The organism is Salipaludibacillus neizhouensis (assembly GCF_002886185.1).
Classification (GTDB): Bacteria; Bacillota; Bacilli; order Bacillales; family Salisediminibacteriaceae; genus Salipaludibacillus; species Salipaludibacillus neizhouensis.
Window position 1 is genome coordinate 2,825,924 of sequence record NZ_KZ614146.1, and the last position, 115,343, is coordinate 2,941,266.

A 115,343-nucleotide genomic window follows, 5' to 3' on the forward strand; every position below is an offset into this window, starting at 1 on the left:
GTCTTTCTTAGCCTACATCTAAGACACTCGGTTCACTTTCTTTGAACGTATTCAAAGGGTATAACCGGTGATTCTTTTCAGTCATTTCGTTATCCAGTTTTCAAAGGACAAAGGCTTCTTTCAAAGAAAAGAAGCTTTGAGAGACTAACCTCTCAAAACTAAACAAAAAGTCCAAGACAAAGTTCGATTCAATAAGTTGAGCTTAAATGCTCCTTAGAAAGGAGGTGATCCATCCCCACCTTCCGGTAGGGATACCTTGTTACGACTTCACCCCAATCATCTGTCCCACCTTCGGCGGCTGGCTCCAAAAAGGTTACCTCACCGACTTCGGGTGTTACAAACTCTCGTGGTGTGACGGGCGGTGTGTACAAGGCCCGGGAACGTATTCACCGCGGCATGCTGATCCGCGATTACTAGCAATTCCGGCTTCATGCAGGCGAGTTGCAGCCTGCAATCCGAACTGAGAATGGCTTTATGGGATTCGCTTGACCTCGCGGTCTTGCAGCCCTTTGTACCATCCATTGTAGCACGTGTGTAGCCCAGGTCATAAGGGGCATGATGATTTGACGTCATCCCCACCTTCCTCCGGTTTATCACCGGCAGTCACCTTAGAGTGCCCAACTGAATGCTGGCAACTAAGATCAAGGGTTGCGCTCGTTGCGGGACTTAACCCAACATCTCACGACACGAGCTGACGACAACCATGCACCACCTGTCACTCTGTCCCCCGAAGGGGAAATCCCAATCTCTTGGGTGGTCAGAGGATGTCAAGACCTGGTAAGGTTCTTCGCGTTGCTTCGAATTAAACCACATGCTCCACTGCTTGTGCGGGCCCCCGTCAATTCCTTTGAGTTTCAACCTTGCGGTCGTACTCCCCAGGCGGAGTGCTTAATGTGTTAACTTCGGCACTAAGGGCATCGAAACCCCTAACACCTAGCACTCATCGTTTACGGCGTGGACTACCAGGGTATCTAATCCTGTTTGCTCCCCACGCTTTCGCACCTCAGCGTCAGTTGTAGGCCAGAAAGTCGCCTTCGCCACTGGTGTTCCTCCACATATCTACGCATTTCACCGCTACACGTGGAATTCCACTTTCCTCTCCTACACTCAAGTCCCCCAGTTTCCAATGACCCTCCACGGTTGAGCCGTGGGCTTTCACATCAGACTTAAGAGACCGCCTGCGCGCGCTTTACGCCCAATAATTCCGGACAACGCTTGCCCCCTACGTATTACCGCGGCTGCTGGCACGTAGTTAGCCGGGGCTTTCTCGTGAGGTACCGTCAAGGTGCCGCCCTATTCGAACGGCACTTGTTCTTCCCTCATAACAGAACTTTACGATCCGAAAACCTTCATCGTTCACGCGGCGTTGCACCGTCAGGCTTTCGCCCATTGCGGATGATTCCCTACTGCTGCCTCCCGTAGGAGTCTGGACCGTGTCTCAGTTCCAGTGTGGCCGATCACCCTCTCAGGTCGGCTACGCATCGTTGCCTTGGTAAGCCATTACCTTACCAACTAGCTAATGCGCCGCGGGCCCATCTCGTAGTGTGAGGATAAATCCCCACTTTTACAACAGAATCATGCGATTCCGTTGGTCATCCGGTATTAGCTCCGGTTTCCCGGAGTTATCCCAGTCTACAAGGCAGGTTGCCCACGTGTTACTCACCCGTCCGCCGCTCATTCCACAAGCGTCACCCCGAAGGGATCAGCTTGTTTCCTGCGCTCGACTTGCATGTATTAGGCACGCCGCCAGCGTTCGTCCTGAGCCAGGATCAAACTCTCCGATAAAGTATGATGACTTATCATCAAGCTTGATGTCCTAGACATCAAAACCAAACTTTCGTCTGGCGTTTGTCGAATGTTACCATTCAACGATTTGTTTCATTTGACGGGATATTTTAAAATATCCCACTTTGCTTGGCTTTTTGTTTAGTTTTCAAAGGTCATTTCCTAAGAGTAAAAACTTAGGGTGACTCAATGTGTTACCTGAGTCTAGTTTCAATGTCGTTTTTTTAGCGACTTAATCATCATAACACTTATATCGTTATCATGTCAACAACTATTTTCATTTGTACTAACAAGGAAATCAATTGTTTTTTCAAATCAACTTATGGCGACAAGAAATAATATACCACGTATCCATGTTGTAATGCAACACTTTATTAAAAAATATTTATAGATATTCTTTTACAACATATAAATTATATAGAGTATACGTTCATTAAATAAATGTTAATATATAAAGGTGTTTTTTTCGAATAGAATCTTGAAGTAACAAAAATAAAGAATAGCAACAAACAATCCTCTAGAAAAGAGTAACCGCAGGAGCAGGTATAGCCCCCACAGAATGATCACTATCTAAAAAGGAAGCAACGTTACCTCAAAAAACCGTTCACTTTCAGCGAATTCAGTACCTTCCTAATTCTAATTGAAAATAACAGCATTTTAGAAAACAGTCTTATATAGAAGAAAGGGACAATATCTATACTTAATCAAATAGAAAAGGAGACCTAGTCATGGCCACCTTTTCTGCCTGTTTTATTAGTTAATTGCTAATCATTTTTAGAAATGTGATTTACTACATACTGTCTATGAAAAATTGCCTTTCCTTTTGTCTCTGCTTTCGCAACATCTATATATCCCTTTTGCACTAAATACTCAAGCATTATACTAAGATCCAATGAATAATCTTTCACAGAAACTTGTTCCTTCAACTCTTCAATAGTCCACGGTGAATCCTTTTCATCCATGATAGATAGAAGATGCGCACTACCCAATTTAGTTTTAGTAACCAGTTCAAACTCATTAGCTATCAGCAGAAGCTCTAATTTCTTGTCGATTGGTTCTGATCCCATTACTAATTCAAAATATAGCTTATGGATTTCAGGTTCTATTTTTTTAACTTGCTGCCACACCGTTACTTCCGGATAAAAACCATGTTCAATAACTGACAATCGCGCTAAGTGATGAAGCGCATGGACAATGTGATTATATGAGTCTAAGTAATGCCCTTCATGAAAAAGACCTTTACCATCCGTAAATCTTCGAATCAATTTTGAAAACTCTACTCCTATCTTTAATAACCTTTCTTCTATAGGAAACTCTTTCATTTGTTCTCTGAATTTCTTCATGTATTCATTTCTATCAAATATAACTTTTCCGGTCATTAGCCAATTTACCACTCGCCTATTAGAACTATTAAGGAGCCAATCTTGTAATTGTTCAGTATTCACCAAATGCATTGCGACCTTTTTTTCCTGATATTCATAATGTTTAGTTGTCCATTTTAATTTTGTATTATCTACTATTACAAGTAAAACTTCATCGAAGTAATCTGTGTTTGCATCTTGTCCTTTTCTTTTTTCCATGGCTATTATACCTAAAGTGTGTTCATCACTTGTTCGATCTTGGTACAACTGTCTTAGCAAATCATCCATATAACTTTCCTCCCCTAATATGAACTAAAGGTATTTACACTAAATATTGATTCTCTATGTATACTCTATTATATGATTTATTTTCGACACACCATAAAAAATCCCTTTTTTCTCGATAAATTATCTTTTACATGATATGAAATCGTTTATCTGTTATCACTGTGCATTTATTATGATATAATTTCTTCTCAGGAGGCGTTGATATGGCTGTTAAATATTCAAATAAAATAAATAAAATAAGAACGTTCGCGTTATTACTAATTTTCGGTGGAATTATTGTGATGTATTTAGGTTTGTTCTTCCAAGCTAACCCACTCATTATGACTCTGTTGATGTTATTAGGATTTTTATCCATCATTGCTAGCACTGGTATTTATTTTTGGATTGGCATGCTATCGTCTAAAACAGTCCAAGTGCTCTGCCCTAGTTGCAATAAATATACCAAGATGCTAGGTCGAGTGGATGCTTGTATGCATTGCAATGAGCCCTTAACACTCGACAAAGACTTAGAAGGTAAAGAGTTTGACGAAAAATATAATCGTAAAAAAAGGAAAGAGCAATAATAGCAGTTCTGCATGTAAAAAACGCGTAACGTCTTAATCGTCTAATTTAAAGTAGAAGCAATTGCTTTCTTTAACCTGGATTTTTAAAAGCTCGAGTGGAGACTGTGGGAAATGCAATAGGTGAAGACCCCCGCAGGGACGATCTTTCCCAAGGAAACTGAAGCATCGCGCGCGGAAAGAATCCGCCTAGAGCGGATTCGAGCCCTTCTGTTCGACGAAAACAACAATCTCTGTAATACTGATAATTTTATAAATCCTTGTAAAAAAAATGAGCCTGAAACCTTTATATAACAAGGGATTCAGGCTATTTTCAAGTAATTTAAAGTCTTTGTATTAATAGGATATCTAAAGGTCTGCTTTAAAAGGATAATCTAGATAGACACTTACCCGCTTTTTAAGATTCTATTCCAAAAACAACAAAAAACTGGAGGATCATCCCTCCAGCCTATAATTTAATGCTTTTGATGGTTTTGACACTCTGGGCATTCCCCATAAATTTCCATACGGTGATCAGTTACTTTAAACCCTGTAACGTGTTCCGCCAATGTTTCCACCTCATCAAGTCCCGGGTAATGAAAATCAACAATTTTCCCGCAGTCCTGACAAATCACATGATAATGATCAGTGGTGTTACTATCGAACCTACTAGATGAGTCACCATATGTTAATTCTCTCACTAAGCCTACTTCTTTAAAAACTCGGAGATTATTGTAGACAGTAGCAACACTCATATTAGGAAATTTTGTTTCCAAAGCTTTATAAATATCATCTGCAGTTGGATGACTACGAGCACTGAGCAAGTATTCTAATATTGCATGCCTTTGAGGGGTCATTCGAACCTTCGTGCTTTTTAGTGAGAGCAGGGCATCTTCAAGTCGATGGTTTTCCATTGATATCACCTCTTCTAATTAAAACTAGACCGTACTATAATATATATTCTGTAATTAAAATATACCATAAACATTATCACTTTATAATCTTTACAATTAGTATACATAACTTAATGAATTCTTGTCAATCGAAACAACCTAACAGCGCTTTATTCCAATTCTATTTATTCAAGGGTTTTTTTCTTGTTGCATAAGAGGCAGTGCATCTTTTGCTTGAATTAAAAAAGATATATATCTGCTGGATGGTCCCTTGCTCTTCCCTTTCTTTTTTTCATATGCTAAGCAAATTTCTTTCATTCTCTCTTTCAAATTCTCAATATCCGTGTCCTTAATCCCAATTAAAAAAGTAGTATTGCCCCGTTTTAAAAAACCTCCGCTACTTGCTAATTCTGTCATACGATAACCATTTTCTTTTAAACCTTCCTCTAGCACAACCCGATAATAATTTTGGACAACACAAACCATTAGTTTCATTCGTAAGACCCCCTTTTCAAATATTAATTCTCTTTTGATTAATATACGTCTTATTTCAATTTACTTGCAGATTTTATTGATCATACTGTTGCTTACATAATATGTTATAGGTTTCTTTTTTGAGCAGAACTAATACTAAAAATTAGCAGCAGTTAGCATAACAGGTAGCTCATTATATGTAATAATTTGGTCAAATGACTCCCTTTCTTTACCAATGCGAGTTAGTTCAGCTACATGCATTCCAATTGCTTTCGGTAGTTTTTCTATCCCCGACCCATTGCTCCAGCACCAAGTATGTCCATTGTTTCCCATAGAGCTCGCTTACACGTGAACAGACTATTCTTTTTGCTTTCGAATTAACCATCTCTCCATTTTGTCTAGACTCTTATAACATTGCGTTAATAGTATATTCAGCAATTGGGATAGCATGAAGCCTCTTTGTATTAGTAAAAATAATCTTTTGGAATGGAATTAGATCCAATTCTGCAGAGATTATCGCTATCCATTTCATGTTAGAAGCCACTTCAATGTAACGTTCTTCTAAATCTTCTCCATAGATGATTGAATCATCAGATGCTAGAATACCACCCGTATTTTTCTAATCTAACAACGATTATTGACGCTTCTTCTTTAATCTCAATTGTTACCTTTAATATTAACATAGCTGATTAAACGGCAACAGCCTCCCTTTTGCAAGCTATTCAAAGTCACTTCTCTAAACTTCCTAATGCGATTACTTTTTCAACCTTACAGAAAAAGTAACGTTTAATCCATAAACGGGGTGGGAAATAGAAAAATATAGTTAAATTAATGTTATAAGGAGTGTTTTTTAAATGAAAAAATATACAGTTAGACCAAATAAAGATGCTGACGCATGGTTTTTAAAAATTGAGGATGTAGCACCCGAAAAGGAATTTGATAAAATGACTGAAGCAATTGAAGCTGTTGAAAAGGTTGCACAAGACAATACACCAAGTCAGCTAATTATCTATAACCACAAAAATGAAATAGTTGATGAGAAAAATTTCAATTAAGAAACTCATGGCTTAGTTGGACATCTTTCGTATTAATCGTAAAATAAGAAGCAAGACCGCTTTTAGTCGGTCTTGCTTCTTTTTAATTTAAAGAATTTAAAATGCTTAGTTTTAGAGAATAAAAAACGGCTATGCCGTTTTTCTTATTTATTTAGAGTCCTCTCTCAAGAACTCTAAAGCTTCCGCTACATGATCTTCCACCTTGACTTGGCGCCATTCTTTAATAAGTTTCCCTTCTTTATCAATCACAAAGGTCGATCTGACAATGCCCATGGATTCTTTTCCAAAGTTCTTTTTAAGTTGCCACACACCAAAATCTTCGGCTAATTCATGTTCTTCGTCGGCTAGTAATTCAAAGGGCAAATCATGTTTATCAATAAACTTTTCATGACGTGCTACTGGATCTGGACTTACCCCTAAAATAACCGCATCTAATTCTTTGAAACTTTCATGGTTATCCCTGAAGTCACAAGCTTCTGTCGTGCAGCCTGGTGTCATATCTTTAGGATAGAAATAAAGAACCACATATCTACCACGGTAATCTGAAAGAGTAACCTCTTTATTATTCGTTGCCTTTAAAGTTCGATCTGGAACTGTTTGTCCTACTTCTAATGTCATTCATTGTTCCTCCTCAAGTATAGTCTCTCTCTTCATCATACCCAATTCAGAGGTTCACTACAAACGATCGGCACGTTTTTCTTTGGACTTATCATAGTGAACGACAGTTGTGATGACAAAAGCCGCTGGTAACAAATAACCAATGAGTGCTTGAATAATCGCTATCCATCTCCCAATCCCTTGAGGAATAATGTCGCCATAGCCGACAGTCAGCAATGTAACAGCACTGAAGTAAAGAACATCTTCTATTAAATGCAAATAGGATTCGGTTTGTATGTCCTTCCCTTCTCTCAAAAGAGGGACCCCTAGTAATTCAAGGCTCATGTAAAGAATTCCAAATCCTAACATAACCGTCGCATATACCGCTAATAGCATGATAAAGTGTTGAAACGAAATTCTTCTTCCTCCCTCAGGTTGGTGACGGATTAATAATACGACACTTCCAAAGATCCCCAGTAAGGCAGTAATAATTATGACACTAAAAAAAAGGATATCCATTTAATCACCTCAACACTATTTTATGAAAGTATGGGAGTAATTAGGACAGGTTTTGCTTTATAAAGATGAAGCTTTCTCATTGTTCATGGTACAATCATCTTTGTTAAAACGTTGGATATTAGGAGGTTCTCTTTCATGGGATTCGAAAAGTCAGAACAATTTTATAAAGAAGCAAAGGATGTTATTTTAGGTGGGGTAAACAGCCCATCTCGTTCCTTTAAAGGTATAGGCGGAGGAACACCTGTTTTTATGAAAAAAGCAAAAGGACCTTATTTTTGGGACGAAGATGATAATAAATATATTGATTACTTAGCAGCCTATGGGCCAATCATTACTGGGCACGCGCATTCTCATATTACGAAAGCGATACAAGCTGCCGCAGAAGACGGAGTTCTTTACGGTACACCGACAACTCACGAAAACAAATTTGCTACGATGCTTCGTGATGCTATTCCATCTTTAGAAAGGGTACGCTTTGTCAATTCTGGCACGGAAGCAGTGATGACAACGATCCGAGTAGCTCGAGCCTACACTGGTAGAGATAAAATCATTAAATTCGCTGGATGCTATCACGGTCATTCTGACTTAGTACTTGTTGCTGCGGGGTCTGGACCCTCCACTTTAGGAAACCCTGATTCAGCTGGTGTTCCAAAAAGTATTGCTCAAGAGGTCATTACGGTTCCTTTTAATGATGTGGAAGCTTTTCGAGAAGCGATCAATCATTGGGGAACGGAAGTTGCTGGAGTTTTAGTAGAACCAATTGTAGGTAACTTTGGGATTGTTGAACCTGAAGCAGGATTTTTAGAGGCTATAAATGAGATTACCCATAAAGCCGGTGCGCTTGTGATCTATGATGAAGTGATTACTGCGTTCAGATTCGGCTATGGTGGCGCCCAAAACTTATTGCAGGTTGAACCCGATTTAACCGCACTAGGTAAAATTATCGGCGGCGGACTTCCAATCGGAGCATACGGGGGCAAGCGTGATATTATGGAGCAAATTTCACCCTTAGGTCCTGCTTATCAAGCGGGAACAATGGCGGGAAACCCTGCATCCATTCGCGCAGGGATTGCCTGCCTTGAATTATTAAAAGAACCAAATGTATATAAAACAATGGATCAGTTAGGGGAACAATTAGAGGCTGGCATCCATAAAGCAGCACAAGCTTACAACATTCCAATCACCATTAATCGTCTCATGGGTGCACTCACTGTTTATTTTGATGTCGAACACGTTAGTAACTACGAACATGCTGAAAACAGCAACGGAGAAATGTTTGCATATTTTTTCAAGCAGATGCTAAAACGCGGTATTAACTTGGCTCCATCAAAGTATGAAGCGTGGTTTTTGACAACGGAACATTCAGAAGCAGACATAGAAAAGACCATCGAAACGGTAGAAGCTGTATTCTCCAACTGGGATTTTGCATAGTGTTATAAGAAAAACGGCATAGCCGTCTTTTGTTAAATACAGCGTCAGCTTCCGCCGCCATCATTTAAGTATCAAGGGTGGGTTTCCCTTGATACTTGCGGCGTGAAGGTAGCTGCTAATTTTATAAATTCTTATCTTTTGAAATAAAGAAGTGGCTATAGCCACTTCTTTATTTCTTTATCCGATAAGGGATGCAGTCTTCTATTTTCAACAATTATTTTTGTTCGTAGTTGAGATTCCGATTGTATTAATAATTGATATTAATCAGAATTGATGGTAAAATTAACTGATAATTCTGACACCTTGTCCATTTACATTTCTATGCAGTTTTGTTGGCAGGTTTTTTAACGTAAAGGATTGGCTTTGATCTTATTTAGGAGGTGATGGTCGACCTTCGACCAGACATTATGAATAACGTATCAAAAGAAATTCAACGATTCCGTGGAGCATTAAAGAATGAACATGACAGTTGTGGTATTGTATCTTTTATTGAAAAAGAAAATATCCCCCTAAAGAAAAACATCGATGACACTATCCAAGCCCTTTTAAAGATGAATCACCGAGCAGGCTTCACCAATGAAGAAGGCGATGGTGTTGGTATTCACATTGACATTCCTCGAGCTCTATGGAAGAAAAAACTCGATGCTGTTAACGTTCATTCAACAGTGGTTGATTCTCCTTCATTTGTTGTTGGGCATTTATTTATTGAACGCACACCTGAAACTAGTAAATTTCAACAAGAAATGAAAGATTTTTTTTCTGCCAACGGACTCAAGCTGATATTTGAAAGTACAGCACAAACCAACCCACAAGCTTTAGGGCCTATTGCCAGGAGAGTCGAGCCTATTTTCTGGCAGGTCGCTTTTGAAATTGACAGTACATTAGAAATAAAAGACATTCGCTCCACTCTCTTTGATCTTACAATAACTTGTGAAAAAAACCTTGCTGTCCATGTAGCTTCTTTAAGTAATGAAAATGCTGTTTATAAAGTAATGGGCGCTGGGGATATTCTCCCGAAATATTACAATGATTTAGCTGATCCCTCTGTCGCTTCCACAACAACGTTAGGCCATAATCGTTATTCTACGAATACCCTTTCTAACTTTTTTCGTGTGCAGCCATTTAGTGTTATTGGACATAATGGTGAAATAAACACAATTGCAAAGCTTAGGGACGAAGCTAATATGGTTGGAGTTCCACTCGTGGAGAGCGGTAGTGATTCACAGGATTTGAATCGTATTATTGATACATTTGTATCCCGTAAAGGGGTATCATTATTTGAAGCGCTAGAAATAATGTTTCCGCCCATCGTGCATGAAATAAAACATTATCCTCCTCACCTGAAAGATCTGTACACATATATAAGAGAAGCCTGGGGTCACTTCGCTCAAGGTCCAGCAGGTATTATATCACGACTTGGTGATGAAGCTGTTTTCAGCGTAGATTCTTTAGGGTTACGACCAGTTTGGATGCTTGAAACAGAGACAAGTTTTATTTTTTCTTCCGAACAAGGTATTTTCACAACCGACGTTTACGTATCAGATCCGAAGCCATTGGCACCCGGTGAAAAAGTTGGAATTAAGCGAAATAACTTCGGTACGATCGAAGTATTATCGCATAATGAACTTCAGGAAGAAGTATATCAACGCCTTTCTCCAAAGCTTTTCATTAAAGGGGCTGGTCAGCGTCTCACAACAAAATGGAAAAAACGAACAAGCAAAACACTTTTCCAACAAACCATTATTCCTTCTGTTTATGCTGCAAATGGATGGGACCGTGAACATATCCAACTCATTGAACAGATGGCTGATAAAGGAGCGGAACCAATTCGTTCACTTGGTCACGATGCTCCCCTGGCTGCCCTTCATCCTGGCCGAAAAAATGTCGCAGATTTTATTAAGGAAAGTGTTGCAGTAGTGACAAATCCAGCCATTGACCGAGACAGGGAAATGGAACACTTCTCCACTCGGGTAATTATAGGAAAACGTCCCAGCCTTTTTAAATCAGAATCAGTGAAAAATATTATCGAGCTAGACTCTCCTTTAATTGCAGAAGGAAAAGCTGGGAAAGGATTAGAATCTGAATATCATCATCCTACCTTTGAAGGGTTAGTAGAATATTATCAAGAAAATAATGAACTAGCTGTTTTTCAACTTGTCCGTTTAGAAGACGAAGAAGTTGTAGACGCATTAAATCGTTTGAAGAACGAGGCTGAAACAGCTGTTAAATCTGGTAAGTCCTTTCTCGTCTTTGATGATCACGGAACTCATACAGGTCAATCCTATTGGCTTGATCCTCATCTAGCAATATCAGCTGTGGATCAAGGCTTAACTAGTATGAAGCTAAGACGTGATTGTTCCATAGTTCTTCGCTCCGGTAGTATTCGCACACTGCATGACATAGCGGTTGTATTTGGTTTAGGTACAGATCTCATTCATCCTTATGTGATGTTTTCGACAGTCTTGGAGGATAGTCCAGAACCTGCGACGAAATTGTATAGTGCGTTAAATAAAGGACTGGAAAAAATCATATCTACTATTGGTATTCATGAACTGAGGGGATATGGGCGTCTCTTTTCTGCTATAGGTTTAAATGAAGAAATTGCCGATTACCTTGATGTAGTAAACTATCTTGGCAGTAATGATTTAAGCTTTAATTTCAATAGTATGAAAGCTGATAGCATCCTCCGCAAAGAAGACTACCATAATGATAAAGTTCGTCCAGGAAAAACATTTCATATTTTCCCGCGAATTTGGAAGTCTCTTGGGGAATTAGCAGCTGGAAAAATTGAGTACAATGTTTTTAAAGAGAAAATATCTGAACAAGAAGAAAAAAATCCAATTACTATTCGACATTATACAAAATTAAAAGAGATACAATCCGATATTGAACCAACAGATGTGAATGTTGGTGTAGGCAAACATGATTTACCATTTATGATTAGTTCGATGTCATTTGGATCTCAGGGGGAAGTTGCATTCCGCGCCTATGCTGAAGCAGCAAACCGGTTAAACATGATTAGTTTTAACGGTGAAGGTGGAGAAATCAAGGATATGCTTGGAAAGTATCCGAATACACGCGGTCAACAAATTGCTTCTGGGCGATTTGGAGTGAACGTAGAACTGCTGAATTCCACAAATTTATTAGAAATAAAAATTGGTCAAGGAGCCAAACCTGGAGAAGGCGGTCATTTACCGGGATCAAAAGTCACGGATAAAGTTGCTGCTGCCCGGAATGCGACAACTGGATCCGATTTGATTTCCCCATCCAATAATCATGATATTTATTCGATTGAAGATTTAGCGCAAATGATAACAGAAATTAAAACTGCAAACGACCAAGCAAAGGTGGCTGTAAAAGTACCTATCGTACCTAATATTGGAACCATTTCTGTCGGAATCGCAAAAGCCGGTGCTGATTTTATCACATTAAGCGGTTTTGATGGTGGCACAGGTGCCGCCCGGGTACATGCTCTTCAGCACGTTGGATTACCCGCAGAGATAGGAGTAAAAGCGGCTCACTTTGCCCTTCTAGAAGCTGGACTCAGACATAAAGTAGAGCTCTGGGCCGATGGTGGTGTTAAAAGCGTGGAAGATGCGGTGAAGCTTATGCTTCTCGGGGCAAATCGGATTGGCTTCGGGACATTATCGATGATCGCAGTTGGTTGTACAGCTTGTCGAGGCTGTCATTTGGATACTTGTCATGTGGGTATTGCTACCCAAATTGAAACAGAAACACAAGCAAAAGACCATGGTCTGCGACGTTTTGTTCCACGAGATTTTGAGAATGCAGTTCAAGGACTTACTAACCTGTTTCAAGCTTTCGGTAAAGAACTACAATCCGTTACTGCATCATTAGGCTTTAAAAATACGCAAGAAATGGTTGGCCGAGCTGATTTATTAGAACAAACTCGAGGAGAACTAAATCTCGATTTAACAGAGTTGCTTTCAACCCTTCCAGAGCAAGACTTAGCCCCCTTCGAACCAGTGAAGGTGTTGGAGGAAACATCAGAACGTCAACTTGCAGTTGCAGCTGGTGCAGAGTTTGATTATTTAGACGGTAATTCCCAGGAGCTTACCACATCTCGTAATTTCGAAGCAGTAACCAGTGAACAGCGTGTGTTAGGTAGTCGCGTCTCTTGTCACAGAGTTAGAGATAAATTAGATGGTTCCTATCGTTCACTTCCTGAGATAGATTTGCGTTACTCGAAAGGTTCGATTCTTGGCAATGGTTTAGGCGCTTATAATAGCGAAGGCGTGAATATTCATATCACAGGGGGAGCACAGGACGGTGTCGGAAAAACATCTTTTGGCGGCTCTTTCAAAATATTTAAAACAAAAGGAGCACATGGAGAATTGCTAAATGGATCTGTAGGGAAGGGTATTGGATACGGCGCACAAAAAGGCTTGTTTATTGTTCAAGGAAATGCAGATTCACGAGCTGGGATTCGCTTATCAGGAGCAGATATGATTTTTGGAGGACGACTTAAAACACCTTTAAAAAAAGATCAACACTATAATATTGGAATAACTGCAAATATTAAAGGCTTTGCGTTTGAATATATGACTAATGGCAGAGGACTTGTTATGGGTGATCCCGGACCGTGGATGGCAGCAGGAATGACAGGTGGTGTCGTTTACCTCAGACTAGATCCGGCTATGGGCTTAGATGAAAGTACTCTTTTGTCACGTATTGCAAAAGGGGCAAAGGTGTCTATCGAGCCTCTATCTGACAAAGGCATCAAAGATGTTACTGAACTTCTCAGTTTATACAGAGATGAATTGGCTCTGCTTAACCAAGACGAAGAAAAAGGTCTTGTCGTTAAACTGTTGGAAAATCCATCTGTTTACTTCAGGCAAGTTACTCCTGTTAAACTACAAGCAGATCCAGCAGTATCAACAGAATAAAATTCTATATAAACTCATATATATACTAACTCCAGAAAACAGGCTTTAATGTCTGTTTTCCGGAGTTTTCTGTTTAGCAGAGCCTTCAAATAAACATTGAAAATCCAGTAATTATTATTCTAGCGACGAGAATTTTCACCGGTTGCAGTTTTACAGAAAGAGGTGTATAGTACAATTTTAAAGTCAACTTTTTAATTATTAGTCAAATACTTTCTTACTAAGAAAAATGGCAGAGCCGTCTTTTATTAAATACAGCGTCAGCTTCCGCCGCCGAGTAGCCCCTACGAAGTGCGTGTAGGTGCTACTCGAAAGGGGGTGGGTTTTCCCTTGATACGTGCGGCGTGAAGGTAGCTGCTAATTTATAAATTCTTATCTTAGAACAAAATCTGCCGACCTTTATCATTAGCATTGTTTTCGAAAGGAACTGGAATAATTATGAGGCTAGGAGCACGTATTTTCAAAACCGGATTGGCCGTAACCCTTGCTTTATACGCCGCTATTTGGCTAGGCCACGAGGCGCCTGTATTTGGAGGGTTAGCTGCATTTTTTGCCGTACAACCATCCGTCCACAAAAGTTTGACACTTATTTGGGACCAAATTCAAGCAAATGTCGTAAGTGCTGTACTAGCAATAGTATTCGTTTTAGCTTTTGGGCACGAACCCTTTGTTGTAGGTGTTGTTGTATTACTAATTATTGCTATTCATATTAAATTTAAAAAAGAGGATATTATCCCTTTAGCGGTCGTTACTGCGATTATTATTATGGGGAATCCGACCGAAGATTTTATAAACTTTGCAGCAAACCGGTTTCTATTAGTAATGATTGGGGTATTTTCCGCATTTATTGTAAATATGATTTTTTTGCCCCCAAAACACGAAAACCAGCTGTATCATCGGATTACAGATACAAATGATAAAATTATTCAATGGATTCGATTGATTTTACATCATGAGGTAGAGTACCAGACATTAAACCAGGATATGAAAAAAATCCGTGGTTCTGTTGGAAAGCTAGAAACCCTTTATACGTTATATAAAGAAGAGAGAAATTATTTCAAGAAAAATGAATACGCACGAATGCGAAAGGTTGTCCTATTTAGGCAAATGCTTGTTACTACAAAAAAAGCTAAAGAAATATTGAAAAGCTTGAGTAAACATGACAATGTTTTAACACAGTTGCCAGAGGAATTAGAACAACTCATGCAGCTTCAAGTTGATTACCTAACTAATTATCATGAACGGATTCTTTTAAAGTACATGGGTAAAGTGAAGAAACAATCTACCGAACAGTTTTACGATGAGATTCACTCCGGTAAGCACCAACTCATAAATGTATTTATGACCTACCATCGTGATGATCAAATAGATCTGGATGAGTGGATTCAATTTCTTCCTGTCATTGCACTTATCGTTGAATATAGTGAAGAATTAGAGCATTTAGACAAACTCGTTGACGGTTTCTTCACTTATCATACAGATGACAATGAAGTGAATATAAAAGAGAGAGATCAATACTAAATTAATAAAAGTGCATTGCGTCTTTTGTATCTATTTTATTACATCGTTATCACGAAGGTTGTTTGGAAGAATTCCGCTCGCTTTCCGTGGATGATCAAGCGAGCCTCCTCGAGCAAACTGACGCTCTGCGGGGTCTCGCTTGAATCATTCTTCCACAGGAGTCTCACGGATTCTTCCAAACAACATTTTTTTAAGGGAGTTTACGTAATAGTTATTATCGTTATTATTTCTGGACTTAAAAAAATTTTTTTGAACAAATAATTCGAAGTAGCGAAGGCGGCGACTCCCTGCGGGAAAAGCAATAGCTAAAGACCTCGCAGGGACGAACTTTCCCGAGGAGACTGAAGCATTGCCCGCGTAAAGCGTCCGCCTAGAGCGGATTCGAGCAACTCTGCTCAAAGTAAAATGACAACATCAAAAAATCCACATCAAAATGGCACTGAAAAAGAATCATCTTTTTCAGTGCCATTATTTTTTTATGTTATTTTGAGATTTCGCCGCGCTTTGATTCTCCAAACTTCTTATCCAAAACAAGAAAATTTAGTAACAATGGATTATTAATTAAACTTTTGAATTTGAAACAAGTTATAATAGGCACCTTGTTTTTTCATAAGTTCATCATGACTTCCCATCTCTACCATTCTTCCATGATCAATTACAATAATTTTATCTGAATGTGTAATGGTGGAAAGACGATGAGCTACGATAAAAGTAGTTCGATTTTCCGCTAAACGAAACAAGGATTGTTGAATTAAGCTTTCACTTTCTAAATCTAACGAACTCGTCGCTTCATCAAAAACAAGGATTTCCGGACTTTTTAAAAATACACGTGCAATAGCTAACCTTTGTTTTTGTCCTCCTGACAATTTCACACCACGTTCTCCAATATTGGTAGCATAACCTTCTGGGAGAGCACGAATGAATTCGTCAGCATTAGCTGCTTCTGCTGCGCTGTATACTTCTTCATCTGTTGCTTCCGGTTTCCCCATTTTAATATTAAACATAACGGAATCACTAAATATGACATTATCCTGCAGAACCATTCCAACTCGATCTCGCAATGATCGCACTTGATAATCCCTGACATCTTTACCATCAATAACAATTCTACCCTCAGTTACATCATGAAAACGAGGAATTAAACTCATAATCGTACTTTTTCCGCCCCCGCTCATACCAACTATCGCAACTGTTTCTCCTCTTTCAACGCGAAAGCTGACATCCTTTAAGACAGGCTCATTCTCTATATAATGAAAGTTGACTCTGTCAAAGATGACTTCTCCCTGCGGATGAGAATATGGTACAGCATCTTCTTTGTCTTCAATATCATATTTCTCATCAATAAGTTCGAACACTCTATCCATGGAAGCAACTGCTTGCGTAAGAATTGTTGAAGAATTAACAAGCCTGCGTAAAGGACTGTATAATTGATCCATATATGCAACAAATGCAACCATTGTACCTACCGTTAAGCCGTTTTGTATAACCAATACCCCGGCAAAACCGATCACAAGAATTGGGGCTATATCCGTAATTGTATTTACTACTGCAAACGTCTTTGCGTTCCATCTCGTATGATCAACTGCTTTAGAAAAGAAGTTTTCATTGCGCGTATCAAATTCCTTTTGCTCGTAATCCTCTAAGGCAAAACTTCGTATCACATTCATCCCTTGAAGTCGTTCATGCAAATGCCCTTGTACTTCAGCAAGTGCCTGAGAACGCCGACGTGTCATATCGCGCAGTTTACTAAAGAAATACTTAATTGCAAACCCATAAAATGGTAATAATGCAATGGCAACTAAGGTAAGTGAAACATCCATCGTTAACATAATTATAATAGCAACAATAATCGTAAACAGGTCAATCCAAATATTCATCATACCTGTCATAACAAAGTTCTTTGTTTGCTCTACGTCATTAATGACTCGGGAAATAACTTCTCCGGATTTACTATTTGAGTAAAACTTAAGACTTAGTTTTTGTAAATGATGAAATAAACCATCGCGAATATCATACAATACTTTATTTCCTATCCATTGCGCTAAATATTGACGATAATATTCAACTGGAGGTCTGATGATCACAAATAAGACAAATACTATTCCCATTAACCAGTAAAGGTTACTCAATTGCTCATTACTAGACAGTCCCTCTGCTCCAATAATATCATCAATAACATATCTTATAACCAAAGGCATCATTAACGGTATCCCAAATTTCACCATACCGATAAGAACAGTTAGCACTATTTGTTTCCAATATGGTTTTACAAAACTCATGTATCTTTTCATACTATCCAAGTCAAACATCTCCTACTTTATATAAGAAAAACGCGTAGCGTCTTTTATTATAAACAGCGTGATCTTTCGCCACCCCGAGTAGCACCTACGTAACTGAGTGTAGGTGCTACTCGAAATGAAGGGTGAGTTTCCCTTGATACTTGCGGCGAAAAGAGCTGTCATCTTATACTTTCTTACCTTGTAAAGCAAAGAAGAGACGGCTCATAATACATGAGCCGCTCTCTTTTATTAGCAACTTTCATTTTATCGGTGTTGTAAAAATCGTTCGTACCAATACTCAATAAACGCTGGCTCAAATGGTCCCTTTTGTTGACTTATCCATGATACCAGTTCGTCAACAGTCTTCCAAAGTATATGCTCTACTTCCTCAGGATACTTCATTTGATTCTTATGTAAAGCAAACTCATCTTCATCCAATAGTTTATAAGTCATATCAGGAAAAACTTTGATATCTAAATCATAATCTATATATTTAAGTGCTTCATCATCATAAGTAAAAGGAGTTCCTAAATTACAGTAATAATAAATTCCGTCGTTTCTAATCATTCCAATGACGTTAAACCAATGTTTTGCTGTAAAGTAGCAAATAGCCGGCTCTCGGGTACGCCATTGACGACCATCGGATTCATGAACAATTATTCGGTCATTTCCGCCAACAATTTCTTGAGATGTTCCTTTTAAAATAATCGTTTCTTCCCAAACACGATGTAGATGTCCATTGTGTTTATAGCTTTGTACTTCTATATTACTTCCAATTTGAGGGAATTTCACATGCGTACGCTCCTTTCTTAATAACTTTTCTAGAAATTGCTCCTTAATTAGAACAGAGTGGTGCTTGAATTCACTAATGGGACGATTTCCACAGGCAACATTCAGTCTCCTCGGAGAAGAAAAACGGCTTAGCCGTCTTTTATTAAATACAGCGTCAGCTTCCACCGCCCCGAGTAGCACCTACGTAATGGGTGAAGGTGCTACTCGAAAGGAGGGTGGGTTTCCCTTGATACGTGCGGTGTGAAGGTAGCTGCCCATTTTATAAATTATTATCTCTCAAAAAACGTCCTGTGGGATCTTCAGTTACTTTTTTTCCGATGCGTTACCATCCGATCATTTGGATCTAAAAACAATTCAAATGGTGGGTTTTTCACTAAATAATTTTTCAATTTAAAATAACTGATCGTTCTTGTTTTATCTCCTTGAACAATTGGTTCTTCTCCAGTTTCCAGAAAATATTGATCACAGGCGATCTGACAATGATCAATGTGTTTCGGATAATCTGGATCTTCAAAAACTTCGAAGGTCTCCTTTGACATATAAAAGGGTTTATTTGGTTTACCGCCTAAATATGAATGTAAAAGTTCAAAATCTATTTCATGTGTATCTAATACGATACTGCGTAGGGAAATTCCATTGTCTAAATTAAGGGCAAATTCATTCACTGCAGTTCGAACTTCCTCTATTGTAGCTTCGATCTCCTTTACTACTTCTTCTTCTTCCTCTTCTTTCTTTTTATTCTCTTTGCGAGCTTTTCTAAAGAACACATTTACCACTCCTTGAAATATGAGCACTAAATTACAATGGAAACTATCTGTGTCACATCAACATATTAAGCCTCAGCATACTCTCTCCCTCTCATTATACTATTGTTTTGCTAATTTTAAAACGATGGTAATAACTGGGGGGACTGTCCCCCCAGTTATTACCATAAAAAAGCCCTTTCCTGTAATTAAGGAAAGGGCCGTGAGACATGACAACATTACATTCTTACTCTTTAAAATTTGAGAAAAGAGAGAATGTTATTATTATTGTTGCTGTTGTCCTTTAGAAGAAGCTTGCTGCTTACGCTGGTTAGATTGCTGATTTTGACGTCTAACCTCTTGCGCGTCTGTTTCACTTGCAAACTCAGTTTTTTGTCCTTGGTTTTGTGCAGATTGTTGATTTTGGCGCTTCACTTCTTGCGGATTAGTTTTAGAAGCGTTTTGGTTCTGTTGATTGTTAGCCATGTGTATCACCTCCACAAAAGTTAATATAACCAGAGGAGAAACATCTTATCCAAAAAAAATTATTACGTTAACAGTGAAATACCACCATCAACAATAATCGTCTGACCACATATCATCGTTGCTTCTTCTGAAACTAAAAATAAAGCAGCATTCGCTAAATCCTCCGGCTCTACAAGCCGTCCAGCAGGAGTGCGTTCTTTAGAATCACCTAATAATTCGTCTCGATTAGGAAAATGAGTAAGTGCTTCTGTATCCACCGCTCCTCCTGAAACAGCATTTACACGGATTTGATAAGGTGCCAATTCTACAGCTAAATATCTCGTTAATGCCTCAACAGCAGCTTTTGAAACTCCTACAGTAGTATAGTTTTTCAAGTATCTCCCCGCACCTAAAGAACTCAAGCTAACGATAGCACCACCCGTTCCTTGTTTCTTCATTCGTTGTGCCGCCATTTGCGAACAAAATAACATCGCTTTATTGTTAATATTCATTGTCCAATCCCAATGACTCTCCTCGAGCTCTAGAACCGGACGTAACACACCCGATGCAGCATTATTAATAAGGACATCTATCCGTCCAAACTCTTCATCAATTTTTTCAAACATCTCTTGTACTTTTTCTTTTTTTGCAATGTTTGCTCTCACAGTAATCGCTCTTCGTCCGAGTTTCCTTATTTCTTCTGCTGTTTCTTCCGCTTTTTCCCTGCTTCTCGCGAAATTAATGACTACATCATAGCCTTTTTCAGCTAATTTTAAAGCAATTTTTTTACCGATCCCTCGACTACTCCCTGTAACTAATGCCACTTTATCACTTTTCGTCATATTATCTTCTCCTTTTAAAAATTGTATAGAAGGCTTGTTTTTATGTAAAAACTACTATCATAATCGCAAAAATTAATGTTGATATTTTGCTTGTTCCTAATATCGTATGATACCACAAAAAGGAGAGGATCGCTTATGTACGTTGGCAGAGATATGACTGAGCTTTCAACAATGTCTAAAACAAATTGGACAGAAAAAGAACTAGCTTATTTTCACCAGCTCTTTCAACAGATCACACCTTATGCTAATGCAGAGGGTGTCGTTATTCATCGCGAAATCATCGAAGAAATTGTTAACCGAGGCGGACTGCCTAAAATGGAGGGAGATTGGACAAGTGGCACTCGAATTCAAATTGATTAATATCCACCAAACGATCATCTCAGAAAAATCGCTCCATAAATGAGAGAACCTAAAATAACCAATGCAGGATGAACCTTTCGTTTTTCCATTAAAAAGTAACTAACAATTACAATAAATCCAGTTTGCAGCCAGCCGCTGTCCAAATAGGATGTTTCTACAAATCGCACTGTCATTGCCCCTAAAAGTACAGCAATTGTTGGTCTAACTATGGTCGATAATTGCTTAACTTTAGGTGATTTTTTAAAACTTTGTAAAACACTAAGAAGAATAATCATCAGAATTAAAGAGGGTGCTATCGTTGCAAATAATCCAATAGTGGCCCCTAAAATACCTGCTTGCTCAAAACCAATGTACCCTGCCATTTTTGTAGCAATCGGACCCGGCAATGCATTACCTAATGCCAAAACCTCTCCGAACTCTTCAATACTCATCCAACCGTAGCGATGAACTATCTCATATTCAATAAGTGGGATCGTTGCGGGTCCTCCCCCGTATCCAACAATTCCAGGAATAAAAAATGCCAAGAAAATCTCCCAGTAAATCATTCTTTTTCACCAGCCTCTTTAGATAAGCTGCGTGAGAATGGATTTACTAAAACGATAATAATTAACAACCCGATAATAATTGCTGGATGAATCCCCGCTAACTCAATCAACACAATAGAAATAATAATTAAAAAAATAGCTTTAAGCCAACCGAGATCATTCTTTGATTTTTCAATAAATCCCCATGTTAAAACACCTAGCATAACAGCTACTACAGGTAACACACCTTTTGTCATTCCCTGAACCCATTCGTACTCCCGAAAGGAAGCAAGTGAGGTTAACAAAATAATCATTAGAATGACTGTTGGAATAACCGAAGCAACAATTGCATTTATCATCCCTAATATTCCGCCGACACGATACCCTATATACCCGGCAAGTTTTGTTGCGATAGGACCTGGCAATGTATTTCCGATTGCCAGGGTATCTGAGAATTCTTCTTCATCCATCCACTTATAGATATCAACTGCTTCTTTTTGAATAAGAGGAATAGATGCAGGTCCTCCTCCATATCCAAGAATTCCAACACGGAAGAATGCCATAAATATATTTGATTGATTCATTTTTTCATTCCCCTTAGTAAACGGCAATGGCGCCATCTGTACGAGATTCTGTTCCACCAGCCAATACACCAGTAAAGGGATCTCTCCAAATGATTTGACCACGTCCAAAGCTACCCGACATATGTGTTAATTGAATATCATGCCCTTTAGCTGACAGGGCTTGAGCAATGAAGTTTGGAACACTATGCTCTAATAATACTTGTTTATCTTTCATCCACTGCCATCTAGGAGCATCTAATGCAGCTTGAGGATTCAGTCCAAAATCAATCGTATTCATGACTACTTGTAAATGTCCTTGGGGTTGCATAAACCCACCCATTACACCAAACGGTCCAATTGCTTCTTTCCCTTTCGTTAAAAACCCGGGAATAATCGTATGGTAGGTCCGCTTGCCAGGTTCAAGTGCATTATCATGCTCGGGATCAAGACTAAAATTATGTCCGCGATTTTGTAGAGAAATACCTGTTCCCGGAACAACTAATCCTGAACCAAAACCCATATAGTTGCTTTGTATGAATGAAACCATATTACCGTCTCCATCAGCAGTTGATAAGTAAACAGTACCACCAGCATCCGGTTCTCCTGCCTCAGGTGTTAGCGCTTCTTCTGCAATTAAATGACGACGTTTTTCTCCGTAGGCTTCACTTAACATATTTTCTACGCTTTGACTCATACTGCCTTTTTCGGTAATGTATTTTTCCCCGTCAGCAAATGCCAGCTTTATTGCTTCAATTTGTTTATGGTATGTATTAACATCTTCGCGAGCATTAAACTCATCGTTCTTTAGCATATTTAATGCCATGAGTGCGACTATTCCTTGACCATTCGGCGGTATTTCCCAAACGTCATAACCTTTGTAATTCACGGAAATAGGATCGACCCATTCCGGTCGGAAGGCTCCTAGGTCCTCTTTTCGAATAAAGCCACCAAACTTTTTGGAAAACTCATCTATTTTATCTGCTAGCTCACCGCGATAAAAAACTTCCCCTTTTGTTTCACCTATTAGTTCCAAAGTTCGGGCATGCCCCTCTGACTTCCACAACTCTCCAGCTTTAGGTATCCTGCCATCTGGTGCAAACGTGTCAAACCAGCCTTGAAACTCCTCACCTTTCAAAACTTTCCGGAAATTTTCCACACCTTTTTCCCAATTATAAGCAAGTGTTGGACTTAACGGGAATCCATTACGGGCATAGTTTATTGCCGGTTCCAATACTTCTATTATAGGAAGTTTCCCAAGCTTTTCAGAAAGCTCGACCCAAGCTGAAGGAGCACCCGGTACCGTCACAGGTGTTAAACCAAACTTGGGAATTTCATTGATTCCTGCTTTTTTTAACTTTTCAATAGAAATACCTTGGGGGGCCGGACCACTCGCGTTCAATCCATGAAGCTTATTTTTTGTCCAAACTAACGCAAAGGCATCTCCTCCTATACCGTTAGAAGTTGGTTCAACAACAGTAAGACAAGCTGCTGTTGCAATTGCAGCGTCAATAGCATTGCCACCCTTTTTTATCATATCTAATCCCGCTTGGCTTGCTAAAGGTTGAGAAGTTGCAACCATGCCATTATGTCCGTATGTAACCGTACGCCTAGATGAATAAGGGTATTGATTCGCACTTGAATTTTTCATAGTAGATCCCCCTTGAAATAGTAATCATTATCTTAGCATATTTCCAGTTAGGCATAGTTGTACCTTGAGAGGTTTCGTTACATTATCTCTGGTTTAGGCGTTGGATATTACCTTCATTGTTTGTCATCAGAAATTAGACTTTGATTGACCACCATCAACGTTAAGTGTGGCTCCAACAACCCAACGAGCTTGTTCAGAGGCAAGAAACACAACGACATTAGCAATTTCCTCTACTGTTCCAAAACGTCCGGCAGGGATATTCTCTTCTACGAACCTTTCCATTTTTTCTGGATCCTCTTCGATTCGTTTTTGCCAATTACCGGTAGGATGTAAAATTGACCCTGGCGCTACTCCATTTACCCGTATACCGTCTTTTACTAGTTCATCAGCCAATGATTTTGTGAAACTTATCATTGCTGCTTTTGCTCCGTTATACGTTGGTTTGCCACCAGATTCACGACCAAATATCGATGAAATATTAATAATCGATCCATTTGTTTTTTCCTTCATAAACGGAATAGCCAACTTACTGAAGTGCACAGCCGAAAAGTAATTAAGTTGCATCGCATTCTCGAATAAGTCCATAGATGTCTCCGTCGTTGAAGAGCCGCTAGAACCCCCAACATTGTTTACTAAAATATCTATCCGCCCAAAAGCTTGAATGAATGCTTGAAAAACACCATCCCTTTCTGCTTCATTTGATAGATCTCCCTGAAAAATTTCTACGTCGGGTAAGTCTTTTTTGACTTGTTCTAAGCCCTCTTCCCCTCTAGCAACAATGCCTACTTTCGCACCCTCACCTAAAAAAGCTTCTGCAATTCCTTTGCCAATTCCTTTTGATCCACCTGTTACTAGTACAATTTTTCCTTCAAGCTGTAAATCCATCTTATACCTCTCCTTTCGCAATTGTTCCTTCAATTATCTTTTGATGAGAAACCGGGAATGGAAACCAATTTAATTCATCCACTGTAATAAATCTTTGACTATTTCGGGTATCAGTTTCATAAAGTTTTTCATTATGTACTTTACTCACTCTTGCTTCATAAACATCAATTTCCCAAACGATATGAGAAAAAACATGTTTTACTTTTTGAGTAACATGTACTTCTGACCCTTCAAGTTCAATACCTATTTTTTCAATGTGAGAAAATATATCCGTATGATCCCTTGTTGCTGCTTCAATATTAGGGAACTGCCAAAGTTTTGCTAAAAGTCCTGTATCCGGTCTTCTTTCAATAAGTACTCTGCCTTCCTTATCCTTTAGCACAAGGGCTTTCATATTAAGTTTTTTTGGAGCTTTTTTCTTTGCTTTAACCGGAAGGAGGTCCTGAACACCTTCTTCCTTTGCAGAGCAATGATTTTGAACTGGACAAATTAAACAAGCAGGATTACGAGGTGTACAGATCATCGCTCCAAGCTCCATCAATGCCTGATTAAAATCAGATGCTCTATCCGTGGAAATAATCTCCCGCACGATGGCTTCAAATTTTTTCCTCGTCGTTGATTTTGCAATATCATCGTAGATCGTATTAATTCGTGCCAGTACTCTCATCACATTTCCGTCCACAGCCGGAGCAGGTATGTTATACGCGATAGACAATATTGCTCCTGCTGTGTATGGACCTACGCCTTTTAACGTACTAATATCTTCTTCTGAATTCGGAACAATACCACCGTAACTCTCTTTCACTTCTTTCACTGCCTGATGAAGGTTTCGCGCACGAGAATAGTATCCTAATCCTTCCCAAGCCTTTAGTACTGTTTCTTCCTCTGCACCTGCTAACTTTTCAACACTTGGAAATAAGCTCATGAAACGTTCATAATATGGAATAACTGTATCCACTTTTGTCTGTTGTAACATTATCTCCGAAACCCAGATTTTATAAGGGTCACGTTCACGTCGCCATGGCAGATCACGTTTATTAATATCATACCATTCTAATAAATCTCCTTGAAATACCGTTTTATTTATATCAACCATTATATTCTCCTTTTCAAAACTCATTAAAATGGGTATAAATATGAAGACGGCCTTAATTTGATTAAGTCCTAACCCACATGATAAAATTGTGTACCTTATTCATTATACATTATTGCCTAGGAGGGAAGCACATGGACACAGGAACCCACGTTGTTATGGGAATTGCCATCGGTGGTTTGGCAACACTTGATCCTGTCGTTGCCGGAAATCCCGAAATGACACAAGCCGTGATGATTGGTGCCTTAATTGGATCTCAAGCTCCGGATTTTGATACCGTTCTGAAGCTTAGAAATAATGCTACTTATATTCGAAACCATAGAGGCGTCACACATTCTATCCCTGCATGGTTTATCTGGCCTACTTTAATAACTTTATTCTTATATTTACTCATGCCTAATTTAAATCTGTATCATTTATGGACCTGGACTTTTTTTGCAGTCTTTATCCACGTATTTGTTGATATTTTTAATGCTTATGGAACAAAAGCATTTTCTCCATTTTATCCTAAGTGGCTTGCACTCGGAGTAATAAATATTTTTGATCCTTTTATTTTCATTGCTCATATCGTAGCTATTACTTTATGGCGAATAGGACTAAATCCAGGTTGGACTTTTTTGACGATGTTTATCGTCATTGCCGCTTATTATTTCTGGAGAATTCACGAGCAGAGAAAAGTATATAAAACCTTGAAATCTATTCATCCCGAAGCAACGCATATTTTTACCTCGCCAACGTTTAGATGGAATTTATGGCACTGCGTTGTTCGGACAAAAGTTAAAATGTACGTAGCTGAATCTAGAAATGGAAAAATTAATTATTTCGAAACCTATCCATTCGAACCAATTCCAGAAGACATTGTAATTGATGCCGCAAAGAAAGATGCTAATTTATCAGCATTCCTATCTTTTTCGCCGGCTTACAGATGGGCTATTTCCATCGAAGAACATGGCTATTCAGTGAAGTTTATCGATCTTCGTTATCGAAGCAAAGGTTATTACCCTTTTGTGGCAATTGTTCGTTTGGATGAAAACTTACAGGTCCTCAGCTCGTACACTGGATGGATCTACAACACCGACACGTTAAAAAGAAAATTAAGACCTTTGGAAACTTAATGGAGATTGTTAGCGTTTTTAGAAGATAGTAAAATAAGAGAACTTGAATTCGCTACAGGTGAACGCTTTCCGCGGGCAACGCTTCAGCCTCCTCGGGAAACCCGCCCTGCGGGGTCTTCAGCTGTTGCTTTTCCCGCCGGAGTCGCCACCTTTCTCTTCTACAAGCTTCTTCTTCATCAAAAAAATTAAATGATTACCATTTTAAAAAAGTGATGCCCCCGACAATTGGAGGTCATCACTTTTTTGGTTAACTTTAATGTAAAAACTTCTTTCGTTCAAACAACTCTTTGTATTTTGGTTTTTCTAAAAGAACCTCGTGAAGTCTTGAGCCATGATTATCAATCCATTGAATTAATAATCCTTCTGTCACTTCTTTCCCTTTATATTCTCTTCCTGATTTAGCATACGTTGTTTCAAAGTCTTCCCATAACAGTTCCACCCACGTTCTCGCATCGGAGTGTGAAAGGTGGTCATTTTGCTCTAGAAGTCGATTAGTAAGTCGGTCAAAATAATCTTGCACATGAAAACCTCCTTTTAATTGATAAAACTAGACACTGACAGTAAAATCAATCCGGGAACACCAGATATGAAGCTTACAATTAGGCTTAAAATCATTTCAATAAATTCTCAGGATGAAACCGCTTGTATTACGTAAATAATATCAATACCCCATCAACAAAGGAGTGTTTAACAATGCGAAATAACAGCAGGCAGTTACCCAGTCGAATATCTCTTGATACCGAAAGACACGAAGCCGATGCTTTTGTCTCAAAACGGCCAGATGGATCTATTAAGGACCATCCTCAGGAGAGAATGGCAGCAGCTCCGGAAAAAGACGAACGAAACCATCGCTGAACTGAAATCTGAATGAAAACTGGAGGTTATTTTTATGGGGAAACAAAATAACGGCAGTAAACCAGCTTATCAGGATCCATTCCAGTCGCCTCGGGCAAATCCGAAGCGTTCTTTTCACCAAGTTAATGGTGAGACGAAACAGAGTCTTCACAATCAGATATTAGAAGTTCAAACGGGAAAACGGTGCTAACACTCCTTTTAGAGAGGATGACTTTAAAGTCATCTTCTTTTTTTTACAGATAAGAATGTATAAGTTGACAGCTATCTTTACGCCACGCGTGCCAAGGGAAACCCACATCCCTTAAGCGTAGCACCTACACGCAATACGTAGGTGCTACGCGGGGGTGGCTAAAAGATCACGCTGTATTTAATAAAAGACGCTACGCGTTTTTCTTTTGTCACCTTTTTTTATTTCCAAGAACAGAAATCGGTACTGCTTCTTTTGTTTTAGATTGATTTCGAAATCCCCAAGCAAAAACACCATTCATATAATCGACGTGAAAGGTTTCATTTTCTCCGTCTTTTATTTCATATACCATTCCAGGAATAAAATTAGCAGGGTCCATTAAGTATGCCTGGGCCATGATCATTTTCCGTTCATGAACAGCATATTCGTTTATCATCCCCATTTGTTCCGCTTTTTGCGCTTTTATCTTTAATTCAGCAATTTCTATTTGAAGTTCAGCCGGCTTCATGCGACTATATTTCTGCTCCATGGATTATTAATCTCCTTCAACGACTTCAGTCATATGTTATTCCCATTATAATAGAGAAGAGATATGTAATACAAAACATGCGCCCTATTGCCTGGTTAGCATTGTCATTCTTCTTCATTTAAATTTTCAAACCATTTCTCAATAAGCTCCATAGAATATCCTCTACTGTATAAATATTGCTTTGTACGTTGTTTTCTTTCCCAAAGATCCTTTTGGCTATGTTTTCTCCACGCTTTTTCGGCCTGTTTAGCTAGTTCCTCTGCTTCAGCTTCATGGTCTGTTTCGATTTCGGCATACCTAATCGCTTCGTAAGCAGTAGTTTGATCAAATCCCCGTTGTATTAAAAACTGGACTAATTTTTGCTCTTTCTTTTTCTCACCCTCTTTTTTATAAGAAGACTGCTTTTTCTCCACCATTTTGATTGCTGTATCCAATTGAAGCTCTTTAGAGTATTCTTCCATAGCCGCTTCAATAATCTTTTTATCTACACCTTTTTGCAAGAGCTCCTGTTTAATAACAAGTGGTCCTTTTTTATGTGCATCACGTTTTGTTCTGACAAACGCTTCTGCAAACCGTTGATCATCTAAAAAATCCAGTTTTTTTAACTTATCTATCATTTGAGATATTTCTTCCTCTGCAATATCTACCTCAAGATCCCGCAAATAACGCTGGATTTCCACCTCTGACCTCATTCGATAGGAGAGAAAATTTAATGTCTTTTGCATTGCTTTATCTATTTCATCTTTATTTCTTAATTCAATCACTCGGTCTTCGGTTAATTCCGTGTCTTTCCAGAGCTTTTGTTGAATAAGGATATCTTCAGAGACAGACAACGCATATTCATCTCCATTACCACGATCAATATAAACATGATACCTGTCTTTCCTTTTCTTTGCGGGGGTTATTTTCGTTATTTTAGGCATATTATCCTCACTTTCCTTATGGAAGAAGTTTCAGTTAAACAAATTAAAGGGAATGATACATACAGATCTTATAACCATGATAAAACAGGAGGCGACACAATGAAAGTAGCAATCACTGGTGGTACAGGCTTTATTGGACAAGTAGTAACAAATGAACTTATCGCAAACGGTCACCAAGTATTTATCTTAACTAGAAATAAAGCGAATAAACAGGAAAAAGAACAACTTTATTTTGTCGAGTGGCTCAAAGAGGGTTCGTTTCCTGAAAAAGAGCTAGATGGCATCGATGCGATCATTAACTTAGCAGGTGAAAACTTAAATAGCGGCCGTTGGACTCCTGATAAAAGAGAAAAAATTATGGACAGTAGAATAACAGCAACGAGAGAAACAATTAGGATTATTAATGCGATGGAAAATAAACCGGAAGTATTAATCAATGGATCTGCTGTCGGATTCTATGGTACATCATTCACAAAAACATTTACCGAATCAGACGATGATCCAGGTGAAGACTTTTTAGCAGATGTCGTTGTTCGTTGGGAACAAGAAGCTATGAAAGCACCTTCAAAAACGAGAGTTGTTTGTACACGGTTTGGTGTTGTTCTGGATACAGATGAAGGAGCTCTCCAGAAAATGCTCCTGCCTTTCAAGCTTTTTGTCGGCGGGAAACTGGGTACGGGAGAACAGTGGATGTCATGGGTGCATATTGAAGATGTAGCAAAAGCATTAAGCTATTGTATTGAAAACAAAGCTATTCATGGCCCGGTAAATATAACAGCACCAAACCCACAAAAAATGAAAGATTTCGGAAAAACGCTAGCTCATGTTCTTCATAGACCCTTCTGGGCACCTGTTCCGAGCACATTACTTCATATCGGATTAGGTGAAATGAGTGTTCTCGTATTAGATGGACAGCACGTATACCCACAAAAACTAATCGATAATAACTATTCATTTAACCATCCGGATCTTCAAGAAGCTTTCGAAGATCTATTCAAAACAGAGTCGTAAGCATCCTAATTATAATTATCTGAATACATCCCCTCCTTTTAGCTAATACTAATTAAAACAGGCCAAAAGGAGTTGGATAATTATGACAAGGAAAACCTCGAAAACGAAAGAAGACCGTCGCACACTTTCTAGTGCACAAGAAGTATCATATCAGTCATCCTTTAAAAAAGCCGATAAAGAATTTTTCAAATCAAAATCCAACCTTTAAGTAATCTTTGTTCTTTAGCTTTTACAAGTGGGAGCTTTTCCGAATTATTACTTTTTTAAAAAGGAAGTGTGCTTCATGAAAAAAAGTGACGAAGATATAAAAAAGAAAAATAACGCAAAAGAAAACCTAGATATTGAATACAGTGATGAAATGGCGGATATTGAGTATCGCGATTCTATTGCGCGAGCAAAAGCTGCTAATCAACGGTTTGATGTAGATAATATTTAAGAAAGTATACTTTCACTTTCTTCAGTTGAAGAGGTTGACATCCGCTACCAAGTTACTTTTCCACAATAAAACCCCCTATCAAATCAATTGAAAATGATAGGGGGTTTCTAAAACTACATAAGAAAAAAGGCATAGCCGTCTTTTATTAAATACAGCGTTATCTTTCGCCACCCCGAGTAGCACCTTTGTATTACATGTAGGTGCTAGTGTCGCGTAAAGGCAGCTGTCATCTATACTTCCTGTTAAAAAAGTACTCTTTTTTTTCTAATCATTTAAGCAGATCTACTTCGCTTATTCAAAGAAAAAAATTCAAGGCTCTAGTAACTTAAATGTTATTTTTCACTGCTCAGAAAAAAAATTTCCTTCTAACCCTACACAAATCATGGAAAAATAGGTATGATGGAAAGAGAATTGTAATAAAGGAGAGCAATTTTACAGTGATGGAGTTTACTAACATCTTTATTTTAATATTTTTATTCGGCTTCGGCATTTTTCTTATAAATATTTTTACTAGTGTCTGGGCTTATAAAGACTCCGTCAGGAAAGGAAATAGTAAAGAGTTTAGTCTTATTATATTAATAGGAACTTTATTTTTCCCGATTATTGGACTTATTATCTATCTTATAATTCGTAATGACTCTTAACTTCTTCTCGTAATGTATGAGATCCTTCATCAATCTTTCCACAAATGACCGAAACAAATATTATGAAAGGAACGGTGAAGTGATATGCCAGTTTTACCACCAAGTTTTATCGGAAAAAAAGTTTATGTAGATGGAGGTCAAAGGTATTTCATCTTAAAATACCAAGAGCCAAGTGGTACACGGAAATTCCACGCTCTTTTATTTGATCATGAAACACCAGTTATATTTGCGGTTTTAGATTATCAAGGTAAGTTCCTAGACTCCTTTTACTTATCCAATAAAACAACCGTTGAATCCGATGAAGCATCGGAGAAATACAAACAGATTAGCGACAGAAAAAAACAACTTAAAATGACGCAGGATGATCTTAAGGATGCCTTAAAATCGAATGAAAATGCTAAAAAGAAAAACATTAAAATTAAGAAACAACTTGTAGACGAACATCTTGAAGACATTAAAAATGGATGGTCATCAAGACTGATCGCATTGCAAATAGCAGAAGGAATTTCTGACCAATCACTCATAATGGTTACATTAGACAGCGCAATAGATAAAGCAAACGGAATGAAAGCTTTTCATCATTTATTAAATCACAGGATTGATCAACTTATTCCGAATCTAGCTAAGCATGTTAAAGATAGCCCTGAATTAATAGAAGAAGTTCCTGCTTATTACTTAAGTTATGATCAAGCAAAAATTGTTGAGCAATTCCTCAATGACTCCACTAAATACGTAGATATTGAGAATTACAAGGCCATTGAGAGTATTCTTCAACAAGCTCAAAAGATCGACCATGTTCACTATTCAACCGTACTTCGATCTGTACTTGTAAAACTATTTAAACGCGTCAAGGCCGAAACAGAAGACACGAAGAAAGATTGGTTAAACAAAACTGTTCATGACCAATCACTACGTACGATGATCGTACAACTCCTAAAAAAACAAACAAGCTAAATAGAAAAGCGCAAGTCGAGAGTGAGTCTCTCGATTTGCGCTTTTTCTTAACCCAAAGAAAAAACACCTCTATGCCATTTAAAACAGCCTAGAGGTGTTTTTTTTATCTATTCTATTTCAATCAAAAACTGTTTATGTTCATGGAGTTCATCATCTTCTAGATGCACTGTTACATGAAACTCTCCTGTTTCCTCAAAAACGTGCTCTGTTTCATAAACACCTGAATCCGTTTCTTCAGCACTGATCCATTCATGGCGTTCATCTCCATGTTTCCACACTTCGAACTGAACCTTTCCACCTGTCCATGGACCGTCCTTCCAATCAACTTCCACTGAAAGAGAAACATTTTCTGAAACTGACGCCTGCTCGCTTGTTTGCCATCTTATGTCAATATTTTCATTCATATGATGGTGGTCACTATGATCTTCTTGATCCTCTTGATTGCTATCCTCATGTTCATGTACATGATTCTCTTCTTCGTTTGTGTCCTGTTGTTCCGCTTCGTCATTCTCCACTTCTAGATCGAGATCCGGTTCGCCTATGACGATTTCTTTTACTGGCATGGCATGACTGCCACGAGCCGTTACATGTGACTGAACATGGTAAAGCTTTTCTTCCGAAAAAGTATGTGACAATTCATATAGTCCTTCTTCTCCTGGCATTTCTGCTTCAATCATTTCACTTTCTGACTTCTCTCCATCGGCCCAAACTTCGAACGTTACTTCACTTGCATCATCCACCAATTCCTCCCCTTGTGTTACCAAGACTTGGAATACTAGATCTTCATCCACATCCGCTTTATCGGGTATGGTAAGCTTTGCTTCTACTGGATCTAAGTTTATATCATCTACACTTTGCATGCCTGAGTCATTATTATCTTCCTCTTGTCCACAGGCAGCCAACGTTAGAATCAACAATGTTGAGAAAATTAGCTTAAGTATTTTATTCACTGTGTACCTCCCTTACAAAATTAAAAATATTCTCTAGATGATAGTACCACATTTAGAAAACTATTACTATCTAAGAAAAACGGCATAGCCGTCTTTTATTAAATAAAGCGTCAGCTTCCACCGCCATCTTTTAAGTATCAAGGGTGTGTTTTCCCTTGATACGTGCGGTGTGAAGGTAACTGCCAATTTTATAAGTTCTTATCTTTGAACAAGAAACACGTCACACATTTGTCACATATCCCACAATACAAAAGAAGAAAAGATTCACACTCTTTTAATAACACCAGAGTTTGAATCTTTTCTATTAGGATATTAGATTTCATCACTAAGAAGTTTCTAGTTACCTGTTCAAACAATACTGTTTCTACACTTTAAAAATGCTTATCTGTTCTCTTAAGTCTTCTGCCATATTAGCCAGATTTGAGGCAGCCCCTGTCACTTCTTCCATTGTTGCTAATTGTTCCTCTGAAGAAGATGCAATGTCTGCTGTATTATCTCTAGATGTTTTTGCTATACTAGATACCTTCTCTACAGAAGAATTAACCAGTTCCATACTTGCAGACATTTGCTCAGATACTGCTGATAATTCCTCAATCTCGCCACTCACATTCTCAATAGAAGCTAATATTTGATGAAATGAGTTGCCAGTCTCTTCTACTAAAGCCATTCCTTCATTTACTTCTATTGTTTCATTGTTCACCATTTCTACAACTTTTAAAACGTCATTTTGAATCACCTGCACCAAATGAGAAATTTGACTTGCTGATCCTCTAGATTGTTCCGCCAATTTTCTAACCTCATCAGCAACTACCGCAAAACCTTTTCCGTGTTCACCTGCTCTTGCAGCTTCAATAGCAGCATTAAGTGCTAATAGATTAGTCTGGTCTGCTATGCCAGTAATAACATCGATAATTTTTCCGATTTCATTTGAATTACCGTCTAATCCTTTAATAACATTGTTCGTCTCTTTCGTAGAATCATTAATTGAAGTCATTTGTCTTACAACATTTTGTAATAACTCGTTCCCCGCTATTGCCTGCGCGGAGGTGTCCGAAGCTGATTCTGCTACGTTCGATGACGTATCCGCTATACGATTAATCCCAATTGATAACTCTGAGATTGCGTTGGCACTTTCTTGAGTCGCTTTACCTTGTATCTCAGAACCACTTGCAACCTCCTGAATAGCAACTGTTACTTGATTAGTCGCTAAACTGGTCTGCTCTGCACTAGCCATCAATTCCTCTGCCGAAGATGCTACTTGAACAGAAGTACTGCTCACATTCATAATTAATTCCCTCAAATTTTTTGTCATTAAGTTAAAAGATTTTGCTAATTCTCCTATTTCATCTTTATTCTTAACTTTCAAATCATCAATCGTCAAGTTTCCTTGTGCGATTAATTCTGCAGACTTAGAGATTTGTTGTACAGGCTTAGAGATTATTTTACTAATGTACAAAGCTATGACTATCCCAAGAACTAATGCAAATAAACTTATGCCAATAATTAAACTTTTACTAACGTTCGCTTTACTTGAAAGAGCTGAACTGGTTTCTTGAAGATTTGTTTCTTGATAAGAACGTGCTAATTCACCAACTTCTATAATTCTGGAAGTTAATCTACTGCCCTGTTCTTCCATTAACCAAGCTATCTCAGAAGTATCATTTGCGTCTTTAAATTCAAATAAATCCGCTGCTAATTCATTATATTTATCCTCTACTACGATTAGTTCATCCATTATTTTCATAGCTTCATCAGAAGTATTTAAACTTAAAAACTCTTCTGCTTTTGCTGTAAATTCCTCTGCTGATTCATTGAACAAAGTTAAGTTACTCGAATTACTAGTTACCAAATACCCCCGAACAGCAATTTGTTCCTTGAGTGCTGCACTTTCCATTTGGTTAACAATACTCATTTGGGTAAATCTATCATCTATCGAGTCTGAATAATCATTATCGATGGTTGTAAACTCACTGTATGTAATTACAGAAACAACTGCCATCAATATCAATACTGAAAAGAATCCTAACAATAATTTTTTTCTTATAGTTATCCTCATTTTGATTTCTCTCCTTTGATTGAATTAGATACTGAATCTTTCTGTTTAAATTACATCGTGAGACCGTCTCTTAATAATGGACATAGCCGGTTAAATATAATGTTTTTATAACTCGCCCATAAGTTAACGCTTTCATTAGTTCATCTATATTAAATATATAGTATGTATTGACTACATTCAATTGATTTTTTTGTGATTTATGTTCATTTTTTATAACTTTACACCTATTAATTTCATTTAATTCAATATAATGAATTTATATAATTGTATGTCTTAGCACTTTAGCCATACAATTAATCATACATTTCTATCATTATAAGAAAAACTTAGTCTCTTTTTTTCATTTTGTTGCTTTATAATCAGAAGGGTGTTTGGAAGAATTACCGCTCCCTTTCCGTGGACGATCCGCGAGCCTCCTCGAGCAAACAAACGCTCTGCGGGGTCTCGCTTGGATCATTTTTCCACAGGAGTCTCACGGATCCTTCCAAACACCAATTTTTATAAAGGAAGTTTGGTAACGTTATTGTTTTTTGGCTTGTAAAAGCGAATAAACACCAATCATTTAGAAAGACTGTCTACATTGACTTTTTTTTGAACAAATAACTCGAAGAAGCGAAGGCGGCGACTCCTGCGGGAATAGCAATAGCTGAAGACCCCGGAGGACGGTCTTTGTCCGAGGAGGCTGAAGCATTGCCCGCGGAAAGCGTCCGCCTAGAGCGGATTCGAGTCCCTGTTTGAAAGCATACAACAAGCCATAACATGAGATGCTCGGTAGTTCACCTTCAAAATTATAAAGATTTATTTCATTTGATTCATTCGTTGCTTTTTCATTTCGTATTACGCTCTGTATAGTGGTACTTTTCCTTTATAAATATCACTCCAATTAAACCAAACATGGAGAAGATTACGGGAGTAAGGAAGCCGTAGTAGTATCCATGACTTATAATACCTGGCGACGACTGGAAATGATCTAACAAATATCCAAAAATACTTGGCAGCAATACTGCACTTAGAAATCCACCTGTGTTCGCAAACCCAGTGACAATGCCAGATTCTGAAATAGGGAAAGATTGGCGAACGACTGCAAATGTTAAGGAATTTGATCCAAATCCAAAGCCAATGACGAAGAAAAGAATAACTAGTAAGTAAATTGGTGGATGCTCTTTAAACAAAAGAAAGACAGACCAGCACAATAAAACTGTGACATGAAAAACGATGTAAGGCCGTTTAATAGTTTCCAAATAGCTTGAAATCCAACCAATTAAAGGTGCGCCAATAAGTGCGCCAATAAGACTTACCATAATGATCTGGCTGGCATCTAAGCGCGTCATCCCGTAAACATCCATCATATATGGTACTGCCCACGAACCGATAAATCCTATATACCCTCCGACAATCCCAAAGTGACAAAAAAACAATGCCCATGCCTGCCGACTCGAAAGTATTCTACGGAGTAAAGCCGTAGTTTTTTCATGTTTTCTTTTATTTTTTAAAAATACTGATTGTTTTGTTTTTTTCACAAGTACAATGTAAAGAAAAATACTGCATAAACATAAAAGTACTCCGGCTGATAAAAATGCTCCTCTCCAATCAAGCAAGACAATCAATACAGAGAACGGAACCGTCGCTAAAAGAAAACCAAGACTTCCTGTCATTCCTGCAAAACCAATTAATCGAGTAAATTCCTTTTCATTAAACCATAGGCTTAAAATTAACACCATATTTACCCAGATTGTCGCATCCCCTATTCCAGTGAGTATTCTAGCAAAAAATAGAACAAATTCATCTGTACCAAGACTATAAATAATTGTACCTACACCTGTAAGCATGGCACCGATAATCAAGAAAAAATTAGGCCCATAACGATCAGCTAAAATCCCCAACGGAATTTGCAAACCGGTATATACAAAAAATTGGATACTTGTCACTAATCCAATGGTTGATGCTGTTACACTAAAATCAATCATTAATTGATCTGTAATTAAACCCGGAGCGGTTCGTTGACTCGACATTAGTAAATAAGTAAACAATACGGAAACAAATATAACCCATCTTAATTTACTATTTTGTTTGTCCAATAATATCTCTCCTGTAAGCTTTTACCCTATATATATGGGTTTCCTGCTACAGTAGAAACAGTATCTGATTTGAATAGTTTATCTGGCCTTTAATTTGAGTAGTAAGTGGTTAACCTCCCTCGTTTATGCATGAGCAATTCTTTATCTTCACATACAAATAGCACCGCAAATGCGATGCTTTTAGGTATCCATTTTTACTACATATATTTATACGAACTTTATTCTTCGACTGTGGCTAGAATGCGGTTAGAGTTAATTACACTCATCTTTCCAACAACGCAACTGCTTCAACTTGTGCAGTCTGTGGGAACATATCCACCGGCTGTAAGCTTTTTAGCTTGTAACCACCCTGAGATAGCTCCTGTACATTCTTAGCTAGTGTTGAAGGGTTACAGGATACATAGACAATTCGTTGCGGCTTTGTACGTAGCAAAGTCTTAATTAACGAGTCATCTAATCCACTCCGAGGAGGATCGACAATGACGACGTCAGCTTTCCAACCTTCTTTTTCCCATTTAGGAAACCATTCTTCCGCTTTTCCGACTTCATATTTGGCATGGGTGATTCCGTGTGCTTCAGCATTTTTCTCAGCATCCGCAATAGACTCGGCGATAACGTCCATGCCGCGAAGCTCTTTCGCTTCTTTCGCTACCCAAAGTCCTATCGTGCCAACACCACAATAGGCATCCACAACATTTTCTGTTCCTGTTAACTTTGCTGCTTTTTTTGCTGCATTGTAAAGTTTTACCGTCTGAACTGGATTCAGCTGAAAGAAAGCTCGTCCTGATAAATGAAACGTAAATTCCTTGATTTTTTCTTCTATCTTTTCTTTCCCCGCTAAAACAATGGTTTCATCACCAAAGACTAGCGATGTTTTTTGACTGTTTATATTTTGCACAACAGACGTAATATCTGGTAATCGCCGCTTCAATTCTTCTAAAAACAATTCTTTTCGAGGAAAATCTTTTGTCGATGTGATGAGAACTAATTGATATTCTCCTGTTTCAAAGCCAACTCTTGTAACAATCGTACGTAAAAACCCGGTTCGTTTCTTTTCTTCGTACACAGAGATATTGAGGTCTTGAACAATTTGCTTTACCACTTGGGTGACCGTGTCCGTTTGCTCATGCTGCACAATACATTTATCAATATTAATAAGCTCGTGGCTATTGGAACTATACAATCCAGCCACGACTTTCCCTTTTCTCACTCCTGCTTGCATTTGACTCTTGTTTCGGTAATTCCAAGGATCCTCCATACCAATCGTATTCTTAAAAGAGATACGATCGAGGTTGATTTTTGTATACCGTTCAAATGCTTGCCGGACAACATCTTTTTTCTCACGAAGCTGTCCTTCGTAAGAAAGATGTTGGAGCTGACAGCCACCGCAAGCGTCATAAATCGGACATGGTGGTTTTATTCTATCTTCGGATTCTTTTCGCCATTTTATAATTTTCCCAGTAGCGAATTTGTGAGATACTTTCACCGCTTCGCAGACCACTTCTTCTCCAGGTAATGCCCCGGGTACAAAAACGACTTGCCTCTTAAAAAATCCAACACCTTCCCCATCAATACCTAAACGTTTGATCGTTAATGGGAATTGTTGACCTTTTTTTATTTTTAATTCCGTTTCCGGTTTTTTATTGAATTTTCTTGTCTCTTTCATTATTTGCACCTCTATTATATTAAACATTAGCACTTGGTTAAAATTGCATGATCTTTTTCAATAAGACCATAACCACACTCTCAAGGCTTTCTCTTTACACATAATAACATATTTCACAGATTTCCTTAACTTGGCATCCCCCATCAGGCACTGCTTCTGTTAAAATAATTTTTGCATAACGTTATAGATAGGAGAGATAATTGTGTCCATAGCTACAGATATTGTTTCGCTAAAAATCATGTCAGAGGTTTACAAAAAACGAGGTCTTGAAGACTTGTTGAAAATGACTTGCGAATACTTAGAAGACGAAGTTCCTTATATTGATTGGGTCGGTGTCTACTTTTTCGAGAGAAATGACGAATTGAAATTAATGGCTGCCTCTAATTTAGAAAACGACTTAACTTGGACTTCTAACGGAGAACTAAAATTCCCTTTAAAAAACTCTAACAATGAAGCAAAAGGCATTATGATCGTCAGAAGTAAAGAAGCCATTGCATTTGATGTCACTGACGTATCAACATTAGAAGCTATCGCCCAATCACTAGGCGAATTAAGCATGGCTAACTAAGAAAAACGGCAGAGCCGTCTTTTCTTAATACAGCGTGATCTTTAAAGCCACCATCATTTAAGCATCAAGGGCGAACTTCCCTTGATGCTTGTGGCGTAAAGATAGCTGTCAACTTATAAATTCTTATTTTGTAAGAAAAACGGCATAGCCGTCTTTTATTAAAAGTACAGCGCGATCTAGTTTCCTTTATCCTTGTCTTTATTAAAAGGTACCTGATCTCTAAAACTCACTTCATTCAAGCTTTTGAACGTATATCCTTCTTCTTTTAAATCATCGATTACCCGCGAAAGTGCCCCAGCGTTATCACTTGAGACTGAATGTAGAAGTAATACGGACCCCGGATGAATTCTGCTCATGATTTTATCATAGGCGTAGTCCGCACCTTTCTGATTCCCTGTTTCCCAATCCACATAAGCGAATGACCAAAATACATTTGTATATCCCATCTCCTGAGTTTTAGCTAGCGTCCATTCACTAAATGTCCCTCTAGGCGGTCTTAAATAGATCATATCTTCCTGGCCAGTAATCTCCTTGTAAAAATCTTTAATATAATTAAGTTCTCTTTCCAACCGTTCCTCCGAAATACTCGGTAAACTAGGGTGGTGGTTCGAATGATTACCAACAATATGCCCCTCATCAACCATGCGATTAATTAACTCTGGCTCTTCGTTCATATAATGTCCTGTAACAAAAAATGCAGCTGGAACCTCTTTTTCTTTTAAAATATCCAAAATATCAGATGTATAGCCATTCTCATATCCATTATCAAAGGTGATAAATAGTTCCTTTTGTGTGGTATCACCTAGGTAAAATCCGCCATATTTTTCTAGCAGTTCCTGAAAATAAGGTTCTGTAGAGGCAGGTTCGTTATTTTTACTAGGATTGAAATTCCAATGGTACTCTTTTTTGCTAAGTTCCTCAGCAAAAACCTCGATGTTATTCATCGGCTGTAATGCAAATAAAACTCCAACAATTAAAATAAACAGTATTTTTTTCCCCATAAACAATACCCACTTTCACCAGCTTTTTCTTTATGTTTCTCTATTTTTAAATTTTCATGCATGGCAAAAGAGGAGTTTATTTATGATTCGCTCATTACTTCTTTTTCTTTCTTATATAATTACGGAAATGCGCATTTAAGACTGTAAGCAACAACTTCGAGGAAGACTTATCAAGGAGCTAAACCTCTCTCAATAAGCTACCGGAGTTTCTGGTGTTACACCTTCTTCATACTCCAGATGATCTGTACGGTTTGTAAAGTGAATCTTAGCATGGCCTGTCGGTTCCATTGTAATTTTAGTAATCCCAGTATTTCCTATAATGAAAGGTATCTCGAGTTCATGCCATTTACGACCTGCAATGAGAAACATTAGCATAATACTGATAAAACCTCCGTGAGAAACAATAGCTACTGTTTTTCCGGCATGATTGTCGAGTAATTTTTCAACTACCTTTTCACATCTGTTTGAAATTTCATCGAGAGTTTCTGTTCCTTTAATGCCAGAAGTTAAAAGCATATTAGGTTGTAAATTTGGAAACTCTTCATACATTTGATCTCTTGTTTTTCCTTGTAACGGACCTAAGCCAATTTCTCTGACCATTTGTGAACTTTCCACTTTCTTTGAATGATGTTTAGCAATTGCCTCGCATGTTTTAACTGCTCTACCCAAATCACTAGTGATAAAATGATCTATGTTTACATTGGATAACGCTTTGCCTGCTAATTTAATTTGTTTTTCACCTAAGCTCGAAAGTGGAAATTCCGCGTGTCCTTGAATAATACCTTTTAAGTTTGCTTCAGACTGTCCGTGCCTTATAAAGTAAACGGTTATCATATGTAAGACGTCCTTCCTAGGTTTCTAATATACTAATCTGTTTTTCTATTATCTAGGTTAGTGTAATATTCTACAAGCTATCCAACGTAATTAAATATACCGTTTGACATACAAATAGGTTGCCTTGCAGAACAAGGCAACCTATTCATTCGATTATTCAAACTCACGACGATGCTTTTGGCATTCCTCTTCTAATTCATCCAGCTTAGTAATAATCCGATCTATATCTTCTACACCTGTTTTTTCAGGATCTAATTCATCTAAGGAATTCACTAAATTCTCCATTCTTTCATGTAAAGCACTTAATCTCTCTGTTTTTCCTGAATTCTCCATTATAATCTCCTTTCTTGTTACATTCTTTGTTTATCATCATATTTTAACAGAATGCCCAAAAAGCGCACAATAAAATCCATTATTTTCTTTGTAAGCATTCTATTATGGTGATTATTCCTGTAATATGAAGAACGGTTGTTTTGTTTTGTGAAAGGAGTGGAAACAAAAATGAAGTCAGTAATGCAAGAAATAAATCCTTCTTATGATCCATGGGAGGCTTACCTTGACATAAAAGAATACGGGAAAGCACAGCTTACAAATATTGAATTTACTACTACGAATTTATGTAATATGCGCTGTGAGCACTGTGCGGTTGGATATTCGCTACAGACAAAGGATCCTGATACTCTCCCATTAGAACTTTTCATAAAAAAATTAGAGGAAATTCCTCATTTAAGAGCGTTAAGTATTACTGGTGGAGAGCCCATGCTTTCAATAAAATCCGTTAAAAATTACGTCGTTCCACTGTTAAAATACGCACATGAACGAGGCGCACGAACGCAAATTAACTCCAATTTAACGATGCCTATTGAAAGATACGATTTAATCGTGCCCTATTTAGATGTTTTGCACATTTCTCATAATTATGGAAGTGTTGATGACTTTACCGATATAGGGTTTGCTGTCATGGAGCGGAAGCCCTCTATAGAACAAAGACAAATGTACTTTGATCGAATGGTTGAAAACGGAAAAAACCTCTCGAAACGTGGAGTTCTAATCTCTGCTGAAACAATGTTAAACAAACGAACATTACCTCATTTGGAGAGAATACACGACCAAGTTATTGAAATGGGTTGTAAAAGGCATGAGATACACCCTATGTACCCAACAAGCTTTGCGAGTAACCTGTCTATCGCTACTCTAAAAGAAATCAGGGAAGGGATTCATAGATTATTGGACCATCGGAACAAAGATACATGGATGCTGTTTGGAACACTTCCTTTTTACCCTTGCAACGATGATAAAGAGGACCAATCTTTGATTTCCCGGTTATTTACCGAAAAAAATGTTACCGTCAGAAATGATCCGGATGGCCGTTCTCGTCTCAATGTCAATATATTTGATGGTGGCATTCACGTAACTGACTTTACCGTCGCAGGTTCTTTAGGCAATATCCAGGAGCAAACATTACAACAGGCATTTGATAATTGGCGCTCTACAGAGATTGCTCAATCGATTGATTGTCATTGCCCGGCTGCTGAATGTCTAGGTCCGAATCTACTCGTAAGAGACGCGTATTATAAAGATATCGATTTTATGAGCCGATCTGCGAATGTAACTAAGACTCCATTAGAGTAAAAAAACTGCTTTTATAATAACTGGTTATGTTACCCTAAACAAAATTTTTAAAACCTGTCTCACAATGAATACTGTAAGACAGGTTTTTTAGTTACCTAAACGGCACCAATTCCTTATTTATTTGTTTCGTTTGTGGATAAACATCCTTATAGATATTGAATAATTTTTTATACGTCTCCACGTTCTCAGAAGAAGGAGTATACGTATCACTTGTTTCTACAAACTGTTGAGCACAATCTTTTAATGATGGAAACCAGCCTAGTCCATAAGCAGCAAGCATCGCTGCTCCCATACCAGGTCCTTGCTCGTTTTTGAGTTTCACGACTTCCGCATTAAAAACATCAGCCTGCATTTGAAGCCATAACTCACTCTTGGCTCCACCACCTATGGAAATCACTTTATCGACGGTTTTTCCATGCTCACGAAAAACTTCCACTGTTTCATTTAAAGACAAAGTAATTCCCTCGATCACTGCTCTCGCGAAATCTCCTAAAGTATGTGTTGCTTGCATCCCAATAAAGCTACCTCTTATATCTGCATCAGCATGAGGTGTTCTTTCTCCAACAATATATGGCGTAAAGATCAAGCCTTTAGCACCTGCGGGAGATTCACTTGCAGAAGCAAGGATTTGTTCAAATGACTGATCGGCCGCAAATGTGTCTTTAAACCAGCTTAAACTATAACCCGCAGCCAATGTAACACCCATAGTATAAAAAGCTGACTCTTCACCATGATTAAAATAATGAACTTTTCCGCCAAAATCTTTTGTACCTTCTTCTTCATAAGATAATACGACTCCTGAAGTTCCTGTACTGCAAAGAGTTACCCCGTCTTCAAGAATGCCAGAACCTATAGCACCACATGCGTTATCTGCTCCACCGGCAAATACACTAACACTTGCTGCCAGACCACATTGATCTGCTATTTCTTCGCTTACGTTCCCTACATTTGCATGCGAAGCAACAAGAGGTGGACACAATTCAAAGGAAATTCCTACTTTTTCACAAATTTGCTTGCTCCACTTTTTCTCCGCTACGTCCAACAATAACGTTCCAGCTGCATCTGAATACTCCATCTGTATTTCACCGGTTAAACGATATCTCAAATAATCCTTCGGAAGCACAAAGGATGCTGCTTTTGCAAAAACTTTTGGTTCATTTTTTTTCACCCACAACAATTTTGGTAGCGTGAAGCCTTCCAAAGCTGGGTTCTTTGTAATGCTATGTAGCGTTTCGATCCCGACTTTTTCTTCAATTTCTCTACATTCCTCGGTAGTACGTGTATCATTCCACAACATAGCGTGACGAAGTGGTTTATTGTTTTCATCGAGTAAAACAAGCCCGTGCATTTGTCCCGAAAAACTCATGCCTTCAATTCTATCCGCATCTTTCATCGTATGAGTAAGATCTTTTATTGCAGCAATTGTTTGCTTGACCCATTTTTCCGGATCCTGTTCGCTGTAACCTGATTTTTCTTGTATGAGCGGGTATTCCTTTGATGTTTCTTTAACAACTGTTCCTTCTTTATTAACAAGAAGTGCTTTTACGGCACTCGTTCCTAAATCGATTCCAATTACATAGCTCATCTATTTTTTCCTCCCTAAAAAAATTTAGTGCCTTTTTTTCTATTTTGTTGCTTTATTGTCTCGGAAAGTTGTTTGGAAGAATTACCGCTCCCTTTCCGTGGATGATCTGCGAGCCTCCTCGAGCAAACGAACGCTCTGCGGGGTCTCGCTTGGATCATTCTTCCACAGGAGTCTCGCGGATTCTTCCAAACAAGAATCTTTTAGAAAATCTGTCTAACCAGGCTTTCTATTTTTGAACAAATAACTCGAAATAGCGAAGGCGGCGACTCCTGCGGGAAAAGCAATAGCTGAAGACCCCGCAGGGACGAATTTTCCCGAGGAGGCTGAAGCATTGCCCGCGGAAAGCGTCCGCCTAGAGCGGATTCGAACACCTCTGTTCAAAATAAAACAACAATATCTCTAAAACTAAGAATTTTATAAATTATTTACTCTTAATAAAAACTCATTGCATTATCTTACCGCTATGTAAAATCAGACAGCTATGTAAACTGTCTGATCTTTTTACTTTTCATTATTAGCTATTCCATAACTTTATGATATTCCTCAAATTCGCTAAAGTCTGATACTTTCGCTAGTTGACAGAACTCAAAAAACAACTAATTTAACGAAAATTTTATTCGGCAGCATATGTGATCAAATAACGGTTAATGGTAGCTTTGATCTTTTCTAAACGACCGGATTCTTGTTTAATTTCATTTAAACCAAGCGCATGATCTTCAAGCTTACGGAAGTCTGTTTTACCTGAAACAATGTCCAAGCCAATACCTTCCGAATAACTCTTGTAACGATTCTCAACAATATCTTCAAGTACTTTATCATCAATTAATTTTTGCGCTACTTTTAAACCAATCGCGTAGGTATCCATTCCCGCAATATGTGCATGGAATAAATCTTCTGGTTCAAAAGATCCTCTTCTGACTTTTGCATCGAAGTTTAATCCACCACGGCCTAAGCCACCATTTTTAATGATTTCATACATAGCTAATGTAGCTGTGTACAGATCAGCCGGGAATTCGTCTGTATCCCATCCAAGCAATGGATCACCTTGGTTAGCGTCAACCGAACCTAACATATTGATGTCACGAGCATAGCGAAGTTCATGTTCAAATGTATGTCCCGCAAGAGTAGCATGGTTGGCTTCAATGTTGAATTTGAAATGATTTTGCAAACCATAATTTTGCAAGAATGCAAAGCTAGTTGCCACATCAAAATCATATTGATGAGTAGTTGGTTCCTTCGGTTTAGGCTCGATAAGGAATTGGCCGTCATAGCCAATTTCTTTCGCATAATCGATAGCCATGTGATAGAAACGACCAAGGTTGTCCATCTCTAACTTCATATCTGTATTTAAAAGAGTTTCGTACCCTTCACGCCCCCCCCAGAAAACATAGTTGTCAGAGCCTAATTCTTTTCCTATTTCCAAGCCTTTTTTCACTTTGGCAGCAGAATAAGCAAACACATCTGCGCTGTTAGAAGATGCCGCCCCATGAACAAATCTTGGGTTTGTAAAATTGTTGGCAGTATTCCAAAGTAACTTAGTTTTACTGTCTTTCATATAGTCCTTCATCATGCTTACAATTGTATCTAAGTTTTGGTTTGTTTCTTTTAAGTTACTTCCCTCGGGAGCAATATCTACATCGTGGAAGCAGAAAAAAGGAACATTCAGCTTCTCAAATAATTCGAACGCTGCCTCCAAGCGAGCCTTCGCTAAATCCATCTCTGAGAATTTATCCCAAGATCGAACCATCGTGCCCGCTCCAAAAGGATCAGAACCATCCATTGCAAAAGTATGCCAGTACGCTACACCAAAACGTAGATATTCCTCCATCGTTTGGTTCCCTATTTTTTGTTCTGGATTGTAGAATTTAAACGCATAAGGATTCGTTGATTTAGGACCTTCATAATTAATTTTACCAATGTTATTAAAATAGGACATGCTATCTCCTCCAATTAAAATAGTTGTTGTTTGATTATTATCTTACCAACAATAACTTTGTTTGTCTACCGAATAAACTAAGTTTATTCTAAGTGATTTTTATGGTATAAATATACTATTAGGTTTAAAAGGAGACTCGAAAATGTCAGGCTATCAACAATCCATCAAGATAAACAATAAATTTATTATTCTACAAACTATCCGTAATCATGAACCGATTTCACGTGCAACCATTTCTCAGCAATTAAAGCTTACTAAGGCAACTGTTTCAAGCCTTGTTGAAGAACTAATCTCTGAGGATTTTTGCTATCAAGTAGGTCCTGGTAAATCAAGTGGTGGCAGAAGGCCGGTTATGCTTCAATTCAATGAAAAAGCTGGTTTTTCTATCGGAATTGATATTGGGGTAAATTATATACTAGGTATTCTCGTTGATTTAAAGGGGAACATTGTTTTGGAAAAAACCGACAAATTTAATACAAATGATTATATAAAAACAATGGAGAAAATTGAAGTCTTAATAGATTCTTTTATTTCTTATAGTAATCAAAGTCGGTATGGTGTAACCGGTATAGGTATTGGTGTCCCTGCCCTTGTCAATTTGGAGGGAGATATTTTATATACTCCAAACCTCACGTGGGAAAATACAGATTTAAAATCTTATGTTGAAAATAAATACGACATCCCAGTCATTATAGAAAATGAAGCAAACGCCGGTGCATATGGAGAGAAATGTTTTGGTTCTCAAAAACAATCCGAAAATCTTGTTTATCTTAGCATGGGAATTGGGATTGGAGTTGGACTCATCCTTGATAATAAGCTGTTCCGTGGAAGGAATGGGTTAACTGGAGAAATGGGTCATATGATAATTGAACCAAACGGAGAAAAGTGCTCCTGTGGAAGTGCCGGTTGCTGGGAACTATACGCTTCTGAAAAGGCATTACTAAAACGAGCCGCAAAAATATATCCATCCAAAGTAGAAGACTTTACTGTTGAAGAATTGGTTCACGATGCCGGTGAGGAACTCCAACCAGCTTTTGATGAGATAGGATATTATTTGGGATTAGGGCTAAACAATATTATTAATACGTTTAACCCCGAGCAAATTATAATTGGAAACCGAATGACCATTGCTGAAAACTATTTGATCGATTCTATGATGAAGGTCATTCGAGAAAAAACGTTGCCTCATCACCAAGAGGATTTGAATATATCTTTTTCCAAACTAAACCAATATTCAACTGCACTTGGCGCCGCATCCTTTTCGATTGAAAATTTCCTAAAAATTAATTTCAGCAACGATATTTCCTTCGTGTATTGATAAAATTATATACTAAGGAAAGTTTTATATGGAGGGTGTCTCAGTGCCAAACCTTATATTACCACTGGTCGATTAGAGAATTCAGATAACAATATTAGACTTGATCTAACATTAACTAAAAACGAGGTAACAGTTATCGAAATGTATCCCATCCAAGATGAAACTGAATCTTATGAAGGATTAGACGATAAATTATTAACTTCTTATTACAACTTGTACTTGAAATTGTAGTAATACGTTATTCTATGACCTCACTGTTTTATGCAGTGGGGTTACCTTGGTTCTTTCGTCGTTTCCATCTTGAAATTAACGTAATCTTGCACAGGGATGGTGGCTCCTATCCTTTGCCGTGTCACATTTTTCACCTCTAACCACGAGTCATCACCTTTCAAACGTAAGTATACTTCTCCGTATGTTACGACACCTTTTTCATTCACTGCCGATGCGTAAGCAGATAAATAACCAAGGGTTTTAGCTGATACTTGAAATTGACGATCCGCTTGCGTACCAAATCCAATAGTAGTCGAATAACTTAAAGGAAGTTTTGTGTTTTCCGCTGCTTTTATTAAGAGCATGTTTTTTACCATGTCAATATCGGGAACTTCTGAAGTTAATCCTCCTGTAATTCTTTTTTGCTGCTCTTGACTGTACTGAATGTTTTTCTGCTGTTCCCCACCGCGATTATCTACCATGTTCGTATTTATTTTTTCATAATTCCAATTAAGGTTCGTTTCTTCTGATTTATAAGATAACGGCCAGTGACCTAAATAAATAGATACATTCATTCCAATAGCTAACTTGGAACCTTTCACCGTTGACTCATTCATCATTTTAATTAGCTCAGGATTATCAATGTCTACTTCGGATGATTCGAGCAGATTTTTTGCTAATGTACTCGGTTGAAGATTTGGTAAGTCTACGGCAGAGTTAGGGTAAGTATTTTCTTTTGAGATTTCCAAGGCAGATTCAGGTATTTTGTTAGGATTGTCTTCATTCTCCGCTTCCTCTGCTAATACGAGGGCTGGGAAAGCTATGGCTAAACAGTAAAATACTAAAAGTAGCTGACAGATCCACTTCTTCATACGTTATTCCTCCTATTCATTTTCACGTCCAGATTGCACTTTAAAATCGTTACTAACGTCGATGTTCAGGTAGTTTCTCTTTTCTCCTAGTTTTGCTAAAAAAGTTAAAAAATATCCCCGCAAAAGTCTGCGGGGATATAAATAGTTCTATTTAATTACTTTTTATTCACTCATCATTTCATATTGAAGCAATCTTACTTCGAATATCCGTAACGGGTCGTGAAAATATTCCGGACTTTTACGCATTTCTTCAAGTTTCTCATTCGCTTTGTTTATCTCGAAGTCAGCTTCTTCCTTATGATCAATGACCTTATCAACAGATTCTTGAAACGACATTTTCAGGTCCGATTTCAAAGCCTTTTCGAACAGATCAAATTCAAGAAAAATTTTATTAATAATAGTTCCAGTTACATCTTCAAAATTACCATTTTCAATAAACTTTTGATATTGTTTGAACAACAATTGATTATTGGTTTGCAGGTTACCAAAAAGCTTTCCAGCACTTTTCAAAAGGAACTGAGTAGGTTTTAATTGGTTCATAAACTTGACCTCGTCTATTTCCATACGGTTTGTCATCCTGTTAATATCCCGTTTCCAGTCTTTAAATATTACGAAGTCACAAGCTAGATTAACTTTCTTTTCTTTATACTTGTCATTAAACCATTCATTCTTACTTATAAGAAAATCCTCTGTTTCTTTCATTTCCTCATGAGTATCCTCCATCCACTTCTGCAGTGAAGCCTGGAACTGGGGGATAACATTTATTTCAATGTAATCTTGAATTTTATTATTCATAAATACATCGATATCATCATGTAATGTTGTGTAATCACTATCTTCAGAGATTTCCGAAGCACTTTCACTTAGTAAAACTGGTATTTCTCTCCAAATTTTGCTCTTTAATTCTTCCTTTTCAAGTCTGTAAGTAGATGTAATGATGTTACTCTTTTCTTCTCGCATCTCTACAAGCTCACGTTCAAGTTCGAGAAAGCTTTCTTTCATCTCTTCCTGAAACGCAATATTTGATTCTAATGCTTTCACTCTGGAAACGCGTTGGTCCAATAAATGCGTCAGTGATTCCCTGATAAAATATAAAAGCTTAGCTCTTGATATTTGTTTAGTTGTATTAGATTTGAACGTAAAGTGAACGTTAATAAAATCAACCAGGCTATCTGAACTGCGATGAGAAGAGTAGGAATAAAACTGTGCGTCTGGAAAAGACCCTTTTAAAACCTGCTTTAATTCTTCTTCATCAACACTTTCCACGTTATTCAGTACAAAATGAACAGGTACGTGTTTCACTTTGCTGGCAATTGTTTCTGCTTCGAGGATTGCTTTGTCCATCATCGGGCGTTCACCATCAATGATATATAAAATACCATCGACAACATTTGAATATTCAAATCTGTCGTTTTCTTGCGTCACATACTGTGAAAAGTCTGGTGAGCTAACAAGCGAGCAGCCTAGCTCCTTTAAATGACGAGATGGCCACTTTAGATCAACTAGTGTGTTTTCAGTTAATGTTGTAATATCATCGACCACTTGTGAACCTTCTTCTGTGATTTCAATCATTTCAGCTTGATCGTCATTACTTGAATGAACAAATAAAGTAAATGCTTCTTCGCCAAACAACGTTTCATCTAAGATCGCATTCATCACTGATGATTTTCCTCTTCTACTAGCTCCAGTAATGAAAAGATGCTTCTTGTCTCGCTCAGTCATTTGGGAAATAAGCCACTCTTTTTTAAATCCGATATTAATTTGATTTGTCTCCGCCCAATTAAGAAGAGATTGCAGTAACTCATGAACATCGTCCAATGACACATCTGTTTTCAAACGTTGAACAATATCTTCTGCTTTCTGTAGCAATGATTGTTCGATCGTTGACGGAAATATATCATTCCAAGCTAACATTGCCGTAGCAGGAAACAACTTCGCATTTTCAGGAGATATGTTCAACCAATTTACAAGCAACCCTGAAAGAACTGGACGCAGCTCTTTCACTAGGTAATTCCCCTTCATAAGTTCTAAATAACTCTCATGATGAAGGTCGAGAACGATTCGTTTATCAGTCATCTGAATAGTCTCAAGACTTGCAAAAATTCGATTAATCAATTCCATCCACGATAAATAAGCAAGACTTTCTTGATATTGATGCCACAATGATTTTGTTAACTGAGAAAACATGGATTCATCTAATTCATAAAGTTTTACAAGCACATGCTCAAAATAAGTTGGTGCAAACAAAGAAGTGTGTCCTTTATTCACATAGCCAATTAGTGTTTCAAACCAATGTAAGTTTTCTGTTCTCATTGCCTCTACTGCTGCGAGATCTACTGCATTTTCCCAGTCTTGTCTCCCCTCATATATCGTTCGGGCAATCGTTGTAACGTTTGGATAGTCGGGATCTGTGGACATTGCCGTTCTAATAAACTTATATACACGGTCTTTGTTGTTTAATTCTTCGTTTAACGATACGAGCTGCAACGCCACTTCTACAGTAAGCACCGGATCACTAGATTTAATCGATGTGTACATCGTTTCTGCTTCGCCGAGCCATCCCAACTCATAATAAGCATCACCTATATTTTTTTTAGCCCAATGCTCAAGTTCATTATTAACATTTTGCCATTTTTGTATCGCAGCCTCTAAATCCTTATGATAATAATAGACTTCTCCCTGTGCAAAACGAAGAGAGGCCAAATTACCGCCTTTTTCTGATTGTTCTTTAAAAAAAGCGTGTCCTAATGATCTAACAGGATGCGACAAGCTTTCATCATCTAATATTGTTCGGTAGTATGTTTTGTTAATCATGTATTCTTCTGCCATTTTATATACCTCCAGGTGATTCAACGTACCCCATTAAGAACTATTCGTCACTAATAGCTCTTTTTCGACCTTCTTCCACATTTATATCAAAATTTGATGGGTACTTTACTTATCGATATTTATTCATATTAAACAAGAGACCATAATAATAACAGATAAACTGCTCGACTAGCTTTGTTTTTTTATTTTTCATTTTTCATTTTTTATTCTCAGCCTCTATTACTTTAATTTCTCTCCACCGCCCCCATCGATAGTATCCTAATGCTAATAGGCTACTAACTACAAGACTAGAGGCCATTCCGATACCAATACCTCTTTCCCCATACCATTGAGAGAAAAAGTACGTTAATGGATAGCGCAATACCCAAAAAGAAAGTACATTTAAAACAAAGACTTGAAACATTGCGCCTGCAGCTCTCACTACGCCATTTAGAACAAAATTAATACCTAAGAAAGGATAAAAGAAAGCTACTGTTTTTACATATGTCGTGCCAAATTCTACCGTCTCCGGATCCTTTACAAACAATGATACCGCATATTCTGCTGAAAAAAACACAAGTGCGCTAATAATTACAGAAACAGATGCGATTAAGATAAGACCACTTTTGGCAATTTTCCCTACACGGTCCCACTTTTCTGCTCCTATATTTTGTCCCGCCATACTATTAATCGCCGATCCTAAAGTTAACGCAGGCAACATAATTAAACTATCCAATCGTTGTGCAGCGCCAAATCCTGCAACTACTTCTTCACCAAAACTTGTTACCACTGTCATAATTGCCAGTACTCCACCTGAGATAACCATCATGGAAAGACCAGAAGGAAGGCCTAGCTTAAATATATGTTTTAGTTCTTTTAATCGGGGTAGAAAAGGTATACTAAACGGGACACTTGCTTTATAAATGGAATAGAGTAGTCCATACAAAAATGCGGTACCTTGAGAAAATACTGTGGCATAGGCAGCTCCGGCAATGCCCATATCCAGAACACTGATGAAGATAGGATCTAGAATCGTATTTAGTATGACAGCCAGTAAAACAAACCTTACCGGCGTTTTACTGTCACCTAATGCTCTCAGTACTGTCGCAATAAAATTATAACCAAACAAAAAAAGAATTCCTATAAAGTTAATTTTTAAATATAACGTGGCTAGAGGAAGAATACTATCCGGAGTTCCCATCCATTGCAAAATATGGCCGGAAACAAAGTATCCTATGATACCAACTATAAACGTCAGTGATCCAAGTGTCACCACAAATGCGTTTAGAGAATTCTTCAACCCTTTATTATCATTTGCTCCTCTAAATTGCGACAACACGGTCAATGCGGCGGTATTGATTCCTATAATAAAAGATAAGATAGTAAATATTACCGTGCCCGATATCGAAATTGCACCTAAGGCATTAGCTCCTAATAAGTTCCCCACCCATAAAGTATCAATCACTTGATAAGATGTTTGAAGAATATTCGTTAAGAAAATTGGTGAAGAAAAAACAATCATTTTCTTCATAATATTTCCTTCAGTAAAATCATGCTGCGTGTTACTTTTCATCGTCTCCCCCCTAGGTATTGCTCCTTAGAAAAAGAAGGGAGTTAAACAACCTTCCTAATTCTTTCTAATTTCAAACGTTTCTTCAATATTGACACAATCGATAACTGTCTGAGCCATCGGACAGTTTTTACTAGCCAATTCAACAGCTTTCGCCACTTTACTCTCCACTAACTGTTCCCCTTCAATGATATAATGAAGCCTGATTTCAGTTAATCGATTTGCTCTTTCCGGATCTCTCGTCACTTCTGCTTCAATCTGTAAACCTGAAACTTCCATTCGTTGTTTTACTAAAACTTTTCTTAAGACCGATCCCCCACAAACTGCGATGGAACTTACCATAAGTTGAAATGGTCTAAATCCCTTTTCTTCATCCCCTGAAATCGTCAGTTTTCCAAATTCAAATTCTGTCTCAAAAGCCTCATCGGCATAATTAAATTTCATTGTTATACTCCCTTTCTTATTTCTATTCTCTAATTCTAAGTTTACTTTCATTCTAACAGTTCGTCACCTAAAAAGTATTCGGCGTTCTTAGACTTTCGTTAAAAGACAATCTAATACTTTCGCACTTAATAAGTAAAACGCAAAGCGTCTTTTATTATATACAGCGTGATCTCTAAAGCCACCATCATTTAAGTATCAAGGGCGAACTTCCCTTGATACTTGTGGCGTAAAGATAGCTGTCATTTTATACTTTCTTATCTAACAAAAAGAGACTAAAATGTAATTTGGGTAACAAGTAACTTTTTCAAATATTAACTATGTAACAAAGGGGGACAACATCATGACAAACCAACTCTCAGAAGAACAACCAGCTAATAACCCCACGTACCGGTATTGGGTACTGATAGGAATGGTCCTTATTGCAGGATTTTCACAAGGCATGCTTTTACCTGTTTTAGCAGTAATGCTGGAAGGTTCCGGAGTTTCCTCCTCAGCAAATGGTTTCAATGCTGCGGCCTTATATATAGGAATTATTCTTATATCTCCTTTTATTGAAAAACCAGTTCGTAAGCATGGCTATAAACCCGTGATTATTACAGGATTAATTATCGTTGCAATCTCATTAATGCTCTTTCCAATATGGCAAGCATTTTGGGTTTGGTTTGCTCTAAGAATGGTCGTTGGAATTTCCGATAACCTAATTCATTTCTCCACACAAATTTGGATTAGCACTACAAGCTCTCCTGAAAAACGTGGTAAACAATTATCTCTCTATGGATTAGCTTTTGGCATGGGATTTGGTTTAGGTCCAATGATGACCAAACTTCTGGAAATAAACGACTATTTGCCTTTTGTTATCGCATCAGTTGCTAGCCTTATAGCGTGGATCTTTATGCTTTTCTTGAAAAATGAATGGCCTTCAAGCGACTTCGAAACTGCATCTCAACTAAATACATTCGCGAGATATAAACAAGTCTTAAAGCTAGCTTGGTTTGCTTTGTTACCAGGGTTTTGCTACGGATTTTTAGAAGCATCTTTACATGGAAACTACCCAGTTTACGCTCTACGTATGGGGATTGATATTCAATTTGTCACGTTATTATTACTGCCAAGCTTTGTTTTCGGAAGCTTGATAACCCAACTGCCTTTAGGTATCTTAAGTGACAAAATAGGACGAAGTAAAATACTACTATTTCTACCCGCATTTGGATTCATTGCATTCTTTAGTATGTCATTTGCAGAACAAAATCCTGCTTTTCTTTTAGGCCTATTCATTATTTCCGGCATGTTATTAGGGTCCATGTTCTCTTTAGGAATCGCTTATTTAGCAGATTTAGTTCCTGCAAATCTACTCCCAACAGGAAATGTAATGACCGCTGTTTTATTTGCGCTGGGAAGTATGACAGGTCCATTGGTTGGAGGATTCTTGATTGAAATCATCGGCGAAGGTGCCATCTATTATTCAATCAGTGCCATGCTCGCTTTCATGTTTATCGCTGGCATAATCTTTCAAGTCCAATTGAAAAAACAAGGGTCTTCAACTTCAAATTTCGCTTAAAATCTTTCTTTTTGAAACATTTTTTTGTTACATCCGTATTCATTTAATAAGGGAGATGAAAACAGATGAAAATTTGGACCTTTGTACTAACAATCATTCTTATGATACTGGTTGTCCCTATGACTATTTCAGCAGAAGATTATACGATTCCTGAGCTCGAAATTAATGCTCACCTCCAAGAAAACGGAAATGTCTTTGTAGAAGAATCTCATACCTACCGTTTTGAAGGAGAATTCAACGGAATTATTAGAGAACTGATTCCAAAAAGAGGTACAGATATTCTAAACGTCGAGGCGTTTGATTCAGATCAACCTCTTGAGATTGAGCAAGACGAAAACGAGTTACGCATTCATCGTGCAGGTGAGGATGAGACGATAACCATTAACCTCACCTATGAAATTATCGATGGGGTGGAACGGTATTCTGATCTCGGTCAATTTTACTGGCCTTTCTTCGATGATAGTAACGAGTCTGACTATGGCGATTTAACTATTAATGTTTTTCCACCCGCCGAGACTTTGCCAGCTGAGGTCATTGCATTTGGTGACGATGAAGCTTTTGAAACGGAAAACATACATGATGACGGTTCTGTAACTTTTTCATTCGGTGAGGTGCCTAGTGGATCTAAAGGCGATATTCGAGTTGCCTTTGACTCTGAACTTTTTCCGGCCACTTCACTCAAGGAAGACACTCCATTGAGGGAAATTATTTTACAAGATCAACAGACTCTTAAAGATAAGGCCATAGCCTTTGATGAAAGGCGGGATAACTTAGCCTCATTATCAGCAATTTTACTACCGGTTTTCGCGATTATTCTAGGTTTCATAGTCCTCCTAACCTTTTTTCAGAGACAACGGAAAATGAATCATATTAAAAAAGATATGCCAACGGGGGGTGTACCTTCGCTTATTATGAGCTTACCTGCAACGATTCTGTTTACTAAGTATCAACATCAGCAACCCCCATCTGAGGTACTAACTGCTGCCTTGCTTGATTTAGTCCGAAAAGGGAATGTCACGCTTTTACCCGACGAAAAGTTTAAAATCATTGACCGAACAAATTTACTTAGTCATGAAAAAGTCCTTATCGTTTGGTTATTTGATGAAATTGGTCAGGAAAACATATTTGACTTTGAAATGTTAAAAACATATGCAGATAAAAAGAGCAATTTCTCGAAATACAAAGCTCACCATTCTAAATGGGTAAAAGAGCTGAGAAATGAACTTAAAGAGCACTACTTATATAAAAAAAGAACTAGATTAAGATGGTCAATAGGTATAGCGAGTCTCGTGCTTGCTCCATTTCTACTATTATTCCCATTTCATGATCTGGTTTTAAGTTTCTTATTGACCTTGTTTTTATTCGTTTCTACAGTGCTTTTTTCAATACTTTACAACCCAAAGACTTACAAAGGTGCAAAGATATCTCTGGAATGGAGCCAATTAAATTCTTACTTTGACAAAGTAGATGAAGTGAGGAAACATACCTGGACCAAAGATGACCAAATGAAAGTTTTTCTCTATGGTTTAGGTACAAACAACGAAGTTATGACTAAGAAAAATAAAGAGTTAATTCTAGCATTTTCGAACGCTAACATGTCAACTTCTAATCAGACTGATAACAGCTTTGCAAATTTAGACGTATCATCAATCATTCTTATTAGTGCTCTAGCTTCTTCCAGTTTTCGAAAAACAGACAGAACAACAGGTGTTGTCTCTGCTGATTCCTCTTCCTCATCAGGAGGGTTTAGTGCAGGAGGCGGTGGCGGAGTTGGCGGCGGCGGTGGTGGATCAGGAGCATTTTAATTGAAGAAAAACGGCAGAGCCGTCTTTTATTAAAATACAGCCTGTTCTTTCGCAACCCCCGAGTAGCACCTCTCAATAGCGTGTAGGTGCTACTCGAAGGAAGCCTGGCTTCCCTTTACGCTTGTGGCGGCTAAAGTTAGCTGTCAACTTATAAATCCTTGTAAAAAAACAAGCTTATTTAAAAACTTCATTCAGTACTTTTGAAGACTGTGAATTGTTCAAGTTTTTATTGACAGTTCCGGAAGGTTTTGTGCGCAAGTTCGTTGCAAAGGAACGTATCATTTCCGTTTCGCCGACCAAATATAGTCCACTCCAATTTTTCTCCTTTTTAAGCTGCTCTACATTTCCTGCCATTTTTTTATAAAATCGGCTAAGATTCTCTCTATACCGCTGATTAAAGTCATCAACATGTGTAGCACCAGAAGCTGTCCGGTCACTAGAAGCTAAACCTTCCTTGACCCTCCACTCTTCTTTACCAGAATCAAATTCATATATTTTCTCATCATGAACTTCCCCTAGAGAAGTTTCGATGACTTTAACTTCATCCAAATTAGGTAGAATAACCCCAGCAAGAGGATATTCTTGCTGCAAGCCATCTAATTGACTAAGTTCTGGTTGCGACTCCCAATGGAAGCTTGTTTCAACAGGTACCTGCAAGTAATGAACTGACCATAAATCATCTTGGTCTGAAGCAAAGATTACAACACTTTTTTGCAAATCCATGCGATTTCCTAAAATCTCATCATTAACCTTTTTCTTTAACTTTTTATAGCTTTTATGTTCTTCTTTATCTCCTGAAGCTTCAAGATATTCATCTAAACGCTTTAATCCATTTTTCAAACGAATTTTCCATTCCCCTTTTTGCTGATCGGGATGCGCAGGATCGGTATTTAAATAAACACTCAAAACACATTTGCCTTTTTCACATTGAAAGTCTTTTAAAGATTGAAGTTCACTTGTTAATGCCATAATTGAACATTCCTCCTTATTGAATCTCTTAGTGTCCTTTTTCCAAATATAATTTCTTTAAAACTTCAATTTATAAAAAATTTCGCTTTCGTTCAGTGTTAATTCGAAAAAATCTTAGTTTCGAGTCGTCTCGACGAAAGCCTAGTGCGGATTTGATCACCTAACTCCGTTCGAAGAAAACCACTCTTATCTTTTTTTAAAAAAAGGAGAGCATGTCATAGTTAAGACATGCTCTCCTCTATTTTCTAAATTACTGATGCAATTTATAAACATTTCCTTCAGCCTCTGGTAGACTTTCAACTGTTTGGAGTTTCTCTTTTAACTCTATTAATTCATCTTTAGAGTCTATAATTGCGTTTAATAAATCATATGCATGTGATTTCAAATTTTGTGAACTATCCACAATGGTCTGAATATCTTCTGATGCCGCCTCTACTACTTTCGATACTTTTTCACTAGAGGCACGAAGCTGATCTACTACTGTGTCACGGTTTTCATTGATTACAGTAATCCAATGCTTCGTTTGAAGTGTTGTTGAGCTAACGAAACTAGTAACACCATTTCTAGTCTTATCATTGGAAGCGATAATAATAGCTCCACTTAGGACTCCAATTATTGATCCCCCAATTACCCACTTTTTTGATTGTTCACTCATAGTTCCGTTCCTCCCTTTTCAATAATTGATTCTGTGTCTCTATATCTATTTTACCAATAAAATGAAAAGTGAAACAATTAAATTATAAAAAAGTCGAAAATAAGAGTATTTATTCGCTTTTACACTTACTTAACTTGATATAGAATTTTTCCGTCAACCTTCTCCCAACCAACTTCACTTTTCTCCTCCAGCAAATCTAAATGACCTAATGTCTCAGAAAAAGTTAGGGAAGTTTGTTTTTGATAAAGTTGTGGATAAACTTCTTTACATAAATCAAAGACTTGTATAGGACCTTTTCCCATTTTCCTCTTAAAAGAAAATGCTTTCCCTAGTTGATCATCTAACCTCTTTTGGATAAGTTCTTTTGGGTTTTCAATGGTTTTCCCATGCCCTGAATAAATATAGTTACTAGTCAAACACCTTTTTAAAGAATCCCTATATTGCAACAATGTTTTTGGGCGTTCCTCACCATGTTGATAAGGTGCTTCAATAATGGCATTCGAAGAAATATGTTCAATGACATGATCTCCTGCAATCATCGTGCCATCTTTTTCTCTAAAAAGGGAAATATGCGATTGTGCATGTCCAGGTGTTTCCATAACGGTCCAACCGCTTAGTCCTTCAATCTGGCTTCCTTCTGTTAATTCTGTTGATAATTCCGCTTTTTCAGTAAAAGTCATAAATTGCTCATTCTTCTGCCGCATCTTTTTTATCCATTTCTCCGGAACTCCATGACTGAAATACATTTCAGTATAAAACTCCATCGTTCTTTCAAGAAAATCCTTATCCTTTTTAAGCCATGGTTTAAGCTTTGGATGTCCTGCTATCTTTGCATAAGGCATAAATTTGTGAACAAGACCAATATGATCAGGATGATGATGAGTTAATATCACCAGTTCTATGTCTTTCATAGAAAAACCTAGTACTCCTAACTCATACTCTAGTTTAGTCTCTGTTTCCTTCGTAAATGGTCCGGTATCAACCAAAGTAAGAGCTTCCCCTTTTATTAAATATGTATTTACAGGACCGACTAGGAACGGTGTAGGCAAACTTATTGGATATATTTCCTGCGCACTCTTCTTTACTGATGTTTTCATCGAAAGGCCTCCCTCAATTTTTCCTCCATACGAGTACATTTTTTCCTATTATTTACACTTCCACAGAGAAAATTTCTATTTCCCTACAATTTTCGACACTTTTCACGAAAAGTTCACCAAATTGTAACAGGTTGCACATATAATATTAAAAATAGGGTATTATAATTAAGAATATATAGAATATTTAGATATTAGGAGGAACCATTATGAGAAAGCGTTTTAAAAATTTTGAAGAACTAGTAAAAGAAAATAAAAAAATAATTATCGAAGATCAAAAAGCTCTGAGTCAGATTGAAGAAAAAATGGATAAGAAACACGACTTAAATTATCAAAAGGAAGAAATGAATCAATCAGTCTAGAAATTAGATATGAAAATCATAAAGCTGATTTCCCCTGAAAGAAATGGTAAATCAGCTTTTAACATTTTATTATTATTATTGGTATTTTTTAAGTAATGCCTGTAACTTCAATGCATGACCTAAATCTCCATGCACTTTTAACTTACCACTCATATAAGCAATCGTAGGATTTAAATCATCGTTAGCGAGCTTAACGAAATTAATATCCGTCATTTCCAAAGTCAGTCTCGGCTCCCACTCTTCTCCCTCATGATAGAAAGCTTGATTATTATCTATCTTTAATTGATATATTCCTTCTTCTTCACCAGTTAAATTAAATTGATACACATACTTGAGACCTTCTATGTGACTAGGGTCCTCACTCATTTTTACAGTTAGTCCTTCAAATGTCTCTCTAACATTCATTTTTAACACTCCCCTTTAATGATTGAACACTCATTCATATTTACTATTATACATAATTAGTGATTGCGTTACTAATATATTTTGCAAGGAAAGAAAGTATTTTATTATTGTTTTTTAGACTGAACGTCTTGATTTTTCACAATAACTCCTCTTGTTATGTCCGCTAGTTCTTGACCATCGATCGTAGGATTATTCTGGTGAATACGGACAGGTTCATGAATAGTCACCTTAACAGTTGCTGGGGTTATTATTTTTCCGTTAGCTTCCATCATATTATAAGATCCATCAATCGTAACTGGTAAAATTGCAGCATTAGACTTCTGAGCAAGCTTAAAGCTTCCTTTTTTAAACTCCGCCACAGGGCCTCCCTTGCTTCTAGTGCCCTCTGGGAAAATCACAAGATTTTGTCCATTTTTTATTGATTCAGCCCCAGTAATAATCATTTTAACTGCATTCCTAGGATTTTCCCTATCTATAAATATGCATCCTAAATACTCCATCCATGTACTAATCAGTGGAATTTTCTTGACTTCAATTTTCGATATAAATCCTATTTTCATATCAAGCCATCCTAATAAAATGGGAATATCAAAATTACCTTGATGATTGCTAACTATCAATACAGGTTCATTTTCAGGAATATTTCCTTTACCTTCTACTATAATATTGCCTCCAGCAAGTTTCACCAGACGTCTTGCCCAGTTCCTAGCTGTTATATGAACAAATTCGTCTAATTCTTCATCCTTCCCCTGCTTTTTCAATCTCTTAGCTTTTAACAACCCAGGGGATATAGCAAGTAAGTGCACGAAAAAATAAATAAACCAAATAATCGTTCTTATCATCAAAATCATCCATTCTTCTCCGACTTAAACCGTTATGATTATACCAAAGAATAGAGATCCTTGTCCTATTTAAATAAATTCCGATGAGTAACCGCAGGATCAGCTGAATACCCACATATCGCTTTTGGGTAAGGGGTTGTTGTAATTCATTCACGGAAGTAAATTTTTTAAAAGCAGCAGAGTTTTCTTTTTGTTAAACCCAGACTGATTCTTGCTAAGCCTAAGTAGTTAAAACCAACGTGTAAAATCGTACTACAAGGGAATAAGTAAATAAATGAGAATTTTGTTAGGAGGAATTTATCATGGAAAGATATCATGTACAAGTTAAAGGTACCGTTCAAGGAGTTGGCTTTCGATACACAGCACAAATGAAAGCTACGGAACGTCACTTAACAGGCTGGGTTAAGAACAAATTGGATGGAACAGTTGAATTAGAAGTTCAAGGAGAAAGCAGTAAAATTCATTCATTCATTGAAAGCCTCTCTGAATTCAAATTCCCTGCTAAAGTTGAGAACATCGAAAAAGTATCCATTCCAACTTTGTCTAAAGAAGATACTTTCTCTATTACACATTAGATTAAGTTTTCTGGAAACCGTTATTGATTCTATTGTTTTGATACTTCTTATATGAGTCTTTCAGAGAATATTTTCTCCCTTTTTTAAAAGGGATTTTTCTATTTGAAGTTGAATTTATACTTAAGCAGCAAAGAGAGTACTAAAGGAGGTAGCCATGTTAATTAGAAGATTAAAAGCGTCTGAGACACAAACTAGTCTCCAAATGTCAGAGTTTGCTTTTCAATTTGAATTGAACGAAAAAGAACGGTTGCAGCAATTAGAGGATGATCAACCGGAACAAACCTGGGTTATAGAAATGGAAAATGAAATTGTCTCTAAAGCTACAGTCCTTCCGCTTCACGTCTACTTCAACGGAAAAGTTGTCCCTATGGGTGGAGTTTCTGGTGTTGTCACATGGCCAGAGCATCGGCGAGGCGGGTATGTAAAGAAGTTATTAAGCCACTCCTTAAATGAAATGAGAGAACAAGGTCAAGTACTTTCATTTCTCTATCCATTTTCCATTCCCTTTTATAGAAAGTTTGGTTGGGAGCTTTTTGCTGATACAGAAATATTAACTTTAGAAAAGCACCAACTTCCTAAACGGGAGACATATGAAGGAACGATCCGAAGACTGACAAAAGATGATCCATTAATCGTTGATGAGGTTTATCAAGCTTGGGCAAAGAAATATGCAGGAACGATAGTCCGTGACAGTGAGTGGTGGAAAAAATCTGTTTTTAAAAGAAAGAAGGGAACAATTAGTGCTTACTTTAACGCTCAAAATGAAAAAACTGGTTATCTAATTTACGAAGTGAAAAATAGAACGATGACCGTTCATGAAATTATCTGGTTAACCCCTGATGCTCGTCGTGCTTTATTACATTTTATCTCAAATCACGACTCCATGATTGACAAGGCAGTGATTAAAACAGTCGCCCACGATCGTCTTCCTTTTCTTTTAACTGATCCGCAGGTTAAACGGGAAGTTTCGTCTTACTTTATGGCAAGAATCGTAGACGTAAAGGCTTTTTTATCACTCTATCCGTTCGAATTTAATCGTGACGATAAACCTTTGATATTACATATAACCGATGAATTTTGTTCTTGGAACAGTGGCATTTATATTTTGTCGAAATCCACCGATGATAACATTGATAATGAGGTAAAATTCTTTGGTGATGATACATCGAATTCAGGTTCAGGTGCGACATGTTCACATTCTCCTAAGAAAGGAATTCATTTAACTGTACAACATTTAACAGCTATTCTATTCTGTACACAAACTCCGCAAACCTTAGTAGAAGAAGAATTCATTCAAGGAGATCAACAATCTATTAAAGTTTTGGAGTCGGCACTCCCCACTTTAAAACCTTTTATCTATGATTTTTTCTAAGAAAAACAGCATAGCCTTCTTTTATCAAATACATTGTGATTCGAGCACCTCTGTTTGAAGTAAACAAACAAAAGGTGTGCCACGTCGGCACACCTTTTGTTTTACTCCCACATTTTTCTTAATGTACTCAGAGAGGTTTTCGTTTGACTATAACGAATTGGTAAATCAAAGCTAGTAGTTTGTTTTAAGATGCTCTTTTCATGTGTAAAGGTATCGAAACTGTTTTTCCCGTGATAACTGCCCATGCCACTAGCTCCGACACCGCCAAAGGGTAAATAGGGCGTTGACAAGTGCATAACAGTATCATTCACACAGCCTCCTCCGAATGAGAGGTTACTAAGGATGAACTGCTCATGATCTTTGCTCTCTGTAAATAGATACAAAGCTAAAGGATTTGGACGTTTTCTTACGATATCAACGATTTCAAAGGGATGTTCAAAAGTTACTATTGGAAGGATCGGGCCAAAGATTTCCTCTGCCATAACTGGATCATCCATTGTCACATCCATCATAATTGTTGGTTCGATGAATCGTTGTTCTTGTGCAAATCCTCCACCGTAGAAAACTTTTTCTTCATCAATTAAATTAATTAGACGTTCAACGTGTTTTTCATTAATGATCTTAGGGTAATCTCTCTTCTTTAATGCTTCATTACCAAACCACTTTTTCGTATAGTACGTTAGTAGTTTAAGAAATTTCCTTCGCTTTTTTTCATGAATGAGAATATAATCCGGGGCGACACAAGTTTGGCCGGCATTTAAAAACTTTCCCCATACAATTCTCTTCGCAGCCAATTTAAGATTAGCATCATCCATAATTATGGCAGGACTTTTACCTCCCAATTCAAGTGTAACCGGAGTTAAATGTTTTGAGGCTGCTTCCATCACTTTTTTTCCGACTTCTGTACTGCCCGTGAAAAATATATAATCTACGTCCTCATCTAAAAGGACTTTCGAAGTTTCCACATCCCCTTCGACTACAGCAATATACTTTTCAGGAAAAGTAGTCGCAATTAGTTCACGAATAACAACACTTGTATTAGGCGTTAATTCTGACGGTTTAATAATAGCGGTGTTACCCGCGCCAATTGCCCCAATTAACGGTGCTATTGCCAGTTGAAATGGATAATTCCAAGGTGCAATAATCAGCGTTACGCCATAAGGCTCTTTATAGACAAAGCTTTTACCACCAAAACTGCTAATCGGAGTTTTCTCTTTCTTTGGAGTTGCCCAATAATCAACATTTTTGATCATATCTTTTAGTTCACTATATAAAAAACCTATTTCGGTTAAAAAACCTTCGTATTCCCCTTTATTTAAATCTTTTTTCAGTGCCTCCAGAATATCTGATTCATAATTGCGGATAGCTTCTTTCAAAGCAGTTAATTGATTTTTTCGAAAAGAGATACTTTTAGTCTCTCCGGAATAGAAATAGTTTCTCTGTTTCTGGACGAGCGAACTGATCGCATCCTTCATTCCACAAAACACCCCTTTATATCTAATAATACACTATTCCCCAGCTTATAGAGAACTAAGCATTAAAACTTACTCTATCGGTCCTTTTTCCGTACCATAGCGTAACACATCATATATCTCTTTCCCATCAGTTGCATGCCCTTCTCCAAACTTTACCGGTATTATTGCAAAAAATATATAATAGACGGAGAAGTAGACGAATTGATAAAAAAACAAATCAGGCTGTAAGACTCCTGCATGAATCAAGCTATTTATTAATATAACTGTAATTAAATTAAACGCGGATCCGCCAGCATAAATGATCGCATGGCTCCACCGATTATCAACATCCAATTTTTCGAGTTGGGTCCAGGCATCCAAGAAATAAATTCTTCTTATCTCAAAGTCACCTCTTTTGAAAAAAATTCTTCCTCGCCCTATTGTAAATCTCATTTTACCACCAAAAAGATAAGTTAGTATAAAATGTCCTGATTCGTGAATGAAGGCTACTAAAGGTAAAACTACAAAAAATGCGATAATAAAAGTTGGTATATCTTCCCAGCCAAACATCATGTCTCCTCCTTTTGGATAATTATGAAAACATTGAAGAGCCAGAACTTAGGGTTAAATTCCTTTTAACTTACATAATTTAAAGGTTCACTCGATAAATATCTACCCCGTAAATAATGGAAGTAATCTCATCAGATAGGAAACGGTTCATTTTACTTTTATCTTTTAAAGTCTCGTTGGCTCACGTATCACATCGCTCATTGTGTTAACACAGAACTTTATGATATAATCCTTTATGAACTAACGGTCGTTAGTTTCTTCACCTTAAGGAGGTCTACTAGTGAAAACATCTGAAGAAATTCTTCATGCAGCATTAAAAACATTTGCTGACAAGGGCTACGAAGGAACAAGTCTTTCCACTGTTGCATCTGAAGTTGGTATAAAAAAACCATCGATATATAATCATTTTAAAAGCAAGGAAGACCTTTTTTTAGCTGTCGTACAATTTGTTTACAAAGAATACTTGAAAGAAATCAAAAATCTGATAGACAATAATTCGAATAAGACTCCTGATATTTTATTGAAATTAGTAGTGGATAATATTACAACCTACTTAAGCTCTGAGAAGTCAGGCATATTTTACATTCACTTCTTACTTTTCCCCCCAAAGAATTTGAAGGAGAAGATTAATGAGCAATTTTCACAGTTTGAAAAGGATTCTGATGATCTTTTCATACCTGTTTTTCAAAATGCTATTCGGTTGAATTTAATTAAACAAGTTCCTATACAAGATTTGTTAGATAGTTTTTATTGTTTGTTAGATGGCATCACTTTTCAATTATTTTCTTACACTCGATCTACAGGATTGAGAAAAAAGGAAGCTGCTTGGCAAATATTCTGGAATAGCATTTCCAAGAAGGTGGTTTAACATGTTTGAAATTCTCTGGCAGTATTCTTTAATTTTTATAATGGCTGCTACGCCATGGTTAGAAATATTAGTCGTTATTCCGATTGGTGTCGGGATGGGTTTGAATCCATTTTTTGTAGGAGTTTTTTCTTTCATTGGAAACTTTTTACCCATTTTATTAATCGTTTATTCTCTTCATAAGTTGCAGAAGACTGGCATTTATAAAAACTGGTCCTCCAATAGGGAAAAGAAAACTTTAAAAAATAAAGAAAAACAATCTTCTAAAAATAATCGTGCAATGAATGTCTTCAGAAAATACGGGTTACCTGGTTTAGCTATCTTAGGACCGCTTCTTACTGGAATCCATTTAGCCGCAATCATTGCACTTTCGTTAAAGATCGATAAAAATAAGATCACTGTTTGGATGGGTGGAAGCTTGCTCGTTTGGACGCTCTTTATCACAATAGCCAGCGTTTATAGTATCGATTGGGTCAGAAATATTTTTTAAACACATCACCATATTAATTTTCTAGTAGGAGCATTGATTGAGCTCCTACTTTTAATCACTTTCGCCTACCTTCTCTAAAAACCATCCTTCAAGAAATGCCCCTCTTCGATCAGATTTATACTCTCTTATTATCTCCAATTCAGCTTTAGAGTGACCGTGTCTTTCGGCAAGGCAATAAATAATCTCAAGGAGGTCAGCAAGTTCTTCAATCGCTTGTTCTGAATTCTGCGCCTCTAAATACTCTTTCATTTCTTCTTCTAATTTCCTTTTCGCCTCCTTTAAAAACTCTTCTCCGACTATTCGTCGGTAAGACACAGGTTGTCCATTCATTTTAATAATTTCAGGAATCCTATCTCGGACTAATTTATTATAAATTGGCATTATTTCTCCTCCCATTAGTCAAATAGAAATAAAGTTCTTTTAATTAGAATGTTTTCTAAACGTTAATGAAAGCTTGAAGAAGTAAAATAGGACAATCCAATGGGGGAAAGCTGATCCAGTAGTACAGATTCTGTCTGAGAAGGATAAAATGAAGCGTTGCCCCTTGAATACGTCCATTTGTAGCGTATTTGAGTACCACTCAGTTTAAATAATAACATCAACCTTTTATAAAACGGGTTGCAATTAAAACTTTTGTCTCAGTCTTATTATGTAAGATTCATGAAAATAATAAAAAATCCCTTTATCTAATAACATTAAACGAAAGAAGCTTAATCAACATGACTAAAATCGATAACTAAGCTTCTTTTTTATTTCACTTTTTTCAACAGCATTTCTTTCCAAGAAGTTGCTAATTCCGGAACAGCAGCAGTACTTTTTATTAATTCATTATCTGCTTTTTTTTGATAATAAAGCTGATTTATATAGGCGATTGAAACTTCCGTGGATCTCGTTATAAATTGAAGAGGCGTTTCTCTAGAAACATGCCCTTCTTTCAACACTCTTAAATAAAATCCTGTGTATCCTCGTTCTATTACTCTTTTAGGCATACTTGGTACATTAAGTTGCTTTGCAAGTTTATGGCAAGGCTTTCGAGGCTGTGATACTTGTACTTGAGCCTCTCCCCACTGAAAAATATCGCCAATATTAACGTCATTTTCAACGAGTCCTTTAATCGTTATATTTTCTCCAAAAGCTCCTGGTAAAAGATTCATGCTTAATTCTTCTTCCCAAAAAACATAATGGTCGTATGGATAAACACAAACTGCTTTATCTAATCCTCCATGATTCACTAGATCTGCCTGCTCATCCCCAACCAAGTTATTTTCCGATAGAAAAATTTGGTCGTATACTGGCTCTTTTTTTATTGCAGAAGAAACCGATTCTCCAAAACCTTCTAGTGTTTGTTTTTTTCCAACGTTTATAGAGATAATATTTGCCGTCAGTCGTTTCATAAACATTATCCTCTCTTCAATTTCTTTAAAAAATAGTCACTATTATTCTATCGTAATTCTTCTACGGTTTCACCGCAATAGCTTATTTTGTCGAAATCAACTAGTAATACTTTAAAGATCTGACATACTTTTCCCGGGAAATATATCACTTTACACTATTTCCCACTATTTTTCTATGTAACTACCCCTATAAAATAGAGATATGTAAAGAATTACTATAAGAACGTCGAGTACCAGAAAAATTGGAGGAATTGCTATGTTTTCATCTGTTCAAATTGGAATTGATTTAGGAACAGCAAATATACTTGTATACACTAAGAATAAGGGAATGATTATTAACGAACCTTCAGTAGTAGCCATTGATATTAATACTAGAGAAGTTTTAGCAGTAGGACACGAAGCTAAGTTAATGGTTGGTAAAACTCCTGAAAACATTGTCGCAATCCGTCCATTAAAAGATGGCGTAATTGCTGATTATCAAGTAACTACGGATATGCTAAAACACATTATGAAAAAGGCATCAAAAAAATTAGGAACTCCTCTTCGAAAACCAAGTGTCGTAGTCTGTACACCATCCGGATCAACCTCTGTTGAAAGGAGAGCCATCCTGGATGCTGTAAGGCAATGTGGTGCAAGAGATGTTCAATTAATAGAGGAACCTGTCGCTGCTGCGATTGGCGCTGACCTTCCAGTAGAAGAACCTATTGCCAATGTTATTGTAGACATTGGGGGGGGAACGACAGAAGTAGCTATTATATCCTTCGGTGGAATTGTGTCCTGCCACTCCATTCGTGTAGGTGGAGATCAGATAGATGATGACATCATCCAACTTATTCGTAAAAAATATAATATGCTTATTGGTTACCGCACGGCCGAAAATATTAAAATTGAGATTGGATATGCCCTAGTCGATCATGAAGAATTGAAAATGGATATTAGAGGGAGAGACTTGGTTACAGGATTGCCAAAAACAATTGAAATTTCCTCTTATGAAATCCAAGGAGCAATGAGAGAATCGTTGCTATCTATTTTAGAAGCAATAAGAGCCACACTTGAAGAATGTCCTCCTGAATTAAGCGGAGATATTGTTGATCGTGGAGTTATTTTAACTGGCGGAGTTGCATTATTAAATGGAATAGAAGAATGGATTTCCTCAGAAATCGTTGTTCCTGTTCACATAGCTCCTAGTCCGCTTGAATCTGTTGCCATCGGAACAGGCCGTTCTTTAGGAATGATGCAAAGACTTCAAAAGTCTAAATAACAAGAAAGTGGGCTGAGTGGCGTAAAGAGAGCTGTCACCTTCTACTTTCCAATAAAAAGAGGATGAATAAAAAGGTCTTATTTAACCTTTTTATTCATCCTCTTCATTTATTTTCCTCGGATCATTTTTACAATGAATACTATTAGTGCTATAACAAGAACTAAATGAATAAGCCCTCCTGCCAAATCAAGTACTAAACCAACAAGCCAAAACAGGATCAAAATCGCAATAATTGTCCAAATCATAAACTAAAACCTCCTTCAAAAATATCTTTTTCCATTATAGCTATTTAGATATTTATTATTTCACTTATTCTTACTATTTCCGTTTCCTAGTTTTATAAACCAGTTTTATTCTTATTATTCTTTATAAAGGACCTTGAAAAGACAAAAACCTTAAAATATAGATTTAGCTAACAGTGAAATCACAAAAAATAATTGTCGTTTTAACCACTTACCCTTTAGTTCCTGTTTTAAAGGTCAGTAGCTCACTCAGCACAGAGACTTCCATTGGTGTTTCGAGATAAATTTCCCCGTCCGTGTCTATTTTTTTTATTTCAGGTGTTTCTATGCTTGCACTTTCTATTTTCTGTTGAAAAATATCTGTATCTTGCGCTTCTGGTGTTAAAAGTGTTTTACTTTGAACCCACTCTTTGAATAACGGCAGCCCCGCCTCTTTCACGATAAGAAGATTTAATTTGTTATCCTGAGGCTGGATATGCTCATATGGTAATTCTCTGGTCCCTATAAAACGTCCGTTCATGATAATTATCATAACCGCTTCCCCGTCGTACATCCCTTTATCGGTTCGAACCTTAAAGCTAAACAAAGACGTCTCCTTCATTGTTTTTAAAGCACTTATAAAATAACTGAGTGTCCCAAATTTTTCTTTTATATTATCCTCGATATTTTCAGAGGTATCTGCAATTAAACCTATACCTGCAAAATTTGTGAAAAATCGATCATTTACTTTTCCAATATCTATTTTTTTATCCGGCCCGTGTACTGCATCTACACAGGCTTCGGATATTACCATCGAAATATTTAACGTTCTCGCAAAATCGTTACATGTTCCTGTAGGTATGATGGCTATTTTAGGGGGGGCAGAGAGAAGAGCTAAACCATTTACACATTCATGAACAGTACCGTCTCCTCCCATAATTACCACTAACTCGAATTCTTCTCCCCTATCCCGACAAATTTCCTCTAATTCACCTGGATAACCTCCTTTAAGAATTGTGAGTTCCTTGACGTTAGAACTTAAAATGCCGGCAGCAATTCCTACATTGTTTCCAGTGTTTTCTTTTCCCGCTTTTTCATTAAAAACCAACAATACTTTGTTATACATATGTCTCCCTCAATTCTCTTCTATTTTATCTTAGTATGTTTCTATACCCTCTTTTACTTCGACTTATGTAACTGATTTACGTTAATTGAATCTGTCGCCTTTTAGATCTAATGCATGATAATATTAAATCAAATAAACTATTAGAAGGAGGCTAACCATGACAGCATTCGCACTTTTAATATTTATTGGTGGATGCGTTATTTTCCTCCAATGGTATATCGGTATTCGCCGTTTACCTGTCATAAGCAACTACCCATCCGATTGTTTAAGGGATTTACCCTCTGTCACAGTTATCGTTGCAGTTCGGGATGAAGAAAAAAATATTTATGACAGTGTGTATACCCTTTTAAATCAAAACTATTGTCATTTAGAGATTATTGTCGTAAACGATCGTTCTACAGATCATACGTTATCTTTGTTAAATAAATTAAAGGCTAGTCATATCAATCACGATAAATTAAAGATTATAACTATTTCTCATCTTCCCGCTGGATGGCTAGGAAAAAATCATGCTTTATACCAAGGCTTCTTGCAGTCAAAAGGGGAGATACTTCTCTTCACAGATGGAGACATTTTCTTTACCAAAGAAACTCTAAAAAGGACCGTGAATTACCTAATCAGTTATAATTTGGATCACCTAACACTGATACCTGAAAATAAAGGAGGTACTCTTCCTTATCGGGCGTTTCACAGTTATTGGAGTATAATCGGCATTTGGAATTTCATTCAACTAAATCATGCAGGAGTTGGCGCTTTTAATATGATCAGAGCTTCGGTGTACCGAAAGATCGGTACTCACGAGTCAGTTGCACTTTCGCCTGATGATGACCTTAAACTCGGTAAACTCATTGTTTCAAAAGGGTTTCGACAGCAATTAGGCCTAGGAAAAGATCTGGTTTCTGTACAATGGTATCAGAACATTCCTGAGGTAATTCACGGCTTAGAAAAGAACTTATTTGCTTTTATGCGGTATCGAGTTTTATATGTTGTGCTATTTTCTATTGTTATATTTCTTTTTCACGTCATCCCCTTTATCGGATTATTTACAGCTTCTTTTTTTGCCCAATTAACATTTGCTGCGGTTATCAGCTTGTATGCCTTGATGTTCACGATTAATGCAAGGATATTCAACGACTCAAGCTGGTTTTTTCTCTGGGTGCCTATTAATGCTTTTATATTTATTTTCTGCCTATGTCGATCAGCGTATAAAACTATCAGGAATGGTGGAATTACTTGGAGGGGGACTAGATATCCTCTAAAAGACTTACGAAAAAAATAAGATATATACAAATTCAGGTACTCAGTTATGCAAAAATAGCCTTACAATTTTCTCCACTACATTTTTCTGATATGATAATGAAAGAGTTCACAACATTCGTCCCACATCGACAACAAGTTTGGAGGGCAGGCTTATGACTAAAACACACGGCTGGATTTTTGCTAGGCTATTATTAGTCATTATTATCATTCTATCTGTATTATGGTTCACTGGGTGGCTTTTTACGATCTCTTACCCTTTTTGGATTGCCGCCCTTCTCGTATGGATGTTTCATCCTTTAATTCGGTTATTAAGAGCTAAAGTCAATTTTCCAAATGGACTAGCTGTTTTAGTGGCACTTTTACTTGGCTTAAGCACGTTATTCGGCGCTATTACAGGTCTAGTATTCCTGATTATCTTTGGGGTACGAAGAATCTCTGATTTTATCCCAAACTGGATTCAAACGACAGCAACACAAGTTCAAGAAGTTTTTAATGAATCCATTTTTCCGATTTGGCAGCAATTGACTGGGGTTATCGATGAACTAACTCCAGAACAGCAAGCTACTCTTCAAGACGGTATTGCTACTTTAGGAACTCGTCTCGCTAGTACTCTTGCTGATTACGGTCAGCAACTAGCTGATGGTCTCACTCAATTAATTATCATTGTACCTAGTTTTCTATTAGCCTTCTTTTTTATCTTTATCGCCTTTTATTTTATCGGCAAAGATTGGGAAAAGCTGTTTAGAAAGGTCTATGATATCACTCCCGCTCCACTTATTAAGAAATCAAAGGCCTTCCGCAATATGTTGCAGTATCGAGTATTCGGTTTCCTAAGAGCACAAGTTATCCTCATGATTATTGCTTCTATTCTAGTTTTTATCGGGTTAGCAATCTTGCGGGTTGAACATGCATTAACTATAGCCATGATTGTAGGAATTGCCGAAATTCTTCCTTATTTAGGATCGGGTACCATATTAATTCCATGGTTCTTATACATGTTCTTTACCGGAGACATTAGTATGGGAATTGGTTTAGCCATTGTATATGGAGTTACGATCGGTATTCGCCAGGCTATAGAACCTAAAATTTTATCTTCCAGCATGAATTTGAATGCCCTCGCAGTTCTAGTTTCTTTATTCGTCGGCTTTCAAATTTTTGGTATCCTTGGCGTCTTTCTAGGTCCTTTAATCCTGGTTATTTTGGTTATCTTTAAAGATATAGGTCTAGCTGATGACGTATCAAACTTTGTGAAACATGGTTTTAAAGAAGACCCGACACCAAAAAAAGTCTACCATAAAAATAACTAATGTTTGGTCTGATCTCGCAGAAGTTCACTCTCCTTTCCACTGCCTGACTAGCTAGTTGCAACTGTTAATGCAACTAGCTAGTCTATTTGTGTTGGTAAGCTCTCGCCTGAGCAAGAACTCTGAAAGATGGATATTATCCATTTAAACTGTAAGAAGAGCTAAAGGCTAACAGAAAATAAATTGAATAAATTTTACAAATCTCTCTTGCAGTGAGAATGGTTTTCAATTATACTCATAAATGAGAATGATTTTCATTTACAAAAAAACGCGTAGCGCCTTTTGTTAAATACAGTGTTATCTTTCGCCACCCCCGAGTAGCACCTACGTAGTGCGTGTAGGTGCTACTCGATAGGAGGTGGGGGTTCCCTTGACACGCGTGGCGTAAAGATAGCTGTCATCTTATAAATTGTCTGTAAAAAAAAGGGAGGTAAAAACATGTCATCGTTACTAGTTATTGGTGGGGATAAACTCGGAACTATTCCTGTTCGCTTAAAAGACTTGGGATTTCAAGAGATAGTGCACATAGACGGTCGTAAGGTCAAAATGATAAAAAAGGAAATACCCGAAAATGTAGACTTGATTTTAATTCTGACTGATTTCATTAATCATAATTTAGCAAAGAAAATTAAAGATAAAGCTGCAAAAAAATCTGTACCGATTTGTTATGCTAAACGTTCTTGGTGTGCAATCTATCAATCACTTTCAAATTGTGAACATGCTTGTGCTCACTGCCCAATGCTAAAGAACTCTTGAATTATAATAGGGGGTGTTACCTGTGAAACGGTTACAGCTGATAGATATAGAAAAAACAAACACATCATCGTCTCCTCGTACATTTCATGAATTTCTTCAAGAGACGATGAAGAAGATTCTCAATCTAAAACCTTTAACTACAAAAACTGCATTGGCAACGTTTTACAGCGAATGTCATCCTTGTACTACAACGATCTTCCACTCGTCGAATGATTTTCTTCAAAGAATTTCTTCTGTTCTGGACTATGGATTGAAAATTCTTCCGGTTTTAGTTCAGTTTGAATTACTTTCTACAACGAAAATTAAAGATGTATATATATTTCAAGGATTTAACAAGACTACGTATGAAAACGAAAGTTGGTGTTTCCTTAGTAAAAAAGCAAAATGTGACTCAGAGTTATTGCAACATATAAATTTATTTTTCGATAGTGATAGGAGTCATCACACCATGAGATTGTGGATGTATTGTCTAGAGGACGGAGATACTGATTGTCTTCAAAATACAGCGCAAGCTCCTTGTTCATCCACGTAAAATGATCTTATTAAACAATCATTAAAAAAACATCCTTCCTTTATGGGAAGAATGCAGTATCTATAATTATATTGGATAGTATCCGATAAATTTATATTGTATGCTTTGCTACTGATTGCGAGCGATCATACCTTGATAAGATTGACCCTGAGAAGACCGTTCAGCTTCGGCAATACGGAATTCTTCGATAAACGTATAGACGATTCTTAATTCTGTCTCTGATAAATCGTCAACCATTTGAAGGACATCTTTTTTGGTTATTTCCATCGATGTATCCTCCTTTTTCTTTAATAGTGATGCTATTATATGTTTACCCACTATCTATAGTTCTCAATCATTCTTCGGATAAAATCCTCTCATTTTAACCATCTGAAAAATGACGTAAATCAGTACAATACTAGCTAATCCGCATGCAGTATAAGATATAGCCGGAAAGCTATCTAGTCTTTCCAATGCTATTCCGATAAATGCCCATACAAAGACTAATGGAAATACTGTATCTTTTTTAACATGTGTAAATCCTATTGCCAAAATACTAGCAAGGAAAAGTAAAATTATTGTCCAACTTTGAGGTCCAAGAATAACTCCATCCTCGTAACCTAACGTATTGAAAAAGATTCCCACGTTGACAATCGTTGCTACAGAAATCCAACCTAAGTAGATAGAGAAAGGCAATTTAGACCATATACTCACTTCTTTCACAGTCCGAAGTCTCCGGTAAATTATGATAATATTTACTAACAAACTAATCATTACAATCAATGTGCCAATAAAATATTGATAATGAAATAAATAGAGCCAAGAACTATTCAACAGAGCATTTAATAAAAATAGTGTACCTATATTTTCATATGCTTCTTTATCACGTAAGTGTCTTTTAAAAAAAGGTCTTAGCGTCCAAATGAATAAAAGCAAGTAAATAATACTCCAAATACTAAATACATAGCCTGCTGGTGTAAACAATACATTCACCTGGTCGGAAATTTCACCGGTTGTCAGATTGTTGAATGGTAAAATATTAGCCAATGCGTTTACTATAACTAGACCTAAAAGGGCAAAAAGGTTAATATATTTTATTATTTGTAAGTCATATCTCTTCATTTTCAGTAACTCCTTTATTTTCGTTACGTATCAGTACCCTTTTTTCAGAAGAATAAATCCAATTCTAAAGATGATTCCGTAAAGTTTAGGAATACATTAGAAAAACTAAAGTTTAACTTTAATTAAATTTTTGTTTTATAGGTTATATTGCTCTTTAGTCAATTGAAGTCTTTAAAAACTTAGTGTTTTTTTCTCTATTTTGTTGCCTTATTTTCCTCAAAAGTTGTTTGGAAGAATTACGTTCCCTTTCCGTGAATGATCCGTGTGCCCCCTCGAGCCAAAACGCTCTGCGGGGTCTCTCTTGGATCATTCTTCCACAGGAGTCTCGCGGATTCTTCCAAACAACCATTTTTTATAAAGGAGTTTACGTAACTGTTATTGTTTCTTGGCTTGGAAAGTTCTACGTTGACTTTCTTTTTTGAACAAATAACTCGATGTAGCGAAGGCGGCGACTCCTGCGGAATTAGCAACGACTGAAGACCCCGGAGGATGGTTTTTGTCCGAGGAGGCTGAAGTCGTTGCCCGCGGAAAGCGTCCGCCTAGAGCGGATTCGAGCCTCTCTGTTCGACGAACAAAACAATCTATAAAAAGTGTTAATTTTATAAATTATCTTATAAGAAAAACGGCATAGCCGTCTTTTATTAAATACAGCGTCATCTTTCGCCACCATCATTTATGCATCAAGGGCGAACTTCCCTTGATGCTTGTGGCGTAAAGATAGCTGTCAACTTATAAATTTCTTACCTTGAAAAAAAGGGACTGAAAAAAGTATCTCCCTTTTTTCAGTCCCTTTCAAAATATCTGCTATTTTGTTTGCTTTTCCGATTCTATTTCTTCAACAAGAACGGATAACTCTGTCCATCTGCTCATCGCTTCTTCCAGTTCTTTTTCGAGCTTTTTCTGGTTCTCCATAAAATCCCGAGCCTTATCAAAGTCGCTGCCCGTTTTTTCTATATCTTCAGCAATGCCTTCCAACTTTTGTTCTAAAGTTTCGATTCGGTCTTCGATCGTATCCCATTCTAATTGATCCTTGTAGGCCAGTTTCTTCGGTTTATCTTTGCTTGCTGTTGGTTCATCATTATTAATTTTTTCTTTTTTAATTGGTGAGGAATCTTCCTGTTTCTGTTTTTCAGAGTCTAACCACTCACTATAGGAACCATAATAGCGTGATATTTTTCCATCTCCTTCAAATACAAGAAGCTTTTCAATCACTCTGTCAAGGAAATACCTATCATGGGATACTGTAATGACTACTCCCGGAAATTGATCTAAATAATCTTCTAGTACTGATAGCGTTTGTGTATCAAGATCGTTTGTAGGCTCATCCAGAAACAGTACATTCGGTTCTTCCATTAGTGTCTTTAATAAAAACAATCTGCGTCTTTCGCCACCAGACAAGCGGCGAATATGAGTCCATTGCGCTGATCTTGAAAAGAGAAAGCGTTCCAGCATTTGCTCAGCAGTAATAACTTCTCCCTTGGATGTATGCACAACTTCAGCAGTTTCTTTAATATAATCTATCATGCGTAGATTCTCATCCATCTCCTCATGATTTTGTGTGTAATAACCAATTTTAACCGTTTCACCAATATCAAGAGTTCCTTCATCAGGGGTGATTCGTCCAGCCATCATGTTTAATAACGTCGTTTTACCGATCCCATTTGGTCCTATAATACCTAGACGTTCACCTGGAATAATTAAATAGTCTAATTTGTTAACCAGTGTTTTATCATCATATGATTTACTGATGTTTTCCAATTCAATCACTTTTTTCCCTAGTCTGTGGGATCCGATTGAAAAATCTACATTTTGCAGCTTCGCATTAGGTGTGTCATCCTGAAGAGTTTCTACCCGTTGTTTTCGTGCTTTTTGTTTTGTAGATCTAGCCTTCGCTCCCCGTCTTAACCAAGCCAACTCACGGCGCAGTAAATTTTGACGTTTTGTTTCTTTATTACCTTCATCTAGTTCACGTAATGACTTCTTCTCAAGAAACAACTCATAGTTACCATCATATTGGTAAAGTTCCCCATGATCTAATTCAAAAATTCGTTTTGTAACACGATTGAGAAAGTAGCGATCGTGAGTAATTAGGATAATGGCACCAGGATAGTTAGATAAAAAACCTTCTAGCCACTCTATTGTAATATTGTCAAGATGGTTGGTTGGCTCATCCAATAACAGTAAGTCCACTGGTTGGATGAGAGCTTTAGCAATCGAAACCCTTTTTCTTTGGCCCCCGGAAAGCTCACTAACCTTTTTTGAATATTCAGGAACTCCCAGTTTCGTCAGTACCGTTTCGGCAATCGTATTAGCTTCCCAAGCACCTTCATCATCCATTTTTCCTTGAGCTTTAATGAGTCTATTTTGAGCCCCTTCATCATTAGGGTTCTTTTCTAAAAGAATTTGAGCCTCTTCATAAGCTCTCAGCGTTTTCATAACAGCTGAATTGCCATAATATACTTGATCCAAAACAGTTAGTTCTTCTTCTAAAATTGGCTCCTGAGGTAAATATTCCAGGAGAAAGTCATTAGAGTGGTCTAGCTTTCCACCTTCTTTACCTTCAATGCCCGATAACACTTTTAATAGTGAGGACTTGCCCGTTCCATTCACACCTATTAGCCCGATTCTGTCTTTTTTTTCTATTGAAAAGGAGATGTCATTAAACAATGTTTTCTCCCCGTAAGTTTTACGTAAATCTGTTACCCTGAACATACTCATGAATTGATCATCCTTCTCTACTTACTCTTACCTCTCATTGTATCTGAAAAAAGGAATTCGCGATAGGTCCCCGCACAGTTCCTATGGTAAAATAATAGAAGCAGCGGTGCTATGTGAAACTTTATGCTTTTTTAAACGTAACTATTTATGAAAGATTTCAATTACTTTAGTTAGAAAACAAGATAATTGGTTCATCATTGAACACAGTACAACGATTGATTATAAGGATGAGGTGAAGGTAATGACTCAAATGATTTTAGTAAGTGCGCTTTTAGCACTTTTATTTTTGCCGCTTGAACTCAGTTGGTGGCGAATGGCATTTTTCCGTAAATGGATTCCTGTCCGTTACATATTAGGTATTATATATGGAGTATCTTTATTTTACTTCGGATTGCTCGACCAAAGCTTAACTGCTATTATTGCCGCTTATTTACCTATCATAGGAATTGGATTGATTGTTGATAACACACTTATTTTTATGTTTAAAAAATCTTTCCGGAAAAAACAGGCAACTACCGGTGCTGCTATTGGATTAATAGTGCTCGTAGGTTTCGCCATATTCTGGCTGATACAACCTTTATTTTTAGCAGATGTAAAATTTGATCTTGCTGATGGCGAAGAAGTTACAGTCGAAGAAATGGATCCTGTAAATGAAGAAAATATTCCTATTGTGCCAAGAAGTTATGCCCAATACCGGTCTAATGTTTTAATGGGCCAATTAGAAAATCCGGCCTTTTATACTCTAGGGGAAACAAGGATTCAACGGGCGGATGAATCCCTCTATTGGATTACTCCGATTGAATATGATGGTATTTTCCGTTGGTATCGAAGTGACTTTGTCCCGGGTTACATTAGAGTGAGTGCAGAAAACCCTCGGGAAGAACCTGAACTTGTTTATACTGAAATGAATTATGTTCCGTCTGCGTATTTCCATGAAAATTTAGAACGTCATGTTCGCACAGAATACCCAGAGATTGTTATGCACGACACTACATTTGAGATTGATGAAGAAGGTAACCCTTTTTACATTATTAGTTACGGGCATTTCACTGAATTTCGTCGTGTGGCAGAAGTCGACGGCGTCGTCACCATTAACCCTGCAAGTGGAGAAATGGAAAAATACGATGTTGAAAATACTCCTGCATGGATAAATAGAATTTACCCTCCTCACATTGCCGAAGAGAGAAACACATGGTTTGGTATTTACAAACAAGGCTTAATTAACCGCTTCTTTGGCAGAGAAGGGCTTACACAACCTACTGAATGGGGCGCTGATGATGCTGTGACCGGCGTTGTCAATGCGGACCTTCAGCTAAACTGGTTTACGGACCATATGCGTTTACAAAACGAAGGAGAAGAAGCCTCAAATTCCATGGTTGGTTTTACAATGTTTGATACAAGAACCGGAGATCTGAATTACTTTCGGGATGCTAGTGGAATGTTAAACGGTCGAACCGCAATGAACTTAGCTGAGCGTACATTCCGTCGTGATGACTATGTTCCAGGAACACCATCCTTGTACAATATATATGGTCAATATACATGGGTCGTTCCTCTAATGGATCGTAATTCTGTCTTTAGACAAGTGATGCTTGTCAGTGCACGTGATGAGAATGTATATGGTCACGGAGAAACAAAACGGGAGGCTTTTGGTGCCTATCAACTAGAACTCTCCAGAAATATAGACGAGGATATTGTGCCTGGTGAATTAACTGATATGGTTGAAATCACCTCAACAGTTGAACGAGTCTATCAATGGGACCGGGAAGATAATGTTACAATCAGGCTATTGTTAGAAGGGGAAGATCGAATTTTCACCGTTAACGCATCTTCATACCCTCGATCAGTATTCATTGAACCTGGTGATGAGATAACAATATCTTTCATGGATTCAGGGGAAGACATTCAAGTTATCGAAGAACTAGATTTTTAAATAGAATCCTTCGTTCCCAAGAAAATCGTCCGTTTAGAGCGAATTCGATTACTCTGTTCAAATGTAAAACTACAATCGTATTAATATTCAACACAACAACCAATAAAAAAGATGGTACCGCATGAAACAATTTGCGGTACCATCCTTTTTTTAAGAGATAATTTATAAAATTAGCAGCTACCTTCACACCGCGCGTATCAAGGGAAACCCTCCCTTCTTTTCGAGTAGCACCTACACGCAATTCGAAGGTGCTACTCGTGGCGGTGGAAGCTGACGCTGTATTTAATAAAAGACGGCTATGCCGTTTTTCTTATAAAACTTTTATTTCGCAGAGATGAGTGATCTCGCCTTTTTGGTTGCTTCCACCATATTCTCTAGTGCTGCGATCGTTTGATCCTCTGTACGTGTCTTAAGACCACAATCCGGGTTGACCCAGAACGATTTCGCAGGTAAAACTTCCAATGCTTTTTCAATTACCTGAACCATATCGTTTATTTCTGGGATTCGCGGACTGTGAATATCATAAACACCTAGCCCGATTCCTTTTTCATATACATTCGTTTTAAATATTTGTATTAGTTCACCATGACTGCGGGATGTTTCAATAGAGATAACATCAGCGTCTAATGCATTTATTGAATCGATAATGTCGTGAAATTCACAATAACACATATGAGTATGTATTTGTGATGTTGGAAGAACGTGTGCTGTTGCTATACGGAATGATTCAACAGCCCAAGATAAGTATTCCTGTTGATCTTCCGCTTTTAGAGGAAGTCCTTCTCGCAATGCCGGTTCATCTACTTGAATCATTTCAATCCCTGCATTCTCTAACGCTTCAATTTCCTCTACAAGAGCTTTCGCTATTTGCCTGGTTACTTCCTTGTTTGAGATGTCATCTCTTACAAATGACCAGTTCAGGATCGTTACAGGACCTGTGAGCATTCCCTTTACCGGTTTCTTCGTTAATGTTTGTGCATATGCTGTTTCTTTCACAGTCATTGGTTGATCAAAGTTTACATTCCCGTAAATAACCGGAGGCTTCACACAACGAGACCCGTAGGATTGAACCCAGCCATTCTTAGTAACCGCGAATCCTTCAAGCTTTTCTCCAAAATACTCGACCATGTCATTTCTTTCAAATTCTCCATGTACAAAAACATCGAGACCAACCTTTTCTTGAATGTCTATCCACTTTTCAATCTTTTCGTTAATTAACGACTCGTATTTAAGGTCGTCTAGCTCCCCTTTACGCCACTTTGTTCTTGCTTGACGCATATCTTTCGTTTGGGGAAAGCTTCCAATAGTCGTAGTAGGTAAGAATGGCAGATTCCATTTTTTCTCTTGCAGACCTTTGCGTTTCTCAAAAGAGAGCTCTCTCTCCGTTTTAATACCTGCAAGTGTTTGCGCCTCAATATCTTTTCTGAAAGGAGATTGGTTGAATTGCTCTACTTGTTTTTGATGGTTTTGAAAATCTTGTGAATACTCCTTGCTACCAGAACGGAAATGATCACCTAATAGTTTTAGCTCAACTAATTTTTCATCAGCAAAAGCAAGCCCGTCTTTGAGTTCTTTTGTTAATTTCACTTCCTGATTTAAGGATACTGGAACATGTAAAAGACTTGAAGAAGTTTGAATGAGTAATCTCTCACTGGATACTAAGCCTTTTAATTCTTCTAATAGTTGCACAGATTTCATTAAATCAGCTTTCCAAATATTTCGACCATCAATTAGGCCAACTCCAAGAATTTTATCGTTTGGAAAACCTAATTCCTTGATATATTGCAGGTTCTTCCCTTTGTCATGCTTGAAATCCAACCCAAGTCCTTTAACTGGAAGAGAGACAATCTCGCTATAATAATCGACGGAATCGAAATAAGTTTGAAGGAAGATATTAGCTTCTGGAACAGCCTTTGTAAGCTTTTTATATAATTCTTTGAATTGATTAATATCTTCTTGCGACAATGATGTCACTAATGATGGCTCATCTAATTGTATAAGTGAGGCACCTTCGTCATGTAATTCCTTGATAATTTGCTCGTATAATGGCGTTAATTTACCAAGCAAAGTCGAAAATTCCTTAGGCTCATACCCTTTAGATAGTTTCAAGAATGTAAAGGGTCCTAATATAACAGGCTTCCCATCAATGCCTAATTCTTTCTTTGCTTCTTTATATGCTTTGAGTATTGTATTTTCTTTAACTTGTGGAGTCCATGAGGCTTCAAACTCAGGTACGATATAATGATAGTTTGTATCAAACCACTTCGTCATTTCACTTGCTTGTCCAGCTTCACTTCCCCTTGCCATCGAAAAAAATGTTTCAAGTGTATCATTTTGCTTTGATTTAAACCTGTCTGGGATAACTCCAAACATCATTGCTGTGTCTAGTACATGATCATAGTAACTGAAATCTCCCACCGGAATAAAATCAATTCCACTATCTAATTGTTTTTGCAAATGCGATAGTCTAATTTGCTTCATTTTTTCATTCAAAGTCTCTTCAGTAATATCTCCTTGCCAATAGGATTCTAGTGCCCTCTTCCATTCTCTTTCTTGCCCTATTCGTGGATAACCTAGATTACTTGTTTGCAAAATTATTTTCCCCTCTCATTTGAAAAAATTTAATGTTTTCGGTTTAGACTTACGATGACCTAAAGGATCTATTCTCTTTCAAAACGAAAAAAAGGATATTTTCGCCACCATAAAAAGGGCAAAAATATCCTTACGTATTTGTATGAGATACTAATGACACCTCCCTATTTCCCGTAGGTCGACAGTGTTGAGAACTAGGCAGGTCTCCTGACTTTTAAATCATCATGAATTTGGCCTTCCCGGAATTCTATTCCAGTGACATCATCAAATTCACTCATTAAATACAGTGGCGGGACCGTTCTGGATTTTCACCAGATTCCCTTTTAATTGTTTAATAATCAGTCTTTTTTTAATAAAACATGAGAAATTAAACAAACCTATTTCTTAATTATGAAATTCCTTGAATCGTACTTCTTTTCTGACTATTTGTCAATAGCTAAACATTGTGACTATTTTGTCTATCAATGTATAAAAAGCCTGCATCACTTGGATATTTCCCAAGGATGCAGGCCTTCAATAAATTTTTATTATCTACTCTCTTTTTTGTAAGCCAATGATTTAACTTTAGCTGCCGGTCTGCTGCTATTACTGCTTCCGCTATTTCGACCGCGATCGCGATCTGTGCGTGGACGACTGTTCGGCTTTCTAGAACCGCCACCTCCGTCACGTCGTTTACCACCGCCGCCGTAGCTTCCGCCACCGCCGCCGCCACGTCGTTTAGAGTGGGCAGGAGCTTCGCTTGTAAGACGAACTGGTGTCTGGCTCGGCTCTTTCGTCATCGTTTTCAAAGCTGCTGCGACAAGTGTCTCAGCATCATGCTCAGCTAATAAAGACTTAGCCGCTGCCATTAAATGTTCAAAATTACCTTTACGTAGAGACTCCTGTAAGTGATTCACAGAACGATCTTGACGACCAGCTAAAGCATCTTCATACGTAGGCATAGATTGACGCTTCATTGTTTTTTTAGTAACCTTCTCAATGATTTTAAGATGATCACGTTCTTTTGGAGTCACAAAGCTAAATGCGATTCCACTTTTTCCTGCTCGGCCAGTTCGGCCGATTCGGTGAACGTAGCTTTCTGAATCCTGAGGAAGGTCAAAGTTAAAGACATGCGTAACATTATTTACATCTAATCCACGCGCTGCAACATCTGTAGCTACAAGAATTTCGATTGTACCACGTTTGAATTTACGAATAACTGCATCACGGCGTTCTTGTTTCATGTCTCCGTGTAATCCTTCAGCAGCGAATCCACGAATACCTAGTGATTCTGTTAATTCATCTACGCGACGTTTAGTTCTACCAAAAACAATCGCTAATTCAGGTGGATCAACGTCTAAAATATGACTTAGAGCGTCAAATTTTTGCTTTTCCTGTACTTCAATATATCGTTGTTCAATATTTTCGACAGTCATTTCCTTAGATTTAATAGCAATGGTAACTGGGTTTGCCATAAAAGAATTGATAACTGTTTTTAGACGCTTCGGCATTGTTGCAGAGAATAACATTGTGCGACGATCTTCCGGAACTTCTTTAAGGATCGTTTCAATATCTTCAATGAAACCCATGCTTAACATTTCATCTGCTTCATCCAATACTACTGTGTTCATATATTCAGGACGAATTGTTTTACGGCGCATATGATCCATAAAACGACCAGGAGTACCAACAATAATTTGTGGATTTTTTTTCAAACCTCGAATTTGTTTCGAAATTTCTTGCCCACCATAAATTGGTAAAGCAGTAACTCCTTTTTCTTTTCCTAACTTATTTAACTCTTCACAAACCTGCATAGCTAACTCGCGTGTTGGAGCTAATACTAGACCTTGAGGATGACGAGCTTTTGGATCGACTGATTCTAACAAAGGAATACCAAATGCTACTGTCTTACCTGTACCAGTTTGAGCCTGTCCAATAACATCTCTACCATCTTTTGCAACAGGTATGACTTGTTCCTGAATTGGTGTTGCTTCTGTAAATCCCATTTTCTCAATCGCTTTTAATATTGGTTCCTCGATATTTAAATCTTTAAAAAGTGCCAAATTTATAATCTCCTTTTGGTTCATCTTTCCCGTAACGGCGCAAGGTAATTCTTAAAATCACTAAGCGCTATATCAATAATATTTAAAGAAAACAGCCCATTCCTTATAGATAAACGGAACAAGCTGCTTATGTTATCCTCGTTTTGAAGGGCTTCATCTTTATCTTATACGAAAAGGATGAATTTCATGTATTTTTTTATTGATTTTAAATCAACCTTTTAACTATATCATATTTTTACCAAACTGACCACTAATTTCTTCATTCTACGTTTTAGGTGCCAATGACTTAAGATCAAGCAGCTCTTCAATATCATCTTTGCCTAACGATGTAATCATTGTTTCGCCAGGTTGGATCACACGATCTAATAGATCACGTTTCTTCGCCTGTAGCTTGTGAATTTTTTCTTCGATTGTTCCTGTTGTAATCATTTTAGTCACTTGCACGACTTGTTTTTGTCCATATCGGTAAACGCGGTCCGCTGCCTGTTCTTCCACGGCAGGATTCCACCACGAATCAAACAAAATGACCGTGTCTCCTCCGGTTAAATTCAACCCTGTTCCACCTGCTTTTAAAGAGACGAGAAATAAGTCTTTTTCGCCATTATTAAATCTCTCGGCAAGTTCTACTCTGTCTTTTCCGGGAGTCGAACCATCTAAATAATGATAGTCCCGCCCCGCTTCAAATAGGCGGCTCTTAATAATCGAAAGCATTGTTGTGAACTGACTAAACAGCACCACTCGTCTTCCTGAGTTTCGTGCTTCTTCTAAATATTCCATTAATCGCTCTAATTTACCCGAACTTCCTTCATATTCTTTTAAAAACATACCTGGATGGCAGCAAATCTGTCTTAGTCTTGTTAATCCAGCAAGTATTTTCATACGATTTTCCTGTAATTTATTTTCTTGAATAGCTGAGCTTGCTTCTGCCTGTAAAAGCTGAAGTTGCCCTAAATACAATGCCTTCTGGTCTTTTGTTAAGTTTGTATACTCTACGGACTCAATTTTCTCTGGAAGTTCTGTTAATACATCCTTTTTCATTCTTCTCATAACAAACGGTTTTATACGTTTTGCAATTCTGGCTTCCTCCATATTTTTATACATATGCCTATTTTTGAAAATTCCCGGTTGTACAACAGATAATATGGAGAACAATTCATCCAGCGAATTTTCGATTGGAGTACCACTCAATGCAAAACTTTTCGATGCTTTTATTGCCTTCACTGCTTTAGCTGTCAGTGTACCCTCGTTCTTTATATACTGTGCTTCATCTAAAACCATTGTTGTAAAAGACTGTTCCTCATAATCTTTGATATCCCGGCGAATTAATGGATAGGAAGTAATCCATACATCACAGTTTTTTGCCTGTTCAAGTACCTCTTTTCTTTCCGTTAACGATCCTGAGATAATTGCAGTTGTTAAAGTGGGAGCAAAACGTTCAATCTCTTTTTGCCAGTTATAGACAACACTTGATGGACAAATAACAAGAGCCGGTCCTGCATCATACTCTTCTTTCACAGCCTGCAAATAGGCAATCGTTTGAAGTGTTTTTCCCAATCCCATGTCATCCGCTAAAATTCCGCCAAATCCGTAGTAGGACAGGGACATTAGCCATTGAAAACCACGTTTCTGATAATCTCTGAGCACATCATCTAAATGAGCTGGTATTGGAAAGTCAATCTCCTCAGGATCCGTCAGTCGTTCGATAAGCTTTTTGAAAGCACGATCTCTCTTAACCAGCACTTCATTGGTCTCCGAGAGTTGAAAAGCACGATACATAGGAACTTGAGCACTTGCTGATGCATCCTTACTGGATATTTCAAGATCCTCCATCACTTGTTTCATTCCTTGAAACTCTTCACTTTGCAAATGAAGATATGCTCCTGAATCTAAACGGTAATATTTCTTATTATCTAAAAGACTTCTTAAAACTTCTGACATTTCTTCTTCAGAAATTCCTTCAATTTCAAACTCCACATCTAAATAATTGAATTTCTCATTCGTTTCTACTTTTACAGCGGGACGTTCTAGCGGCTGATAGACAACATTCCGTAAGTTTGACGTAGCATACAAGTGAAAAAGCTCCGAGAGTTCCGGTATATCGTAAGAAACAAAGTGAAGAATTTCCTCTATGTCATCCAGATACAGTTCTGTACCATTGAATTTAAAAGGGACGTTTTCAATATACGACAATAAATAAAATTCTTTTTCAACGTCCCTGACAATCAGCTGATTTCCTTCCTTTTCGGTTTGTTTAAACGGAGAAAAAGTTACTTCTCCATACTGAAAAACCACTTCAGCTGTTGCCCTCTCTTCATTATAATCTACATATAATTTAGCAACCAATGGCGACATTTGAATGTTTTCCCGGATGGAATCGCTCAGGGAGACGTCACCTATTTCTCTTAGCCTAGGCAAAACAACCGAAGCAAACGTTTCTAATTGATTTTCTTCTACGAGCAATTCCGGCGTATCTTCGAGTACCATTTGAAAAAACAAAGAATCGAACGCTTCAAGCTGTGCCCCTTCTAAAGGGTAAAAAGTTCCTAATAAATATAAGAGCCCGTATCGTTTGCCAAAATATTGAGCATACATGGCTCCTTCCCATTTCATCCGATAAATACCTTGATTTGACGAATCCTCCACTACACTAAATTCTAGTGGTGGCTTCCCTGTACTGATTTCAAAATGATCGAGAGGACTAAATGCATCTTCAATGACTATTTTTCGTGGTTGTAACAACTGAAGCATCTCCATCACATATGAGGAGGGAATATGAAAACTTCGCTGCTGTTCCGCTGTTCTTCTCAAGTAAGAATAAGAGAAAGCAGGTTCATCCGATTTTTTCATATCTAAAATCATGCTCATTTTGCGAAAGATTTCAATATCTTCTTCTTCAAAGAAATAGTCGGAAGGATGATACGTAAATAGTTTTGAAAATTTCAGTGCTTCGTTCTCTTCAACTGCTTTTAACAAATCGGTAATGCTTTTTACGACGTACAATCGTTTTGGTCCAATTTTCAATTCTAATTCAATTGCTCCGGCTATTCTTTTGCTGAATGTGGATTCTAACTTAATCGTATATTCCACTTGCAATGCTTCCCGTTCATGAAATGTTTCCTGTTTTTTTACGTATAATTGTTCAAATGATTCAATGAGTTGCGAAGTTCTCTTTCTTTCTTCCGAAGTCACATTAAATTGGGAAACTTGAGCAGTTACGTCAGCATTTATTTCACTTAACATTGCTTGCCCCTTCTTGTCTTCAGAGATGGCAATAAGTGCTGCAACAACATGTTTACACGGTCCAGAGTATGCTTCATCTGCTGGACAAGAGCATTCCATCCGATTCAAATTCAAACTCGAATCAAATCCAATTTCAACTTTATAAAGCTCGTTTCCTGCTACTTCAGCTTCATACATAGACTTTTCCTTATTTATTGATAAATCCAAAACGTTATTTAATTGGAAGTATTTCTTTCCTTTATTGAAAGTTTGCGTATGTGCGGAAATATTGGATATATCTTCTATTGTCATTGTTTTCAGGTTCATTTTCCCCACCTGCTTTTCCATTTAATTGAAATCTAGGTCATAAAAATATCTAATCTTTTAATCTTACCAAAAAATTTGAAATAAATCTAAATTTTAATGATGAACAAATATATTATTCTTTATATTTTGGTTTTGTTATCACTGAATACAGGTTTAATTAGTACTTGGTATGTGGATTCGAGCCCTCTGTTCGAAAGCATACAACATTCTCTAAAATCAAGAGTTTCACCTAACCAAATGATCTTAGATATTAATGAAAATAAACAAAGATTACAGAATTAACATGAAATTAACTTAAACACTAAAGGAATGTAAAGTCTGGTTAATATGTTATCTGTAAAGTGAATCTTGTACATATAAAACGAAAGGAGCGTATTTATGTAGTTTTATGCCATGTAAATTAAGATTTTTTAGTGTATGTATGATTATATTTTCTTGTGCTTTTATTATTAAAGATTTATCTGCTCACGTAAGATCCTGCTTGAAATTTACCTGAATGCTAAAGCCTCTTCTTCCTGATGCCTATACTAGGATTACCATTCTTGCATATCTTCAATCATTGAAAGCAGGGGTAGTTTTCTGTAACTAGCAATCGTAAAACCTACACTATAAAAACTTAATATTTTGAATTGACTGAATAAATATTGACAGGTTACCTTGCAACATTGCTTTACAGTTTGATTACTACGTATATGATAATCCCTAAATCTATTAAAATATGAGGAGGTAACAATGAGAAATCTATCAAAAAATAAGTTTTTTACTAGTTTCCTAATTGCTATTATATTGATGGCAAACTTATCCAGTGTGTTTGCTCCTATGGCGAATGCAGCAGAAAATGAGGAACCATTAACAGTCGCTGAGGTGCTTGAATTAGAAGTTGGAACGGATGTCACTGTAAAAGGGTACATAGTTGATGCATTTAATGGTAACTATGCTCTTAAGTTATCTGATTCATTGGAAGACACATCTTCTTCTATCAATGTAAAATTAGAATCCGATCAAAGAGATACATTCAATCCACAGCTTAATCTTAATGCTCTAGATAAAGAAGTTATTATTACTGCTAAGATTGGAAATTACTTTTCAGTTAAAGCTATAACCGGGGTTTCAAACATTGAATTTGTTGATCCCTCCGTGCCGACTGGACCCGAGGAACCTGAAGAACCTAACGAGTCGATCAGTATTGACGAAGCACGTGATTTAGCTGATGGCCAATTGGCAATGGTGGAAGGAATAGTTCTTGCTAGTCCTTCCACCATTGGAAATGGTCAATATTCTACCTATATTCAGGATGATACAGGCGGAATTAACCTGTTTTCTTATGAACAAGGAGAATTGCCGTCTCTGGAAAAGGGAGACAAAGTAAAAGTATCTGGAGAACTAGAAACATATAACGGATTAAAAGAAATTATACCCAGTGCGGTAGAAGTAATTGAACAAGATCAACCTTTACCCGAGCCAAAACCTATTACATTAGCAGAAATGACTGATGGTTCGTTCGCAGAACAATATGAGGGACAGTTAGTTAACGTCACTGGATACGTGAATAATATTCCTGAAAGTCCAGCTGGTGGCGGCTATAATATTTCCCTAGTTGATGGAGACTTTAACGGGACAACATTACGCATCATGGATGGTTCACTTCCAATTTCAGAGATCGAAGCAGGAAATTGGTATGATGTGACAGCGATTATGAGTCAATACAATTCCTATCAATTAATTCCAACTGGAGCAAGTGACATTTCGCTTGCCGATGAGCAACCAGAACCTCCAACTGCTTCTGGTGAATATACTTCAACAGTTATGTATGTAACCGATGGCGATACTATCCGCTTAAACACTCCAGTACTGGGAGCTGATCGTGTTCGATTTGTAAATATTGATACTCCCGAAACAGGGATGGGTTCAGCAAATGGGGCTCATGGAGATAATCAAAATAAACATGGGGTGTATGCTACCGATTACTTAAAGGGGCTATTGCAAGAAGGCGATGAAGTTACCCTGAAAGTCGGTGAAGAACCAACGGACGCATATGGTCGTTTGCTTGCTCAAGTCATTAATAAAGATGGTATTAACACGAACTTAGAAATGGTAAAAGAAGGTTATGCATCTTCATACTTTATTTGGCCAGTTGGTGATGAAGAAGAATATGAACAATTCCAATCAGCTACAAGAGAAGCAAAAAATACTGAAAAAGGAATTTGGAATCCAGAAGACCCACTAATTGAACAACCATTTGAATATCGCGCAATTTTGGAAGGTGGAGATTTCCACAGATATGTTGGTCACTCCGATACAAAAGAATATGTAGAACCTCTGGAATGGAATCTAGTACCAGTGGATAAGCGCATTTTCTTCGCTAGTGAAGAAGAAGCCGAAACTCAAGGATATGTTCCGGCAGAAGCTGATGGAACATATCCTGAAGTACCATCCGAAGATCTTTTAGAACTGCAATTACTAAGCATGAACGATCTTCATGGAAAGATTGATCAAGAATATGAGCTTGATCTTGATGGTGACGGCGTGATGGATGGAACATTTGGAAGAATGGACTATGTGTCATCATTTATAAAAAACAGGAAGCTGGAAAATGAAAATACTCTTGTCGTTCATGCTGGCGATATGATTGGTGGAAGCTCCCCAGTATCAGGACTTTATCAAGATGAACCGACGGTAGAAATTATGGAAGAAATCGGTTTTGACATTGGTACAGTAGGCAATCATGAATTTGACGAAGGTACAGACGAACTAATTCGCATGGTAAATGGCGGTGATCATCCCGAAGGATTAGGAACAGAAGGTTATGATGGGATGAACTTTGATAACCTTTGTGCAAACTGTGTCTATAAAGATTCAGGCGAAACCATTTTAGATCCCTACACAGTAAAAGAAGTAGATGGCGAAAAAATTGGATTTATCGGAGTTAATACGCAGGCATCAGCCAATATGGTAATGCCAGCTGGAATTGAAGATATTGAATTTACCGATGAGGCTGCAGCTGTCAATGAGGCAGTTGTTGAGTTGCAAGCTGACGGTGTAGAGGCCATAGTCGTATTAGCACATATGCCAGCCGATCAAAATGGTGATTCTGCTACCGGAGATTCTGCAAATCTAGCAAATGAAGTTGATGATGCAGTTGATATTATCTATGCGGCTCACAATCACCAAGTTGTTGATGCAGTAGTTGATAATAAACTTATTGTACAAGCATCAGAGTACGGAAAAGCTTTTGCTGACGTTGATATCGAGATTGATCGCGAAACAGGTGATATTGTTAGTAAAGATGCAGAAATTGTATTTGTAGATCAAAGTATCATCGATCCAGATCCTGAAGTAACAGCTATATTAGAAAAGTACGAGGATCTCATTTCAGATAAAATGAATGAAGTGCTGGGTTATAACGCCAATACGATGACAGGCAGTTATACGGGTGATGGTGACCACGGTTTAGGAAACTTAATTGCAGATGCCATGTTATATTCGATGGACAGCGACTTTGCAATGATGAATGGCGGAGGAATTAGAGACGAGTTACTAGCAGGTGAAGTGACATGGGGCGATTTATACAACATCATGCCTTTTGGAAATACTTTAATGGAGTTTGAAGTAACAGGCGCCGATTTATATGTCATTCTAAATGAACAACTATCAGCTCAATACGGGCCAGATTATAGTATTAGCGGAATGAAATATACTTGGGATTCTGCAACAAACGAAGTGATCGATATCATGTTTATGGATGGTTCGCTGATTGATGAAAATACAACATATACATTAACAGTCAATAATTATATGGGTACGTCGGAAGGTCCAATAAAAGATCTTGGTCAGAATGAAATAATGGGACCAGTAGACTTAGATTCTTTTGTTGATTATGTGAAAAGTCTGGAAACTACAGAAGCAAATCCAATTGATTATACTTCAGAAGGACGTATTGTCGAGGTAGAAGACGGCTCAGGTGGGAATGATTCTCTAGGTGAAGTAACCATTGAAGAAGCACGTGTAGCAAGTGCCGGTACGGAAGTTACCGTCGAAGGTGTTGTTACGACCACTCCAGGCGCATGGGGTAGTAACGGTTTTTATATGCAAGATGAGACAGGCGGCACATATGTTTTTGGTGATGACAGTGTATCTGTCGGGGATACGGTGAAGCTTACAGCAAAAACGGCAAGTTATAATGGTGAATTTCAATTAACAAGTGTCTCAGATTTGGAGATTACAGGTAGTGCAGCTGTTCCAGAAGCACTCGAAGTATCCCCAATTGGAATTAATGATACGAATCAAGGACAATTAGTATCATTAAAAGGAGTGACAATTTCTGAATTGGAAGAAGTAAATAGTTACGGCACATTTGAATTTATAGCATCGAAAGACGACGAGAGTGTGATCATACGAGTCGACAACAGAACAGGTCTAGTATTCTCTGACTTTGTATTTTCAGATGGAGACAGTGTTGATATTATCGGTATTGCTAGTGAGTTCAACGGTGTCTATCAACTAAAACCAACAACAACGGAAGATATTATCGAACATGTAGAAGATACAGAACCAACCAAACCAGGAAAGCCTGGTAATAAACCAGATAAACCCGGTAAGCCTGATAAACCTGGTAAACCTGATAAAAAAGGAAAACCGGATTTCGTAAAAGAAAAGCAAAAAGCAAAAAAGAAGAATAAAAATAAATAGAGACGAAATTGTTGAGTTTACGAGATTTTCTCGTAAACTCTTTTTTAAAATCAGGTAGACCTGCACAGCACTGTCCAAGATAACTTAAACGAATAAAAAGGATGTCACAAGGCATTATCGCCAGATGACACCCCCTTATTCGTGGATTCCTTTTAAACCAACTCACCTTGTGATATTGTCTTTTCTTCCATTTTCAATCCTAGCTTATCACCAATTTGCTGAAGTCTTTCTTGCTCCCCTTTTGTCACAATCGACACGACTGTGCCTGACTTGCCAGCTCGTCCAGTTCGTCCAGACCGATGGACATACTGATGAATATCATTCGCCAAATCAAGCTGGATAACATGTGTTATGTCATCGATATCCAGTCCACGCGAGGCAACATCAGTTGCCATGAGAAGAGGTATTTCTTGACTGCGGAACGCTTTAATGGCCTTTTCCCGTTCTTGTTTCGTCGTTTCCCCATGAAGGATCCCGACATTCGCCCCACGGAATTCAAGGCGACCGGCAAATGTTTCAAGTTCATGGACATCATTGGAAAAAGCCAATCCATATAACCCTTCTAAATGGACTAATTTTCTTAATAGTTTTGATTTTTCTCTTCTTTCACTAACGATGTAATAATGATTCACTCTTTCTAGATGATCTTTGTCCATATTGATTCTAATGACTCGAGGAGAGAGAATTCGATCCTTAGCCATGTCTTCTATTTTTTTAGGTATAGTAGCCGAACATATAATTCGCTGACAATCTTTCATGACACCCTTTAATAGACCATCTGTTTCGTTAATATGCTCTTTTGCAAAAAGCTGATCTGCCTCATCAAAAATAAGCGTGTGCACTTCATGTAGTTTCACTTTTTTTGCTTTTAGAAGTTCAATGATCCTACCAGGTGTAGCTACTAAAATATGTGGTTTTTGCTTTAATTTTTCTAACTGTCGTTTTACATTCGCTCCACCAATCAAAGCCGCAGATAGAATATTACTTCCTTCCGACCAAATATTTACTTGGTCCACAATTTGCATCACTAATTCTCTGGAAGAAGCAATAATAACCACCTGAGCTTGTTTTAGTTCAGGATCTACCTTTGTTAAACTCGGTAAGAGGTAAGCCAATGTTTTGCCGGAACCTGTAGGGGCTTCTGCAATAATATTCTTTCCTTCTTTGGCAGGTTCGATCATTTCTGCCTGAATTTTAGTAAAATCTGTAAAGCCTGATTTCTCCCACGCCTCTTGTAAATAGGGTGGGAAAGTCTGTATGATAGAATTTGGATTGTTCATTAATATCTCCTTTTTACTTATCTTTGAATTTGGCTCTGCTAGCGAGTGGTTTTATGATTTCGTTTTTGCTAAGAAAAATGGCATAGCCGTCTTCTTTATAAATTCTTATCTTTTATAAAATAGATGAACTATCTAGTCCGAATTAAACGATGTCAGTCACTCGAATCGCTATCAAAATTAGTTTATAGCTTGAGTTTAACTCACTTTGTACCAAGAAACCAAATTTTTTATAGAGGTGTTAGCTAACTATGAGTATTTTAACCGTAAATAACCTAAGCCACGGCTTTGGTGACCGTGCAATTTTTAACGATGTTTCCTTCCGTCTGCTAAAAGGCGAGCATATTGGATTAATTGGTGCAAATGGCGAAGGAAAGTCTACGTTCATGAATATTATTACCCGACAGCTGGATCCTGATGAAGGAAAAGTGCAATGGGCTAAAAATGTTAGAATCGGTTTTCTGGATCAACATACTGTGCTGGAAAAAGGGTTAACAATGCGTGATGTGTTGAAAAGTGCTTTTCAGTACTTATACGACATGGAAGCTGAAATGAATGGTATGTATGAAAAGATGGGTGAAGTAACTCCTGAAGAGATGGATACTCTTCTTGAAGATGTAGGAATTCTGCAGGATGTTCTTACAAACAATGATTTTTATGTGATCGATGCAAAAGTCGAAGAAATCGCTCGTGGTCTCGGTTTAGATGAAGTCGGACTTGAAAAAGATGTGAACGATTTAAGTGGAGGTCAACGCACGAAAATATTGTTGGCAAAATTGTTATTGGAAAAACCTGATATTTTGTTACTGGATGAGCCCACTAACTTCTTGGACGAGCAACATATCGAATGGCTGAAACGTTATTTAAATGACTATGAAAATGCATTTATTCTCATTTCACACGATATTCCGTTTCTAAATTCCGTTATCAACCTTGTTTACCACATGGATAACCAAAAACTTGATCGTTATGCGGGAGATTACGACCACTTCCAGCATGTCTATGGTGTGAAAAAACAACAGCTTGAGTCAGCATTTAAAAAGCAGCAAAAAGAAGTCGCCGATTTAAAAGACTTTGTTGCCCGTAATAAGGCCAGAGTATCAACACGGAACATGGCAATGTCCCGTCAAAAGAAGCTCGACAAAATGGATATGATTGAATTGGATCAAGAAAAACCGAAGCCGGAATTTAACTTCAAATTAGCTCGTACGTCTAGCAAGCTGATATTTGAAGCCAATGATCTCGTTATAGGATATGATGAGCCGTTATCAAAGCCTTTGAATCTTCGTATGGAAAAAGGCCAAAAGCTGGCGCTCGTCGGTGCAAATGGAATTGGAAAAACAACGTTGCTTAAGAGTTTACTAGGTGAAATTCAACCTTTGGAAGGCTCCGTAAAACGAGGAGAAAACCAGTTTCTCGGCTATTTCGAACAAGAGGTGAAAGGTAAAAATACGAACTCTTGTATCGAAGAGATCTGGGAAGAATTCCCTCACTTTTCTCAATATGAAGCACGTGCAGCTCTTGCTAAATGCGGATTAATGCAAAAACATATTGAAAGTAAAGTATCCGTACTAAGTGGTGGAGAAAAAGCTAAAGTTCGTATGTGTAAACTTATAAATAATGAAACAAATGTCTTGGTTCTGGATGAACCTACAAACCACCTGGATGTCGATGCAAAAGCTGAATTAAAACGCGCATTACAGGAATACAAAGGCAGTATTCTTCTAATCAGTCACGAACCCGAGTTTTATCAGGATGTAGTGACAGACGTATGGAACGGTGAATCTTGGACAACAAAAGTATTCTAGGAAGAACGCAGAGCGGTAGCTTGACTTAGAGTGATAATAATAAATAACAAAGCCAATTAAAAAGATGTCTAAGAAAAACGGCATAGCCGTCTTTTATTAAATACAGCGTGATCTTTAGCCACCGCCCCGAGTAGCACCTACGTACTGCGTGTAGGTGCTACTCGAAAGGAGGGTGGGTTTCCCTTGATACTTGTGGCGTAAAGATAGCTGTCAATTTTATAAATTTTTATCTCTTCAAAAGTCCTTTATGACCTTTTGAGACATCTTTTTTTACTCTGGTCGTTCCAGTTCAAATATTTTCCCTAGTTTTGCATATTGTTTTCCCCCGAGTCTTGCAACCGGCTTTAATTTCTTCGTATCCACTACCCCATCTTTTATCAAGTCATCATCTACATGGTACTTGACTATTTTCCCAATGATGACATCAGTAGCAGATTCGCCTTCCTCAAACACGAGGTGTTTTTCCAATTTACACTCAAAACGTACTTTCGTCTCTTTGATTGACGGTACACCAACGACATCGCTCACGGTGGGAGAAAGTTTTATCTTATCTACTTCACTTTCATCTGGTGGTAAATTCATGGCTGACTGATTCACCGCTTCGATAATATCTTCATCTGTCACATGAACGACAAACTCTCCAACTTGAAGGATATTGCGCGCTGTATCCTTTTGCTGTCCTTTTTTTCTGCCGATCGATACAGATAACAAAGGTGGTTCAGCAGATATCACATTAAAATAGCTAAACGGAGCCGCATTTAAAACTCCCGCTTCTGATATTGTTGTAATAAACGCAATCGGCCTAGGCGCGACACCAGATGTGAGTAACTGGTAATTTTGTTTTTTTGATAATTCTGTTGGAATAAATCCCTTCATCATTATCTTTACTCTCCCTTCACGTGACTATCGTACCAACCTTTTGCCTGATCAATTTCATCACGAGTAAGCTGATGGCCTTGATGCGCCCAAAATAGCTCAACTGCTGCTCCTGCACTTTCTAAATGCTTACTTAATTCTTCTGTTTCTTGCGGTGGACAAATAGGGTCATTCGAACCTGCCCCAATAAAAACTGGAATGCCTTTCATGTTTGGCAAATCAAGTCCTCTTCTCGGCACCATCGGATGCAAAAGAACGCCCCCTTTAAAAGGATTATCATAATGGTATAAAAGACTTGCAGCTATATTTGCCCCATTAGAATAACCAACCGCTATGAGATTCTCACGATCAAAACTATAGTCAGTCGCCGCTTGATCAATAAATTCATTCAATTCGCCTGTGCGGAAAATTAAATCTTCTTCATCGAATACTCCTTCCGCCAACCTGCGGAAAAACCTGTTCATTCCATTCTCATCAACATTTCCTCTCACTCCCAGAACCGACGCATCAGGGTCAATCATTTCTGCAATTGGTAATAAATCCTCTTCATTACCTCCCGTACCGTGAAGTAATAATAATGTTTTTTCATAACCTTCTTTACCCTTTTTAAAAATATGTTTCATGGTTTAACGTCTCCTTTTTTTAAAATTGGCTAGGTTTATTAATGCTGAATGAGAAGTAAGTGAAGTGAAGCTCCTCCGAAACTACCGCACACAATTAAAACATAGCCTTTCCTTAATAATTATCTCAGTCTCATCTAAGTCTTAAACAAGCACTATCAAAAAGTAAGTATGTTTAGTATATCCCCTTTTTCAGATAGATTCAAAACATAAGATTTTATTAAAACAGCAAAGAAACAAATTCAGTACACTATTAACAGCTAATTTATTTTTAACGTTCCCCTTGCATCTGCTTTTCTCGCTTTTTCTCTCTTTTTCTACCTGCTACATTTGTAGGTGCTACCTCCGTAGCACCTACAGATAATCCCTCTCTTCAATCTCCTTCTTTCTCGCTCTTCCTCCCGTTTTCTACCTGCTACATTTGTAGGTGCTACCGCCGTAGCACCTACCGATAATCCCTCTCTTCAATCTCCTTCTTTCTCGCTCTTCCTCTCGTTTTCTGCCTGCTACGTTTGTAGGTGCTACCGCCGTAGCACCTACCGATAATGCACCATTTCAATCTCCCTCTTTCTCGCTCATCCTCTCGTTTTCTACCTGCTACGTTTAGAGGTGCTACCGCCGTAGCACCTACCGCCCCTTTTTTCATATTAAATTTCATTCCCTCTAGTTTTTCCCCTCCCCTTTCATGTAAACTAATAGAGTATGTATAGATTCAACTAGAGAAGCACCGGAACTTAAATTCGGTTTCGATACTTAAGCTATTATTAAATATCTTCAACAATGAACGTAAGTTTTGGAGGCAATCATGCTATTAGAAGCTGAACAACTATTAAAAAAACATTATGGCTATGACGAGTTTCGTAAAGGTCAAAAAGAGATTCTCGGAAAAGTTTTTTCTCATAAAAATACGATGGGAGTTATGCCTACGGGTGGTGGAAAGTCAATTTGCTATCAAATTCCTTCCCTGGTTTTTGACGGGGTCACTCTAGTTATATCTCCACTTATCTCTCTCATGAAAGACCAAGTGGACGAATTACACGAAGCGGGCATAGACGCAACATTCATCAACAGCTCTCTTGGTTATGAAGAAGTTCGCGAAAGAATTCAAGGTATTCAACAAGGCACATACCCCCTCGTTTATGTTGCTCCTGAACGTTTAGAATCTGCTAGTTTTTCACACCTGCTTCAATCGTTACCAATAGCGTTAGTTGCTGTTGATGAAGCTCACTGTTTATCTCAATGGGGACATGATTTCCGTCCAAGTTACTTGAGAATTCCTGAACTCATTGAACAAATAGCTAGCTCACCAGCTGTGTTAGCACTCACGGCAACAGCTACTCCTGAAGTTACAAAAGATATATGTAAGTCCCTATCGATTCATTCGGACGATGTCGTCCAAACGGGTTTTGCGCGGAAAAACCTGTCTTTTCATGTAATGAAGGGGGTAGACCGGGATGTGTATATTAAAGACTATTTAAAACGGAATCCCAGCCATTCTGGAATCATATATGCCGCAACTCGTAAAGAAGTCGAGCGTCTCCATGACAGACTCCATCAACAAGGAGTCGCTGTCGGAAAGTACCACGGTGGTTTGTCAACGGATGATCGACGCCGTATGCAAGAAGAGTTTGTTTATGATCAAACTCAGGTGATGGTTGCGACTAATGCATTCGGGATGGGGATTAATAAATCGAATGTTCGTTTCGTCATTCACGCTCAAATGCCCCGAAATATTGAAAGCTATTATCAAGAAGCTGGACGTGCCGGACGCGATGGCGAAGATAGTGCGTGCATTCTATTATTTAGTGCTCAAGATATTCGGATCCAGCAATTTCTTATAGATCAGTCAAGTATGGAAGACGACAGAAAAGCAAATGAGTACGCTAAACTCCAGGCAATGGTTAATTTTTGCCATACAGAAAATTGTCTGCAAGCATACATCCTTGCCTATTTTAAAGATACGAATATAAAACCATGTGGAAGATGTTCGGAGTGTGTCGATGATCGGGAAACTGTAGATGTTACCAAAGAAGCACAAATGGTTTTCTCCTGCATTAAACGGATGGGAGAACGTTTCGGTAAAACAATGGTAGCCCAAGTTCTCGTAGGTTCTGCAAACCAAAAGGTAAAAGATTTCTCGTTTCAAAAACTTACTACTTATGGACTTTTGAAGAACCGAACTCAAAAAGATGTTAGTCAATTTATTGACTATCTTGTTGCGTCACAATATTTAGCTTTAACAAGTGGTAATTTTCCTGTACTACAACTAACTGAAAATGTGGTACCGGTTTTAAAAGGGGAAGTAAATGTCGTTAAAAAACAAGCTATACAACCAAAACAAATTCAAAAAAGTGATCCACTATTTGAAAAACTAAGGGAGTTACGCCGCCAATTAGCAAAAACGCATGAGGTTGCACCTTATATGGTATTTTCTGATCAAACATTAAATGAACTCTGTTCTAAACTCCCGGAAACGGAAACAGAAATGCTTGAAGTTAAAGGGGTCGGTCAAACAAAATTGGATACGTACGGAAAACCATTTTTAACAACAATTTCTGTGTATCTAAAAGAAAGTCCTAAGCAACAAGCTATACAACTGACGAAAAAAACCGATGGAATTGGTCTAGAAAAAGACGAGACTCCTAGTTTTATAAAAACTTATGAGTTGTATAAAGAAGGACGCACACTCGAAGAAATAGAACAACTTCGTGCTATTAAGAAAACTACTGTTCAAAGTCACCTTTTACAAGCAGCTGATGAGGATTACGACGTCAATTTTGATTCATTAATAGACGTTGCACAGCTTCCCTTAATAGAAGAGGTTGTCGATAGAATCGGCTTAGAGGATGGGTTAAAACCTTTAAAGGATGCTTTGCCTGAGGAAGTAGACTACTTCACGATCAAAGCATTTGTTAATGACTATCTAGCTAGAAAATAAACATAAATACGCACAAGAAACTAGCATAGGAAAATCTTCGGCCTAGAGCGGATTCGAGCCCTCTGTTCAAAATAATAATCTCTAAAAAATAAAAAAAGGACCGTGGTCTCGGTCCTTTTTTCAGAAGATAAGAATGTATAAGTTGACAACTATCTTTACGCCACGCGTGTCAAGGGAAACCCTCCATTCATTTCGAGTAGCACCTACACTCAGTTACGTAGGTGCTACTCGGAGTGGCGAAAGATCACGCTGTATTTAACAAAAGACGGCTATGCCGTTTTTCTTATGCAATCTTCTAAACTGTTTTCTTCACAATATTTTGTTCCATATCGTCTATTTGTTCAGTTAAAGAGCTGACTAAGTTATTCAACGAGAGCGTAATCTGATTAAATTCATCAAATGTCGCTAATTGTTGTTCAGAGGAAGCAGATATATTTTCTGAGCTAGCTTTGTTGTTTTCAATGATATTCGTCATTTCACTTACTGCATTCAGAACCTCGGACATATTTTTTCCTATCTCATTTGTAAGATAATGAAAATCCTTCGTTTCATCGTTACCTTGCTCGATTTCGCTTATAATTTGATCTAACACCACAGCGGTGTCCCGAATCTGACTTGACCTATTCTATCTCTTCGTTTACCTTAAACGCAATATGCGTTCCTTTCACTGCATCGAAGTAACCTAAATCGGTAAGCTTTAATGCAGGAATAACAGGTAAACACATGAAAGACAATGCCGAAAATGGATTAAAATCTCCGTTGAACCCTAGTTCACTAAGGGACTTATCCAATTTTTTTAATTCACTATAGGTTTTCTCTCCAGTTTCAGATGACATGAGTCCAGCTATGTTTAAGGTAATACTTGCTAAAACATCTCCATCCTTCACAAGCACTATACCACCGTTGATTCTCTCTATTTCTTGAATAGCAACAAGCATGTCTTCATCATTCAAACCTGCTGTGACCAAATTATGTGAATCATGGGCAACCGTTAAAGCAATAGCACCTTTTGTAAAACCTAGTCCTTGAATCATACCAAGACCGACATTCCCAGTGTTATGGTGACGCTCAATCACTGCCATTTTCAAAAGGTCTGCGTCTCCTTCTGGCTGGAATTCATCTTTTATAACAGCTGGTTCCACGGTAATTTTTTCGGTAACGAGACTGTTAGGTTTCAATTTAATCGCATAGGCTTTTCCACCTTTTTCCATCTTCATAGACAGCATTTCTTTCGTGAAACAGGTGAGATTCACAGAGCTCATCAATGCAGAAGGAGGGGCTTTAATTAATGCTGCTTCAGAAAGCATTTCCCCTTCCTTAGCAACGAGTTTTCCATTTTTATACACCTCTTCAACTTGAAATTCCTCCAAGTTTTTAATAAACAAAAGGTCTGCTTGATAACCCGGTGCAACTGCTCCTTTCGTTTTCAGACCATAACATTCAGAAGCGTTTAACGTCGCCATTTGAATCGCCAGAATTGGATCTAGCCCTTGACTGACAGCAAGCCTGACATTATCATCAATGCTTCCATTTTCTTTAAGTTCATCTAAATGCTTATCGTCTGTGCAGAACAGGAATCTTCGGGCATTTCCAGCATTGACTAGTGGAATGAGTGATCGTAAATCTTTTGCTCCAGAACCTTCTCGTATAATGACATAGAGCCCCTTACGTAATCTTTCTTTCGCCTCTTCCATTTGCGTACTTTCATGGTCCGTTGTGATGCCTGCCGAACCATATACATTCATTGAATGAGCATCTAGTCCTGCGCCATGACCATCAATGACCCGATGTCTCGTTCGTGCATCTGTTAGCTTCTGTATCATTCCCGGTTCTGCATTAGAAACAGACGGGTAATCCATGACCTCTGCTAAACCAATCACTCTTGGATGCTCATAAAAAGGTGCTAAATCTTCCGCGGAAAGCTCTGCTCCGGAATTTTCGAAAGGAGTGGCTGGTACACACGAAGGTAACATAAACAACGTGTCCAATATACTTCCTTCTGAATCATCTAACATGAATTGTATTCCTTCTACTCCTGCTACATTAGCAATTTCATGAGGATCAGTTACTACGGTTGTTACGCCATGGGGAACGACTACATGGGCAAAGTGACTGGGTGGGACCATGGATGATTCGATATGGACGTGACCATCAATCAATCCTGGCACGATGAATTTCCCTTTAGCATCCACTGTCTTTTTTCCTTCATAGGAACCAATTCCTACAATGAAACCATTATGAATAGCCAGATCCTCTTCTTCAATTTCCAGCGTAAAAACATTTACAATCTTCCCATTCTTAATAACAAGATCCGGTTTTATCTCTTTATTCGCTGCTTTTATTTGTTCAGTAATTTCGTAATTCATACTCAATCATCCCCCTGCAAAACTCTGTTTTATTCCAAGTATTAATTTGATGTGTTCATCGTCAGTTAGTATTCGGTTATTATCCACTTTATAAAATTTTATTTAGGCTGTATTAGAAGGAAAACTACAGTATCTAAAAAACTCTAGGTTTAGCTAAACCTAGAGCAAGATTTTAAATATTATTTTATATTATAAAGGATTCAAAAGCCAATCGTCTATTTATCGTTAAGTTTCTTCACACAATCCTTCACCTTATTAACCAACTTCGCTTTTTAATTGACTGTAATACAGATCAGAATAAAAGCCGTTTTCTCCTAATAGTTGATCATGGGAGCCCTTTTCAATGATTTGGCCTTCCTCTAGTACTAAAATCTGATCGGCTCGTTGAATCGTATTTAGCCGGTGGGCAATGACGAAACTTGTCCGTCCCTTCATTAGTCGTTGTAGGGCTTCTTGAATTTTTAATTCGGTGATCGTATCAATACTACTTGTTGCTTCATCTAAAATTAAGATGGATGGATCTACTAGCAGAGCGCGAGCAATGGATAGTAATTGCTTTTGCCCTTGACTGATACCTCCTCCTTCTGCATCTATTTCCGTATCATATGCATCAGGCATTTGTTCGATAAACGAATGGGCATTTGCCGACTTAGCCGCTTCCACTATTTCCTCGTCCGTTGCATTTAAACGACCATAGCGAATATTTTCCCGAATAGTCCCTTGGAACAAAAATGAATCCTGTAATACAAAAGCCATCTGTCTTCTTAACGACTCTCGTTTGACAGAGGAGGTATCGACTCCATCAATAGATATGACGCCATCTGTAGGATCATAGAAGCGTGAAAGTAAACTAATAATGGTTGTTTTTCCAGCTCCAGTAGGGCCTACAAAAGCAACCATCTCACCCACATCAGCTTGGAATGATATACCGGAAATTGTCTCTTCATCATTCTCATAGGAAAAAGACACGTCTTCAAATACTACCTCACCTTTTACATTATTTAGTTCTATTTTTTCTCGTTCATCAATCAATTCATTATCTTCATCCATAATTGTAAAGACCCTTTCGGCACCCGCAATAGCAGATAAAAGGGTGTTGAATTGATTCGCCAAGTCATTTAAAGGACGGGTGAATTGTCTGGCATACTCCGCAAAGATCACAATAACTCCAATTGTTATCACACCATTAATTGCTAAAACTCCACCGACACCAGCAATGATTGCAAAACTAAAGTTATTCAGCATGTTCATCAGTTTCGGAATGAATCCAGAAATAGTTTGTGCCCAAAATCCAACCTTTTTCAATTCAATATTACGTTCTCCAAATTCCTGAATGACTTTATCCTCTTGCGAGAACGTTTTAATAATTCTTTGTCCAGACATTGTTTCTTGAATATATCCATTCAGCTCACCAAGGTTTTTTTGTTGAGCTTTAAATAATACGCCTGTTCGTTTTGTAATCCATTTCATTCCGTATACCATAACTGGCACGATTGTCAACGTAATAAGAGTCAGTAACGGACTTAAGTAAAACATCACAGAGAGTGTACCAATTAAGGTCAGAATACTGGCAAAAATTTGTATCACTGAGCTATTCAAGGTATTGCTTACGTTTTCTATATCATTCGTTAACCGGCTCATTAAATCACCGTGCTTGCGTTTATCAAAAAAGGGAATTGGCAAAGTGTGTAAATGATCAAATAAATTCGTTCTCATTTTATACACCGTTTGCTGAGCAACTTGAATCATCCAATAATGCTGCAGCCACACCGATAAAGAGTGAAGGACATAGATGAGAGCCAACGATAAAAGTACCCATTTTAATCCCGTTGTTTCTTCTGTGACGATAAAATTATCAATCGACATACCTACGATAAACGGACCTAACAATGCAAATAGAGAACTGAAAAATACCATTAAAAGTACTAGGAAAAGACGTGCCTTGCTTTCCGAAAGATAATCCCAAATCCGTTTAAGTGTTCCTTTCCAATCCTGAGCGCGTTTTGTTGTTTGGGGTTGACTTCCCCCTTTTTCATCTGTTGTTTCAGTGTTAATCTTGAATTTTTCCTGCTGAAAAGGTTCTTTTAATTTATCTAGCACCTGTTGCCTCCTCCTTTCCCAATTGTGATTCATAGATTTTCAGATAGAGAGAGGAAGAACGCATTAATTCCTCATGTGTTCCTCTTGCTGAGATGGTGCCATTCTCCATCAGCAGTATTTGATCTGCATTCATTGTCGTACTCATTTTTTGGGTAATCATAATCGTGGTGCAGGAATAAGTTCGCAACGCATCAAGTAATCTTCCCTCAGTTTTCACATCTAATGCACTGGTACTATCATCTAATAGAAGAATTTTTGGTTTTCTAATGAGTGCTCTCGCAATCGATAAACGTTGCTTTTGTCCTCCGGAAAGATTGACACCTCTCTGGCCAATTCGCGTATCAAAGCCATTTGGTAATTCTTCAATCGTATGATAAATCTGAGCATCTTTTACGGCCTGTATCATCTCATCCAGACTTGCATCTTCTTTGCCCCAGAGCAAATTATCATGAATCGATCCCGTAAACAGCATAGCTTCCTGCGGGACGTAGCCAATTTGTCTGCGTAAATAAGACAGCTTCATTTTTCTAATATCCTGTCCATCAATCCAAATCGTGCCATCATCAAGATCATATAACCGGGGAATCAGTTGAAACATCGAAGTTTTCCCCGCACCCGTAGCACCTAGGACCGCAACCCGGTCGCCAGCTTTCGCTTGGAAAGACAAACCATTAACGACTCGCTTCTCTTTGTTAGGATAGCGAAAAGTAACCCTGTCAAACTGAATTTCTCCTGCAGTAATTCTCGATCCGTTAGGTTGATCATCTGCATCCTTTAAATCTACTTCTTCATCCAGTACATCTGCAATTCTGTCTGCAGAGGCACGCGCTCTAGAAAACATAATTACAATCATCGAAAATATCGAAAGGGCCCCCGTCATTCTCGTCACATAGTTCACGATTGCCACAACTTCTCCGACACTCGCACCTCCATTATTCACACCTACACTTCCAAACCAGAGCACAGCCATAATACTTCCGTTCATCACGAGTAAAATGACTGGCATCGTTGCTTCGATAAGCCGTAATGCTTTCACCGTTTTCACACGTAGTTCGTCGGATGCTATCGTAAAACGGTTGGATTCATACTTTCTGCGTATAAACGCTTTAATAAGCCGTATCGCTGTTAAATTTTCCTGAACAACGTTATTAACGATATCCACTCTGGCTTGGACAGCTTTAAACATCTTGCCTGCTTTTCTCACCATCCACACAAGAAAGGCAATGAGGAAAGGTATCGTTACTACGAGAATTAAAGCAAGCTGAACGTTCACAAATAACGCCATAATAATCGATCCGATGACGAGAAGCGGAGCTCTAAGCATAATTCTCAAACTCATAAAAATCGTATTCTGAATTTGATTGACATCATTTGTCATCCTTGTCATTAAGGATGATGTAGGAAATTGACTAAAGTTAGAAAATGCGAAAGACTGCACCTTCTCAAATAGTTTGGTTCGCAAGTCAAATCCAGTATATTGACTGGCAAGAGCCGCATAAAAAGAATTGATAACACCAGCTGCGAAGGCTATGAGGGAGAATCCTACCATGACACCGCCCCAAAGCATCACGACAGATAAATCATTCTGCATAATTCCATCGTCAATAATTTTTGACATGAGCAACGGCTGAAGAAGTTCAACCGTTAGTTCAACAATTGTTAAAAAAAGTGCTACATACACTGCTACCCGATACGGGCCCAGAAATGAAAATAAACGTTTCATATAGGATCTCTTCTTTCAAATCTATTATTTTTTCCACTCACAAAAGAGGGAATTTTCTGATAACTATTAACACCTTTGTATTTATCTCCTATATTACTTTATCATAAAAAACGATTTGTTGGCACGAAAATGTTTCGAATTGCGAAGTAGTTATTACTAAAAACGCGTAGCGTATTTTAGTAATTACAGCGTGATCTTTTTAGCCACCATCACTTAAGTATCTAGGGTGGGTTTCCCTTGATACGTGTGACGTAAAGATAGCTGTCATTTTATACTTTCTTATCTGTTAAGAAAAACGCATAGCGTCTTTTATTAAATACAGCGTCAGCTTACGCCGCCCCCGAGTAGCACCTAAAGCTACATTCTAATCTTCTTTATCCTCACGTATGCTCTCGTTTTCGACGTGCTACTTTTGTAGGTGCTACAACGGTAGCACCTACACCTCTTTTCATCAGCTAATTTCTGAAAAAAAGCCTACAGTAAAGCCGGTTCTCAGCTTAACTGTAGGCTCTTTAGTATAAGTAGTCCTTGTTGAAAAAAACCGGAATCTTTCAATTCATCTACTCTGTTATTTCAATCTCTTTTCTAGTCCATGCCAAACATAAAAAACTTCTTTTGCTGCTTCAGCAGCATCCTGCTGTATCCAGCCGGCAACATCTCTTAATTTACGGTCTGTTTCATTAATTGGTACGATTCCTTTGCCGATTTCCAACATAATGAGGATGACTGTTTCCTCTCGTTTCGCCTCTTCTTCCAGTAATTCTTGAAAAAGCAGCTTGTATTGTTGACGAATCTTATCTATCTCTGTGCTATGTATGCTTTCTTTTATCCAGTATTCCCAGCCTTCTATCACGAGATGCGTGTTTTTCAGCCACGTTGATTTCCAATCTAAAAGAAGATTCCCATTATAACTTGATAACCAACTGGCGTTTTCATATCTTTTATTTACTGCTTTTCTTTTTCCTGCGTAGGAACCTCCGATATAGAGTTGCACAGCCAACCTCCTTCTTGATATTCAAGCGAAATTCGGACACCATTTCCATGTTTGATCTTGAAATCCCAAATGGAAGAAGACTCTTTTAATGAGGAAAGAATATATTTAATTACTCCTCCGTGCGTAATTACCAGCACTTGATTATGATTACACGTCTTAGATTGCGCTTTTTCATAAACTTCACCGAGAAATTCGTTGATTCGGGATTTAAATTGATTAGCTGTTTCTCCAGTAGGAGGATTGTAACTTTCCCAGTCGTCAATCCAATTCCGATAGACATGATTCGTTTTTAATTCTTCATACGTTTTGCCTTCCCATTCACCAAAGTTCAGCTCCCTCAATCGGTTATCTACAATACACTCGTTTTGCTTATTGCCAACCAAATAATCAGATGTTTCCCGGCACCGTTTTAAATCACTCGTAAAAATAGTATCAAATGGATATTTACTCAGTTCTTGTTTTAGTTCCGACATTTCTTCAAACACTCCTGGTAAAACAGACTCATCCGAATGTCCTAAATATCTTTTATCCTGATTCCATTTTGTTATCCCATGCCGTACAAGAAAAATATCCAAACGCTGAGTAGCCCCCATAATTCTCCTCCTTCAATTGCAGTTCCTATTAAATCTCCATTTGTCCCCTTAAATGTTTTCATCATCCAGACACCATAAACGAGGATAAACAAACCATATGCTAGACCAAGGAATATGACATTCGGTGCAAATACACAAAGTATTACTAATGGTAAAAAAGAAAAGAAAATATCAAAAATAGTTAGATTCTTTTTCCATTCCCATGCTAAACCACTTGTTTTTGCAGAAGGAAATACGCCTAAAAGCAACACGGCATGAAAACGGGCAAATCCGATAATTCCTAGCATCACCAGTATAATCGTTATGTCATTTATCTCGGCTAATTGAAGTTCAAATACCAAGACCACTTTCCAAGCCAACACAAATAACAAGGCAATGATTCCAAAGCTTCCGACATGCGGATCCTTCATTATTTCCCACTTTTTCTTTAATGGAGCATTCGAGCCAACTGCATCCGCCACATCCATCAATCCATCCAGATGAAGCCCCCCCGTTAGCCAGACCCATAAAGAAATAATACATAAAGCTAGTATCTCGGAAGGGATAACATCCTTCAGTAAAACCCATCCCCCCGCTAAAATAAACCCAACTATCATCCCTACTAAGGGATAAAAACGTATCGCCCAACGACTTGTTTTTTCATTCCATGGACAAGTGACCGGAACAGGTAGTCTCGTCAAAAATTGCACTGCTAATAAAAAGCCATACATAGAATTTTTCATAATAACTTAGCCTTTCCAGTAAACAGGTATGCCAGCAATCACCTGTATTACTTCTCTCGCTTCCGCTGTTAATTGATGGTGTATTTTTTCCAACGTATAGATGTATCGATTGACGACATCACTTTCATGAGGAATTTCTTCATTCACATCATTAGAAACGATCAATAAGCGAATATTCTTTAGTTTCACCTGCTTAATCACATCACTAATGATTGTCTTTATCACTTCCTCATGATAGTTTTCATAGAACATGACGTTACTTAACCAGATTGTTAAGCAGTCTAGTAAAATGACACTATCAGTCTCTGCCTGTTTTAAAACAGACACAATGTCAACAGGTTCTTCTAATGTCTCCCAAGTGGCCGACCTTTCTTTTTGATGGCGTGTAATTCTGTCCTCCATTTCCTTGTCACTCCGTTTTGAAGTTGCCAGGTAGACAAGTTTAGACATAGTTGAATTCCCTTTTTCATTCTCACAGCTGGAAAGTGCTAGCTTTTCTGCTAAACCACTTTTACCCGATCGCGCTCCGCCCGAGATAAATACGATCATTGCTTCGCTCTCCAGTTTTTTAATGCCTCAAGTAAAACCTTGTTTTCATGGGACGACCTGACTGCCAACCTAAGGAAATGACCATCCAAACCTTTGAAATTAAACGTATGCCTCGCTACGATTCCTGCTTTTAATAAATGTTTAAACAAAAGATCTGTCTCCATCGGAAATTCTCGGTCCCGCAACAAGTAAAAGTTAACATGTGTGGACGACATATAGAAATTCAACTTGTCTAGTTCCTCGCGTAAAAAGGTTAATTCCGTTTGTAACCACGTTTTAGTTTTCTCTAAAAAAAGCTTGTCCTCAACCATCCCTGGTATAAAATTTGCGGCCAGAGTATTTACGCTCCAAGGGATTTGTCCGTCTCCAGCCTGTTTTATAATCTTCTTATCTGCTAATATATATCCGACTCTTAGCCCAGGTATCGCATACATTTTTGTCATGGACCTTAATATAATCAGATTTTCATAATCGCTTAAAAGTCCAGACAAGCTTGCTTCCTCACCAGGCAAAAAATCGACAAAAGCTTCATCTACAACGATATATGTATTATGCTTTTTCCCTTCTATCAATAACCTTCGAACCGTTTCTTCTTTTATAATCGTTCCGGAGGGATTATTCGGACGACAGAGAAACATAACATCCGTTGTTTTACATTCCATTATCATTTTATCAATTGGCAAATCGAACTCCTCGTCTAGTGAAAAAAAGGCATCCTTCACTTTTAGATGATAGTGAAAACACGCTCGTTCATATTCTAAAAATGTCGGATGGACGACTATTGCTTGTTTCCCTTCAAACAATTTGGCGATTAAGAAAATCGCCTCTGCTCCACCGTTTGTAACCAAAACTTGATCAGGTTGCAAGTCCTCAGAAAACGCCAAACTTTTTCTCGCCTTAAAGTACGTAGGATCGGGATATTTTATCAGTTCAGTAAAATGTTTTCCTAGCTCTTTTTTCATCCATGTTGGCGGTCCTAAAGGATTAATATTCGCACTGAAATCAATTACGTCGCTCGACATGGGAAAACCGAGGCTCTCCCTTAAAGCCTCTGGTTGTCCACCATGACTTGGCCATTTCATATGAAATCCTCCTTTAAATGATGCTGGTAAAAACACTTAAAATAATGTAAAAGACGATCCAGCCTCCATGCATATATACAATGGTTTTTTTAATATCCTTTCCTTCCAATTCCCTTAACGGATCGCCCATTTTAGCCCGTCTCGAGATAACGCCATCATAATAGTTAATGCCACCGAGTTGAATACCCATGAGACCTGCTACCATCGCTTCAGACCATCCTCCATTTGGGCTAGGGTGCTTTTTAGCATCTCTGTACGTTACTTGAAGAGCAAGTTTTCTGTTCGCTCCTTTTATAAACATAGAGGACAACCAAAATGAAACAGATGTTATTCTAGCCGGTAACCAATTAGCGATATCGTCCAAGCGGGCAGAGGCCCAACCGAAATCATGAAATTTCTCATTTTTATAGCCGACCATCGAATCTAATGTATTAACGGCGCGATAGGCCATTGCTAACGGCGCTCCACCAACAAATGCCCAAAAGAGCGGAGCGGTTATTCCGTCAACGGTGTTCTCTGCAAGCGTTTCAACCGTGCCTCTGACTATTTCAGATTCTGACAGATCTTGCGTATCTCTTCCAACAATCATACTTAATTGATAACGTGCTGCCGGATAGTCTCCTTGAGATAATGGGACGTAAACACGTAAAGCTGCTTCCCTAAGACCATTAATCGCGATTGTCGTAAAAATCAAGTAGGCTTCCAGGAAAATTCCTAACGCAATATGTAGTTGAAATGCTAATAAAACCATCGAGAAGGAAAGAACATATACAGTCCCTATCACTGTAAAAGTTAAAAGAATTCCTAATCCTTTTCTTCTTTTAGAAGAACCGGCATTCCACCGTTTCTCTAATAATAAAATAAGCTTCCCAATACCGATGACCGGATGAGGAAGCCATTTCGGATCACCAATGAGCAGATCCAGAATAATTGCCATACATAAAATAATGACACTCGATGAAACAACTATTTCTAACACAGCTATATCTTCCTTTTTAACTCAGATTCAATGGCTTCTCTAGTAGCTTCATATACAATTCGTCCAATCCCTTTTCCGACAAATGTACCTGAACCCGCATAGGGGGTTGCTTCTCCCTGTTGCGTCACTCCAATAAGAAGACTGTCTGTCGATGTGCTTGTAGCTATCGTATTAGTGAAAGGGTCTTTCACTTTTAAATCACTTAAAGCCTTTGTTTTTGCTTCAGTAGCTGACATACAAGCATTTACTAACGCACCATCGGTTAAATGGGCATCTACAAAAACCATTGTGTTAATTGTACCTATTTTGTATTCTCTTTCATAGTCTCCCTCTTGAGAAATATCTACGGCGTTGCCTACTCCTGCAGTTACCACGGTAATAAATTGGATGTTTTCTATCTTTGCAGTTCTGACTACCGCATATTTTAACTGTACCGCCGTCATCATTCCTACAGCCTGCTCAGGAGGTATACCATTATCTCTCATCCATCCTTCTAATTCATCTTTCGGAGAAGAACAATCATAATTTTTATCTACGTGAAAATTACAATAATGTTTTACCCATTGAATCCCTTCTCCAATCACACCGTTTGAGATCGTACGTAACGGTTGATCAAATTCAAGATGGATAAAATCATCATTCTGCTTCATTTGATAGGCTTTCCCGAGTTCCATTCGTGTTACTGATACTTCATTTCTAGGTGTCATTAAGATCTGTGGTTTCGGTACTTTCGGATGGGACTGCGTGCGAATGTCTACCTCATATAATTTGTTAAGCTGATCTTTTTTTCTAAGTACTTCTACTTCTCCAATATCCAAAAAAGTACCCTCATGCAATAATGCAATTCGGTCCGCATATAGTGCAGCAATATTAATATCGTGTAAAATGGAAAAAATGGTTAACTGCTTCGTTCGTTGCCATTCTTTCAATAAATCCAGCATATATAAGGAGTGTTTAATATCCAAATGATTCGTCGGTTCATCCAATAATAGTAATAGAGGTTCTTGTGCTAATGCTTTCGCAAGTAACACTCGTTGTTTTTCCCCACCGCTTAGTAACCGAAATTGTTTAAACCGGTACTTTGTAACATTCGCTAATTCCATCACATCATTGATAATGTTCTTATCATGCTTAGACAAGCTTTTAAGAATCCCTTTTTGAAAAGCATAGCGTCCTAAACTAACAATTTCCTCTACGGTAAAATCAAAGGATACATGCGATTCCTGTGTAAGAACTGCTATTTTGCGTGCCTTTTCCAGTTTAGAAAGGGAAAACAAAGATGTATTGTCCAGTAATATCTCTCCGCTCGTCAAAGGCAACGTTCCCGTGATCAATTTAAAAAGTGTCGTTTTTCCACTGCCATTTGGTCCGAGGAGCCCAAAAAACTCTCCTTGTTGTATATCAAAATTAAGTCCTTTAACAATTGGATCATCGGCTGAATATCCTCCAGAAAGATTTTTCACTTCAATCATCTCGTTTTCCCCCTTCCAACTCGGTCTCTGATAAGCAAGAATGCAAATAATGGCGCACCTATTAGTGCTGTAATCACACCGATAGGAAGCTCTTTTGGTGCTATAATTGTTCTGGCAAGGATGTCAGCCAGAATAAGAAAGGATCCTCCCAAAAGCATAGATAAAGGGAGAACATGTCGATGATTTGGTCCCGTAACAAGCCTCACCAAATGTGGGATCACTAATCCAACAAATCCAATGGAACCAGAAACAGCGACAGAAGCCCCCGTTAGTAAAGATGCTCCGACTAAAATAAAAATCTTACCCTTTTTAACATTCACGCCGATATGCTCCGCAGCATCTTCCCCTAACGCCAATGCATTCAATTCCCGATAGTGGATAATCAGCATAAACGATCCTGCTAGCATAAACGGAACAATAAGCTGAACATAATTCCAACCTCTCATTCCTACACTACCATAAAGCCAATAAATGATTTGCATCATCGAATCCCTATCGCCCAAAGCAATAATTAAAGAAATAATAGAGCCTAAAAATGCCCCAATAATAATTCCTGCTAAAATAATCGTTTCGATGGCCATGCTTCGACTGCTTAGTCTCACCAATCCAAAAACGAGCATGAGTGTCAAAAATCCACAGACAATAGACACGATTGGCAATGTGAAATTCCCCAAACCAATAATAGTGAATTGGAAAAAGATCACAAACACAGCACCTAAAGCAGCACCTGATGAAACACCAATCGTATAAGGATCCGCCAATGGATTTCTTAACAATCCTTGAAAAGCTGCCCCGGCTAATGCAAGCGAGGCACCTACAAAAAAGGCTAATAGCACCCTTGGAAACCTGATATTCCAAATAATCGCTTCTTCATTACCTGGAACTTCCTGCATCCACCCTAGACCTAGCGTTTGATCTGCAATGATATGTAAGATTGTCGGGATTGGGATCGTAACACTACTGTAAAACAAACCAAGGAGGATTGTACTAAGTACAAGCCCCCCACTGAAAATGTATAACCATACTACTCTATTATTCAAAAACTTCCGGGTAGATAACTTCTGCAAGTGTCTCCACTCCTTCAATTAAACGAGGTCCCGGTCTAGTTACTGCATCGCTGTCCACGTCATAAATTTCATCGTTTGCTACAGCAGGAACATTATCCCAACCTTCTCGTGATGTTACTTCTGCAACCGGATCTTCCACATAAAACCCGTACGTAGTTACGATCACATCAGGGTTTAACGTCACGATTTCTTCTTCCGTTAAACTAACCCATCCCTCTTGGTCCTCGGCAGCGTTTACTGCATGAATAGCTTCAAGCATTTCATTCATAAACGTACCTGTCCCAGTTGTAAAGATATCAGGTGATGGTGCAACTTCTATCCAAACCTTTTTTCTTTCATCTTCTGGGATGTCACTAGTCGCTTCCGTTAAAGCAGTGAGTCTTTCTTCCATATCTTTAATAATAGCTTCTGCTTCTTCCAATGTACCAGTCGCATCGCCGATAAGACGCATGGAACCATAAGCACCTTCGAAAGATGTCGCTCCACCAATTACAAGAACATCAATTCCTGCCTCTTCATATTGCTCAAGAATCTCTGGGTGATTCTCAAAGTGATACTCTGTTACAAGAGCTAAATCAGGTGCCAACGATAAAATTAGCTCGGCATCCATATCCTGCGCCCCTACAACTTCAATGTCTTCCACTTCAGGAGGATAATTATCAAATTCGGAAACTCCTACAAATTTATCACCTAAGCCAAGTGCAAAAGAGATTTCCGTATTACTTGGCTGAAGTGATACGATAGATTCTGGTTCAGATTCGATCGTTACCTCGTTACCAGCATCATCTGTTACTGTTACCGGAAATTCTTCAGCATCTGCTGCTTCATCTGCGCCATTGTTTTCCGCAGTTTCATTCGAGTTATTAGCTGCCGTATTTTCGTTTTCTTCCGTATTTTCTTCTGCTTCATTCGTAGTCTCTTCTACCTCGGTATTTGTATCACC

Annotated in this window: 100 protein-coding genes, 1 rRNA gene and 1 riboswitch (1 of these 102 cut by a window edge); of the genes, 33 read left to right on the forward strand and 68 right to left on the reverse strand. The window is 37.8% G+C overall.

Annotated elements, in window-relative coordinates:
- Window positions 1-217: 217 nt before the first annotated feature.
- A 16S ribosomal RNA gene (locus CEF18_RS13495) occupies window positions 218-1,785 on the reverse strand.
- Between the two features lie 764 nt (window positions 1,786-2,549).
- A complete protein-coding gene (locus CEF18_RS13500; protein WP_110936947.1) occupies window positions 2,550-3,434 on the reverse strand; it encodes a nucleotidyltransferase-like protein in 885 nt (294 codons plus the stop codon).
- 203 nt (window positions 3,435-3,637) lie between these two features.
- Here CEF18_RS13500 and CEF18_RS13505 point away from each other — a divergent pair, with 203 nt between their 5' ends.
- Entirely contained in the window at window positions 3,638-3,997 is a 360-nt protein-coding gene (locus CEF18_RS13505; RefSeq protein ID WP_110936948.1) for a YgzB family protein, read from the forward strand.
- 452 nt (window positions 3,998-4,449) lie between these two features.
- Here the strand turns inward: CEF18_RS13505 and perR are convergent, their stop codons facing one another.
- The 4 genes from perR to CEF18_RS26860 all read right to left on the reverse strand — a co-directional run bounded on the left by perR (window position 4,450) and on the right by CEF18_RS26860 (window position 5,872).
- Window positions 4,450-4,887, reverse strand: coding sequence for a peroxide-responsive transcriptional repressor PerR (gene perR / locus CEF18_RS13510; RefSeq protein ID WP_110936949.1), 438 nt, complete (start codon window positions 4,885-4,887; stop codon window positions 4,450-4,452).
- A 168-nt stretch (window positions 4,888-5,055) separates the two neighbouring features.
- The gene (locus tag CEF18_RS13515; protein ID WP_110936950.1) at window positions 5,056-5,361 is read right to left on the reverse strand and encodes a cyclic-di-AMP receptor; all 306 of its coding nucleotides are present in this window, start codon (window positions 5,359-5,361) and stop codon (window positions 5,056-5,058) included.
- A gap of 135 nt (window positions 5,362-5,496) precedes the next feature.
- Entirely contained in the window at window positions 5,497-5,673 is a 177-nt protein-coding gene (locus CEF18_RS25945) for a hypothetical protein (RefSeq protein WP_183041140.1), read from the reverse strand.
- Window positions 5,674-5,746: 73 nt separating this feature from the next.
- Window positions 5,747-5,872, reverse strand: coding sequence for a hypothetical protein (locus tag CEF18_RS26860; RefSeq protein ID WP_259457940.1), 126 nt, complete (start codon window positions 5,870-5,872; stop codon window positions 5,747-5,749).
- 322 nt (window positions 5,873-6,194) lie between these two features.
- On the opposite strand from CEF18_RS26860, the gene CEF18_RS13520 reads away from it, so the two are divergent.
- Entirely contained in the window at window positions 6,195-6,395 is a 201-nt protein-coding gene (locus tag CEF18_RS13520) for a DUF2188 domain-containing protein (RefSeq protein ID WP_110936951.1), read from the forward strand.
- Between the two features lie 147 nt (window positions 6,396-6,542).
- Here CEF18_RS13520 and bcp read toward each other — a convergent pair whose 3' ends face one another.
- Window positions 6,543-7,013, reverse strand: coding sequence for a thioredoxin-dependent thiol peroxidase (bcp, locus tag CEF18_RS13525; protein ID WP_110936952.1), 471 nt, complete (start codon window positions 7,011-7,013; stop codon window positions 6,543-6,545).
- Window positions 7,014-7,070: 57 nt separating this feature from the next.
- Entirely contained in the window at window positions 7,071-7,511 is a 441-nt protein-coding gene (locus CEF18_RS13530) for a potassium channel family protein (RefSeq protein ID WP_110936953.1), read from the reverse strand.
- A gap of 135 nt (window positions 7,512-7,646) precedes the next feature.
- Here CEF18_RS13530 and CEF18_RS13535 point away from each other — a divergent pair, with 135 nt between their 5' ends.
- The 3 genes from CEF18_RS13535 to CEF18_RS13545 all read left to right on the forward strand — a co-directional run bounded on the left by CEF18_RS13535 (window position 7,647) and on the right by CEF18_RS13545 (window position 15,367).
- The gene (locus tag CEF18_RS13535; RefSeq protein WP_110936954.1) at window positions 7,647-8,942 is read left to right on the forward strand and encodes a glutamate-1-semialdehyde 2,1-aminomutase; all 1,296 of its coding nucleotides are present in this window, start codon (window positions 7,647-7,649) and stop codon (window positions 8,940-8,942) included.
- A 383-nt stretch (window positions 8,943-9,325) separates the two neighbouring features.
- Window positions 9,326-13,849, forward strand: coding sequence for a glutamate synthase-related protein (locus CEF18_RS13540; protein WP_407690400.1), 4,524 nt, complete (start codon window positions 9,326-9,328; stop codon window positions 13,847-13,849).
- A 435-nt stretch (window positions 13,850-14,284) separates the two neighbouring features.
- Window positions 14,285-15,367: an FUSC family protein gene (locus CEF18_RS13545; RefSeq protein ID WP_110936955.1), complete on the forward strand. Its 1,083-nt coding sequence runs from the start codon at window positions 14,285-14,287 to the stop codon at window positions 15,365-15,367.
- Between the two features lie 557 nt (window positions 15,368-15,924).
- Here the strand turns inward: CEF18_RS13545 and CEF18_RS13550 are convergent.
- From CEF18_RS13550 to fabL, 5 genes are all read right to left on the reverse strand, one after another.
- Window positions 15,925-17,667, reverse strand: coding sequence for an ABC transporter ATP-binding protein (locus CEF18_RS13550; protein WP_110936956.1), 1,743 nt, complete (start codon window positions 17,665-17,667; stop codon window positions 15,925-15,927).
- A 243-nt stretch (window positions 17,668-17,910) separates the two neighbouring features.
- Window positions 17,911-18,438 carry a nucleoside tri-diphosphate phosphatase gene (ntdP, locus tag CEF18_RS13555; RefSeq protein ID WP_110937700.1) on the reverse strand — a complete coding sequence of 176 codons (528 nt, stop codon included), beginning with the start codon at window positions 18,436-18,438 and terminating at the stop codon, window positions 17,911-17,913.
- Between the two features lie 299 nt (window positions 18,439-18,737).
- The gene (locus CEF18_RS13560; protein WP_110936957.1) at window positions 18,738-19,205 is read right to left on the reverse strand and encodes a DUF3939 domain-containing protein; all 468 of its coding nucleotides are present in this window, start codon (window positions 19,203-19,205) and stop codon (window positions 18,738-18,740) included.
- Between the two features lie 261 nt (window positions 19,206-19,466).
- A complete protein-coding gene (locus tag CEF18_RS13565) occupies window positions 19,467-19,667 on the reverse strand; it encodes a gamma-type small acid-soluble spore protein (protein WP_110936958.1) in 201 nt (66 codons plus the stop codon).
- A 62-nt stretch (window positions 19,668-19,729) separates the two neighbouring features.
- Entirely contained in the window at window positions 19,730-20,488 is a 759-nt protein-coding gene (fabL, locus tag CEF18_RS13570) for an enoyl-[acyl-carrier-protein] reductase FabL (RefSeq protein ID WP_110936959.1), read from the reverse strand.
- Between the two features lie 135 nt (window positions 20,489-20,623).
- Here fabL and CEF18_RS13575 point away from each other — a divergent pair, with 135 nt between their 5' ends.
- Window positions 20,624-20,848 carry a hypothetical protein gene (locus tag CEF18_RS13575; RefSeq protein ID WP_110936960.1) on the forward strand — a complete coding sequence of 75 codons (225 nt, stop codon included), beginning with the start codon at window positions 20,624-20,626 and terminating at the stop codon, window positions 20,846-20,848.
- Window positions 20,849-20,862: 14 nt separating this feature from the next.
- Here the strand turns inward: CEF18_RS13575 and CEF18_RS13580 are convergent, their stop codons facing one another.
- The 5 genes from CEF18_RS13580 to mutY all read right to left on the reverse strand — a co-directional run bounded on the left by CEF18_RS13580 (window position 20,863) and on the right by mutY (window position 25,564).
- The gene (locus CEF18_RS13580) at window positions 20,863-21,393 is read right to left on the reverse strand and encodes a chromate transporter (RefSeq protein WP_110936961.1); all 531 of its coding nucleotides are present in this window, start codon (window positions 21,391-21,393) and stop codon (window positions 20,863-20,865) included.
- Window positions 21,390-21,956, reverse strand: a complete 567-nt coding sequence (locus CEF18_RS13585; RefSeq protein ID WP_110936962.1) for a chromate transporter — start codon at window positions 21,954-21,956, stop codon at window positions 21,390-21,392. Before CEF18_RS13585 ends, CEF18_RS13580 begins: the two co-directional genes overlap by 4 nt.
- 13 nt (window positions 21,957-21,969) lie before the next feature.
- Window positions 21,970-23,583 carry a gamma-glutamyltransferase family protein gene (locus CEF18_RS13590; RefSeq protein ID WP_110936963.1) on the reverse strand — a complete coding sequence of 538 codons (1,614 nt, stop codon included), beginning with the start codon at window positions 23,581-23,583 and terminating at the stop codon, window positions 21,970-21,972.
- 126 nt (window positions 23,584-23,709) lie between these two features.
- On the reverse strand, window positions 23,710-24,468 hold the full coding sequence (locus CEF18_RS13595) for an SDR family NAD(P)-dependent oxidoreductase (protein ID WP_110936964.1): 759 nt from the start codon (window positions 24,466-24,468) through the stop codon (window positions 23,710-23,712).
- Window position 24,469: 1 nt separating this feature from the next.
- Window positions 24,470-25,564 (reverse strand): A/G-specific adenine glycosylase, encoded by a 1,095-nt coding sequence (gene mutY / locus CEF18_RS13600; protein WP_223292302.1) that lies wholly within the window; start codon window positions 25,562-25,564, stop codon window positions 24,470-24,472.
- 131 nt (window positions 25,565-25,695) lie between these two features.
- Between mutY and CEF18_RS13605 the strand changes: the two genes are divergently transcribed.
- The gene (locus CEF18_RS13605) at window positions 25,696-26,676 is read left to right on the forward strand and encodes a metal-dependent hydrolase (RefSeq protein ID WP_110936966.1); all 981 of its coding nucleotides are present in this window, start codon (window positions 25,696-25,698) and stop codon (window positions 26,674-26,676) included.
- 253 nt (window positions 26,677-26,929) lie between these two features.
- Here CEF18_RS13605 and CEF18_RS13615 read toward each other — a convergent pair whose 3' ends face one another.
- A complete protein-coding gene (locus tag CEF18_RS13615; RefSeq protein WP_110936968.1) occupies window positions 26,930-27,196 on the reverse strand; it encodes a YfhJ family protein in 267 nt (88 codons plus the stop codon).
- A gap of 173 nt (window positions 27,197-27,369) precedes the next feature.
- Here CEF18_RS13615 and sspK point away from each other — a divergent pair, with 173 nt between their 5' ends.
- Together sspK and CEF18_RS13625 are read left to right on the forward strand one after the other, a co-directional pair.
- Window positions 27,370-27,531: a small acid-soluble spore protein K gene (sspK, locus tag CEF18_RS26865; RefSeq protein ID WP_110936969.1), complete on the forward strand. Its 162-nt coding sequence runs from the start codon at window positions 27,370-27,372 to the stop codon at window positions 27,529-27,531.
- Window positions 27,532-27,565: 34 nt separating this feature from the next.
- Entirely contained in the window at window positions 27,566-27,721 is a 156-nt protein-coding gene (locus CEF18_RS13625; RefSeq protein WP_110936970.1) for a YpzG family protein, read from the forward strand.
- A gap of 208 nt (window positions 27,722-27,929) precedes the next feature.
- On the opposite strand, the gene CEF18_RS13630 is transcribed toward CEF18_RS13625, so the two are convergent.
- Window positions 27,930-28,247, reverse strand: coding sequence for a YfhH family protein (locus CEF18_RS13630; protein ID WP_110936971.1), 318 nt, complete (start codon window positions 28,245-28,247; stop codon window positions 27,930-27,932).
- Window positions 28,248-28,351: 104 nt separating this feature from the next.
- Window positions 28,352-29,170, reverse strand: a complete 819-nt coding sequence (gene recX, locus CEF18_RS13635) for a recombination regulator RecX (RefSeq protein ID WP_110936972.1) — start codon at window positions 29,168-29,170, stop codon at window positions 28,352-28,354.
- A gap of 99 nt (window positions 29,171-29,269) precedes the next feature.
- On the opposite strand from recX, the gene CEF18_RS13640 reads away from it, so the two are divergent.
- From CEF18_RS13640 to CEF18_RS13660, 5 genes are all read left to right on the forward strand, one after another.
- Complete coding sequence (locus CEF18_RS13640) at window positions 29,270-30,181, forward strand: TIGR01777 family oxidoreductase (RefSeq protein WP_110936973.1); 912 nt, start codon at window positions 29,270-29,272, stop codon at window positions 30,179-30,181.
- 82 nt (window positions 30,182-30,263) lie between these two features.
- The gene (locus tag CEF18_RS13645; RefSeq protein ID WP_110936974.1) at window positions 30,264-30,389 is read left to right on the forward strand and encodes a YfhE family protein; all 126 of its coding nucleotides are present in this window, start codon (window positions 30,264-30,266) and stop codon (window positions 30,387-30,389) included.
- A gap of 75 nt (window positions 30,390-30,464) precedes the next feature.
- Window positions 30,465-30,617 carry a YfhD family protein gene (locus CEF18_RS13650; RefSeq protein ID WP_110936975.1) on the forward strand — a complete coding sequence of 51 codons (153 nt, stop codon included), beginning with the start codon at window positions 30,465-30,467 and terminating at the stop codon, window positions 30,615-30,617.
- Between the two features lie 440 nt (window positions 30,618-31,057).
- On the forward strand, window positions 31,058-31,261 hold the full coding sequence (locus CEF18_RS26490) for a hypothetical protein (RefSeq protein WP_110937701.1): 204 nt from the start codon (window positions 31,058-31,060) through the stop codon (window positions 31,259-31,261).
- A gap of 84 nt (window positions 31,262-31,345) precedes the next feature.
- A complete protein-coding gene (locus CEF18_RS13660; protein WP_110936976.1) occupies window positions 31,346-32,215 on the forward strand; it encodes a hypothetical protein in 870 nt (289 codons plus the stop codon).
- Between the two features lie 107 nt (window positions 32,216-32,322).
- On the opposite strand, the gene CEF18_RS13665 is transcribed toward CEF18_RS13660, so the two are convergent.
- The 4 genes from CEF18_RS13665 to rlmD all read right to left on the reverse strand — a co-directional run bounded on the left by CEF18_RS13665 (window position 32,323) and on the right by rlmD (window position 38,965).
- Window positions 32,323-33,165, reverse strand: coding sequence for a FixH family protein (locus CEF18_RS13665; protein WP_110936977.1), 843 nt, complete (start codon window positions 33,163-33,165; stop codon window positions 32,323-32,325).
- A gap of 364 nt (window positions 33,166-33,529) precedes the next feature.
- On the reverse strand, window positions 33,530-35,221 hold the full coding sequence (locus tag CEF18_RS13670) for a methyl-accepting chemotaxis protein (protein WP_110936978.1): 1,692 nt from the start codon (window positions 35,219-35,221) through the stop codon (window positions 33,530-33,532).
- A gap of 827 nt (window positions 35,222-36,048) precedes the next feature.
- Window positions 36,049-37,299 carry an MFS transporter gene (locus CEF18_RS13675; RefSeq protein WP_110936979.1) on the reverse strand — a complete coding sequence of 417 codons (1,251 nt, stop codon included), beginning with the start codon at window positions 37,297-37,299 and terminating at the stop codon, window positions 36,049-36,051.
- A gap of 262 nt (window positions 37,300-37,561) precedes the next feature.
- Entirely contained in the window at window positions 37,562-38,965 is a 1,404-nt protein-coding gene (gene rlmD, locus CEF18_RS13680; protein WP_110936980.1) for a 23S rRNA (uracil(1939)-C(5))-methyltransferase RlmD, read from the reverse strand.
- 202 nt (window positions 38,966-39,167) lie between these two features.
- Here rlmD and CEF18_RS13685 point away from each other — a divergent pair, with 202 nt between their 5' ends.
- Window positions 39,168-39,533, forward strand: a complete 366-nt coding sequence (locus CEF18_RS13685; RefSeq protein ID WP_110936981.1) for a GAF domain-containing protein — start codon at window positions 39,168-39,170, stop codon at window positions 39,531-39,533.
- Window positions 39,534-39,709: 176 nt separating this feature from the next.
- Here CEF18_RS13685 and pdaA read toward each other — a convergent pair whose 3' ends face one another.
- The 3 genes from pdaA to CEF18_RS13700 all read right to left on the reverse strand — a co-directional run bounded on the left by pdaA (window position 39,710) and on the right by CEF18_RS13700 (window position 41,701).
- The gene (gene pdaA, locus CEF18_RS13690) at window positions 39,710-40,534 is read right to left on the reverse strand and encodes a delta-lactam-biosynthetic de-N-acetylase (RefSeq protein ID WP_110936982.1); all 825 of its coding nucleotides are present in this window, start codon (window positions 40,532-40,534) and stop codon (window positions 39,710-39,712) included.
- A 189-nt stretch (window positions 40,535-40,723) separates the two neighbouring features.
- Entirely contained in the window at window positions 40,724-41,368 is a 645-nt protein-coding gene (locus CEF18_RS13695; RefSeq protein ID WP_110936983.1) for a histidine phosphatase family protein, read from the reverse strand.
- A gap of 153 nt (window positions 41,369-41,521) precedes the next feature.
- A complete protein-coding gene (locus CEF18_RS13700) occupies window positions 41,522-41,701 on the reverse strand; it encodes an SE1561 family protein (RefSeq protein ID WP_110936984.1) in 180 nt (59 codons plus the stop codon).
- Between the two features lie 168 nt (window positions 41,702-41,869).
- Between CEF18_RS13700 and yfkAB the strand changes: the two genes are divergently transcribed.
- On the forward strand, window positions 41,870-43,000 hold the full coding sequence (yfkAB, locus tag CEF18_RS13705) for a radical SAM/CxCxxxxC motif protein YfkAB (protein ID WP_110936985.1): 1,131 nt from the start codon (window positions 41,870-41,872) through the stop codon (window positions 42,998-43,000).
- A 91-nt stretch (window positions 43,001-43,091) separates the two neighbouring features.
- Here the strand turns inward: yfkAB and xylB are convergent, their stop codons facing one another.
- Together xylB and xylA are read right to left on the reverse strand one after the other, a co-directional pair.
- The gene (gene xylB, locus CEF18_RS13710) at window positions 43,092-44,585 is read right to left on the reverse strand and encodes a xylulokinase (RefSeq protein WP_110936986.1); all 1,494 of its coding nucleotides are present in this window, start codon (window positions 44,583-44,585) and stop codon (window positions 43,092-43,094) included.
- A 613-nt stretch (window positions 44,586-45,198) separates the two neighbouring features.
- Complete coding sequence (gene xylA / locus CEF18_RS13715) at window positions 45,199-46,521, reverse strand: xylose isomerase (RefSeq protein ID WP_110936987.1); 1,323 nt, start codon at window positions 46,519-46,521, stop codon at window positions 45,199-45,201.
- A gap of 142 nt (window positions 46,522-46,663) precedes the next feature.
- Here xylA and CEF18_RS13720 point away from each other — a divergent pair, with 142 nt between their 5' ends.
- Complete coding sequence (locus tag CEF18_RS13720) at window positions 46,664-47,839, forward strand: ROK family transcriptional regulator (RefSeq protein ID WP_110936988.1); 1,176 nt, start codon at window positions 46,664-46,666, stop codon at window positions 47,837-47,839.
- Window positions 47,840-48,111: 272 nt separating this feature from the next.
- Here CEF18_RS13720 and CEF18_RS13725 read toward each other — a convergent pair whose 3' ends face one another.
- The 4 genes from CEF18_RS13725 to CEF18_RS13740 all read right to left on the reverse strand — a co-directional run bounded on the left by CEF18_RS13725 (window position 48,112) and on the right by CEF18_RS13740 (window position 53,743).
- Window positions 48,112-48,921 (reverse strand): YfkD family protein, encoded by an 810-nt coding sequence (locus tag CEF18_RS13725; protein WP_110936989.1) that lies wholly within the window; start codon window positions 48,919-48,921, stop codon window positions 48,112-48,114.
- A gap of 162 nt (window positions 48,922-49,083) precedes the next feature.
- Window positions 49,084-51,750 (reverse strand): tetratricopeptide repeat protein, encoded by a 2,667-nt coding sequence (locus CEF18_RS13730; protein WP_110936990.1) that lies wholly within the window; start codon window positions 51,748-51,750, stop codon window positions 49,084-49,086.
- A gap of 196 nt (window positions 51,751-51,946) precedes the next feature.
- Window positions 51,947-53,302: an MATE family efflux transporter gene (locus CEF18_RS13735; protein ID WP_110936991.1), complete on the reverse strand. Its 1,356-nt coding sequence runs from the start codon at window positions 53,300-53,302 to the stop codon at window positions 51,947-51,949.
- A 54-nt stretch (window positions 53,303-53,356) separates the two neighbouring features.
- A complete protein-coding gene (locus tag CEF18_RS13740; RefSeq protein WP_110937702.1) occupies window positions 53,357-53,743 on the reverse strand; it encodes an OsmC family protein in 387 nt (128 codons plus the stop codon).
- 340 nt (window positions 53,744-54,083) lie between these two features.
- Here CEF18_RS13740 and CEF18_RS13745 point away from each other — a divergent pair, with 340 nt between their 5' ends.
- Both CEF18_RS13745 and CEF18_RS13750 read left to right on the forward strand, forming a co-directional pair.
- The gene (locus CEF18_RS13745; RefSeq protein WP_110936992.1) at window positions 54,084-55,301 is read left to right on the forward strand and encodes an MFS transporter; all 1,218 of its coding nucleotides are present in this window, start codon (window positions 54,084-54,086) and stop codon (window positions 55,299-55,301) included.
- Between the two features lie 65 nt (window positions 55,302-55,366).
- Window positions 55,367-57,106 (forward strand): DUF2207 domain-containing protein, encoded by a 1,740-nt coding sequence (locus CEF18_RS13750; protein ID WP_110936993.1) that lies wholly within the window; start codon window positions 55,367-55,369, stop codon window positions 57,104-57,106.
- Between the two features lie 174 nt (window positions 57,107-57,280).
- Here CEF18_RS13750 and CEF18_RS13755 read toward each other — a convergent pair whose 3' ends face one another.
- The 3 genes from CEF18_RS13755 to CEF18_RS13765 all read right to left on the reverse strand — a co-directional run bounded on the left by CEF18_RS13755 (window position 57,281) and on the right by CEF18_RS13765 (window position 59,827).
- Window positions 57,281-58,075, reverse strand: coding sequence for a VLRF1 family aeRF1-type release factor (locus CEF18_RS13755; protein ID WP_110936994.1), 795 nt, complete (start codon window positions 58,073-58,075; stop codon window positions 57,281-57,283).
- A 250-nt stretch (window positions 58,076-58,325) separates the two neighbouring features.
- The gene (locus CEF18_RS13760) at window positions 58,326-58,730 is read right to left on the reverse strand and encodes a hypothetical protein (protein WP_110936995.1); all 405 of its coding nucleotides are present in this window, start codon (window positions 58,728-58,730) and stop codon (window positions 58,326-58,328) included.
- A gap of 125 nt (window positions 58,731-58,855) precedes the next feature.
- Window positions 58,856-59,827, reverse strand: coding sequence for an MBL fold metallo-hydrolase (locus CEF18_RS13765; RefSeq protein WP_183041143.1), 972 nt, complete (start codon window positions 59,825-59,827; stop codon window positions 58,856-58,858).
- A gap of 206 nt (window positions 59,828-60,033) precedes the next feature.
- Between CEF18_RS13765 and CEF18_RS13770 the strand changes: the two genes are divergently transcribed.
- Window positions 60,034-60,186 (forward strand): FbpB family small basic protein, encoded by a 153-nt coding sequence (locus CEF18_RS13770; protein WP_110936997.1) that lies wholly within the window; start codon window positions 60,034-60,036, stop codon window positions 60,184-60,186.
- A gap of 75 nt (window positions 60,187-60,261) precedes the next feature.
- On the opposite strand, the gene CEF18_RS13775 is transcribed toward CEF18_RS13770, so the two are convergent.
- Window positions 60,262-60,591, reverse strand: coding sequence for an SCP2 sterol-binding domain-containing protein (locus tag CEF18_RS13775; protein WP_110936998.1), 330 nt, complete (start codon window positions 60,589-60,591; stop codon window positions 60,262-60,264).
- A 104-nt stretch (window positions 60,592-60,695) separates the two neighbouring features.
- Window positions 60,696-61,442 (reverse strand): lysophospholipid acyltransferase family protein, encoded by a 747-nt coding sequence (locus tag CEF18_RS13780; protein ID WP_223292303.1) that lies wholly within the window; start codon window positions 61,440-61,442, stop codon window positions 60,696-60,698.
- 293 nt (window positions 61,443-61,735) lie between these two features.
- On the opposite strand from CEF18_RS13780, the gene CEF18_RS13785 reads away from it, so the two are divergent.
- Window positions 61,736-62,008 (forward strand): acylphosphatase, encoded by a 273-nt coding sequence (locus tag CEF18_RS13785; RefSeq protein ID WP_110936999.1) that lies wholly within the window; start codon window positions 61,736-61,738, stop codon window positions 62,006-62,008.
- Between the two features lie 154 nt (window positions 62,009-62,162).
- On the forward strand, window positions 62,163-63,380 hold the full coding sequence (locus CEF18_RS13790; protein WP_110937000.1) for a GNAT family N-acetyltransferase: 1,218 nt from the start codon (window positions 62,163-62,165) through the stop codon (window positions 63,378-63,380).
- A gap of 101 nt (window positions 63,381-63,481) precedes the next feature.
- Here CEF18_RS13790 and CEF18_RS13795 read toward each other — a convergent pair whose 3' ends face one another.
- A complete protein-coding gene (locus tag CEF18_RS13795) occupies window positions 63,482-64,855 on the reverse strand; it encodes an aldehyde dehydrogenase (protein ID WP_110937001.1) in 1,374 nt (457 codons plus the stop codon).
- Between the two features lie 69 nt (window positions 64,856-64,924).
- Entirely contained in the window at window positions 64,925-65,404 is a 480-nt protein-coding gene (locus CEF18_RS13800; RefSeq protein ID WP_110937002.1) for a site-2 protease family protein, read from the reverse strand.
- Between the two features lie 280 nt (window positions 65,405-65,684).
- Between CEF18_RS13800 and CEF18_RS13805 the strand changes: the two genes are divergently transcribed.
- Both CEF18_RS13805 and CEF18_RS13810 read left to right on the forward strand, forming a co-directional pair.
- On the forward strand, window positions 65,685-66,272 hold the full coding sequence (locus CEF18_RS13805; protein WP_110937003.1) for a TetR/AcrR family transcriptional regulator: 588 nt from the start codon (window positions 65,685-65,687) through the stop codon (window positions 66,270-66,272).
- Between the two features lies 1 nt (window position 66,273).
- Complete coding sequence (locus CEF18_RS13810) at window positions 66,274-66,759, forward strand: small multi-drug export protein (protein ID WP_110937004.1); 486 nt, start codon at window positions 66,274-66,276, stop codon at window positions 66,757-66,759.
- Window positions 66,760-66,810: 51 nt separating this feature from the next.
- On the opposite strand, the gene CEF18_RS13815 is transcribed toward CEF18_RS13810, so the two are convergent.
- On the reverse strand, window positions 66,811-67,140 hold the full coding sequence (locus tag CEF18_RS13815) for a nucleoside triphosphate pyrophosphohydrolase (protein ID WP_110937005.1): 330 nt from the start codon (window positions 67,138-67,140) through the stop codon (window positions 66,811-66,813).
- Between the two features lie 368 nt (window positions 67,141-67,508).
- Complete coding sequence (locus CEF18_RS13820) at window positions 67,509-68,153, reverse strand: MOSC domain-containing protein (RefSeq protein WP_110937006.1); 645 nt, start codon at window positions 68,151-68,153, stop codon at window positions 67,509-67,511.
- Window positions 68,154-68,409: 256 nt separating this feature from the next.
- Between CEF18_RS13820 and mreBH the strand changes: the two genes are divergently transcribed.
- On the forward strand, window positions 68,410-69,414 hold the full coding sequence (mreBH, locus tag CEF18_RS13825; RefSeq protein WP_110937007.1) for a rod-share determining protein MreBH: 1,005 nt from the start codon (window positions 68,410-68,412) through the stop codon (window positions 69,412-69,414).
- Between the two features lie 107 nt (window positions 69,415-69,521).
- Here mreBH and CEF18_RS13830 read toward each other — a convergent pair whose 3' ends face one another.
- Together CEF18_RS13830 and CEF18_RS13835 are read right to left on the reverse strand one after the other, a co-directional pair.
- Entirely contained in the window at window positions 69,522-69,659 is a 138-nt protein-coding gene (locus tag CEF18_RS13830; RefSeq protein WP_110937008.1) for a lmo0937 family membrane protein, read from the reverse strand.
- Between the two features lie 208 nt (window positions 69,660-69,867).
- Window positions 69,868-70,761 carry a diacylglycerol/lipid kinase family protein gene (locus tag CEF18_RS13835; RefSeq protein WP_110937009.1) on the reverse strand — a complete coding sequence of 298 codons (894 nt, stop codon included), beginning with the start codon at window positions 70,759-70,761 and terminating at the stop codon, window positions 69,868-69,870.
- Between the two features lie 157 nt (window positions 70,762-70,918).
- Between CEF18_RS13835 and CEF18_RS13840 the strand changes: the two genes are divergently transcribed.
- The 4 genes from CEF18_RS13840 to CEF18_RS13855 all read left to right on the forward strand — a co-directional run bounded on the left by CEF18_RS13840 (window position 70,919) and on the right by CEF18_RS13855 (window position 74,613).
- On the forward strand, window positions 70,919-72,040 hold the full coding sequence (locus CEF18_RS13840; protein ID WP_110937010.1) for a glycosyltransferase family 2 protein: 1,122 nt from the start codon (window positions 70,919-70,921) through the stop codon (window positions 72,038-72,040).
- 133 nt (window positions 72,041-72,173) lie between these two features.
- A complete protein-coding gene (ytvI, locus tag CEF18_RS13845) occupies window positions 72,174-73,328 on the forward strand; it encodes a sporulation integral membrane protein YtvI (protein ID WP_110937011.1) in 1,155 nt (384 codons plus the stop codon).
- 435 nt (window positions 73,329-73,763) lie between these two features.
- Window positions 73,764-74,081: a DUF2325 domain-containing protein gene (locus CEF18_RS13850; RefSeq protein WP_110937012.1), complete on the forward strand. Its 318-nt coding sequence runs from the start codon at window positions 73,764-73,766 to the stop codon at window positions 74,079-74,081.
- 22 nt (window positions 74,082-74,103) lie between these two features.
- Window positions 74,104-74,613, forward strand: coding sequence for a hypothetical protein (locus tag CEF18_RS13855; protein WP_110937013.1), 510 nt, complete (start codon window positions 74,104-74,106; stop codon window positions 74,611-74,613).
- A gap of 108 nt (window positions 74,614-74,721) precedes the next feature.
- Here the strand turns inward: CEF18_RS13855 and CEF18_RS25950 are convergent, their stop codons facing one another.
- The 3 genes from CEF18_RS25950 to CEF18_RS13865 all read right to left on the reverse strand — a co-directional run bounded on the left by CEF18_RS25950 (window position 74,722) and on the right by CEF18_RS13865 (window position 78,432).
- Complete coding sequence (locus tag CEF18_RS25950; RefSeq protein ID WP_183041144.1) at window positions 74,722-74,880, reverse strand: hypothetical protein; 159 nt, start codon at window positions 74,878-74,880, stop codon at window positions 74,722-74,724.
- Window positions 74,881-74,943: 63 nt separating this feature from the next.
- Window positions 74,944-75,714 (reverse strand): tryptophan-rich sensory protein, encoded by a 771-nt coding sequence (locus tag CEF18_RS13860; protein ID WP_223292304.1) that lies wholly within the window; start codon window positions 75,712-75,714, stop codon window positions 74,944-74,946.
- Window positions 75,715-76,518: 804 nt separating this feature from the next.
- Complete coding sequence (locus tag CEF18_RS13865) at window positions 76,519-78,432, reverse strand: ABC-F family ATP-binding cassette domain-containing protein (protein WP_110937014.1); 1,914 nt, start codon at window positions 78,430-78,432, stop codon at window positions 76,519-76,521.
- 241 nt (window positions 78,433-78,673) lie between these two features.
- Here CEF18_RS13865 and CEF18_RS13870 point away from each other — a divergent pair, with 241 nt between their 5' ends.
- Window positions 78,674-80,365 (forward strand): hypothetical protein, encoded by a 1,692-nt coding sequence (locus CEF18_RS13870; protein ID WP_110937015.1) that lies wholly within the window; start codon window positions 78,674-78,676, stop codon window positions 80,363-80,365.
- A 321-nt stretch (window positions 80,366-80,686) separates the two neighbouring features.
- On the opposite strand, the gene metE is transcribed toward CEF18_RS13870, so the two are convergent.
- From metE to CEF18_RS13885, 3 genes are all read right to left on the reverse strand, one after another.
- Window positions 80,687-82,960, reverse strand: a complete 2,274-nt coding sequence (gene metE / locus CEF18_RS13875; RefSeq protein ID WP_110937016.1) for a 5-methyltetrahydropteroyltriglutamate--homocysteine S-methyltransferase — start codon at window positions 82,958-82,960, stop codon at window positions 80,687-80,689.
- Window positions 82,961-83,137: 177 nt separating this feature from the next.
- Window positions 83,138-83,353: riboswitch (cobalamin riboswitch) on the reverse strand.
- Between the two features lie 131 nt (window positions 83,354-83,484).
- The gene (locus CEF18_RS13880; RefSeq protein WP_110937017.1) at window positions 83,485-84,999 is read right to left on the reverse strand and encodes a DEAD/DEAH box helicase; all 1,515 of its coding nucleotides are present in this window, start codon (window positions 84,997-84,999) and stop codon (window positions 83,485-83,487) included.
- Between the two features lie 264 nt (window positions 85,000-85,263).
- The gene (locus CEF18_RS13885; protein ID WP_190238687.1) at window positions 85,264-88,545 is read right to left on the reverse strand and encodes an SNF2 helicase associated domain-containing protein; all 3,282 of its coding nucleotides are present in this window, start codon (window positions 88,543-88,545) and stop codon (window positions 85,264-85,266) included.
- 732 nt (window positions 88,546-89,277) lie between these two features.
- Here CEF18_RS13885 and CEF18_RS13890 point away from each other — a divergent pair.
- Complete coding sequence (locus CEF18_RS13890; protein WP_110937019.1) at window positions 89,278-93,234, forward strand: 5'-nucleotidase C-terminal domain-containing protein; 3,957 nt, start codon at window positions 89,278-89,280, stop codon at window positions 93,232-93,234.
- A gap of 152 nt (window positions 93,235-93,386) precedes the next feature.
- Here CEF18_RS13890 and CEF18_RS13895 read toward each other — a convergent pair whose 3' ends face one another.
- Complete coding sequence (locus CEF18_RS13895) at window positions 93,387-94,514, reverse strand: DEAD/DEAH box helicase (RefSeq protein WP_110937020.1); 1,128 nt, start codon at window positions 94,512-94,514, stop codon at window positions 93,387-93,389.
- Between the two features lie 248 nt (window positions 94,515-94,762).
- On the opposite strand from CEF18_RS13895, the gene CEF18_RS13900 reads away from it, so the two are divergent.
- A complete protein-coding gene (locus CEF18_RS13900) occupies window positions 94,763-96,319 on the forward strand; it encodes an ABC-F family ATP-binding cassette domain-containing protein (RefSeq protein WP_110937021.1) in 1,557 nt (518 codons plus the stop codon).
- Between the two features lie 270 nt (window positions 96,320-96,589).
- Here the strand turns inward: CEF18_RS13900 and CEF18_RS13905 are convergent, their stop codons facing one another.
- The 3 genes from CEF18_RS13905 to CEF18_RS13915 form a co-directional block, all read right to left on the reverse strand.
- Complete coding sequence (locus CEF18_RS13905) at window positions 96,590-97,195, reverse strand: flavin reductase family protein (protein ID WP_110937705.1); 606 nt, start codon at window positions 97,193-97,195, stop codon at window positions 96,590-96,592.
- 8 nt (window positions 97,196-97,203) lie between these two features.
- Window positions 97,204-97,818 (reverse strand): alpha/beta hydrolase, encoded by a 615-nt coding sequence (locus CEF18_RS13910; protein WP_110937022.1) that lies wholly within the window; start codon window positions 97,816-97,818, stop codon window positions 97,204-97,206.
- A 442-nt stretch (window positions 97,819-98,260) separates the two neighbouring features.
- Window positions 98,261-98,473, reverse strand: a complete 213-nt coding sequence (locus CEF18_RS13915) for a hypothetical protein (protein ID WP_110937023.1) — start codon at window positions 98,471-98,473, stop codon at window positions 98,261-98,263.
- Window positions 98,474-98,620: 147 nt separating this feature from the next.
- Here CEF18_RS13915 and recQ point away from each other — a divergent pair, with 147 nt between their 5' ends.
- Window positions 98,621-100,753: a DNA helicase RecQ gene (gene recQ, locus CEF18_RS13920; RefSeq protein ID WP_110937024.1), complete on the forward strand. Its 2,133-nt coding sequence runs from the start codon at window positions 98,621-98,623 to the stop codon at window positions 100,751-100,753.
- Window positions 100,754-101,048: 295 nt separating this feature from the next.
- Here the strand turns inward: recQ and CEF18_RS13925 are convergent, their stop codons facing one another.
- The 13 genes from CEF18_RS13925 to CEF18_RS13985 all read right to left on the reverse strand — a co-directional run.
- The gene (locus CEF18_RS13925; protein WP_120689064.1) at window positions 101,049-101,345 is read right to left on the reverse strand and encodes a hypothetical protein; all 297 of its coding nucleotides are present in this window, start codon (window positions 101,343-101,345) and stop codon (window positions 101,049-101,051) included.
- Window positions 101,346-101,373: 28 nt separating this feature from the next.
- Window positions 101,374-103,119 carry an adenine deaminase gene (gene ade / locus CEF18_RS13930; RefSeq protein ID WP_110937026.1) on the reverse strand — a complete coding sequence of 582 codons (1,746 nt, stop codon included), beginning with the start codon at window positions 103,117-103,119 and terminating at the stop codon, window positions 101,374-101,376.
- Between the two features lie 255 nt (window positions 103,120-103,374).
- Window positions 103,375-105,219, reverse strand: coding sequence for an ABC transporter ATP-binding protein (locus CEF18_RS13935; RefSeq protein ID WP_110937027.1), 1,845 nt, complete (start codon window positions 105,217-105,219; stop codon window positions 103,375-103,377).
- Window positions 105,209-106,942, reverse strand: coding sequence for an ABC transporter ATP-binding protein (locus tag CEF18_RS13940; RefSeq protein ID WP_110937028.1), 1,734 nt, complete (start codon window positions 106,940-106,942; stop codon window positions 105,209-105,211). Before CEF18_RS13940 ends, CEF18_RS13935 begins: the two co-directional genes overlap by 11 nt.
- A gap of 568 nt (window positions 106,943-107,510) precedes the next feature.
- Window positions 107,511-107,936 carry a bifunctional adenosylcobinamide kinase/adenosylcobinamide-phosphate guanylyltransferase gene (locus CEF18_RS13945; RefSeq protein WP_183041147.1) on the reverse strand — a complete coding sequence of 142 codons (426 nt, stop codon included), beginning with the start codon at window positions 107,934-107,936 and terminating at the stop codon, window positions 107,511-107,513.
- On the reverse strand, window positions 107,888-108,529 hold the full coding sequence (locus CEF18_RS13950) for a histidine phosphatase family protein (RefSeq protein WP_110937030.1): 642 nt from the start codon (window positions 108,527-108,529) through the stop codon (window positions 107,888-107,890). Before CEF18_RS13950 ends, CEF18_RS13945 begins: the two co-directional genes overlap by 49 nt.
- A complete protein-coding gene (gene cobS, locus CEF18_RS13955; RefSeq protein ID WP_110937031.1) occupies window positions 108,481-109,251 on the reverse strand; it encodes an adenosylcobinamide-GDP ribazoletransferase in 771 nt (256 codons plus the stop codon). Before cobS ends, CEF18_RS13950 begins: the two co-directional genes overlap by 49 nt.
- A 6-nt stretch (window positions 109,252-109,257) precedes the next feature.
- A complete protein-coding gene (locus CEF18_RS13960) occupies window positions 109,258-109,800 on the reverse strand; it encodes a bifunctional adenosylcobinamide kinase/adenosylcobinamide-phosphate guanylyltransferase (protein WP_110937032.1) in 543 nt (180 codons plus the stop codon).
- Window positions 109,797-110,882 carry a pyridoxal phosphate-dependent aminotransferase gene (locus CEF18_RS13965; RefSeq protein ID WP_110937033.1) on the reverse strand — a complete coding sequence of 362 codons (1,086 nt, stop codon included), beginning with the start codon at window positions 110,880-110,882 and terminating at the stop codon, window positions 109,797-109,799. Before CEF18_RS13965 ends, CEF18_RS13960 begins: the two co-directional genes overlap by 4 nt.
- A gap of 13 nt (window positions 110,883-110,895) precedes the next feature.
- Window positions 110,896-111,861 carry an adenosylcobinamide-phosphate synthase CbiB gene (cbiB, locus tag CEF18_RS13970; RefSeq protein ID WP_223292305.1) on the reverse strand — a complete coding sequence of 322 codons (966 nt, stop codon included), beginning with the start codon at window positions 111,859-111,861 and terminating at the stop codon, window positions 110,896-110,898.
- Between the two features lie 2 nt (window positions 111,862-111,863).
- Window positions 111,864-113,333 carry an adenosylcobinamide amidohydrolase gene (locus CEF18_RS13975; RefSeq protein WP_110937034.1) on the reverse strand — a complete coding sequence of 490 codons (1,470 nt, stop codon included), beginning with the start codon at window positions 113,331-113,333 and terminating at the stop codon, window positions 111,864-111,866.
- Window positions 113,330-114,400 (reverse strand): FecCD family ABC transporter permease, encoded by a 1,071-nt coding sequence (locus tag CEF18_RS13980; protein WP_110937035.1) that lies wholly within the window; start codon window positions 114,398-114,400, stop codon window positions 113,330-113,332. The genes CEF18_RS13975 and CEF18_RS13980 overlap by 4 nt, the downstream gene beginning before the upstream one ends.
- A protein-coding gene (locus CEF18_RS13985) for an ABC transporter substrate-binding protein (protein WP_110937036.1) crosses the window boundary here: on the reverse strand, window positions 114,366-115,343 show its 3' portion. Its footprint extends 84 nt past the window's final position; the window shows 978 of its 1,062 coding nt (coding positions 85-1,062); the start codon falls outside the window, past its right edge; it ends in the stop codon at window positions 114,366-114,368. The genes CEF18_RS13980 and CEF18_RS13985 overlap by 35 nt, the downstream gene beginning before the upstream one ends.

Bases quoted from the DNA above. Each gene is read 5' to 3' on its own strand.
- CEF18_RS13500 (WP_110936947.1), bottom strand. From the start codon at position 3,434: ATGGATGATTTGCTAAGACAGTTGTACCAAGATCGAACAAGTGATGAA.
- CEF18_RS13505 (WP_110936948.1), top strand. From the start codon at position 3,638: ATGGCTGTTAAATATTCAAATAAAATAAATAAAATAAGAACGTTCGCG.
- perR (WP_110936949.1), bottom strand. From the start codon at position 4,887: ATGGAAAACCATCGACTTGAAGATGCCCTGCTCTCACTAAAAAGCACG.
- CEF18_RS13515 (WP_110936950.1), bottom strand. From the start codon at position 5,361: ATGAAACTAATGGTTTGTGTTGTCCAAAATTATTATCGGGTTGTGCTA.
- CEF18_RS25945 (WP_183041140.1), bottom strand. From the start codon at position 5,673: ATGGGAAACAATGGACATACTTGGTGCTGGAGCAATGGGTCGGGGATA.
- CEF18_RS26860 (WP_259457940.1), bottom strand. From the start codon at position 5,872: ATGAAATGGATAGCGATAATCTCTGCAGAATTGGATCTAATTCCATTC.
- CEF18_RS13520 (WP_110936951.1), top strand. From the start codon at position 6,195: ATGAAAAAATATACAGTTAGACCAAATAAAGATGCTGACGCATGGTTT.
- bcp (WP_110936952.1), bottom strand. From the start codon at position 7,013: ATGACATTAGAAGTAGGACAAACAGTTCCAGATCGAACTTTAAAGGCA.
- CEF18_RS13530 (WP_110936953.1), bottom strand. From the start codon at position 7,511: ATGGATATCCTTTTTTTTAGTGTCATAATTATTACTGCCTTACTGGGG.
- CEF18_RS13535 (WP_110936954.1), top strand. From the start codon at position 7,647: ATGGGATTCGAAAAGTCAGAACAATTTTATAAAGAAGCAAAGGATGTT.
- CEF18_RS13540 (WP_407690400.1), top strand. From the start codon at position 9,326: ATGGTCGACCTTCGACCAGACATTATGAATAACGTATCAAAAGAAATT.
- CEF18_RS13545 (WP_110936955.1), top strand. From the start codon at position 14,285: ATGAGGCTAGGAGCACGTATTTTCAAAACCGGATTGGCCGTAACCCTT.
- CEF18_RS13565 (WP_110936958.1), bottom strand. From the start codon at position 19,667: ATGGCTAACAATCAACAGAACCAAAACGCTTCTAAAACTAATCCGCAA.
- fabL (WP_110936959.1), bottom strand. From the start codon at position 20,488: ATGACGAAAAGTGATAAAGTGGCATTAGTTACAGGGAGTAGTCGAGGG.
- CEF18_RS13575 (WP_110936960.1), top strand. From the start codon at position 20,624: ATGTACGTTGGCAGAGATATGACTGAGCTTTCAACAATGTCTAAAACA.
- CEF18_RS13580 (WP_110936961.1), bottom strand. From the start codon at position 21,393: ATGATTTACTGGGAGATTTTCTTGGCATTTTTTATTCCTGGAATTGTT.
- CEF18_RS13585 (WP_110936962.1), bottom strand. From the start codon at position 21,956: ATGAATCAATCAAATATATTTATGGCATTCTTCCGTGTTGGAATTCTT.
- CEF18_RS13590 (WP_110936963.1), bottom strand. From the start codon at position 23,583: ATGAAAAATTCAAGTGCGAATCAATACCCTTATTCATCTAGGCGTACG.
- CEF18_RS13595 (WP_110936964.1), bottom strand. From the start codon at position 24,468: ATGGATTTACAGCTTGAAGGAAAAATTGTACTAGTAACAGGTGGATCA.
- mutY (WP_223292302.1), bottom strand. From the start codon at position 25,564: ATGGTTGATATAAATAAAACGGTATTTCAAGGAGATTTATTAGAATGG.
- CEF18_RS13605 (WP_110936966.1), top strand. From the start codon at position 25,696: ATGGACACAGGAACCCACGTTGTTATGGGAATTGCCATCGGTGGTTTG.
- sspK (WP_110936969.1), top strand. From the start codon at position 27,370: ATGCGAAATAACAGCAGGCAGTTACCCAGTCGAATATCTCTTGATACC.
- CEF18_RS13625 (WP_110936970.1), top strand. From the start codon at position 27,566: ATGGGGAAACAAAATAACGGCAGTAAACCAGCTTATCAGGATCCATTC.
- CEF18_RS13630 (WP_110936971.1), bottom strand. From the start codon at position 28,247: ATGGAGCAGAAATATAGTCGCATGAAGCCGGCTGAACTTCAAATAGAA.
- recX (WP_110936972.1), bottom strand. From the start codon at position 29,170: ATGCCTAAAATAACGAAAATAACCCCCGCAAAGAAAAGGAAAGACAGG.
- CEF18_RS13640 (WP_110936973.1), top strand. From the start codon at position 29,270: ATGAAAGTAGCAATCACTGGTGGTACAGGCTTTATTGGACAAGTAGTA.
- CEF18_RS13645 (WP_110936974.1), top strand. From the start codon at position 30,264: ATGACAAGGAAAACCTCGAAAACGAAAGAAGACCGTCGCACACTTTCT.
- CEF18_RS13650 (WP_110936975.1), top strand. From the start codon at position 30,465: ATGAAAAAAAGTGACGAAGATATAAAAAAGAAAAATAACGCAAAAGAA.
- CEF18_RS26490 (WP_110937701.1), top strand. From the start codon at position 31,058: ATGGAGTTTACTAACATCTTTATTTTAATATTTTTATTCGGCTTCGGC.
- CEF18_RS13660 (WP_110936976.1), top strand. From the start codon at position 31,346: ATGCCAGTTTTACCACCAAGTTTTATCGGAAAAAAAGTTTATGTAGAT.
- CEF18_RS13670 (WP_110936978.1), bottom strand. From the start codon at position 35,221: ATGAGGATAACTATAAGAAAAAAATTATTGTTAGGATTCTTTTCAGTA.
- rlmD (WP_110936980.1), bottom strand. From the start codon at position 38,965: ATGAAAGAGACAAGAAAATTCAATAAAAAACCGGAAACGGAATTAAAA.
- pdaA (WP_110936982.1), bottom strand. From the start codon at position 40,534: ATGGGGAAAAAAATACTGTTTATTTTAATTGTTGGAGTTTTATTTGCA.
- CEF18_RS13695 (WP_110936983.1), bottom strand. From the start codon at position 41,368: ATGATAACCGTTTACTTTATAAGGCACGGACAGTCTGAAGCAAACTTA.
- CEF18_RS13700 (WP_110936984.1), bottom strand. From the start codon at position 41,701: ATGGAGAATTCAGGAAAAACAGAGAGATTAAGTGCTTTACATGAAAGA.
- yfkAB (WP_110936985.1), top strand. From the start codon at position 41,870: ATGAAGTCAGTAATGCAAGAAATAAATCCTTCTTATGATCCATGGGAG.
- xylB (WP_110936986.1), bottom strand. From the start codon at position 44,585: ATGAGCTATGTAATTGGAATCGATTTAGGAACGAGTGCCGTAAAAGCA.
- xylA (WP_110936987.1), bottom strand. From the start codon at position 46,521: ATGTCCTATTTTAATAACATTGGTAAAATTAATTATGAAGGTCCTAAA.
- CEF18_RS13720 (WP_110936988.1), top strand. From the start codon at position 46,664: ATGTCAGGCTATCAACAATCCATCAAGATAAACAATAAATTTATTATT.
- CEF18_RS13725 (WP_110936989.1), bottom strand. From the start codon at position 48,921: ATGAAGAAGTGGATCTGTCAGCTACTTTTAGTATTTTACTGTTTAGCC.
- CEF18_RS13730 (WP_110936990.1), bottom strand. From the start codon at position 51,750: ATGGCAGAAGAATACATGATTAACAAAACATACTACCGAACAATATTA.
- CEF18_RS13735 (WP_110936991.1), bottom strand. From the start codon at position 53,302: ATGAAAAGTAACACGCAGCATGATTTTACTGAAGGAAATATTATGAAG.
- CEF18_RS13740 (WP_110937702.1), bottom strand. From the start codon at position 53,743: ATGAAATTTAATTATGCCGATGAGGCTTTTGAGACAGAATTTGAATTT.
- CEF18_RS13745 (WP_110936992.1), top strand. From the start codon at position 54,084: ATGACAAACCAACTCTCAGAAGAACAACCAGCTAATAACCCCACGTAC.
- CEF18_RS13750 (WP_110936993.1), top strand. From the start codon at position 55,367: ATGAAAATTTGGACCTTTGTACTAACAATCATTCTTATGATACTGGTT.
- CEF18_RS13755 (WP_110936994.1), bottom strand. From the start codon at position 58,075: ATGGCATTAACAAGTGAACTTCAATCTTTAAAAGACTTTCAATGTGAA.
- CEF18_RS13760 (WP_110936995.1), bottom strand. From the start codon at position 58,730: ATGAGTGAACAATCAAAAAAGTGGGTAATTGGGGGATCAATAATTGGA.
- CEF18_RS13765 (WP_183041143.1), bottom strand. From the start codon at position 59,827: ATGAAAACATCAGTAAAGAAGAGTGCGCAGGAAATATATCCAATAAGT.
- CEF18_RS13770 (WP_110936997.1), top strand. From the start codon at position 60,034: ATGAGAAAGCGTTTTAAAAATTTTGAAGAACTAGTAAAAGAAAATAAA.
- CEF18_RS13775 (WP_110936998.1), bottom strand. From the start codon at position 60,591: ATGAATGTTAGAGAGACATTTGAAGGACTAACTGTAAAAATGAGTGAG.
- CEF18_RS13780 (WP_223292303.1), bottom strand. From the start codon at position 61,442: ATGATTTTGATGATAAGAACGATTATTTGGTTTATTTATTTTTTCGTG.
- CEF18_RS13785 (WP_110936999.1), top strand. From the start codon at position 61,736: ATGGAAAGATATCATGTACAAGTTAAAGGTACCGTTCAAGGAGTTGGC.
- CEF18_RS13790 (WP_110937000.1), top strand. From the start codon at position 62,163: ATGTTAATTAGAAGATTAAAAGCGTCTGAGACACAAACTAGTCTCCAA.
- CEF18_RS13795 (WP_110937001.1), bottom strand. From the start codon at position 64,855: ATGAAGGATGCGATCAGTTCGCTCGTCCAGAAACAGAGAAACTATTTC.
- CEF18_RS13800 (WP_110937002.1), bottom strand. From the start codon at position 65,404: ATGTTTGGCTGGGAAGATATACCAACTTTTATTATCGCATTTTTTGTA.
- CEF18_RS13810 (WP_110937004.1), top strand. From the start codon at position 66,274: ATGTTTGAAATTCTCTGGCAGTATTCTTTAATTTTTATAATGGCTGCT.
- CEF18_RS13815 (WP_110937005.1), bottom strand. From the start codon at position 67,140: ATGCCAATTTATAATAAATTAGTCCGAGATAGGATTCCTGAAATTATT.
- CEF18_RS13820 (WP_110937006.1), bottom strand. From the start codon at position 68,153: ATGAAACGACTGACGGCAAATATTATCTCTATAAACGTTGGAAAAAAA.
- mreBH (WP_110937007.1), top strand. From the start codon at position 68,410: ATGTTTTCATCTGTTCAAATTGGAATTGATTTAGGAACAGCAAATATA.
- CEF18_RS13830 (WP_110937008.1), bottom strand. From the start codon at position 69,659: ATGATTTGGACAATTATTGCGATTTTGATCCTGTTTTGGCTTGTTGGT.
- CEF18_RS13835 (WP_110937009.1), bottom strand. From the start codon at position 70,761: ATGTATAACAAAGTATTGTTGGTTTTTAATGAAAAAGCGGGAAAAGAA.
- CEF18_RS13840 (WP_110937010.1), top strand. From the start codon at position 70,919: ATGACAGCATTCGCACTTTTAATATTTATTGGTGGATGCGTTATTTTC.
- ytvI (WP_110937011.1), top strand. From the start codon at position 72,174: ATGACTAAAACACACGGCTGGATTTTTGCTAGGCTATTATTAGTCATT.
- CEF18_RS13850 (WP_110937012.1), top strand. From the start codon at position 73,764: ATGTCATCGTTACTAGTTATTGGTGGGGATAAACTCGGAACTATTCCT.
- CEF18_RS25950 (WP_183041144.1), bottom strand. From the start codon at position 74,880: ATGGAAATAACCAAAAAAGATGTCCTTCAAATGGTTGACGATTTATCA.
- CEF18_RS13860 (WP_223292304.1), bottom strand. From the start codon at position 75,714: ATGAAGAGATATGACTTACAAATAATAAAATATATTAACCTTTTTGCC.
- CEF18_RS13865 (WP_110937014.1), bottom strand. From the start codon at position 78,432: ATGAGTATGTTCAGGGTAACAGATTTACGTAAAACTTACGGGGAGAAA.
- CEF18_RS13870 (WP_110937015.1), top strand. From the start codon at position 78,674: ATGACTCAAATGATTTTAGTAAGTGCGCTTTTAGCACTTTTATTTTTG.
- CEF18_RS13885 (WP_190238687.1), bottom strand. From the start codon at position 88,545: ATGAACCTGAAAACAATGACAATAGAAGATATATCCAATATTTCCGCA.
- CEF18_RS13890 (WP_110937019.1), top strand. From the start codon at position 89,278: ATGAGAAATCTATCAAAAAATAAGTTTTTTACTAGTTTCCTAATTGCT.
- CEF18_RS13895 (WP_110937020.1), bottom strand. From the start codon at position 94,514: ATGAACAATCCAAATTCTATCATACAGACTTTCCCACCCTATTTACAA.
- CEF18_RS13900 (WP_110937021.1), top strand. From the start codon at position 94,763: ATGAGTATTTTAACCGTAAATAACCTAAGCCACGGCTTTGGTGACCGT.
- CEF18_RS13905 (WP_110937705.1), bottom strand. From the start codon at position 97,195: ATGAAGGGATTTATTCCAACAGAATTATCAAAAAAACAAAATTACCAG.
- CEF18_RS13910 (WP_110937022.1), bottom strand. From the start codon at position 97,818: ATGAAACATATTTTTAAAAAGGGTAAAGAAGGTTATGAAAAAACATTA.
- CEF18_RS13915 (WP_110937023.1), bottom strand. From the start codon at position 98,473: ATGAAATTTAATATGAAAAAAGGGGCGGTAGGTGCTACGGCGGTAGCA.
- recQ (WP_110937024.1), top strand. From the start codon at position 98,621: ATGCTATTAGAAGCTGAACAACTATTAAAAAAACATTATGGCTATGAC.
- ade (WP_110937026.1), bottom strand. From the start codon at position 103,119: ATGAATTACGAAATTACTGAACAAATAAAAGCAGCGAATAAAGAGATA.
- CEF18_RS13940 (WP_110937028.1), bottom strand. From the start codon at position 106,942: ATGAAACGTTTATTTTCATTTCTGGGCCCGTATCGGGTAGCAGTGTAT.
- CEF18_RS13950 (WP_110937030.1), bottom strand. From the start codon at position 108,529: ATGGGGGCTACTCAGCGTTTGGATATTTTTCTTGTACGGCATGGGATA.
- cobS (WP_110937031.1), bottom strand. From the start codon at position 109,251: ATGAAAAATTCTATGTATGGCTTTTTATTAGCAGTGCAATTTTTGACG.
- CEF18_RS13960 (WP_110937032.1), bottom strand. From the start codon at position 109,800: ATGATCGTATTTATCTCGGGCGGAGCGCGATCGGGTAAAAGTGGTTTA.
- CEF18_RS13965 (WP_110937033.1), bottom strand. From the start codon at position 110,882: ATGAAATGGCCAAGTCATGGTGGACAACCAGAGGCTTTAAGGGAGAGC.
- CEF18_RS13975 (WP_110937034.1), bottom strand. From the start codon at position 113,333: ATGATTGAAGTGAAAAATCTTTCTGGAGGATATTCAGCCGATGATCCA.